Genomic DNA, 115343 nt, shown 5'->3' on the forward strand with positions numbered 1-115343 from the left:
TAATTTCCCTCAGCGTCCGCTGATTTTTCTATTCCCAGATAAGGGAAGATCTCCGTCATGATCTTGGAGGACAGTTCCGTCGCATAGGAACTAGAGGCCTGTCCCGGCACATTCGGCTCATCTACGACTACATATACCACTACCTCCGGATTTTCCTGGGGCGCATATCCGATGAAAGATACCAGATACTTTCCGTTGCCCCTGGGCAGTTTCTCCGCTGTTCCCGTCTTACCGCCCACATCATAGCCTTCTACAGCTGCCAGGGAGCCAGTACCTTCCTGAACAACGCCCAGCATATAATCTTTCAAGATATCGCTGGTCTCCTTGGATACCGTCTTTTTCATCAATACAGGATCCCTGTTCTCCGTCACATTGCCGTTGTCATCCTGTATCTGTTTTACCACATGGGGCTTATAATAGTCCCCTCCATTGATCAGTGAGCTGAAAGCAGCCACCATCTGGGTCATCGTCACATTAAAGTTCTGGCCAAATGCGTTGGTAGCAAGGCTGGCCGCATCCATATTCTCAGGCGTATACAGAAGTCCTTCGGTAGATCCTTCTCCCGGAAGGTCAATCCCGGTATATTCCCCAAATCCAAATAGTTTCTGATAACGGCAGAATTCTTCCGTGCCAATGCTCTGGCCGATTTCCATCAGCGCGACGTTGCAGGAATTTTCAAGAGACTGCTTCAAAGTCTGCGGGCCGTGTCCATCCCTGTTGCTGCAGTGGATGTCGTGGTCGCCTACATGAAGCACGCCGCCGCATACATAATTCTCGTCCCCGGTCAGAATCCCGGTTTCCAGTCCCGCGGCAATGGTAAATGGCTTGAATGTGGAGCCTGGCTCGTAGGTATCGCTGATGCAGAAATTATTCCACAGTTCATTCAGCTTTTCAATCTTTTCATCATCCGGCATTGCGGCGAGTTCTTCTTCCGAGTAATATTTCGACATATCCCTTGGATTGTTCAAGTCATAATTCGGATAGGAGGCTTCTGCAAGGATCTCTCCATTTTGAGGATTCATTACGATAACCGCCGTATTCTTGCTTCCCTCGCCCGGAGTCGTCTCATTCTTGTGCTCATCATTAAATTCCAGAATGTGCTTTTCCACGATATTCTGCACCTGGAGGTCAATGGTAGAAACCACTGTGCTGCCGTTATCAGCCTCCTTGACCGTACGCTCGAAGGAGGAACTATCATCCAGATACCCATACTCTCTTCCATCCGTTCCATTGAGGATGGAATTATAGGATGCCTCGATTCCATTGCTGCCTACGTTTCCATCGACGGTAAAGCCGATAACATCGCTGGCAAGCGTGTTGTAAGGATACGTCCTGATATAGTCTTCCTCCAGCCAGATTCCCTTCACATCCGGATATTTCTTGTCATCCTTGTCTATTTTCTCAAATTCCTTTGCCTTGGCGTAATCCACGCCTTTCTGCAATATATTATATCTGCTGGACGGGCTCTTATCCATCAGTTCCCGTACCTTGTCTTCTTCGATTCCAAAACAGTCCTTCAGCACTTCAATCGTCGGCTCGATATAATCCTTATCGCTCATCATAACCTTCACATCCAGGATCACGTTATAGACCCTTTCGCTGGTTGCCATCTTCGTACCGTTGCGGTCCACGATATCTCCCCTTTTAAAAGGAATGGTCCTGCTGTCATACTGCTGCTGATCCAGAACCACCTTCGTGTACTTGTCTCCGCTGGCTGCGTTGATATAGGTTATTCTGCCAACTAAGAAAACAAAAGCTAGTACAATTGCCACGAAGAGCATTACTAGCTTTTTTTGCATTCGTTTGGAAAATCTTTTCTTAAAGAAAGTTTTTGTCTGTTTTGCCATATTTCCACCTATTTAGAATTCTTGTCTGACTGGGCAAGCACCCCGTCTTCCGGAATGCTCTCATACTGCTTCACATAATCTGTGGCAGGGTTGTCATATTCTACAACCTGCTGTGGCGAAGCATATACCATTCCCAGATCCGTCTGCGCTTTATCGCGTATCTCGTCCAGATTGACGGAATCCATAATCGCATTATACTTGGTATTATTCTCTTCTTTCATATCCGCCAGTTCTTCCTGCATCGCAGTAATGTTCTTGGAACGGCTGGTGATCCTGGACTGAAGCTGCACATAATTGACGCACACGATCAATGCCATCAATGCTGCTATTGTCAGGAAAACCACGTACGCGGAACTCATATGGAGGGCTTGTCTCCTATTTCTGCGCACCTGGCGGCTTGTCCTTTTCACTGGTCTTTCGGGCGACTTTTCATGGCGTCTCGGCTCATATGCCGGCTTTGTTACCACATTGCCATATACATACATCTGTGCGGACGCGCTGTTTCTTTCACTGCTTCTTCTTGCGTACTGCTGTCTGCCTGCTGAATAATTCTGTCTTGCCGCCATGTTTGTCACCCCTTTCTGTCTTCTATCTATCGGCACTTATCTTCTCTCAAAGATACGAAGCTTCGCGCTCTTTGAGCGGCTGTTTGCCTCCATCTCATACTTGCTTGGAAGGATGGGCTTTCTAGTAACAATACTCCCCTTTGATACGTTCCCGCATACACATACAGGAAAATCCGGCGGACAGGTGCAAGGATTCTCATTCTTCTTGAATGCGCTCTTTACAATCCTGTCTTCCAGCGAGTGGAACGTGATAATGCATAGCCTTCCACCCGGATTCAATAGTTCGATCATGTCGTCCAGTGTATCTCTTAGAACCTCCAGTTCCCGGTTCAATTCAATACGGATAGCCTGGAACGTCCGCTTTGCCGGATGCCCAGACTTCTTCTGGTACTTCATTGGTATGGCCCCTCTGATAATCTCTGTCAGCTGGCCTGTCGTCTCGATGGGACCTTTACCGCGCTGGGCTACGATATGTTTGGCAATGTTCTTGGCAAACTTATCCTCCCCGTAATCTCTGATCACACGGTAAAGATCCATCTCGCTGTAGTCATTGACGATGTCCCTGGCTGTCATTTTCTGACGTGTATCCATCCGCATGTCCAGAGGCGCATCTTCTCGATAGGAAAATCCACGTTCTGCCGTATCCAATTGATAAGATGATACGCCCAGATCCAGGATGATTCCGTCGACCTTGTCAATTCCCAGTTCATGGAGCCGCGACTTCATATCACAATAGTTGCTCCTGACTATGGTGACTTTCTCCCCGAAGTCATTTAAACGGGCGTCTGCAGCCTCGATGGCCGCCGCGTCCTGGTCTATTCCTATAATACTCCCCTTTGTTCCGAGGCGTGTGCATACTTCATAGGCATGTCCGCCTCCACCAAGCGTCCCATCTACATAGATGCCATCCGGCTTGATGTTTAATCCATTGATTGTCTCATCCAGTAATACTGACTTGTGCTCGAATTCCATATCTTCTCCCTCTAGATACTGAATCCGCTGGCTTCCATATCAGATGCAATATCTTCAATGTTAAGTTCCACTTCAGCATTCTTTTCATCCCATCTTGCTTTGTCCCAAATCTCGGCACGCTTCCCCATGCCGATGAATACTACTTCTTTATCCAGTTTGGCAAAATCTCTCAAAACGGAAGGGACAAGCGTTCTTCCCTGCTTATCCAAGTCTCCGTCAGTTGCGCTTCCTATAAAGAAGTATGCAAGCGCGCGGGCTTTTTTATCTGTGGTCGTGGGTAAGGCGTTAAGTTTCTCTTCAAAGGTGTTCCATTCGTCTTCCGGGTATACATAGAGGCAATTTTCCATTCCTTTTGTTATGACGAAATGCTCCCCTAGATCGTCACGAAACTTGGCCGGAATGATCAATCTGCCTTTTGCATCAATATTATGACTGTACTCTCCTTTCAACATAAGAACTCACCTTCTCCCAGTGGTCTTCCACTTATCTACCACTTTGCTCCACTTCTCACCACTTTCTACCACTTGAAACCATTGTAAACTACTTTTTTATTGTTTTCAAGCCCTTTTTATAATTTTAGGCAAAAAAATAACGGGCAGAATTTCTTCTGCCCGCAATCGCGTCTGTCTTGCTGCTATTCACCTGCTTCAGCCGCATCGGCAAGGTTCTGCGTCAGATCCTTGACAGCAGTATAGTCAATCTGCACCTTATCCTTCGGCTTGTTGGATTCATACGTTCCATAGGCGGAATACCCGATCCACCCGATCAATACAAGTCCCACGACTCCCACCACGCATTTGCGCAGGATGTTCTGGAACTTCTCTTTTTTCAAATTCTTCTTACGGTTTGCTTTTTCCTTCTTATATCTATCTACTTTTTCCTGACTCATAATTTCCGGCTCCTTCTTTCCAGGCTAGAAATATTCTATCACAATCCTGCGGATTATACAACCACAATTATGCCCCCGTCGGACGCATACATGCTGCTGATTCCCGCCGTATCAAGGATCACCACATCCCTGAACTGCGCCTTTGCCATCAGCATCTCCTTCACATATTCCGCTCTGTCCGGGCAGTTGCAATGGGAAATCGCCAATATCTTATCCTTGGAATTCTTCAGATTTTCCACCACGTGATCCGCCATCTTTATCAGCGCTTTCTTGACTCCTCTGGCCTGTCCCAGCTGCTTGATCACTCCATCCTCAGTAGCGCCCATAACCGGCTTGATATTAAGCGCCGTGGCCACGATCGCCTTAAGGCCTGTAAGCCGTCCGTTCTTTCTTAGCGTCTCCAGAGTCTCCAGTACAAAATACGTGTCCTGCTGGGCGATATATGCTTCCACCTCGTCTACGATTTTCTGAAACTCCATGCCTTTTTCCTCGCACTCGGCAATCTTCATGGCTATCAGGGTCTCTCCCACTGATGCGGACCGTGAATTAAACACATAGATATCTTTCTCTCCATGCTCTTCATGATACAGATTCTTCCCCAGCATGGCGCTGTTGTAAGAACCGCTTAATTCTGCCGACAGGGTTACCGCATATACATGATCCGCATCACAGCAGTATCCTTGCATATATCTTTCCGGAGATGGGCAGGATGACTTGGGACATTCCGGCGAGGATGCCACCAGTTTCAGAAAGCCTGCCTGGTCAAATGTCTCGTCATCGATAATATGGTGTCCTGCTACATCTATCTCTAATGATGCCGTCTCAAAATATCCGGACGCCTTCATATCTTCTGTCAATTCTCCACAACTGTCAACAATGATCTTATAACTCATATCGTTCCTCCCGGCATGCAGACATCTATATGTTTTAGCATGTCATCTATTTCTATTATATGTAGTTTTGAATACTACATTATTCATCATAGCATATTTATGCCAGAAAGAAAAGTATTTTATTCGCTGATTTTGATTCTCTGCGATACCCCCAGCGCAATCCCCATCTCCGCCATCAAAAACAGAATCGAGGTTCCTCCGTAACTGATAAACGGAAGCGTGATTCCCGTCGTAGGAATCAGATTGATGACAACCGCCACATTCAATACTACCTGAAGGGCGATATGGGCAAAGATTCCTGTTACGATCAAGGATCCATAAAGATCCGGCGCATTCTGGGCAATAAACAGAAGTCGAAACAGCAGCATTCCGAATAGCACCAGGACGATGATCGCTCCGAACACGCCCAGTTCCTCACATATAATAGAAAGAATCATATCATTCTGCACTTCGGGAATGATCATCTTCTGTGCGCTGTTGCCCAGTCCCTTGCCGAAGAATCCTCCGGAACCAATGGCATAGAGGGCCTGCATGATCTGGTATCCGCCCTCTGAGGCATGCTCTTCCGGATTCAGCCATACCAGAATTCTTCGCAGGCGGAAGTTCTCGCTGGTTGCAAGCGCCATTCCCAGTATCTTCACTCCCACCAGAATCACTGCCAGTCCGGCAATAACGATGGCGATGAAGGGCTTCGTCTTCGGATGTACGACGAATACCATAATGCATGAGATTCCCATAACGATAATGGCAGTACTCAGGTTATCTGTAAGAAAAAGGACGCAGGCCGCAGAGAAGCCGCCCCACAGGAGGACCTGTCCAATGCCTCTTAGCGTCTTTATCTCCTTGCCCATCTTGCAGATCAGCACCGGTATGAACAGAATCACTGCAATCTTCGCAATCTCCGATGGCTGCAGTTGCTGATCAAAAGGAAGCTTGATCCAGCGCTTGGCGCCATTTACCTCTTTTCCGAGAGGCGTCTTTACCAAAAGCATCATGAATACGGAGAAGAAATAAATCGGCTTTGCCCATTTAATATAGGCATGATAGTCTATCTTCATAACTATATACATGCCGATAAATCCAACGATGCAGAACAGAATCTGCCGCTTAAAATAATGCATGCTGTCCCCATAATTTACCAAAGCGCTGTAGGCGCTTGTGCTATACAGCATCACCAGGCCGAAACAGGACAGGAATATCAGCACGGCCAGCAAGCTATAGTCAAAATAACTGACGGCATTTGTTCGCTTTTTTCTTGTTTCTTTTTTTCTAGCCATATTTTACACTCCAATCGTATCTATTATACTCAGATACAGAGGTAAAAACAACCAGGAATCCCTATATTCTCTCGTGGAATGTCCGGGAGATCACTTCTTTTTGCTGTTCTTTTGTCAACTTGTTAAAGTTGACCGCATATCCGGACACCCGGATCGTAAGGTTCGGATACTTTGCCGGATTGTTGTAGGCATCTACCAGCGTGTCGCGGTTTAAGACATTTACATTCAGGTGATGTGCCATCTGTCCAAAGTATCCATCCAGAACCGCAGTCAGATTCGCCAGCCTCTCTTCCTCCGTCTTGCCCATGGCCTGAGGCACGATGGAGAAGGTGTTGGAGATCCCATCCTTGCAGTATTGGTAGGAAATCTTGGCCACAGAGTTCAGGGATGCAAGCGCGCCGTTTATGTCTCTTCCGTGCATTGGATTTGCCCCGGGGGCAAACGGCTCTCCTGCTTTTCTCCCGTCAGGGGTGGCTCCCGTCTTCTTCCCGTACACCACGTTCGACGTGATGGTCAGGATCGATAGCGTCGGCTCTGCATCTCTGTACAGTTTCTGCTTCTTAAGTTCTTCATAGAACAGTCTTACCTGCTCGCTGGCAATCTGGTCTGCCCGGTCGTCATCATTTCCAAAGGCCGGATACTCCCCGATAATCTCATAATCCGTAATCAGCCCCGTCTCCTCATCGCGGATACATCTGACTTTTGCATGCTTGATGGCTGACAATGAGTCTGCAAGAACGCTCATTCCCGCAATGCCAAATGCCATATACCGATGCACGTCCGTATCATGAAGCGCCATCTGGGTCTTCTCATATGCATACTTGTCATGCATATAATGAATCACATTCATCGTATTGGCATACATATTCGCAAGCCAAGGCCGGTAGATATCAAGCAGTTCCATAACCTTGTCATATTCCAGATACTCGCCCTGGTATGGCTCATGTTTCGGTCCCACCTGCATATTATGCTTCTCGTCTTTTCCTCCGTTGAGCGCCATCAGAAGCATCTTGGCCAGGTTCGCCCTTGCGCCAAAGAACTGCATCTCTTTTCCGATTCTCATAGCCGAAACGCAGCAGGCGATTCCATAGTCATCCCCGAACTGCGGACGCATCAGGTCATCATTCTCATACTGGATGGCATCCGTATCGCAGGATACTTTTGCACAGAAGCGCTTGAAATTCTCCGGCAGATTCTTTGACCACAGTACGGTCAGGTTTGGTTCTGCTGATGGCTTCAGGTTATAGAGCGTATGCAGCATGCGATAGCTGTTCTTGGTCACCAGCGTGCGTCCGTCCTCGCCCATGCCTCCTATGGATTCCGTAATCCACATGGGATCTCCAGCAAATAGATCATTGTATTCCGGCGTCCTCAAATGCCTGGCCATGCGAAGCTTCATCACGAAGTCATCCACGATCTCCTGAACCTGTGTCTCATCTAAGATGCCTCTTTCAAGATCCCTTTCAAAATAAATATCCAGGAAGGTAGAGGTTCTGCCCAGGCTCATCGCTGCGCCATTCTGTTCCTTGATCGCTCCCAGATACGCAAAGTAGAGCCATTGAACCGCTTCTTTTGCATTCTGGGCCGGCTGGCTGATGTCATAGCCGTACATGGCGGCCATTTCCTTTAATTTTCCAAGGAAATTAATCTGCTGATACAGTTCCTCCAGCTGGCGGATGTGATCCACATCCATCGTCTCCATACTGATTCTGTCTTTATCTTTCTGCTTTTCTTCAATCAGGCGGTCCACGCCGTAAAGGGCCACTCTTCTATAATCTCCGATGATGCGTCCTCTTCCGTATGCATCCGGAAGGCCTGTGATCAGCCCGCAGTGCCTTGCCGCCTTGGTGGCTTTGTTATAGACGCGGAACACACCGTCATTGTGCGTGGTCCTGTATTGAAACTCGTCTTCTACCTTCTGGGACAATTCGTAGCCATAAGCCTTGCAGGCTTCTCTTGTCATCCGAAGTCCGCCAAAAGGATTGACGCCGCGCTTTAGCGGCCTGTCCGTCTGCAGCCCTACGATGATCTCCTTGTCTTTGTCGAGATAGCCGGGCTTATAGTTCAAAAGAGAGGTAACCGTATGGGTGTCAATATCCAGCACTCCGCCAAACTCTCTTTCCAGCACCAGCAGATTCTCGAATTTGTGCAGCAGTTCCTCCGTGCGTCCGGTAGCCGGCTTAAGGAACTCTTCGTTTCCTTCATAAGGCGCATAGTTCCTCTGGATAAAGTCGCGTACATTGATCTCTTCCTGCCATTTTCCTGTCTGAAATCCTTCCCATTGTGTAAACATCTGATACTTCCTCCTATATTCTGAATATGACACCAATTCGCTGCTGCTCTCCTTTTATCCTGGTAATGATGGACAAAAAAGAGCAGCATCAAAAAACGATGCTGCCCAGACGGTCGGCTTGATTACAGATCTTCATTCCCTTGTGGTACTCCACATTATCCGTCAGTAATGAAGACCTTTGTCTACTTGTATGAGGAGTATAACATCAGAAAGCCTCAAGTGTCAATTCGTCATTTTTACTAAATTTTATATTACAGCATCTCTCTCTGGCAAGCTGTGCGGGCTGCAATCCGTCCAAAGCACAGGGCATGCCCAAGGCTATAGCCGCATGCAGGAACACCGTGGCCAAAATTGCCTGTATTCGCCACTTCTCCTGATGCAAACAGTCCGGGGATGATTCGTCCCTCCTGATCCAGGACTCTTCCTGTAATGTCAATCTGAAGGCCGCCAAATGTTATGGAGGTGGCCGGCTTTAAGAATACCGCATAATAAACAGGGCCTTTCAATTCGTGCATCTGGCCTGCCGGCTTTTCGAAGTCTTCGTCAAATCCTGCGCGGCACAGTTCATTATAGCGATTCACCGTATTTTCCAGAACCTCCGGGTCAACGCCCATCTTTCCTGCCAGTTCCTTTATGCTGCCGGCCTTGGGGGTATCTGGCAGGGTAAGCGCATAATTCAGCAGCTGGAAGGGCTCGTCGCCGCAGGTGATATACCATGCGCCAGCGCTTCCCGTACGCGCAAGTTCGGCCCCAACCAGGCTGTGGAACTGATATTCATTACAGAACCGTTTCCCGCTGCGGGTCACGATCAGCCCTGACTCTTCATTGACGCCTGCCCCGCTTCGATCATGAAGCAGCATGGTCTGGAGATAGGGATGCTGGTAATTTCTTGCCCCGATGGCTTCAGCAGCCCAGATTCCATCTCCCTGACTGGAATCCGGACAGTTATAATAGTAGTCCTTCATCCACGGAAACTTGGATTCTACCAGTTCCCTGTTGGCTGCATATCCGCCTGTCCCCAGAATTACTCCCTGGCTGGCGTGGAAAGTCACGGTGCTGCCATCTTGCGTATCTACTGCTTTGGCTCCAACGACTCTTCCATCTTCTCTGATCAATTCTGACAGCGCCGTATTCAGAAGCGTAGTGCCGCCCAGTTCATGGAACCGGTTATTCAGCGGAACGATGAAGCTGCCGCCCCATCCCATGGTCTGCCCTTCTCCGCCGATGCAATTGTGTATCCTCCATGGCAGTTGAGAGCCATGGGGCGCCTCTAAATCCTGTACCTCATGCCCCATCTTGATCAGCCATTCCAGGTTCTCATTGGCATGATAGCAGAAATAGTTGATCTTGGGATCATCCAGGAATCCGCCAGCTGCATTTTTCAAGAATCCGAACAGTTCCTGAGGCGAGTCATAGATTCCCTGCTCTCTCTGCATACGGGTATCTGCCGCAATCAGCTTGCCTCCGGATATTGCGGAAGATCCTCCTACGATTCCCTGCTTTTCCACCAGAACAACCTTGGCCCCGCAATCTGCGGCTTCCACGGCCGCGGACAGTCCTGCCAGGCCGCTGCCGAATACGACCACATCTGCGTCAATCGTACGGTCCGGCTTCTTCGCGGGAACCGGTACCGGAACCTTCTTTAAGGCATCTGCATCCCCTCCGGCCTGCTCTACGCATGAGGCGACCGCATGCACGATAGCGCCGCACACTACTTCCGCTCCCACCACCATAGGAACTGCCAGCGACTGATGCTCGATAATCTTAGGAATGTAATATTCAAAAGGCGAACTCTCCAAGCCATATGCCTGCCCGTAGATTTCCTTATGCTTAACAATCTTAATGTCCGTGATCCGATCCTCTGAGAATGTAACCTCCAATATCACCTTTCCTCTTACTCCATAGCCTTTTCCGGTATATGTCCCGGGTGTATAACTTGCCATATTATCCGCTCTCCTTTCTTCATCTCTTCTATGTTATAAATCCACCATAATTTCCTGGGATTGCAAAGTCAACAGGCTTGCAAAGAATCATATACTATGCCGTTTTTTTGTCGCTTCCCTATGCGCTAAATATGTGGAAACTGTCATCTGCCGCTGGCTTTTTGGATCTCTCCTCTTCCGCCGGAATGCTCACATCTTATCGGTTTTTCCATACACTGTTATTGTAAACGTTTATGGAAGGAGCAAAGCATATGCCTAATTATCGCTATAACACATCTGATTGTACAAGACGCGGCCAAAGCGGCTGCAGCCGACAGACTTCGCCTGCGGCTGCTTCTGTCCGTCCGATGTCAAGCAAGTCGACATGCTGCGACGACAGAGCAGAATATGATGAGCTTAATGGCCTGCCAATCGCTATGGCTTACGTGCCATGGCAGCAATGGCGGGCAATTTATGAAGTGGAAAAAGGATTCCACAGGGGTACGATATTCGAAGAATTAGATAAGCCATTCAAAGGGATAGGAGGTTGCTGCAAATGACAGATAACAGGCCTTGCCGCAAAGATTTATTAGACTGGATCAACGTAGTCAGTTTTGCAGTAGATGACGTGAAACTGTTCCTGGATACGCACCCCTGCAACAAAGAGGCAATGGAATTCTTCGACGAATTCAAAAAGCAGCGCGTCCAGGCGCTGAAGGAATACGCCAAATATTATGGTCCTCTTACGCTTGATACCGCAAGCACTTGCACCGAACGCTGGAATTGGATCAACGAGCCATGGCCATGGCAGGAAGGGGGATGCTAATATATGTGGAATTATGAGAAAAGACTCCAACATCCGGTAAGAATCACACAGACCAATCCCAAGATCGCTCAGGTCATCATCAGCCAGTTTGGCGGTCCTGATGGGGAACTGGCCGCATCTATGCGATATCTCTCCCAAAGATACACAATGCCTTACAAAGAGGTAACTGGCATCCTGACCGATATCGGCACGGAAGAACTGGCGCACATGGAAATGGTATGCGCCATCGTCCATCAGCTGACCAGGAATCTTACCCCGGAAGAAATCGAGAAATCCGGCTTTGATAAATATTATGTAGACCATACCCTGGCTTTATGGCCACAGGCCGCAAGCGGGGCGCCATGGACCGCCACCTATCTCCAATCCAAAGGCGATCCTATCACCGATCTGCACGAAGACATGGCAGCAGATGGTACGACTGCGTAAGAACAACGTAGCTGAAAACCCGCAGAAACACTACATTTTTTGTAGGACAAGTTTTCTCACGCTACGTTATCATAAGAACAACTTGCCACAAAATAACGATAGGACAAGCTGTTTTCAAACAAAACGTACCGCATAGGCGGCGTTTCTCACTTCCACATGGAAGAACAGGAACGCTGCTTTTTTCATGCCCTTTGTTACGCAGTAGGGGCTGAAAAAGTCTTGATATAAGCGGCTTTGCGGACACGTTTTTTACACGGCAAGGGATTTATACCTTTTCCCTCAAAATCGCCGTTCTACTGCGTAACAAATCCACAGCAAAGGAGTGATGAAGCTATGGCAGTATTCCGCGTGGAAAGAACGACAGGCTACACCGTAATGAGCAACCACCACTTACGCAATAAGGAACTTTCCTTAAAGGCAAAGGGGCTGCTTTCACAAATGCTGTCTTTGCCGGAGAATTGGGACTACACCCTTGCGGGACTGTCCTATATCAACCGGGAAAGTATCGACGCTATCCGTACCGCCGTTTGGGAGCTTGAAAAAGCCGGATATATCACAAGACGGCAGGGACGCGACGAGAAAGGCAAAATGACCGCTATCGAGTACACTATTTATGAACAGCCGCAGCCGCCGGGATTGGATTGCCCGGTATTGGAAAATCCAACAGCGGCAAATCCGATATTGGAAAATCCGACAACGGATAATCCGACGTCGGATAATCCAACGCAATTAAATAAAGATATATCAAGAACTGACTTACCCAAAAAAGAAAAATCAATTACAGATTTATCAAGTACCGATTCCATTCCTATCCATTCCCTAAATCCCTTGCCTTTTGACGAGGACGAAGCGGCAGAGCCGCCGGAACGGAAAAGAACGGAAAGAAGCGACGCTTACAGAGTGTATGAGGAAATTATCAAGGACAATATCGAGTATGACTTTATCGTACAGGATAGACGCCTTGACCGCGACCGTCTGAATGAGATTGTTGACCTCATGCTTGAAACTGTCTGTACGTCAAGAAAGAAAATCCGTATTGCCGGGGACGATTATCCCGCCGAGCTTGTGAAGTCAAAGTTTATGAAACTGAACAGCGAACATATCCGCTTTGTGCTTGACTGTATGCAGGAGAACACCACGAAAATCCGCAACATCAAGCAGTACCTAAAGGCGGTGCTTTTTAATGCCCCGTCTACCATTGACAGCTATTACACTTCCCTTGTGGCTCACGATATGGCAAGCGGCGCACTTGCACCGAGGAAGCCGAAGTACGGCGACCCGGACTATTACACCTACAACGAGGGCGAAAGCCTGTAAACGAAAAAAGGAGGATTTACCACATGGCACAGAAAACAGGAGCTTTGATTTTTGACGAAACCGCTGACCGCTACGACATTCGCTTTGACATTACCGACTATTACGGCGGCTTGCATTGCGGCGAGTGCATGGACGTATTCACAGGCGGCAAATGGAAGCCGACCCGGATTGAGTACGGGGACAACTGGTATCTTGTAGGTATTCGCGCCGAGGATTTGAACGGGCTGCGAGTACGGATTTAACGGGGCGACGTGAAGAACGGACGCCCTTTTTTCACGCCCAAAAGCGGCGTACCACCTTAACACTATCACTACTACCGGGAAAGGAGGACGGTAAATATTGCAAGATGAAATCAACGAGAAAGTGGTTGCGCTCTCTATCAAAGGAGCGAAGCTAACCGCTGAAATGCTGCAAAAGGCAATCAAGACCATGCTTACAGAAGTCAAAAAGCAGCAAGGTAAACCGCCCCGTGGCAAGCAGACCCTAAAGCAGCTTGCGAAGCAGAACGCGGGGCTATCCAACATTGAGATAACCGAGGGCAATATCAAAGCCTTTGAGAGTACAGCAAAAAAGTACGGTATCGACTTTGCCTTAAAGAAAGACAGTACCGAAACGCCGCCCCGTTATCTCGTCTTTTTCAAGGGGCGGGACGCGGACGCTCTGACCGCAGCCTTTAAGGAGTTTTCCGCAAAGAAGCTGAATAAGGAGCAAAAGCCCTCTATCCGAAAGGCACTTGCCACATTCCGAGAAGCTGCAAAACAGCTTAACGCAAACCGTCAAAAGACAAAACACAAGGACAGGGGGATTGAACTATGAAGCCAAATATCAAGAAGCTGCTTATCTTAAACGCTCCGTATCTGCTCTTTGTGTATCTCTTTGATAAAGTCGGACAGGCGTTCCGGCTCTCTCCGGGGGCTGACCTCTCCGGCAAGTTACTTTCCATTGGCAGCGGCTTTTCCGCTGCTTTTTCAAATGCTCTGCCGAGCTTTGCCCCTGCGGATTTGCTTATCGGCATTATCGGGGCTGTCGTTATCCGGCTTGCGGTTTATGTGAAAGGCAAGAACGCAAAGAAATACCGTAAAGGCATGGAGTACGGCTCTGCCCGTTGGGGCAACGCCGAGGACATAAAGCCATATATCGACCCCGTGTTTGAAAATAATGTGCTGCTGACGCAGACTGAAAGGCTGATGATGTCAAGCCGCCCGAAACACCCGAAGTATGCAAGGAACAAAAACGTGCTTGTCATCGGCGGCTCCGGCAGCGGCAAGACGAGGTTTTTTGTAAAACCGAACCTTATGCAAATGCACAGCAGCTATGTTGTAACCGACCCGAAAGGAACGGTTTTAATCGAGTGCGGGAAGCTCTTACAGCGGGGCGGGTACAAAATCAAGGTGCTAAACACCATCAATTTTAAGAAATCCATGCGGTACAATCCCTTTGCCTATCTCCGCAGCGAAAGGGATATTTTGAAACTGGTAAATACCATTATCGCCAACACCAAAGGCGATGGGGAAAAATCCGCCGAGGATTTTTGGGTGAAGTCGGAACGCTTATTCTATTGCGCCCTTATCGGCTACATCTGGTACGAAGCCCCGGAGAACGAAAAAAACTTTACGACGCTGCTTGAAATGATAAATGCGTCGGAAGCCCGCGAGGACGACCCGGAATTTCAATCCCCCGTTGACCTCATGTTTGAACGCTTGGAAGAAAAAGACCCGGAACATTTTGCGGTGCGCCAGTACAAGAAGTTTTTGCTGTCTGCTGGAAAAACAAGAAGCTCTATCCTCATTTCCTGCGGTGCGCGGCTTGCGCCCTTTGACATTCGGGAGCTGCGTAAACTCATGGAAACCGACGAAATGGAGCTTGACACTTTGGGCGACCGAAAGACCGCGCTTTTTGTTATCATCTCCGACACCGACGATACTTTCAACTTTGTTGTATCAATCCTTTACACACAGCTTTTCAATTTGCTTTGTGATAAAGCCGACGACGTTTACGGCGGGCGGCTGCCTGTTCATGTGCGCTGTTTGCTTGATGAGTTTGCAAATATCGGACAGATACCGAAGTTTGAAAAGCTCATTGCTACTATCCGAAGCCGTGAAATCTCCGCTTCAATCATCTTGCAGAGCCAGTCGCAGCTAAAGGCAATCTACAAGGACAACGCAGATACCATTGTCGGCAACTGCGATACGACCCTGTTCCTCGGCGGCAAGGAGAAAACGACCCTTAAAGAAATGTCGGAAATCTTGGGCAAAGAAACCATAGACAGCTTTAATACTTCCGAAACAAGAGGACGGGAGCTTTCCCACGGTCTGAACTATCAGAAGTTAGGAAAAGATATGCCATACTTGTTCGTGAAGAGTTCAGTTGCCTAATAAATTCACATGAACAGGGACACGAACAACTGGATTCTGGAAAACTGAATACAGGAGGTCACAAATGAAAGAACTGCCAGAAAGAATCCATGACGATACCAACGGTCTTGACTACGTTCTTGTGGGTGATTATTACATTCCCGCCCTGCGGCTGACGGAGGAATCCCGCCCAATCGGGCATTGGGGGCGCAGGCGTAAAGCCTATCTGGAAGAAGCCCGCCCCGCCCTTTATTGCAGCCTGCTGTTGTCCGGGAAACTCTGGACGCACCTTGCCGACGTGGACGAGCAGGCACAGGAGCGGCTTGACCTTATCATGGAGCAGATGAAAGCCGCCGAGGGCGTGACGGAGAAATTGAAAGCGGATGACCAGCTTGAATGGGTGCGCCGCTGCAATTCTATCCGCAGCCGGGCGGAGGAAATTATCTATGCGGAACTGGTCTATGTATAATGCGGCTGGCTCCTGTCTGGAAAAAGCGGCTCTAAAGCCGGAAAATTGAACATGGGACACACGATACAGTAAAGAGGACTGCTAACCGGATTTTACGGGAATGGCAGCCCTTTTTGCGTCATTCTTTCGTCTTTTTCTTCCCAAACAGGGACAGCAGCTTTGATTTTCCACGCTGGCTGGAAGCTACGGGGAGCAGGGGGGATTTTTTAAACACACGGGCAAGGGTGGCACGTTCCTCTTCCGGGAGGCCCATATAGTCAATGCCGAACACCCGGCAGATAGTAAACGCCCGTTTTTCGTCCGCCGTGCCTTTGTGCATGAGGGCGTCCAGCAGTATCACCGGAATGTTTCTGGCAAAATCCGCTGCGGGGGTTTCCGGCTCGGCAGTGGTCTTGTCGGATTCGTGCCGGGTGCGGAGGTCTTTTACAATCCGGTCAAGGTCATCATGGATAACATGGCTGAAAAACAGTTCCTCGCTGACCTGCCCTAATTCTAAAGTACGCATATAGAGGTCGTTTTCAGGGGGCTGCCGCTGTTCCATGACGGACTGCCTTGCTTTTTCCAGAACTAAGTTCATGTCATGGATACGCATATCCGCAATCCGGTCAATGCAGACTTCCATATCCGTCAGCAGGCGCAAAAATCCCGGATGGCAGACAAACTCGCAGAGAAGCCGGTTGTTGAGTGCGCCGCTTTTTAACAAATCAACCGTGGAATCATTCAAGTGCAGCTCATGCAGGGCGGTGTTCGGGTGGTTCTTGTTTTCGGTCAGCCCCATGAGGTAATCCATGGAAAGGCCGTAGTATTCCGCCAGCTTTGCGAGGTTGAACGGGCTTATATCCGTGCATTTGTCGGATTCATATTTTCCCAGCGTGGCTCTTGCTATGCCTGTTGCCTTTTCCAGTTCCGCAAGCGTCATATGGCGGTTGGTTCTCTCGTCTTTCAATTTCTCCTGAAGCGTCAGTTTTATATACATTGCGCCCCTCCTCTCAAAATAGGGTTCGTGACCATTATAGCACAGGGCATTTCCGAAAGCGTGGAAATTTTGCGCTTTTGGGAAATTTTCCAGCCTTTCGGACATACGGGGGAAGCCGGTTTATTTTGATAAGATTTCAGTGTCACAGGGACATTGAAAACAGAATGACCGGCTGCAAGTGATACCGTTCCCGGAGAAGTAGTGCCATGACAGGAGCATACCAAAGGAACGGAAAACGCTGGGGTGATTCCGGGCAGGAACGGATTGCAGGCAAAACGGCAGGAAAACAAAATATCAATTATGGAGGAAGGAACATGAAGTTAAACATTGAGGAAAAGAAGATTTTATATGCCTTTGGGTGCAGGAGCCATGAGAATACAGTCCGCAGGCTGAAATGGGTCACTGCCCTGACGGTGGATGAAAAGGTGAAACGCCGGGTGCTGTGCCTGGCAAGGAAGCTGGATGATGGTGGAGCCGGTGAATGGTATCCCTGCTTTTACCATCATCTTCGTTTGGAAATGGAGGGATATTTTGAAGCAAAGAAGCATATCCGCATGGTGGAAAAAAGCACAGACTGGGAGGAATTTTATGGGAAAGCCGTCTAAGTATGAAAAGGAAACTATCGTAAATTTCAACGAGGGTGAGAAGGAAGCAAGCGTCTATACCTTCAATGCGGACTTGAAACGGCGGCTGGCGGAGTTCAGCAAAAAATATCCGCTCCTGTGCCGTTTGGAGAAGTCCACGCCGGAAGGGAGCGTGACCTATGTTCTGGATAAGTCCCGGCTGTCTATCCGGCTGGTTCCGCCTTACAGTGAGGAACGGCGGGCGGCGGCGAGGGCATATGCCAAAGAACACGGCTTCAAGTCCATGCCGGGCGGGAAGGATATTGCCTGATTTGGGGGCGTTTTACGGTCAAAACAACGGGTGCGGAGCCGGTATTTTCCCCGTGGTTCACGGTAGAGGTATCAGACATCAGGGAAGCCCCGGACGGCGGAAATGCCTGTTTTGGGCGTGTTTTTCCGGCTGTCATGGGGAATGGCTGCGGTTTCTGTAGGAAATCAGAACGAGCGCGGCGCGTTCTGATTTTCTGATACGGAAAAAGGGAGCCGTCTTTGACGTGGGCGGGCGCAGCGCACTCACGTTGGCGGCAACCTTTTATGCGGGGTACAGGGGCGCAGCAGCCCTGTTGGGGTCAAGGGGCAACGCCCATTGGCGGGTTAAGGGCGGCAGTCCTTATCGGGTCAAGGGTGAAACGCCTTGCCCAGCTAGAGTTGGCGCTTGCGCCAATTCGTACTGGGTATTACCTGACGCAAGCCCCGCAGGTTCGGCGGCTTCGCAGCCCTCCCGCCAGCCCGGGAATCGGTAAAAAGGAAAGGGGGATTTTGGATTGAAACTGACACGGCACAACGGACGCTCCGGCAAAAACGGCACGTACAACCCACGCCACAATGACCGCCGCTTTGACGTGGAAAACAGCGGTCATATTGATTCGGAGCGGGCAAAGAAAAATGTATACTGGGACTGCTACCGGGGCTATACCACCGCCGGGAGCCGGGAGGATTCTTCCCAGCCGGATTTCAGCTTTGAGCAGATAGAACTGGCTTATTACACCGAGAATTATTCGGATTTCATTGAAGCCCAGAACGCAAGGAATGAGAAGAACCGGCACACGGAACGCAACCGCACGGTGGGGGATTTGTTAAAGAACAATAAGACCTGCCCGGAGGAAAGCATTTACCAGATTGGGACGGTGGAGGAATCCGTCCCGCCGGAAACCTTGTTCCAGATTGTGAATGAGTTTTATGCAGAGTTTGACCGGCGTTTTGGTTCCCACGTGCATCTTCTGGACTGGGCGCTCCATCTGGACGAGGGGACACCGCATATCCATGAGCGCCATGTATTCGATTGCAAAAACCGGTATGGGGAGTTATGCCCCCAGCAGGAAAAGGCGTTGGAAGAACTGGGAGTGCCGCTCCCTGAACCGGATAAGAAAAAGGGAAGGAACAACAACCGCAAGCAGACTTTTGATGCGGAGTGCCGGAAGATGCTTTTCCGTATCTGCGCCGCACATAACCTTCACTTGCAGGCAGAGCCGTCCTACGGCGGGCGGGATTATCTGGAAAAGCAGGACTTCATCATTGAAAAACAGAAGAAAATACTCTCCGCACAGGGGGAAGCCTTGACGAAAAACACCGTAGCCATAGCGGAGCAGGAAAAGAAGTTTGATAAAGCCGCAAAAGCCGTTTCAGAAAAAGAAAAGGAACTGGAAAAGCAGGAGGGGCTGATTGCGGAAAAAGGGCGGGAACTTTCGGAAAAGCAGGCGGCACTTGCCACTGTCACCATGAAGATTGCAGACATGGAATCGCTGGTGGAGGAAGTGGCGGACACGGCTTATGAGAAAGCCTGCGAAGTTGTGGCGGATACCGTCCGGGCGGAAACGCAGAAGGAGGACATCCGGGCGGTGGAGGATTACAAAAAGTGGCTGGCTTCGCCGGAACGGAAAGCCCCGCAGGAGAAAAGGGATTTCGCCGTGAAGTGCCTGTGTACGGTTCAGGAGCAGATTAAAAATGCGGCGCAGAAAGTGTTAAGGAAAGTCCAGTCTGCGCTCCAAAAGCCGGAGGTGAGCCGTGCAAACAAGGAGCAGATTAAAGAGAAGGCAAGGGAATCCATGAAGGACAGGCTCGCAAGGGGGAAAATAGAAGCTGACCGGGTGAACCGGGAGCGCATGGAGCGCAGGAACGTAAGGGCAGCAACAAAAAAAGATATGGAGATTTGAAGCATTTGCTTTCCGCTGTGGAAATGGCAGATGCTTTTTTATTTCCGGGAAGGGACGGTATGAATGTATTTGAAGCAGTAAAGGAAAATGTAACGGCAAGGCAGGCGGCGGAAATGTACGGCATCCGGGTGAACCGGAACGGCATGGCGTGCTGCCCTTTCCATGATGACAGGAATCCCAGCTTGAAGGTGGATAAGCGGTTTTATGCAAACTTAAATAAAATCCAAACCATTTGAGAAAAACGATGAATTTACAATAAATATCCTTTTTTATGTTTGGATATTATTTTTTGGTGCATGATAACCTTATCAAATCCAAAGGAGGTCATCATGAACTTACAAAACTTACAGGAACATCATGGAGAGCTGCTTTCCTTCATGGAATCCAATGGCTATGCGGAAGCCTATGTCCAGAGATTCCGTCTGGCGATCAGCCGCATATTGTCAGAACCCGGTCAGAACCGTTGGACGTCTTATACGGACATTTATCTGGATTATGAAAAAAGATCCGGATCCGCGAATTACCTCAGGCAAATGCGGACAGTCATCGGTGCGATTGAGCAGTTCGACATATATGGGCGCATGCCCGATGCGAGGCACCGCCACACGCTGTTTGAGAGAGGTTCTTACCACTTGCTGATACCCGAGTTCAAGGAGCTTATCGACTACTACCGGCAGCACGAAAGGCAGCGCGGGAAGAAAGATGCAACAATAAATGGGCAGTCCCACAACGCTGCAACTTTTCTGCACCACTTGCAGGAACAGGGAACTTCCTGCCTTGACAACATAACGGAGGATGCGGTGCTGTCCTTCTTCATTTCAGAGGACGGGGAGCTGATCAGGAGTTCCTCTTACAAAAATAATGTTGCAGCTGTGTTAAAGGCATGTCTGGAGTGGAAGGGCCCACAGTGCCGCAGGCTCCTCGGTTATCTCCCTGCCCTAAAGAAAAGGCGCAGAAACATACAGTACCTCACAAAGGAGGAAGTAAGCGCAGTGCGCACGGCAATTGAACAGCAGCCCCTCTCGATGCGCAACAGGGCCGTCATGCTGCTCCTCATCCTTACAGGGATCAGGAGCAGCGACATTGCATGCCTCACCCTGGATTCCATCGACTGGGAAACCGCAACGGTCTGCATCTGCCAGAAGAAGACAGGCCTTCCGCTGGAACTCCCGCTCACCCCGGTCATTGGGAATGCCATTTTTGATTACCTGACGCAGGAACGCCCGGATACGGAAAGCCGGCGGCTGTTCCTCTCCGAAACATGGCCGTTCTCCCCGCTTGCAGACAACAGCATAGAGAACATCGTGGCAAAAGTTTTCAGGATGGCAGGGATAAGGCAGTCGCCCGGGGAAAGGAAGGGGACGCACATCTTCAGGCACAACGCGGCTTCGTCCATGCTCGAAAACGGCGTGCAGCAGCCGGTGATATCCAAGACGCTCGGACACTCATCCCCGCAGTCACTGGAGACATACCTGAGCGCCGATTTTGTGCATCTGAAGGAATGCGCACTGGGCATAGAAACATTCCCTGTCGCAAAGGGGGTGTTTCCGATATGAGGGAATTCCGTTCTTTTCTTGCACCGCAGATCCGCCAGTTCATCCGCTACAGGCAGGCATCACAATGCTGGAGCGGTTCGTCCGAAAAAAACCTGGCGTATTTTGACCGCTACTGCCATGAGAATTACCCCGGGGCGGATGCCCTGACACAGGAGATGGCCGATGGCTGGTGCCGTAAGCGGGACACGGAAAACAGTTCTTCATGCGGCACAAGGACAGGGCCTGTCCGCAGTTTTTTATTGTTCCTGAACATGCGCGGGCTCTCGTGCGTCCAGCCCCCGGAGTCGCCCAGGCACAGCAGGCGCAGCTATGTGCCGCACGCTTTCACGGAAGAAGAACTGGCAAGATTTTTCTGGGAGTGCGACAGTGTAAAGGCATACAACCGGAAAAACTCCCAAGTGAGGAAGCTGACTATCCCTGTGTTCTTCAGGCTCCTCTACAGCAGCGGCATCCGCACGAACGAGGCGAGGCTGCTCAGGCGCGGCGATGTCAGCCTGTCAGACGGGGTGCTGGACATCCGGCAGTCCAAAGGCTATAACCAGCATTATGCCGTACTTCACAGCTCCATGCTGGAACTCATAAGGAGATATGACGCCGCCATCGAGGCAATCATGCCCGGGAGAGAATATTTCTTCCCGTCATCGCGGAACGGGCATTACAACTGCGGATGGGTGACAAGGACATTCAGCCAGCTGTGGGAAACAGCGAACCCTTCATCACACGCCACACCATATGACCTCCGCCACAATTATGCCATAACGAACATCAACCGCTGGGTCGGACAGGGGTTTGGGTTCCATGACAGGCTGGTGTGCCTCAGCAAAAGCATGGGGCACTCGAAACTTGAAAGCACAAGATACTATTATTCCATTGTTCCCGCCCTCGCCCAGGTGCTTGATGAGAAAACCGGCGCAAGTTCGGAGCGGATGATACCGGAGGTGCCTGATTATGAAGAAACCAACTAAGGAGAGCATAAAAATCTCAGGGTATGTGCATGACTTTTTAAACGTATATGCGCCCACCCACAAGACAGGGAGCGGACACACTCTGCGCTCCTACGAAGACGCACTTGTCCTGTACATGAAATTCTTGGAAACGGAGAAAAAAGTCTGCGGCGGGGATCTTGGGGGCAGCTGCTTCCGGCGCACGGTCATCGAAGAGTGGCTGGAATGGCTCCGGAACATACGGAACTGCAGCCCGCAGAGTTGCAACAGCAGGCTGGCATCGATAAGGACGTTTCTGAAATACATGGGGAGCCGGGATGTATCGCTGCTTGTCCTCTGCCATGAAGCAGCCGGCATACCCCGTATGAAATGCGTGAGGAAGCAGGTCAGGGGGATGAGCAGGGAGGCGGCACAGGCCCTCATGGAAGCCCCCGACGCATCCAAAAGGACTGGGAGGAGGGACATGGCCCTAATAATCCTTTTATACAGCACAGCAGCAAGGCTGGACGAGGTCCTTGGCATGAAGAACGGCCAGCTCCACCTGGCTGCCGAAAAACCATATGCGACGATAACCGGGAAAGGGGACAAGGTACGGACACTGTATCTGCTCCCCAAGGTTGTCGCACATCTTGAACGCTACCAGAAAGAATTCCATGGTGTTTCCCCAGATCCTGAGGCATATGTTTTCTTCTCGCGCAACACAGGAATCTATGGGTGTCGTCCCGCAAACTAAAGTTCAAATCTCCCGCACAAAAACGTCAAATTAAAATCTCAAGTCCCAAATAACGTCTATAAGAATGTGCTGTAGGAAGCAGCACGTTTTCCTCTTGACCATTCCATGCTGTTCCGATATAGTTTTTATGGAACGAAAAAAAGAGAAAGAACAGCACCCCTACAGTTCGTTCTTTCTCTCATACACCAGTGTGCCTGCCATATACGGGATCATGTCCCACTCTTGTGACTCCGGCACTACCGACATATACTATGATAAGAGAAAACTCCCTGTTTTGCAAGCTGATTCGTATAAAAACTTCATCTAAAGTCCTGTTTGATTCTTTCATGGAGGGATTCTGCCCTGAGCTGCAGACCTGTCCCTGTTGTGGGGCTAAGGGAAGCTGCCGGATCCATGCCTACTATGGCCGTTCTCTGGTGGACTTCGTGGGTGGCACCCCTGTCCGCCACAGCCTCTGCATTCTGCGCCTTATCTGTACCTGCGGCCATACCCATGCCATCCTTCCGGACTTCATCATCCCCTACTCCGGCTATGGCCTGTTCTTTCTCCTGCGTGTCCTGGCGGAGTATTTCCTGCACCTGTCTACCGTGGAGAGACTCTGCGAGCGCTTCTCCATCTCTCTTTCCCAGCTGCGCCGATGGCTGGATCTTTTCCGTGTGCAGAAGGTGGAATGGCTGGGCATCCTCTCTTCCGTGGAGATATCCGCCCTTTCTTTCCTGAAGGCTCTGTCCATCCAACCCGCCTATTCTGATTTTGCTTCCGCCTTTGTCCGCCGCTTTGCGAAATCCTTCCTCCAGTCCCATAGGAATCCGGCGCCTTACTGCCAGCAGGTATTCGGCCCGTGAAATGCTTTCCCTCAACCACACGCCATAGGTATGGCTTCCTTTCCCCACCTCCCTCATAATGGTGCAAAACAACCTAAGGAGGATATTTTTATGGACAACAATCAAAAGAACCTTTCGGATGCAGCCGCCATGGCACAGTTCCGGCTCGCGCTCATTGCACCGGTCATCCATGACCTTTACCCAGATGCGTCCAGGAACGCCTACTACCAGCGTATCACCGAGAACCCTCTCACCCTGCCGGATGGTTCTGTGTTCCGCTATAGCCCCAAAACCATCAGCAAGTGGGTATCCCTTTACCAGAACGGCGGCATCGACGCACTTATGCCCCGGGAGCGCTCCGATAAGGGTGCCACCCGGGTGCTGCCAGATACCGCCATCGAAGAAATCTGCCGGCTCAAGGCGGCTTTCCCAAGACTGAATTCCACCCAGATCCACAAACATCTTGTGGAAGAAGCCTTCATCCCTGCTTCCGTCAGCGTCTGCGCAGTCCAGCGTTTTGTGAAGAAGCATGACCTGAAATCGGCATCCAACCCAAACCTGAGGGACAGGAAGGCCTTCGAGGAAGATGCCTTTGGGAAAATGTGGCAGGCGGATACCTGTTACCTTCCTTATATCACGGAAAACGGCCAGCGCAGGAGGGTCTACTGCATCCTGGTCATTGATGACCATTCCCGTTTCCTGGTGGGCGGCGGACTCTTCTATAATGATACGGCCTACAACTTCCAGAAGGTGCTCAAGGATGCCGTGGCCGCTCACGGGATCCCGTCTAAGCTCTATGTCGACAACGGTTGCAGCTACGTGGGTGCGCAGCTCTCCCTGATCTGCGGTTCCATCGGCACCGTCCTTTTACATACAAAAGTACGGGACGGTGCCTCCAAAGCCAAGATAGAACGCCAGTTCAGGACACTCAAGGAAACCTGGCTCTATACCCTGGATATGGATTCCATCACCTCCCTGGCGCAGTTCAACGGGCTCCTTAAGGATTACATGCGCTCCTACAACACTTCCGTCCATTCCGGCATCGGCACTACACCCCTTGCGCGCTACCAGCAGACCCGTTCTTCCATCCGCAGGCCTAAGTCCAGGGAATGGCTGGAGGAATGCTTCCTGAACCGTATTACAAGGAAGGTGAACAAGGATTCTACCGTCTCCATCGACAGGGTGGCCTACGACGTCCCCATGCAGTTCATCTCATCAAAAGTGGAGATCCGGTTCCTTCCGGATGACATGTCCTCCGCCTTCATCCTTTACGAAGGGGAGCATTACCCCATCCGGCCTACGGATAAGAACGAAAACTGCAGGACCAAGCGCAATAACGCACCAGGCATTGACTACTCAAAGTTAGGGGGTGGCTGTTGATGTTCCGTTCTTACTATGGATTATCTTTCAATCCTTTTGATAAACAAATGGCCCGGGAGAAAGACCGTTTCCTTTCTAAGGACATTTCTGAGATGCTCTCCCGGCTGGACTACTTAAAAGATACCAGGGGCATCGGCCTGTTCACGGCACGCCCCGGCATGGGCAAGTCCTTCGCCCTGCGCTGTTTTGCAAAAGGACTCAACCCCAACCTCTACCACATGGAGTACATCTGCCTCTCCACCGTAAGCGTCATGGAGTTCTACCGCCAGCTCTGCTCCGTCCTGGGGGTGGAGCCAAGGGGCGGTAAGCCCGGGATGTTCCGCGCCATACAGGAGCAGATCCTCTACCTTTACAAGGATAAGAAGCAGCCCCTCCTCCTGGCCGTTGATGAGGCCCAGTACCTATCCACAGGCATCCTGGAGGACATCAAAATGCTCATGAACTACGGCTATGACTCCCTGAACTGCTTCACGCTCATCCTGTGCGGGGAACCCCATCTTAACAATACCCTGCGCAAGCCCGTTCATGAAGCCCTGCGGCAGAGGATCACTGTGCACTACAACTTCTCCGGTCTCTCTGATTCGGAGGTGGCGCAGTACGTGCTCCATAAGATCACCTGTGCGGGAGGCTCTTCCTCCATCATAGAGCAGGCCGCCCTTTCCGCGGTCCACAGCCACTCCCAGGGAAGTCCCAGGCTGGTGGACAACCTCATGACTAACGCTCTCACCCTTGGCGCACAGATGGAGAAGAAGATGATCGACACAGAAGTGATACTAGCCTCCGTCAGCAGCCAGAATCTTGGGTAGGGAGGTGCTGCTTATGGAATATAACTGTATCCTCAGGGATGGTCCCCGCAGGGAAATCTGGACAGGAAAGATCCTCTTATTACGGTGGCGGCCTGGGTGGTATGAAGCAGAGATCAATGGGCGGGGGACTTACTTCCACATCCTGGCCGGGCAGCATAAATATGGGAATTACCTTTGTATCCCGAACCATGATGTAGGATGTGAACTGTCTGATTTTTCTGATATTTTTTGGAATGAGGGGCGGCTCAGCAGTCTGATGCGGAAGGTAGATGCAGTTACGGTTGCCTCTGGCTTGGCTTATCTCCCGACTCTGGCTGACAAACAATGAACCACCTATATGCATCTTGTGGCCGTGGATCTTACGACAGGATCTATGGCCTTTTGCGTTTCAAAGGAAAAATCAATACCGGCAGTGTGCAACATTTTCGACAGCATTATGCATTTGCAGAAGGCACTGCGCAGTCTACGGGAGAAAAGTTGGAAAAATAATTTGCTGTTTGTGTCTCCCTCAATTCGCCGCCCAACACTATGGGAAAATGACGCAGCCAGCCGTGGCCAGGATTCTGAAAAAACACGCCAGGACTGCCCATGAAGCCTGTAAGGATGTCCCACTGGGGCTGCATGCACATCAACTTCGCCATGCAAAGGCATCCCATTGGCTAGAGGACGGGATGAATGTGCTGCAGATCTCATTCCTTCTCGGACACGAGCGGCTCGAAACTACAATGAAATACCTGGACATCACGACAGCGGATGAGGCAAGAGCGATAGCAACTTTAGAAAACGAAAATGACAAAAATGTGCTTCCTAAATGGAAGAATCCGGACGGCTCTTTGATTGATTTCTGCGGGATAAGGCGCAGGGGCTAAAAATAAATCCAAACTTTTTGATGCAAGCAATACTGTTGTTTCACTGTTTGCAGATAAAAGTTTGGATTTTATTTAAGTTTGCATAATAACGCTTATCAAAACATTTTGATAACCGCTTCCACTGTTTCGGCTGCCAGGCGGACGGGGACGTGATTGACTTTGTGGCAAGGCTTTACGGGCTGCCCGGTCTGGAAGCGGCGAAAAAGCTGGCTTCGGATTTTGGCATTTCTTATGACAGCCGGGGGCGGGCTTTTTCAAAACCGGCAAGACGGAGCGTGTCGGCAGAACTGCGGTTCTTGCAGGCGGAGCGGAAATGCTTCCGGGTGCTTAGTGATTATCTCCATCTGTTGGAGCGGTGGGAAACGGCATATGCGCCGAAATCGCCGGGGGACGGGTGGAACCCGCTGTTCGTGGAAGCCATGCAGAAACGGGAGTATGTGGGTTATCTTTTAGACACGCTGCTGACCGGGACAAAGGAGGAAAAAGCCGCAGTCATCACGGGGCATGGGAAGGAGGTGGAACGGATTGAGCGGAGGGTATCAAAGTTTGCCGCCAGAGGTCAGGCAAGCCGTGGGAACAGCCGTAGACAGCATGGACGGTGAAAAGACGGTGGGGGAAGTCCGGCAGATGCTGGAAACCACCCAGAAGGGGCAGACCGCCAACACGCCGGGGAATTACAGGGCGGTGTTCCTGCATGACCCGCTGCTTCGAGGGGCGTTCAGCAGCAACCTCCTGACTGACCGGGTTGACATTGTGAAGCCCCTTGGCTGGTATCGGGACGGGAACCGGCTGACGGACGTGGATATTCAATATTTAGTTCTGTATTTGGAGGAACACTACGGGCTGACATCAGAGAAGCGGATTGAGGGGGCTATCAAGGTAGCCGCCAATGAATACCGGTATCACCCTGTCCGTGATTACCTGAACAGCCTGCAATGGGACGGGACGGAGCGGGTGCGCTATGCCCTGCGCCATTTCCTCGGTGCGGAGGTGAGCGATTACAATTACGAAGTCCTCCTGCTGTTCATGCTGGGGGCGGTGGCACGGGTATTCAAGCCGGGGACAAAGTTTGAGGTCATGCTCTGTCTGGTGGGCGGTCAGGGAGCCGGGAAGTCCACCTTCTTCCGGTTCCTTGCTGTCCGTGATGAGTGGTTTTCTGATGACCTGCGGAAGTTAGACGATGATAACGTATACCGGAAGCTGCAAGGGCATTGGATTATCGAAATGTCGGAAATGATTGCCACGGCGAACGCAAAGAGCATTGAGGATATTAAGTCCTTTTTGAGCCGCCAGAAGGAAACCTACAAAGCCCCCTATGAAGTCCACCCAAAAGACCACAAGCGGCAGTGCGTGTTTGCCGGGACTTCCAACACGCTGGACTTCCTGCCCCTTGACCGCACCGGGAACCGGCGTTTCCTGCCGGTGCAGGTGCAGGCGGAAGCGGCGGAGGTTCACATTCTGGAAGATGAAGCCGCTTCCAGAGCCTATATCGGGCAGATGTGGGCGGAGGTCATGGAGGTTTACCGGAAAGGGGATGTAAAGTTGAAATTAAGCCCGGCAATGGAGCGGTATCTGAAAGAACACCAACGGTCATTCATGCCAGAGGACACCCTCGCCACCCGGATTCTGAACTTCTTGGACGAGTACGGCGGGAAGATGGTATGCTCCCTGCAAATCTACCATGAAGGGCTGGGGCACCCGGATTATGAGGAACCGAAGCAGTATGACATTCGTGATATTAACTCCATCATGAAGAATTATGCGGCGGGCTGGAAAGCCTTTGAGAATCCACGGCATTTCCCGCCGCCCTATAACCGGCAGAAGGGCTGGGAACGGGCAGAGCCGCCTGACAACGGAGGGCATGGGAAATCGGGTTTCCAGCCTTTGCCCGAAGGGGAAGCCGTCCAGCTTGGGCTGCCGGAGGAATGGCTGGAAGGAGAAAAGCCATAGCCGGTTGCCGACTGGTTGCCCCTCCCGTTGTCAAGCCCGTTGCCGGGAAGAGAGCCTGCAAATGCCGTATTTCCGGGCTTTTTCTTTTCCTGACAACGAAAGCAACGGAAAAATAGAAAGAAAATCAATCAGGACAGGAAACGGGAAGCCGGGTTTTGTGTGCGGGGTTTTTTAACGTCCGTTGTCAGACCCCGTTGTCAGGCTCCCACCTGCCCGGCAGCACACGACACACGCCCGGACGGAGCCGTCCGGGTATCTTTATGGAGGTAAATGCCTATGGCAAAACAAGCAGACCGCCCGGCGCAGAGCCGGAACAAAAAGAAAAAGGTGCAGTTTATCGTGTCCCGTGAGTTTGCGGGCAGCCAGACCATGCAGGAAGCTTTTGAGCAGCTTATCGAGCGGCAGACCTGTGAGCGGTTCGAGGAATGGCAGAAACGGCAGGCCAGCTAAAGGGCGGAAACCGGAGAAAAACCGGGAATCTTGCAGAAAACAGTTGAACAAATGGCGGGGGCATGGTATTATCATGGTATCGTGTCCCTGTTCATAGAAGGAGAACCCTATGAGCAGGAAAAATAACCTATCGAATCAGAAAATAACCGCCCTCTATTGCAGGATTTCCCTTGATGACGGCAGCCAGAATGAGAGTATGAGTATCTCGAACCAGAAACTTTTGCTCAAAGATTACGCTGAAAAGAACGGTATGCCCCGGTACGAGTATTACGTGGACGACGGGTATACGGGAAGGAATTTCAACCGCCCTTCGTTTAAGCGTCTGATTGCCGACATTGAAGCTGGGAAGGTGGGCTGCGTGATAACCAAAGACCTTTCAAGGCTTGGGAGGAACTATATTGAAGCGGGCAGTTATATCGAAATCTTTTTCCCAAAACACAATGTAAGGTATATAGCGGTCACGGACGGCGTGGACAGCCTGACAAGGCAGGAAATGGATATTACGCCGTTCAAAAATATCCTGAATGATATGTACAGCCGGGATATTTCAAAGAAAGTGCTTGCCGGGCGCATGACACGCTCCCGTCAGGGGAAGTTTTGCGGCGGGCAGCCGCCCCTTGGCCTGATGCGTGACCCGGAGGAAAAGGGACACCTTATCCTTGACCCGGACACTGCGCCGACTATCCGTAAAATCTATGACCTTGCCTTAAACGGCTGGGGGTGTATGCGGATTGCCAAACAGCTTATGGAGGATAAAATCCCCATCACACGGGTAAAGGGCAATACGGAATGTGACGTGAATTATTACTCATGGGGGAGCGCACGGATTAGCCATATCCTGCGGAACCCATTTTATAAGGGGGCGCATTTAGTCTGCCGGACGCACCAGAAAGGAATCCGCTCCAACACCTATGACATCATTCCCCGTGAGGAATGGGAAGTGCTTGAGGGCTGCCATGAAGCTATCGTAAGCCCGGAGGACTGGGAAAAGGTGCAGGAACTGATTGACCGCCGCCCGCCTATCATGGAGGGGAACGCTTGCCCCTTCTACAACCTGTTCCACGGCATTATCTACTGTGCCACCTGTGGGAAGTCCATGCAGGTACGCTATGAGAAGGTGGGCAGAACCGGGAAGAACCGCTTTACCGGCGAGGAACGGGAGCCGATAGACAAGGCGTATTATATCTGCCAGACGTATAACCGGCTTGGGAAGAACTCCTGCACCAGCCATAAGGTGGAAGCGAGGGATTTGTACAACCTTGTGCTGAAGGATATTCAGGAACTTGCGGCAATGGCGTTGAAAGACGTGGAATCGTTCTACCAGCGGATCAGCAGCCGCATGGAGCGGCGGTATCTGGCGGACGCTTCGGAGATGGAGAAGGAACGGGAGCGGCTGGAAGCAAGGAACCGGGAGATTGACGATATGTTCCTGAACCTGTATACCGACAAGGCAAAGGGAATCCTGTCCGAGCAGCGGTTTGTGAAGCTGACGGCGGCAATGGAGCGGGAACAGGAGGAAAACCAGAAGCAGCTAAAAGAACTGGCACTCTCCCTGCGCCGCTCCAACGAGCAGGAAAGTGATGTCCGCACCTTTATCCGGGAAATCAGGCAGTACGCCGCAGTCCGGGAACTGGACGAGGGTATCTTAAACCGCCTTATCAGCCGGATTCTGGTGGGGGAGGTGAAAAAGGTTGACGGGGAGAAATTTCAGGAAATCAAAATCATTTATAACTTTGTCGGGGAGATACCGGCGGTAACAGAATAACGGCAATGCCCTTCTCTCTTTTTGGGGGAAGGGTTTTCTTTTTGCCCGTACACGAAAAAGAAGCCGGGTTCCCTATTCTCCGGCTTCCAGAAAAAACTGGGATTTATTTGATAGGTGTCCCAATGCGTTTATCCAATCTCCATTGTGGTGCCATTCCATCATCGGCATAATATTCGTCCATTGCTGTAATTTTATCGTTTTTTGTTTGAATAAACGAAGTCACATGAAAAGAAATACTTCTATCTTTGGGATAGATACGAACAACTGTAATAATTAAATCATTCACAATTTCTACTCTTTCAACGAGTCCGTCCCATTCTCCGGGGTACTCACAATTCGCAACAATATATTCATCCACCGTAAAATGCTCGTTGGTGCAATGCCAATTTACATAGGCTTCTGCATGAAAGTATTTTCTAATTTCTCTTTCATCTTGGGCAAGAACGGCTTTCCAAAATTGTTCTATATTCATAATTTTCTCCTTTAAATTGCGATTTCCCAGTATGTCAAACTGGAAATGGTTGAGAAAGACACTATATTGAAATCCAAAATCTTTGAATAATGCCACTTTTACTTAATCCCACTGTATCAACAATTTCATTTTCCATCACTCCACCGTTTTTAATAATCGTCCTTTGCGAAGCTACATTTCGCTTATCGCAGGTTACTAAAACCTTGCTTTCTCCAAACGCACGGCAAAAAGGTAAAACTAATCCCAGCATTTCAGACGCATAACCTTTTCGTCTTTCTGACGGACGAACACTATATCCAATATTACCCCCAAAATTTTTGAGAAAATCCGATAATGGGTGTCGAAAATCAATCATACCAACAACAAAATCGTCTTTTCGCCTTACCGCTAAAAACACTTCTGATGGAACATATCCGCTTTTATATTTTTCTCTTAATCTTCTCTCAAAGTCAATCCACTCATCAAATGATTGGACATCTTCAAGACCTGCACAACCATCAAAACTATCTCCACATTGTAACATTTCTTCTTTATATGACATGACTTGTTTTGCATATAGTTTAGATGGCCTAACCAACATCAATTCACGCATCACATTCATCCTCACAAATTTGAATTTATCTATACAAGGAAATACAATACCTCTCTTATATCTTTCCCACCGATATTATCATCCCGAAATACTTCTGAATAAATAAATCCGTTTTTTTCATAAAATTTTCTTGCTCTATGATTATCCTCCAAAACCCATAAAAGCACTTTACTAAATCCGCATTGTTTTAATTCTTTAATACACTTGTTAAGCAATAACCTACCGTATCCTTTTCCAATGTAATCAGGCAAAAAATATATGGAAACGATTTCTCCATATTCGCTGTATTTTTCCCATCTTGATTTACAGAAACTTGCAGTACCTATAAGACGCCCATGTTCTATCAGAACAAGGTTATTCATACCAATTTTATTGATACTATTAGCCCATTGCCCCGTTGGAATACTATTAAGATAGTTTTGAGGAATAATGTTTTTATATGCGTATTTCCAACTACTTTCATATATTTTGCTTATTTCAAGAGGATTATCATCTTTGGTGATGTATCTAATCTCCATTTCAACAACTCCTTAAATACCGATTTGTTCAAATCTATAAACTGGAATCTATCTATTTTCCATAATCAATTCTTTGCACTTCCATTCCTCACCCAGAATACAATATCTTTCTGTTGTATCAAGAACTACGTCGCTAAAACCGACTGCCTTATAACAGTAATAAGCTGGAAGATTATTCTCAAAAACACCCAATGATACTTTTTTTGCTCCATATATTTCAAATGCAAATTTTAGACCTAACTGGAGCATAGCTTTTCCATAGCCTTTTCCTCTCTTGTGAGGATTTATAATAACAAATCCAAAGCGTAATTCATCCAAAGATTCATCAGGATTCCTTAGTGTAAAAAAACCAACAATTCCAGTTTCATCAAATGCAGTAAACGGCATTAGAGATTCAACAAAGCAAAATTCATTTTGTGTTATTGGGTAATTACCAAGTACACCTGCTGTCCATTGATAAAATGCTTTTTCATCTTGACACCACGATAATATCGTATCTACATCCGAAGCTTTATATGGTCTTATTCTAATCATATATTTTCCCTCGCAAATTTGAATTATAGCAATCGGCTAACCAAATTAAATGCTGTGACTGCATAAACAAAAATTGCTACTCCGCCAAAAATAGCAGCATCTGTTTTCGATTTTTTATCATAGCATTCTTTCGCATTTAATGACATAACTAATCCCATAAACACAAACATAATAGGTAACGTTATATCATAAGGCAGTAATTTCATCAATCCAATAGAACCAAAAACAACTGTCAGAACCGAAAATACTATTTTCCAAATACGCATATATATTTCTCCTTATATTCTGATTTGCTATAGTTTAGCACATTTATAGAACATCTACAAGATTCCGTGTATGAATGATTCTCCAGCACTGGCGCACGGAGATGTCGATTCCACCAATTCATCCATCTGCGTATACGCATTGAGACCGGTTTCCTTTTCTATCTCTTTGTATCATATGGGTAACACCATTGCAATACAGAAACCAGTAACTTGTCATTATACCGTCTCCACAAGTCTCTTTAGATACTGAACTGATGCGCCGGCTGCCTGATCTAGGGTCTCTTCTTTATCATCAGCGAGTAAATTGCGCCAGACCTTAATGTCCTGCCCCACTTTACCGCCTTGATTCACAAAGGGTTCCATAACAATATTACCGTCAAACGCGATTTCTTTTAAGACTTTGACAATCTTGTCCCAGGGCAAACCGTCTTCCCGCGGCGGCCTGCGATTAGCCTCACCCACATGTAATTCACCCAAATAACTTCCGCAGGTTCTGATAGCATCAAGGATGTTGTCCTCTTCGATATTCATGTGAAAGGTGTCAAGAAGCACCTTTACATTTTCCCTGTTAACAGCATTAACATAATCAACTGCTTCTTTGGCGGTATTAATGATATAACCTTCAAAACGGCTCAAAGACTCCATCAGCAAGGTAATGTTATACCTTTCTGCCAAATCAGCAATACGTTTCATATTCCTGATACTAAAGCTTGTATCCGCCGCTTTATTTATTTCTCCGGAAAAATCCACCGGCCAATAGGAATAGAGTGCTCCACCAAGGGTCTTGATCCCTGCCCGCTGCATCTTAGGAAAAATGTTGCTGTAGAAATCAAAACCATTTCTGACAATTGCCGGATTTCTTGATGCAATATTGTGCTCCGGGATTGGGCCGTAACCTCCGGTTAATATAATCTCGTACTTTTCCGCTTCCTTTCTCATTTTATCAAAATAATTATCCGGTAACTGATCATAATTAGCACAGGCTACTTCCAGTACGTCAAACCCTAACGCTCTTACCTTTTTAATAAGGGGAAGCGGATCACCGCCCCATTCTTTATCCCAATAGGAACAATAAATACCAATTTTCATTTATCCCGTCCTTTCTGCCAAAATTGAGGGAAACACTATCTTTATTTATTTAATGCCGCTCATTTTAATACCCTCAACCAAATACTTTTGCAAAATCAAAAACAAAATGAAGGTTGGCAGGGCGGCAACCGCAGCCGAGGCAATCAGGACATTCCAAGGTGTCGCATATCCGGAACCGGCCAGATTAGCAAGAGCCACCTGTACTACCTCAAACTCTTTTTTCTTATTGACGATCAACGGCCACAAGTAATTGTTCCAGTTACCGAGAAAAAATGCGATTGTTAATGGAATCATAACCGGCTTTGATAACGGCAGGACAATCCTGAAAAATACTGAAGCCCTGGAACAGCCTTCCATATAAGCAGCCTCTTCAAGCTCGGCCGGGAAGTCCCGGTAAAACTGACAGTACATGAAAATACCATAAGCATTAAATAAGGATGGTATAATCAATCCCAAATAAGAATTCGTCATGTGAAAAGACTTTGTAATCATAAAGAGCGGAACCATAATGACGGTAAACGGAATCATCAATGTTCCCATCATTGTTCTGAATATCAGCTGCCTTCCGGGAAAGTTCATTCTGGCCAGTGCATACCCCGCCATAGCGTGTAAGATTAGTGCAACCACCGTTACGCTTGTGGCAACAATAAATGAATTCTTAATCGAATTCAAAAAACCCGATTCAAATACCAATATAAAATTTTCCAGTGTAAAGTTCTTAGGAATTAGTGTAGTTGCAAAGATCTCATTTTCACCCTTAAAAGAACTCATAAATAAAATATATATAGGGAAAATTATAATCAGGCTTAACAAAACCCAAATTACCGGGGACATTATTTTTTTTATCTTCATAGTGTTTGTCTCCTTATGTATTAGTTGTCTTTCATCATAAATTTCATCTGTACAAATGAGAACACCAGTAATATCAGGAACAATACCACCGATAAGGCTGAAGCATACCCCATATTCAGGAAATCAAATGACTGCTGATAAATGTAAAGCACTGCTACTTCGGTTGATTTTGCCGGACCGCCCCGAGTCATAACCATAATTTGATCAAGCATCTGAAACGATGCAATTGTTGATGTGATTAATATAAATACACTTGTATTTTGAATCAAGGGGAAGGTGATATGGCGAAACGTTTTCCATTTACCGGCCCCGTCAATCTTTGCCGCTTCAATGCATTCATAAGGAATCTCTTTCATCGCTGATAAAAACAGAATCATATTGTATCCCAGGTTAATCCAGACTACGACCACAATAATCGCGATCATCGCTTGATTTTTCGCGCCCAGATACTGCAAATCCGGGATTCCGAATACATTCAGAACGGCATTGATATAACCTCTCTTCTCATCATATAAAAACATCCACAGAGTCGCCGCAATTACAGATGTGATCGCGTACGGCATTAAAAACGCCGTGCGGACAAATCCTAACAGCTTTCCCTTTAAATAGTTAATTGCATTGGCAAATAACAGCGCCAGGACAAATAACGTCGGAACATATATCAATGTAAACTTAAATGTCCTAAGAAGGGAATTCCACCACTCTTTATCGGAAAATAACTTTTTATAATTATCAATGCCAATGAACACCTTATCTGACACCAGATTCCACTGGTGAAAGCTAATATATACAGCAAAAATTATCGGCACTACAACAAAAATCAAAAGACCAATCAAATCTGGCAGAACAAATAGATAGGCCGTGAAAATCTCATTTTTTCTTCTATTTTGTTTCATCTCCACGATAAACACCCCTATTCAAGATGTGTGCTCATTTCAGAGAGCACACATCTGTCAATTACATTAATTATTCGTAAGCACCTCAGCAATTTTTTCATTTGCCGTTTTCACCGCTTCACTGCCTGCTTCATTGCCAAAGCAAACAGCCTGCAGTGCATCGGTAACCGCCTGTGTAACTTCAGCCGGATAGCTTGGTTCGGGTATTGCAACCGGATAAATATCATTTGTAAATACTTCTCTGAGTCCTTTCGAAAATACCTCTTCATTCTCATCCACAACGGACTGTCTGGTCGGATAAGCAAATTTTGTCTGGGTACACCACTCAGTCAATCTTGACGTGTCATCAGAACCAAACATCCACATGATAAATTCGGCTGCTTCTTCCTGATGTTCTGACGAACTGGTTACGGCCAGCTTCTGTCCGCCGGCACAAGTTGCCGTCTCTTCTCCTTCCGGAGTCGGGAGCGGGGCAACCTGGATATTCTTATCGCCATAGGTTTCTTCTGCTGCATTTACAACATAGGTTCCGGCTACCTGCATAGCTGCTGCGCCGGTACCGATATTGCCAATATCCCACGGACCAATCTTCAAGGTCTTTGGAGACAATCCGTCATTAAAGAATTTTGCCCAGTAATCCAGTGCTTCGGCATTTTCCCTGGAATCAAATACTGCCTGCATTTTATCCTCACTCAGCACCTGGCCGCCATTCATCCACTCAAACGGCCACCAGTTATACAAGGTATAAGGTGCTGCTTCTACCGGCAGAACTAAACCATAACGGTCATCAGTTGTCAGTTTCTTCGCTGCTTCATAAAGCTCGTCCCAGGTCTTTGGCACCTCAATTTCCGCCTCATCCAGCACATCTTTATCATAGAACAATCCTACCAGTTCCATATCAAAAGGCAATGCTAAGATCTTACCATCATAGGTGACGGCCTCCAGTGCCGATGGCATTATATCTGCTTTTAATTCTTCCGAATAGTAAGATGTCAGATCCCCCAGCATTCCCTGGCTGGCATACTTGTCCATTACCGCCGCTTCCACAAATATGACATCCGGTGCCTCGCCATTGGCAAACGCTGTTGGAATCAGAGTGGTTGTATAATCAGACTGATTCAGGAAGGTAATCTCTACCTGAATATCATCATGGGAAGCATTAAAATCTTCCACACATTTCTCCATAAAGCTTTTCTCTTTATCGACCTGAAAAGCCCAAAACTGTAAGGTAACCTGATTGCTTTTATCATCGTCAGATGCCGCTTTTTCCCCGCATCCGGAAATGGCGCCTGCCATGAGAGCCACTGCTAACACTAATGTCAAGATCTTTTTCATATTTTCACTCCTTTTCAATCAGATGGAGTGGGAGTTTATGTATTTTCTTTTTCTTGGTTTTCTGCTTTTCATTCATTCTCCGGACCAGAATCTCGGCCGCCTTCTTGCCCATCTCACAAGCTTCCTGGCGGATTACTTTCATTGTGCCCGGAACGCTTTTGATCCACTCATAATCGTCAAACAACGTAATTTCTATGTCTTTTCCGATTCTGATCTTATGCTCATTAAAATACTGAACGGCTCCCACACCCATAATATTTGAAGTTACAAAAATTGCTGTTACTTTATGGTTTTCCATTAAGGTTTTTGTTATCTTATAACCGTCGGCTACGGTTGAATTGCCAAATTGCACCCATTCTTTCTGATAGCTGATTCCGGCCTCTTTTAGCGCTTCCCGATAGCCTTTATAACGGCTGTCGGCGGTTGACTGATTACCAACAATGCCGCTGATCAGACCAATCTGCCGGTGACCATTTGAAATCATATCCAGAACCGCTTCCTTCGAGCCGGTTACTGCATCGCTGATGACACAGTCCTGATTCTCAAGGCCGGCTGGAATCCGATCGATAAAAACGGTATCAATACCGTCGATCACTTCTCCTAAAGGACTGCTGTCGACAGGGTTGGGAGCAATAATCAAACCATCAATCTGGCGGTTCTTCATATTCTGAATTTCATTGATTTCCTGCTCCACACTATCATGAGTATTACTTAAAAAAGTAAAATACCCTCTTTTTTTTAATACCTCATCTATTCCAAGTGCAATCTGCATAAAGAAAATATTGGAACTTTCATCCGCATTAATCGGTATCAGCAAGCCCACTGTCTTGGTCTTTTTGGTTTTAAGGGCAGATGCTGCCAGATTAGGTATATAATCCAATTCCTCCATGGCCGCTTTGACCCGGTTTTTCACTTCCTCAGACACGTACCTGGTTCCATTGATCACATGGGAAACGGTCGCTGTTGATACATTAGCTAATTTTGCTACATCCTTGCTGGTTGCCATAAAGTTACTCCTTATTTTTCCATATATTTGCGCCTTACTTTTTCACTCAATTCCACATTGCCTTTCATGGAATTCTGAGTTCGCTCCATATTTATATTAACTTGTTTTTGACGAGCTAGCAAGTACTCCTCCATCCGTTTATCACGTTTTTCCTGAGCCTGCTGTTTTTCGCCTTCCAACTGAAACTGCTGACTTTGTGGACGTTCCATCTCCCTCTTCAGCGGCAGCCGTTTAGACGCCGGCAGAATATCAATCCCTTCTGCAATCTCCGACTGATACCAGTAAGCTGTTGAAGCCCAGTCATCTGACAGATGATTGGCATGCCCATGTTCCATGGTTACGCGGATACTCTCGGCAAAATGAATTGGATCAGTAATATGGAACCGGTAAGAAACCTGATAGCCGGGCACCTTACTCTCATGCAGAATGGTACCGTTATAAAGTGTCCCTTGATTCTGCATCCCCCATGCATGATTAAAATAATCCTCTGCGCCGGTGCCGTTGATACTGGGTACTTTCTCGCCGTCAATATAAATCATATCATCGCCTTCGCCCCACCACGTCTGCTGGAAGTGAGTAACACTTAAGTTGCAGCCGACGAAATGACCTTTTCCTTTGATATCCAGGAATGTGTAATTATCCTCACCACTCAGATTGCTGACACTATTCACTTCAGGAGAGTTTACGACCAGATTATCACCCCATCCCTTACAAGGGCATTCCCGGTGCCAGAGGGCATGAAAATATGCAATATCCGTCATCTCCTCTTTATACAGCTCATAATCAATGTGGAAGAAGATTCCTACCGGCCGCTCATTTTCATTGATGATTTCAATCTTGGCCTTTTTGTTGAACGGCATCGGAAAATAGCAGTTCATCGAAGCAGTGCCGCCATAGGTATATTCCTCCTTCTCCCGTGAAGAAACATTAAAGGGAATGGAATTAAAACTGGCCGGCATCCCGTGTCCAATGCAGAAAAAGTCACCCAATGGCACCAGAACGCTGGGACGTTCCGCATCTTCCCAGGTCATCTTAATCAGCACTTTGCGATAATAATCCGGGTCATTCAGTTCCCACTGTATTCCTTCTGCGTTCTCCATTTCAGCTACTGGTGCAATACTGGAACCAAGAACCGGATCCTGGATGTTCGGACCCAGCACCTTACGGCAAAAGGATGTCATCCAGATATGGTTAATGCATCCCGGTCCCTCCATTTCGGAAAGAGTCGCCGTCGTACCTTCCTCAATCAGCCAATAATCCTTGTTCCTACCGGTCTGATCCCAGCTTGATGCCCGGACAGTGCGTGCATCCACACATTGTGTTAAATTCTTTAAATAATTCAACATATTGTTTCTCATAAATGTCCTCCTCTTCAAAAAATAATGTCAATTACATGGGGGCCGCTGATATCCCGTTCAATTTTTGAAACTGGTGTATTATCAAGCAAAACCCGGCTATTGGTTCCACTCCCATGTATTTCAATCCGATATTTAGCACTGCCGTAACGGAAATGCTCAATAACCATCCCTTCTAATTGCTCCGGGACACAAGGCGATAAAGTCAAATAATCATCATATACCTGCAGACCCAGAACACCATACGTAAAATAGGATAAGAATCCGGCTGCATGCCACAGCTGCCCCGGCCATCGCCAGGTCCGGCCGGTCTCTGCATCAATGACCTCATAAAATGTCTTATTAAAGACAGCATTTCTAACCTGTTGGCAGATTAGCGTAAATAGCAGCTCCTGATCTTTTAAGAGGGCTGCCGTGTTGGTAAATCCAGCACTCCACACGACCCAGTTAGCATGGCAGTAGTGGTTTTTCTCCTGCCGGTATGGGTAATTCTCAATTCCATAGTCATTTAACGCCACTTTCCGAAGTTGTCGCAGTACTGACCGCTGCTGCCCTTCGGTGGCAATCTGGAATTTAGACCATATAGCTGCTTCCTGCCCCGATGACTCCCAATACCCTTTCTCATATGCTTCACTGCCCTTTGGCCCGGCAGTAAAATAACCATAGGCATCATTCCAGTAAAGGGTTCGGATGTTCTCTTTAAGCCGTTCACCCATCTGAGTCCACTCATCCACTAATTGTGTGTTCTCCGAAACAATCTTACCAAGCTTGGCCATCCCGTCAAAAGCATAGGCAAAATAAATCTCAGTCCCCAGACTAAATCCTGCGCACTCCGGTTCTTCAAACGCATCATTGGCCGTCGCCTGACCGGCCTCGATCAGCCCCATCTGTTCATCATACCGGGTACTTGCTTCCTGAATGGCCTCTTTCAAAATGTGCCAGGTATCATAGACCAGCTTTGAGTCGCCTGTCACCAGATAGTATTCCCAAATCCCCGTGACAGTCATTGCCAGCCCGTCTGCTCCATTATTAAAACCATTCTCAGCTGCATACATCAGTGACCTTTTAGCCGTATCCGGATCCAGAAACAAACCGCTTCGGATGGCTGTATGAGTGGTATCCCGTACCCATACACCAAAACCTTCTCCTTTTCCCTGAAACAGACCGGCACTCCACATTTGTTCTTGATCAGCCAATGCAAATTGGCCGGATGAACAATCTTGAAAGACATCCAATGCTATACGGACAGCGGCATCTATGACTGGTATATTGGTGGTCACCGACAATCCTTGCGGCTGCTTCTCCTTAAAACGCCAGATATCACTTCGGTTAATAGTCCTGGTCATATCTCCCCAGGGGGTATTTCGCCAGCAAAACTCCTCCATCACACGAGGTGGTGATATTACTGTTTTTGCATTTGGAACATATGCCGGCGGTTCTCCATATGCCTGATCTATAATCTTATGTTCATAGATGGTAAAGTTTTCGTTCTGAAACAATATCTTCTGTTTCTCAGGCAGTCCCCGAACCAGTTCCCTGCTGTCACTGCTTAAGTGAATTCCCCGCAGTCCGTAGACAAACAATTCCTCTATCTGAGCTGTTCCGGCCGGAGCACTGATGTGAATCGCATTCTCGGCCTGTACTTCCATATCACAAAACATGTTTCCAGTCAGTATATTCCCGACCCGTTTTAATTCTTTATCCGGCTGAACATCTGCTATTACCAGAATATTCTGTTCCGTATAGATTTCGGCAACGGCCTTATCGATAATCATGGAAAACCGGATCTTCCCGCGCTTCAGCGGTACCTTAATCTTATAGTCATGGACCTGCAGCATTTGTGTTCTGGCCTCCCACGACATCGGAAGATGGCATATCTGAAACTGTAAATCGTATTCCTGACCGACATCAATTAAAAACTCTATTAAAAAAGAATTGCCTTTGATGTCATCCGGAGTCTTTGCTGCTGATACCAGTTTAATATGCGGCCATTCATCAGGTTGAACAGAGAATCGGAGTTCCTGGCAAAATACTTCTTTCAGCGGTTCATTATGCCATTCGCGCTTCCATACTTTGAGACGGTTTATTTCTGCTGCCGGTCCGGCCACCTTATGATCAGGACTCTTCTCCACCAGAAATGGAAGGGAGACTGTGCTGTAAGAGCTTTTCGTATCAGCATCCTGCTTACTAATCAACGCTACTTCATGCCTTTCGTCAGCTAACAAAATATCTGTTACATCTCCCTGCCAAACAGATCCGTCACAATCATTTTCCTGCTTTGCCGGAACATCTTCCGAGAGTTCAAATTCCTCCTCTTCCTGCCAATGTATTAAGTCTTTTGAATAAGCCCTGCTGATGAATCTGGATTCACCTCTTACTCCTGAAAGGCCCCACTGATATTTTAACTCCCACATTCCTTTTGTATGTTCCAATCCAATCAAATGCTCTACAGTTCCAGAATGAGCAGTGTAGTGAACCATCGGGCGCATTTTTTCCTGGTATAAGTCAGAATTTTGCTGCCATGTGGGCCCTACGCAAATACCGGATGTAAAAACATTCGTTACACTTGTCTCTACTGAAATACTCTGCCTGAAGCCCAGACTATGTAAGTTTAAGCAAATCCAGATATCTACTCGATCTTTTGCCATTTTAACCCGATACAGTTGTTCTTGATTTTGATCATACAGCTTTAGAATACTCTCGTCCTGGTTTTCCTGAACCGGCAGGTATAAAAACTTCCAATCATCATCCAAAGAAAACTCTTGCAATTTATCGCCTCCTTACGTTAGTTATTCGTTTGCGCAATCGTTTAACTAATTATTACATTAATACATTTTACTTCAATTGTCAACTTATTTTTAAAAAGCAAAAGGAATGAATTCTTCACTTGACAATGTGTCAAAGAGCTGATGTCGCAGGACGAAATCGCCGTTATGGACGGCGGCAAATGTATCTTGCAGCTACGCGGGGTACGTCCTTTCTTCTCCGAAAAATACGACATTACCAAACACCCGAAATACAAGTACCTTTCCGATTTTGACAAGAAAAACGCTTTTGATATGGAAAAGCACTTGCGCCGCCGTCCTGCAATCGTGAAGCCGGACGAGGTATTTGACTACTACGAAGTTGACGAAGCAGATTTGCAGGAGGACGCAGAATGAATAAGCGTATCAGAAAGAAAAAGAACAAACAGCAGTTAATCCGAGCTATCCGCGGGCTTGTGGAAGCAGCCGAGGAAATGCAGCGGGAACAGGAACGCAGGACAAGACAGGCGGGTATTTCCTATATCAAGTATATCGAAGCTGTCCAGGAACGGCAGTACGGCATTAAGCCTGTCTACACACCGCTTTTTGAAAAGGAGGGAGCTTAAAGTAAAAACAATCAACACGGGCTACATGGTACGCGCCCCTACTCCTTGTGCGTATCGCGGCAGGAAGCCGTACCCTTACAACTGAATACCGCCGCGCAGCAGAAACAAACGCAGCGCGGGGACTTATGACCGCGGCAGTTATCGAAAACTGACCGCCGTTTTTTATGCCCTTTTTCGGGCAGCCGCACAGCGGCAGAAAGGAGTTTTTTATGGCATTTTTCAACAGCGCAGTAGGAGTTTTGCAGACACTCGTTATCGCTCTGGGAGCAGGTCTCGGCATTTGGGGCGTTATCAATCTCTTAGAGGGGTATGGTAACGACAATCCGGGCGCGAATGCTCATGTACGGTAAGGAAGCAAGCAACCGAAAACAAGAGATAGACCGCCAGCACTACACTATTCCGAACCAAAGACCAAAAGATAAGCATTGTGGGAAAATCTAAACTTTTGGATTTTCCTACAATGCCGACTACGGCGGAATCCCTCCCACTCCTTATATCTTTCTTTCCGTATACATTGAATTTGTATTTAGTAAATGCTATAATGTCCCTATTCAAATTATAAATGTGTTGAATTAGTTACATGTACATATTTTTTGTGCCGGAGGAAGTGAAATGAAACAAAAAATTTATCTCATTACAGGCTTAATGGCTTCTGGAAAATCTACAGTTTCCGATTTACTGGCAAAATCAATAGAAAAATGCGTCCATCTTCGTGGTGATGTGTTCCGAAAAATGATTATTTCAGGCAGAGAAAATATGTCAGCTACCCCATCAGCGGAAGCAGTCCGCCAGCTGTACCTTCGATACAAATTGACTGCTGATGCGGCAAGGTCATACTTTGACAACGGCTTTTCTGTAGTGATCCAAGATAACTACTACGGTGATGAATTAAACCGAATGATAAATTATCTGCATAAATACCCTGTTGAGGTTGTCGTTCTTTGTCCAGATGTGGAAACAATAAAAGAAAGGGAACGATACAGGGAGAAAACAGGCTATTCCGGCTTTACGGTTGAAACCTTATACGATACATTTATGCAGACAACACCACGGATCGGCTTTTGGCTGGACAATTCCAATCAAACACCACAGCAGACAGCAGAAACCATTCTGAACACCAGGAAGCCGGTATGATTGTTACATATAAGGGGAAGAAAAATTTCTTTTAAGTACTTTCTTTCCTAAAACTGATGTGATATAATAGCTTCATTCCAGAAAAGGAGTAAAAAATATGCGGCAAGGTATTCTTAAATAAAACTATAATCAAATAGTGGGAACAAAGAATTATGATAGCTCCTTTTGTGGGGGCTTGGTTTTTTGTACCCAATTTAAGAATACTTTTGCCTTATCAATTTTGACATATTCAAAAAACAGCAATCACAAATAGGTGTATGCTGTATATGTGTATGTCCGCAAATTAGAATCCCCAGTGGTAAAAGTATTTTACTGCTGGGGATTTTTATGCCCTTTGGGGCTGTAAAGGGAGGACAATCACATGAAAATAATCAATATCGGCATTCTGGCCCATGTAGACGCAGGAAAAACTACATTGACAGAAAGTCTGCTATACACCAGTGGAGCGATTGCGGAACAGGGAAACGTGGATAAAGGGACCACAAGAACAGACACTATGATTTTGGAACGGCAACGGGGAATTACCATTCAGACAGCGGTTACTTCTTTTTATTGGAATGATTATAAAATCAATATCGTGGACACTCCCGGTCATATGGATTTTTTAACCGAAGCATACCGCTCTTTATCTGTCCTTGACGGAGCTGTTTTAGTCATTTCAGCAAAAGACGGCGTACAGGCACAAACCCGTATATTATTCCATGCGCTTCAGAAAATGGACATTCCGACAATTATCTTTATAAATAAGATAGACCAAAATGGGATCGACCTGCAGTGTGTTTACCAAAGCATTAAAGATAAACTTACCAGTGATATGATTGTCATGCAGGAGGTTTCCCTGTCGCCAAAGATAACCATGACCGATATTTCTGATTTAGACAAATGGGATATGATTATTTCCGGAAGCGATGAACTATTAGAACGATATGTTGCAGAGGATTCTTTGGATATACAGGAATTACAATATGAAAAGTGCAAAAGAACCAGATGCTGCTCTTTGTTTCCTGTTTATCATGGGAGTGCAAAAGACAATTTAGGAACAGAAAAACTGATTGAAGCGATTATAGAAACTTTCATTACAGAAACGGACGATATTCAGTCTGAATTATGTGGATATGTTTTTAAGGTTGAGTATACAGAGCGGAAAAAACGGCTTTCTTATTTACGCCTGTATCATGGGACGCTCCATTTACGGGATACCCTGCTGCTGTCAAAAAAGGAAAAAATAAAGATTACAGAAATGTGTATTCCGTCAAATGGTGAAATCGTCCCGGCTGACCATGCCTGTCCGGGAGAAATTGTTATTTTAGCTGATGATACTTTGAAACTGAACGATATCCTGGGAAATGAAAAACTCCTGCCTCACAAAACACGGATTGATAATCCCATGCCATTACTTCGGACAACGGTAGAGCCGCAAAAGCCGGAGCAAAGGGAAGCCCTGTTAAATGCCCTCGCAGAGATTGCTGATACAGACCCTCTTTTGCATTTTGACATTGATACTGTTACCCATGAGATTATGTTATCTTTTTTGGGAAAAGTACAGTTAGAAGTTATTTGTTCGCTATTAGAAGAAAAATATCATGTGGGCGTGGCTATGAAAGAGCCTTCGGTTATTTATCTGGAAAGACCGCAAAAAAAAGCGAGCTGCACGATTCATATTGAAGTGCCGCCGAATCCGTTTTGGGCATCTATTGGTTTGACTGTAACACCGCTTCCTGTTGGAAGCGGAACACAATATAAAAGCGAGGTATCTCTCGGCTATTTAAACCAAAGTTTTCAAAATGCCGTCATGGAGGGTGTGCGTTATGGAATGGAGCAGGGCTTATATGGCTGGGGAGTGACAGACTGCCAAATTTGTTTTGATTATGGAGTTTATTACAGCCCGGTCAGCACCCCCGCTGATTTTCGTTTTCTTGCGCCTGTCGTGTTGGAGCAGGCATTGAAAAAAGCAGGGACACAACTGTTGGAACCATACCTTTCCTTTACCCTTTTTGCACCGCAGGAATATCTTTCACGGGCTTATAATGATGCACCAAAGTATTGCGCAATCATTGAATCAACCAGACTTGAAAAAGATGAAGTTATTTTTAAGGGTGAAATCCCTGCCCGTTGTATCGGTGAATATAGGAATGATCTGAATTTTTATACAAATGGAAGAAGTGTCTGCATTACAGAATTAAAAGGGTATCAGGAAACTTCCGGCGAGCCTGTATTTCAGCCACGCCGCCCGAACAGCCGTTTAGACAAGATCCGGCATATGTTTCAGAAGATAATGTAACGTCTTGCGCAATGCAAGCGTTCATTGCTGGCTATTGCGAAATATCATTGATAAAATCAGCATCAGAGAGGAGGAACCATTTTGAACCAGAAACAGACGGATATTACAACAGGAAAGCAAATACGTCATCTGCGAACACAATCGGGAATGACACAGGAAGAACTGGCTGGGGAATTGAATGTTACCCGGCAGGCGCTATCGAATTGGGAGAGAGATGTTAATGAACCCGATTTAAATACGTTGAAAAAAATTTGTTTTCTTTTTGGAGTCCACATGGACGATTTTGCGAAGGAGGTAATAACAAAAATGGAAACATGTGAAAAAAAAGAGAAACGACAATTTAATAAGTATGATATGGCAATTGGACTTTTTTATGGTGTCGGGATATTTCTTGGCATTGGTATTTTCTTTGTTGGCGGTTTTATGACAATGTCGGGTGCAGGGTGGGGAGCATCACTATTTGGCGGTGGCTGTTTTTCTCTTGTATTTGGCTTGATATGCCATGCAGTTATTACATTGAGAAGAAATGACAAATGATGACATATCCTGCTTTCTAGACTTTTCGGTCATATCGCGTAAAAAAGCCGCTGCTTTTGGCTTTCCAATAGCGGCGGCAAAGGGAAATATCCTTTGAATACCTTACAGAAGAAAAGTTTTGCAGCATTATAAAAATAAAAGCCTATACCATTTTGGAAAGAAAAGATACATAATAGTCAAGACGGCAACAATCAGAAGTTATGGAGGGTAACAATGGAATATAGTAAGGAAGATTTAATGGAAGCAAAAAGGCAAATTTTGGGAGTGGGAGAGAACATGGGAACAGAGGAAAGTAAAAAAATCTGGGAGAAAAACGCACAATTTTGGGATAATGCAATGGGTGACAAATCTAATGAATTTCACAGAGAGGTAGTGCGTCCCAAAGTAACGGAACTTCTATCTCCTAATCCTGCGGATTACATTTTGGATATTGCGTGTGGCAATGGAAATTATTCTTCGTATCTTGCACAAAGAGGCGCTTCGATTGTCGCTTTTGATTACAGCAAAAAAATGATAGAATTGGCTAAAAGACGGCAATCACAATATGCAAAACAAATTGAATTTTGTGTAGCGGATGCGACCAATAGAGAAAGTATATTAGAATTAAAAAGAAATCGAGCCTTTACGAAAGCAGTTTCTAATATGGCAATTATGGATATTACGGATATTGAACCACTTCTTATGGCTGTTTATGAACTGTTGGAGGAAAGCGGAATTTTTGTCTTTGCAACGCAACACCCTTGTTTTATCACGTTGACTGAAAAATATATGACACCGCACAGTTACTATGGTATAGCGATTGAAGGGCAACCGGAGGAGCAGATTTATTATCATCGTTCCATACAAGATATTTTTAACCTTTGTTTTAGAGCTGGATTTGTCATTGATGGATTTTATGAAGAATGTTTCAAAAACAACAAAGAAATTCCTATGGTAATGATAGTAAGGCTTAAAAAGGTAAAACGTGATAGCTTAAAATAAATTCAAGTTTGCCGGATAAATAGCAAACCTGGCCGAGCCAGTCAACGGTCAAGATGAACGGGCTTCGCCCGCCGTTGACAGCCCCGCCCGGTTTTGCAGTTAGGCAGTCAAGGAGCGACAGCCTAAAGTGCTGCCGCCCCTTACTATCATAAAAAGCAACTACTAACCAGCCACAGCCCTTTTGGGAGGAAAGGGGGATTTTCCATGACCTGTACAGAAGAATATCGGGAACATATCGAGTACACTTTCCATGCCTTTTGCAAAGTCGTTATCCGAAATGCAACGATCAACGCAGCGAGGACACGGAGCAGGAAGCACAAAAGAGAAATATCCCTTGAATACCTCACAGACGAAAAGCACTACCCTTTAGGCACGACAGATGAATATTTCCAAGCCCCGGAGCCGGACGAGGAATACATACTTACCCTTTGCGGCGATACGGTCATTTTCAGCAGCGGCTTACTTGCGGAAGCCCTGTCACGGCTGGACGAACGGGAGCGGGAAATGATTTACCTGTCCTTTTTCAAGCGTATTCCACAGCACGAAATTGGCAGACAGTACGGGCGCAGCCGCAGCACAGCGGGCTACCATATCCGAAAAGTCCTACGGCAGCTCCAAGCGGAAATGGAGGGAATGGCATATGAGAAATAATAGGCTTCTCCCCTATGAAACAATCGTCCAAGCCACCAGCGGGGAGCCGGAAGCGGTGGGAACTGTATTGCAGTATTACCGCCGCCGCATACAATGTGCCGCCCGTGTGAATGGACGGGTAGACCAAGATACAGAGGACTACATCACCCAGACGCTTCTCACAGCTATTTTCAAGTTCCGCTTTGGGAGATAGCCCTACCGCCTACAACTGAATAACCGCCGCTTCGCCGGCAACCAGAAAGCAGTAAATCTATTCAACAGATTTGCTGCTTTTTTTCGTTCCTGTTTGGCATTTTTGAAAATCCCCAGTATGAAAAAACAAAAGGGAAAATTGCCGCCGCAGTTGGCAAAATCCCTTACTTATCCGTGGAGGGTATCAAAGAAAAAAATACTGCCATTGTCCGCCTTTTTCGGCTTGCGTGGTGTTGTAGGGAATAAGGGGAAATTCTAAAAATCTCCGTCCATTTTGCTTTGCGTGGTGTTGTAGGTAGTGAAAGGAAAATTTTCAAGATATGCCGGAATAGCGGGTAGCAAAGCCCTTTTGAAACGTCTTGTTAGCGGAAAGTACGGAAGCCGGGGAACGCCGGAGTTTTTCAGAGCAAGATTCTACCGCAGTACCAAAATTCGCTTATCGCTCATTTTGCCCCTGCGGGAATCTTGTTGGGGAGTGCCTTCCCCAAACCCTGCTTATGCGGCTTACGCCGCTGGAAAATCCCTCAAAATAATTTTTCGGATTTTTCAAAAACAGTTCCGCTTTACACCCTGTTTTTCTCCTATTAGTGAGAGGACACCACGCACAGCCGAAGGAGGTTTTACCATGCGAAAACGATATAACACGCCGCACCGCAGCCGGGTAGTCAAGACACGCATGACCGAGGAAGAATACGCCGAGTTTGCGGAAAGGCTTTCTGCTTACAACATGAGCCAAGCCGAGTTTATCCGGCAAGCCATAACCGGGGCAGCCATACGCCCCATCATAACCGTTTCCCCCGTCAATGACGAGTTGCTTGCCGCTGTCGGGAAGCTGACCGCCGAATACGGCAGGATCGGCGGCAACTTAAACCAGATAGCCCGGACGCTGAACGAGTGGCACAGCCCCTACCCGCAGCTTGCCGGGGAGGTACGGGCGGCGGTTTCCGACCTTGCTGCCCTAAAGTTTGAAGTCTTGCAGAAAGTGGGTGACGCTGTTGGCAACATTCAAACATATCAGCTCTAAAAATGCGGACTATGGCGCAGCGGAAGCCTATCTCACATTTGAGCATGACGAGTTTACCATGAAGCCCACCCTTGATGAAAACGGGCGGCTGATACCGAGGGAGGATTACCGCATTTCTTCCCTCAACTGTGGGGGCGAGGATTTCGCTGTTGCCTGTATGCGGGCTAATCTCCGCTATGAGAAAAACCAAAAACGGGAAGATGTGAAAAGCCACCACTATATCATCAGCTTTGACCCACGGGACGGGACAGACAACGGCTTGACCGTAGACCGGGCGCAGGAGCTGGGCGAGCAGTTCTGTAAAGAGCATTTCCCCGGACACCAAGCCTTAGTCTGCACCCACCCGGACGGGCATAACCACAGCGGCAATATCCATGTGCATATCGTCATCAACTCCCTGCGGATTTATGAAGTCCCGCTTCTGCCCTACATGGACAGACCAGCCGACACACGGGAGGGCTGCAAGCACCGCTGCACCAACGCCGCTATGGAATATTTCAAGAGTGAAGTCATGGAGATGTGCCACCGGGAGGGGCTTTACCAAATCGACCTCCTAAGCGGCAGCAAGGAACGGATAACCGAACGGGAATACTGGGCGGCAAAGAAAGGACAGCTTGCCCTTGATAAAGAGAACGCTGTCAGAGAAGCCGCAGGACAGCCGACCAAGCCCACCAAGTTTGAAACGGACAAGGCGAAGCTGCGCCGGACGATACGGCAGGCACTTTCCCAAGCTGGCAGCTTTGACGAATTTTCTTCCCTTTTGCTGCGGGAGGGTGTGACCGTCAAGGAGAGCCGGGGGCGGCTTTCCTACCTCACGCCGGACAGGACAAAGCCTATCACAGCCCGGAAGCTGGGGGACGATTTTGACAAGGCTGCTGTCCTTGTCCTGCTTACGCAGAACGCCCACAGAGCCGCCGAACAGAGCAAAGCCATACTCGAATACCCTGCCGCGGTTAAAAAGCTGTCACAAGGGGAAAAAACCACAAAAACCACCCCGGCAGACAACACCTTGCAGCGCATGGTTGACCGGGAAGCCAAGCGAGCCGAGGGCAAGGGCGTGGGCTATGACCGCTGGGCGGCAAAGCACAACCTAAAGCAAATGGCAGCTACCGTTACCGCCTATCAGCAGTACGGCTTTTCTTCCCCGGAGGAACTGGACGAAGCCTGTTCTGCCGCCTATACCGCCATGCGGGAAAGCCTTACAGAGCTGAAGCAGATGGAAAAGACGCTGAACGGGAAAAAGGAGCTGCAACGGCAGGTGCTTGCCTATTCCAAGACCCGCCCTGTCCGGGACGGGCTGAAACAGCAGAAAAACGCCAAAGCAAAAGCAGCCTACCGTCAGAAGTACGAAAGCGACTTTATCATAGCAGACGCAGCCGCCCGCTATTTCAGGGAAAACGGCATTTCCAAGCTGCCGAGCTATAAAGCCCTGCAAGCAGAGATTGAAACCCTTATCCAAGAGAAAAACAGCGGCTACAACGATTACCGGGCAAAACGGGAGGAATACCGCCGCTTACAGACTGTCAAGGGCAATATCGACCAGATTTTACACCGGGAGCGCAAGCCTGTGAAAAGGCAGGAACAGGAACGATAAAAACCGCCCCAAAATGTACCCGAACCTATACAGAACAAGGGGGCTGCCCCGTACCCTATCCGCAAATACCAAAGGATTTTTTAACGGGCTTATAGGGCAGAAAAAACCCGAAAATGATACCGAGATGATACAGAATTACCGCCGATACCGCCACACCAGCGGAAACGGCAGAAAGGAGCGCACCCATGCCAAGAATGAGCAAGAAACGGCGGCTGGAATGGTCTTTTTTCCTGCGGCAAGTGAAAGTCGGGAATTCCACCTGCGATCGTATCACATACAATGACCTCTGCCGGGGCTGTACCCATAGCTGCAAGCAGAGCTTCCGGGCGGTTATCATACTCTGCCCCCACTACTACTCCAAACGCCGGAAAAAGGAGGACAGGGACAATGGCAGATAACCGCAAGTATTACTACCTCAAGCTGAAAGAGAACTTTTTTGACAGCGACTCCATTGTGCTGCTGGAAGATATGAAAGACGGGATTTTATACTCCAATATCCTCTTGAAGCTGTACTTAAAATCGCTGAAAAACGGCGGGAAATTGCAGCTTGACGAGCATATCCCCTACACAGCGCAGATGATAGCGACACTGACCCGCCACCAGATAGGGACGGTTGAGAGGGCTTTAGAGATTTTCCGGCAGTTGGGGCTTGTGGAGCAGCTTGACAGCGGGGCTTTCTATATGACCGACATTGAGCTGATGATAGGACAGTCCTCTACCGAAGCCGAGCGGAAACGGGCTGCAAGACTGGAAAACAAGGCACTTTTACCGCCCCGGACAAAAGGCGGACATTTGTCCGACATTCGTCCACCAGAGATAGAGATAGAGTTAGAGAAAGAGATAGAGATAGAAAAAGAGAGAGAGGGAGAAACGGGACACCCCGCCCCCGCCGCTTATGGCAGATACAACAATGTGATACTGACCGATACAGAGCTTTCCGGGCTAAAAACAGAGTTGCCCGACAAGTGGGAGTATTATATTGACCGGCTTTCCTGCCATATCGCTTCCACCGGGAAACAGTACCACAGCCATGCAGCCACCATTTACAAGTGGGCGCAGGAGGACGCTGCCAAAGGCAAGGCTGCCCCGAAACAGGGCATACCCGATTATTCATGCAAGGAGGGCGAGAGCTTATGAAAAACGGAATTGAAGCTATGATTACGGACATTACAGCCACTACCGCCGAAGCGGAGGACTACACAGGCGAGGACGGGCTTTTATACTGCGGTAAGTGCCATACGCCCAAAGAAGCCTATTTTGCAGAGGGAAAGACTTGTTTCGGGCGTGACCGCCACCCGGCAGAGTGCGACTGCCAGCGGGCAGCCCGTGAAAAGCAGCAAGCCGCCGAAAGCCGACAGAAGCACCTTGAAAAAGTGGAGGACTTGAAACGCCGGGGCTTTACCGACCCTGCTATGCGGAACTGGACATTTGAGCATGACAACGGCAGAAACCCGCAGACCGAAACCGCCCGCTTTTATGTGGAGAGCTGGGAAACCATGCAGGCTGAAAATATCGGCTACCTGTTTTGGGGCGGCGTGGGGACGGGAAAAAGCTACCTTGCCGCCTGTATCGCCAACGCCCTTATGGAAAAAGAGGTTGCCGTCTGCATGACAAACTTTGCAACGATACTGGGTGACCTTGCCGCCAGCTTTGAGGGCAGGAACGAATATATTTCCCGCCTTTGCAGCTACCCTCTGCTGATACTTGATGATTTCGGTATGGAGCGAGGAACAGAATACGGGCTGGAACAGGTTTACAGCGTGATTGACAGCCGTTACCGAAGCGGCAAGCCGCTGATCGCCACGACCAACCTCACGCTGGAGGAATTGCAGCACCCGCAGGACACGCCCCACGCCCGTATCTATGACAGGCTGACTTCCATGTGCGCCCCCGTCCGCTTCACGGGCAGCAACTTCCGAAAGGAAACCGCACAGGAAAAGCTGGAACGCTTAAAGCAACTGATGAAGCAGCGAAAGGAGAGCCTATGACAGAAACGAAACAGACAAGCACCACCAAAACAGACCGCCGCCCGGACTGTGTGACGGAAATCCGCATGGGCAACTCCGTCCTTACCGTTTCCGGCTTCTTCAAGCAGGGCGCAACCGACACCGCAGCCGACAAGATGATGAAAGTGCTGGAAGCGGAAGCTGCTACACAAAAAACGGCGATTTGACCGACCATAAAGAAGCAGATTTGACGCTTTTGCCGCTATACAGACAGCCGCCCCATGTGGTACAATCAAGGTACGGAATAGTGGGGCTGGCTGTCGGAAACGGAGGATTTTATGTTAAGACAGACCAACCAACAACCAATTACCGCCCTTTACCCAAGACTATCCCATGAGGACGAGCTGCAAGGCGAAAGCAATTCCATTTCCAATCAGAAGCGTATCCTTGAAACCTATGCAAAGCAGAACGGCTTTTCCAATCTGCGCTGGTACACGGACGACGGTTATTCTGGTGCGAACTTTCAAAGACCCGGTTTTCAAGCCATGCTTGCGGACATTGAAGCCGGAAAAGTCGGGACAGTTATCGTAAAGGATATGTCGAGGTTAGGGCGAAACTACCTGCAAGTGGGAATGTACACGGAAATGATTTTCCCACAGAAAGGTGTCCGCTTCATCGCTATCAATGACGGAGTGGACAGCGCACAGGGCGACAATGACTTTGCCCCGCTGCGGAATATCTTTAACGAATGGCTGGTGAGAGATACGAGCAAGAAAATCAAAGCAGTAAAACGCTCAAAAGGCATGAATGGCAAGCCCATCACAAGCAAGCCTGTGTATGGCTACCTCATGGACGAGGATGAAAATTTCATTATTGACGAGGAAGCTGCACCCGTAGTCAAGCAGATATACAACCTCTGTCTTGCCGGGAATGGTCCGACCAAGATAGCCCGTATGCTCACAGAGCAGCAAATCCCCACGCCGGGAACGCTTGAATACCGCAGGACGGGCAGCACCCGCCGCTACCACCCCGGCTATGAGTGCAAGTGGGCGACCAATACCGTAGTGCATATCCTTGAAAACCGGGAATACACAGGCTGTCTGGTAAATTTCAAGACAGAAAAACTTTCTTACAAAGTCAAGCACAGTGTAGAAAATCCCCCGGAAAAGCAAGTGATTTTCGAGAACCACCACGAGCCTATCATAGACACCCAAACATGGGAACGGGTGCAGGAGCTTCGCAAACAGCGCAAACGCCCAAACCGCTATGATGAAGTGGGTTTGTTCTCCGGCATACTGTTCTGTGCGGACTGCGGCAGCGTGATGTATCAGCAGCGATACCAGACGGACAAGCGCAAGCAGGACTGTTATATCTGCGGCAACTACAAGAAACGCACCCATGACTGTACGGCGCACTTTATCCGCACCGACCTCTTGACCGCTGGTGTACTCTCCAATCTGCGGAAAGTGACCAGCTATGCGGCAAAGCATGAAGCCCGGTTTATGAAACTCTTGATTGAGCAGAACGAGGACGGGGGCAAACGCAGGAACGCCGCCAAGAAAAAGGAACTGGAAGCCTCCGAGAAACGCATAGCCGAGTTATCCGCTATCTTCAAGCGGCTGTATGAGGACAGCGTGACCGGGCGCATATCAGACGAGCGTTTCACAGAGCTGTCGGCAGACTATGAAGCAGAGCAACGGGAGCTGAAAGAAAGAGCCGCTGCTATTCAAGCGGAGCTTTCCAAAGCACAGGAAGCCACCGTGAACGCAGAAAAGTTTATGAATGTTGTCCGGCGGCATACCAGCTTTGAAGAACTTACCCCTACTCTGCTGCGGGAGTTTGTAGAGAAAATCGTTGTGCATGAGTGCAGCTATGACGAGAACAAGACCCGCAGACAGGACATTGAGATTTATTATTCTTTTGTTGGCAAGGTGGACTTGCCCGAATAACCGCCCGACCTATCCGACACAATGCGCAAGTGCCGGATAGGAACGGCAAAATTTTTTACACTTCTATTACTTCTTTATCGCACATCAGTAAAAAGCCAGGGCATGAAGCAGCTCATGGCGGGCGGCGGCGTTGCCCTTATCGGCGGCACCCTTGTACCTCTGCTTGCCGGACTGTTCGGTTAAGCGGCGGGTGTAGCCTATGCAGAGCATACTTGACGCGATTAACGAATGGATAAAGGAAATCCTCATTGGAGCCATTAACGGTAATCTGTCAACTATGTTCGGGGACGTAAACGAAAAAGTCGGAACTATCGCCGCAGAGGTAGGCAAGACCCCGCAGGGGTGGAACGCAGGCATATTTTCCATGATACAGAGCTTGTCGGAAAATGTGATTGTACCCATTGCGGGGCTTGTCATTACCTACGTTCTATGCGTGGAGCTTATCAGCATGGTAACGGAAAAGAACAATATGCACGATGTTGACACGTTCATGTTCTTTAAGTGGTTTTTCAAGGCGTGGGTAGCGGTGTATCTCGTTACCCACACCTTTACCATTACAATGGCGGTGTTCGATATGGCGCAGCACGTTGTTTCCGGCGCGGCGGGCGTGATCGGCGGCGATACGAATATCGACGTTGACGCCGCCCTCTCGTCCATGCAAGCCGGACTTGACGCTATGGAAATCCCCGAACTGTTGCTGCTCGTTATGGAAACAAGCCTTGTGAGCCTTTGCATGAAAATCATGTCGGTGCTTATCACGGTTATCCTGTACGGCAGAATGATAGAGATTTACCTTTACTGTTCGGTATCGCCTATCCCGTTTGCAACTATGACCAACAGAGAATGGGGACAGATAGGCAACAACTACTTAAAAGCCCTGTTCGCTCTCGGTTTTCAAGGCTTCCTCATTATGGTGTGCGTCGGCATTTATGCGGTTTTGGTTGGCAGCATGATTGTAGCGGATAACCTGCACAGCGCGATTTTCTCCCTTGCAGCCTACACCGTGATTTTGTGCTTCTCCCTATTCAAAACAGGCGCACTTGCGAAGTCAATCTTTAACGCCCACTAAGGCAGAAAGGAGGTTTTCACTTGGCGTATGTACCCGTACCCAAAGACTTATCAAAAATCAAAACGAAAGTCGCTTTTAATCTGACAAAGCGGCAGATTGTATGTTTTGCGGCAGCTCTTGCTATGGGACTACCGCTTTTCTTTTTGCTCAAGGACAGCGCGGGAACAAGCATGGCGGCCTTTGCAATGATTGTCGTTATGCTTCCCTGCTTCCTCTTGGCAATGTATGAAAAACACGGGCAGCCCCTTGAAGTCGTGATAAAGAACGTCATTCAGACAAAGTTTATCCGGCCAAAGGAACGCCCCTATCAGACGGAAAATTTTTATGCCGTCATAGAAAAACAACGAAAACTGGAAAAGGAGGTATCGGCTATTGTCAATGGCAGAACGAAAAACCATGAGCCGCGCGGTAAAAAATCCCGTTAAGCGCAAGCTGACCCGCGCAGAAAAGAAAGAAATCGCCGCCGTGATACAGGCGGCAAAGGGCGACGGGAAGCCCCACACCGCACAGCAGACCATTCCTTACTTGCAGATGTACCCGGACGGGATTTGCAGGGTAACGGAAAAGAAATACAGTAAAAGCCTTGTCTTTGAGGACATTAACTATCAGCTTGCACAGGCAGATGATAAGACCGCCATTTTTGAAAACTGGTGCGATTTTCTCAACTACTTTGACGCTTCCGTTTCGGTGCAGCTCTCTTTCATCAATCAGGGCGCAAGGCAGGAAAAGGCACAGGCAGCTATCGAAATCCCGGCGCAGGACGACGCTTTTAACTCTATCCGCAAAGAGTACGCGGATATGCTGAAAAATCAGCTTGAAAAAGGCAACAACGGACTGGAAAAATGCAAGTACATTACCTTTTCTATTGAAGCGGATAATCTTGCGGCGGCAAAAGCCCGCCTTTCCCGTATCGAAACCGACGTACTCAATAATTTTAAGGTGCTTGGCGTAACCGCCCGCCCCATGAACGGACAGGAACGCTTGAACGTGCTGCATGGGATTTTCCACCCGGCGGGCGAGCCGTTCCGTTTCTCTTGGGACTGGCTTGTACCGTCGGGGCTTACCACAAAGGACTTTATCGCCCCGTCCTCGTTCCATTTTGGCGACGGGCGCACGTTTCGCATGGGAAAGAAATTAGGTGCGGTATCGTTCCTTGAAATCCTTGCGCCGGAGCTGAACGACCGTATGCTTTCGGATATTCTCGACCTTGAAAACGGGATTATCGTCAATCTGCATATCCGCAGTATCGACCAAAGCGAAGCAATCAAGACCATTAAGCGCAAGATAACCGACCTCGACAAGATGAAGATTGAGGAACAGAAAAAAGCGGTACGCAGCGGTTACGATATGGATATAATTCCCTCCGACCTTGCCACTTTCGGCAGCGAAGCAAAAAATCTCTTGCAGGATTTACAGAGCCGCAACGAGCGAATGTTTTTGCTGACGTTCCTTGTGGCAAACATGGCAGATACGAAGCGGAAACTGGAGAATGACATTTTCGCTACGGCGGGCTTTGCACAGAAAAATAACTGCGCTCTGACCCGCCTTGACTATTTGCAGGAAGCAGGCTTTATGTCCTCTATCCCTCTTGGGGAGAACCTTATCCCCATTCAAAGAGGATTAACGACCAGTAGCACCGCTATTTTTATCCCGTTCATCACACAGGAGCTTTTTCAGCGGGGCGCAGCCCTTTACTACGGCTTAAATGCGCTGTCAAACAACATGATTTTGTGCGACCGCAAACAGCTGAAAAACCCCAACGGCTTAATCTTGGGAACGCCGGGAAGCGGAAAATCCTTTGCGGCAAAACGGGAAATCACAAACATTTTCCTTATTACCGACGATGATATTATCATCTGCGACCCCGAAGCCGAGTATTACCCACTTGTGGAACGGTTACACGGACAGGTGGTGCATATCTCCCCGACGAGCCGCCACTATGTAAATCCTATGGATATTAACCTCAACTACTCCGAGGACGACAACCCGCTTGCGCTGAAAAGTGATTTTATCCTTTCCCTCTGCGAGCTTGTTATCGGCGGCAAAGAGGGCTTGCAGCCCGTAGAGAAAACCGTGATTGACCGCGCTGTTCGGAATGTGTACCGACCGTTCCTTGCAGACCCCGACCCGGCAAAAATGCCGATTTTGGGCGACCTCTACAACGAGCTTTTGAAGCAGCCGGAGCCGGAAGCTGCCCGCATTGCGGCGGCATTGGAGCTTTATGTTTCCGGCTCTCTGAACGTCTTTAACCACCGTACCAACGTGGAACTTTCAAACCGTCTTGTCTGCTTTGATATTAAACAGCTTGGAAAGCAATTAAAGAAGTTAGGTATGCTCATTGTGCAAGACCAGGTGTGGAACCGTGTTACCTTAAACCGCGCCGAGAAAAAGGCGACCCGCTACTACATGGACGAATTTCATTTGCTTTTGAAAGAGGAACAGACCGCAGCCTATTCCGTGGAGATTTGGAAGCGTTTTCGTAAATGGGGCGGCATACCGACAGCAATCACGCAGAACGTCAAAGACCTTTTATCAAGCCGCGAAGTCGAAAATATCTTTGAAAACTCCGATTTCGTCCTCATGCTCAATCAGGCGCAGGGCGACCGGGCTATCCTTGCAAAGCAGCTCAATATCTCCCCGCAGCAGATGAAGTATGTGACCCATACCGAAGCGGGCGAGGGACTTATCTTTTACGGGAATGTGGTGCTGCCGTTCATTGACCGCTTCCCGACGAATACCGAGCTTTACCGTCTGCTTACGACAAAGCCGGAGGAAGTGAGCAAGCCATGAAAACAGACGTAATCATCAACCGCGACGCCCTCTATGCCCTGCGGGAGCTTCCGAGCGAAAGCGTGAACTGTTGCGTCACAAGCCCGCCCTACTATGGACTAAGGGACTACGGGCTTGACGCGCAGATTGGACGGGAGGACACGCCGGAGCAGTATATCGGGCGGCTTGTGGAAGTGTTTCGGGAGCTGCGCCGGGTACTCAAAGACGACGGCACTCTTTGGCTGAATATCGCAGACACCTACTGCGGCACAGGCATGAAAGCGGGCTGCAAGCAAAAGGACTTAATCGGTATTCCGTGGCTTTTAGCTTTTGCCCTGCGCTCTGACGGGTGGTATCTGCGGAGCGATATTATTTGGCTGAAAGAAAATCCCATGCCGGAGAGCTGCCGCGACCGACCGAGCCGCTGCTATGAGCATATCTTTTTACTTACGAAGTCAAAGAAATACTACTATGACGCTGCCGCCATTGCGGAGCCGATCGCGCCGGGAACGGCTGCGCGGTACCGGCAGGGGCGCGGCGCAGGACACAAATACGCCGAGGAAGTACCCGGACAGGGCAAGGTACAGGGTATCAACAAGACCCGCAGCGGCGGCTATTATGACGACGCCCTCATGCCGACCACGAGGAACAAACGGGACGTTTGGCTTATCAATACCGTACCGTATAAGGGCGGGCATTTTGCCGCCTATCCCCCGAAGCTCGCGGAAACCTGTATACTGGCGGGCTGTCCGAAAGGCGGCGTTGTCCTTGACCCGTTTTTTGGAAGCGGCACCACCGGGCTTGCAGCGAAAAGCCTTGACCGCCGCTATATCGGCATTGAACTGAACGCCGGGTATTGCGCCCTTGCAGGGGCGCGGATTGGAGGTGGGAACACTTGAAAGACCCCTTAAAGCCCCGCGATAAAATCATGCAGAAAATGACCCGCGACGGGGCTATCGCAGAAAATCAGACCACGGGCGAAACGGAACGTATCAGCAAACGGACGCAGGACGCGGATTTTCAGAAATCCCCGGAACAACAGGCAGCACAGGACGCAGCGCAGCTACAAGGTGTAGCTTCCCCGACTTCTCCCTTGCCCCATGCGCCGGGAGCTGCCCCCAAAGCAGACACAGGCAAAACGGAGCGCGTCATGGAGCATATCGACGCCGCCCATACCCGCAAAGCGTCTAAAAAAGCGGTACGAAAGGCACAGGCAGAAGCTACCGCACAAACAAAATCTTCCCGGCTGCAATTTACCGACGAGGAACGCGCTGCCCCGGAGCTTGAAAAGTATATCAAGAAATCCGACAAAGCCGCCGACCGCTTGGATAAGGCAAAGGCAGCTATCCCCAAAGAAAAGAAACTTACGAAAGAGCGTACCTTTGACGAAGCCACCGGGAAAGGCAAGACCCGCCTGCATTTTGAGGAAAAGGACAAGCCGCCCGGATTTAAGGAAAAGCACAATCCGCTTTCACGCCCCACACAGGAAGCGGGTATTTTCGTCCACAACAAAATCCATTCCGTTGAAAAGGACAACTCCGGCGTGGAGGGCGCACACAAAACCGAGGAAGCCGCCGAGCGCGGCGTAAAGTACGGGGCGCGGAAAATCAAACAGGGCTACCGCAGCCATAAGCTCAAACCCTACCGGGAAGCGGCAAAGGCAGAAAAAGCGGCTTTTCAGGCAAACGTGGATTTTCAGTATCACAAGACCCTGCATGATAACCCGCAGCTAACCAGTACCCCTCTTTCCCGGTTTTGGCAGAAGCAGAAAATTAAACGGCAATATGCAAAGGAAGCCCGCACTACCGCAAAGGGTATCAAGGGCGCGGCAGAACGCACCCGCAAAGCGGCAGCCAAAGCCGCCGAGAAAACGAAGCAGACCGCGGCGTTTGTAGCAAGGCACCCGGTGGGCGTGGCAATCGCTGTCGGGGTGCTGCTGCTCTTTATCATGGTAATGTCCGGGCTGTCCTCTTGCGGAGCTATGTTTTCCGGCACGTTAAACGGGGTGCTTGGAACGTCCTACACGTCCGAGGACAGCGACCTTGTGGAAGTGGAAAACAGCTACGCCGGATTGGAAAACGAGCTGCAAAGGGAAATTGACACTATCGAAACCACCCACAGCGGCTATGACGAGTACCGCTATGACCTTGCAAATATCGGGCATAACCCACACGAATTAGCGTCCTATCTGACTGCAAAATATCAGACCTATACCCGCGCCGACGTTCAAAGTGAATTGCAAAGGATTTTCAATCAGCAATACAAGCTGACGCTGACCGAGGAAGTGGAAATACGCTACCGGGAGGAAGAACGCACCGACACATGGACGGACGAGGACGGCAACGAGCATACGGACACCTACACCGTACAAGTGCCCTATGAGTATTACATCTTGAACGTCAAGCTGACGAACACCCCGCTTTCCACTATTGCGGAAAACAATCTGACCCCGGAGCAGCTTGAAATGTACCGGGTGTACTTACAGACCAGCGGGAACAAGCCCCTTATCTTTGGCGGCGGTTCTCCCGACACTTCCGCGTCCGAGGATTTAAGCGGCGTGGACTTTGTAAACGGAACGCGACCCGGAAATACCGCTATCGTTGACCTTGCAAAGCAGCAAGTCGGAAATGTGGGCGGCTACCCGTATTGGAGCTGGTACGGCTTTAACAGCCGCGTGGAATGGTGCGCCTGCTTTGTTTCGTGGTGCTACAATCAAGCCGGAAAAAGTGAACCCCGCTTTGCCGCCTGCCAGTCGCAGGGTATTACGTGGTTTACCTTTCACGGGCAATGGGGCGCGCGGGGCTATGAAAACATTGCCCCCGGCGACGCTATCTTTTTTGACTGGGATTTAGACGGCAGCGCAGACCATGTAGGGCTTGTTATCGGCAGGGACGCAAGCCGTGTCTACACCGTAGAGGGCAATTCCGGCGACGCCTGCAAGATTAAGAGCTATCCCCTTGACTATGCCTGTATCAAAGGGTACGGGCTGATGAACTGGAACTGACACAATTTTGAAAATTGAAAGGAGAAAAATCATTATGGCTATGAGTAAAATCGAAAGAATTGAAAAGGAAATCCAAAAGACCCGTGAGAAAATCACGGAGTATCAGAACAGGCTGCGCGGACTGGAAGCACAGAAAACCGAAGCGGAAAACCTTGAAATCGTGCAGCTTGTGCGCTCTATGCGCCTTACCCCGCAGGAGCTTACCGCAATGCTTTCCGGCAGCGGTATTCCGGGGATTTCCCCTATCCCCGCAGACTACGAGGAACAGGAGGACAATGCAGATGAAGAATAAAATCCTTAGAAGCCTTACCGCACTTTGCGCCGCCCTTATCCTTGTGGGCGGTTTTTCTGTTCCCGCCCATGCACAGACGCCAACGGAAGAAACCGACGACAGCGGCGTAATCGTGGAAACCGAGCCACAGACCTTAACCCCGGAGGGAAACATGACCCTTGTGGACGACATAAGCGGCGACGCTGCCGAAGATAAGCAGTTTATCGTCGTGAAAAGCAAAGGCGGCAACTATTTTTACATTATCGTTGACCGGGCAGCCGAGGGGGAAAATTCCGTCCACTTCTTAAATCAGGTAGACGAAACCGACCTTATGGCAATCATTGAGGACGGGCAGACCGCGCCGCCCCCTGCTGTCTGCAACTGTACCGAGAAATGCAAGGCGGGCGAGGTAAACACCGCCTGTCCTGTCTGTTCCGTAACCATGAATAACTGCACAGGCAGGGACACCGAGCCGGAAGCACCCGCAGAGCCGGAGAAACCCAAAAACAGCATGAACGGGCTTTTGATTTTCCTTGTTGTGGGACTTCTTGGCGGCGGCGCAGCCCTTTATTACTTTAAGTTTAGGAAACCGAAACAGAACGTGAAAGGCAGTACCGACCTTGACGAGTTTGATTTTGACGATTACGACGAGGACGAGCCGGAGGAAGAAGCTGACAGCGCAGACACCGAACAGGAGGACGAGGAAGAATGAAGTTAGTGATTTGTGAGAAACCCAGCGTCGGGGCGGCGGTTGCCGCCGCCCTCGGCGTTACGGATAAAAAAGACGGATATATTGAAAACGACGAGTACATCATTTCTTGGTGTATCGGGCATTTGGTACAGCTTTCCGAAGCTGCCGCCTATGGGGAGCAGTACAAGAAATGGACTTATGACAGCCTGCCTATTCTGCCGCAGGAATGGCAGTACACCGTAGCTGCCGACAAGGGAAAGCAATTCAATGTCTTAAAAGACCTCATGCACCGCACCGACGTTTCGGAAGTCGTAAACGCCTGCGACGCGGGGCGCGAGGGGGAACTCATTTTCCGCTTTGTCATAGAAAAAGCGGGCTGCAAGAAACCCTTTACCCGCCTTTGGATTTCCTCAATGGAAACGGGCGCAATCAGAAGCGGCTTTGAACATCTGAAGAACGGGCGCAAGTATGACGCCCTCTATCACTCCGCACTATGCAGGGCAAAGGCTGACTGGCTTATCGGCATTAACGCCACCCGCCTTTTCTCCTGCCTGTATGGAAAGACCTTGAACGTGGGGCGCGTCCAGACCCCGACCCTCAAAATGCTTGTAGACCGGGACGCTGCCATTACAAACTTCAAGAAAGAAAAATATTATCATGTGCGCCTTATGCTCCCCGGCGCAGAAGCGGCAAGCGCGAAGATCTGCGCCGCTGATGAAGCGGACAAACTGAAAGCGGCCTGCGAAGCGTCGGCGGCTGTCTGTACTTCCCTTGTGAAAGAAAAGAAAACCATTGCCCCGCCGAAACTCTTTGACCTTACTTCTCTGCAACGGGAAGCAAACCGTATTTATGGGTACACAGCGAAGCAGACCCTTGACCTTGCACAGACCCTTTATGAAAAGAAGCTCTTGACCTATCCGAGAACCGACAGCAACTTTCTGACCGACGACATGAGCGACACGGCAAAAAGCATTATAACGCTTCTCTGCGGCAAGCTGCCTTTTATGGCGGGTGTTTCCTTTATGCCGGAGCTTGCAAAGGTACTGAATAGCAAAAAAGTATCAGACCACCACGCCATTATCCCCACTATGGAACTTGCAAAAGCTGACCTTACCGCGCTGCCGGAAAGTGAAAAAAATATCCTTACCCTTGCCGGGGCGCGTCTGATTATGGCGACCGCTACACCGCATACCTTTGAAGCGGTTACGGCAGTTTTTGAATGTGCCGGACAGTCCTTTACCGCAAGGGGCAAGACCATTCTTTGTGAGGGTTGGAAAGAACTTGACCGACGCTACCGGGCAACACTGAAAAACAAATCCGAAACGGACGACGCAGACAGGGACACAGAAAAGACCCTGCCGCCGTTTACCGAGGGACAGACCTTTGAAAATCCGGCGGCAAAGGTAACGGAGCATGACACAACACCGCCAAAACCTCACAACGAAGCGTCGCTGCTCTCCGCTATGGAGCGCGCCGGAAGCGAGGACACCGACCCGGACGCAGAACGCAAAGGGCTTGGAACTCCCGCCACCCGCGCCGCTGTCATTGAAAAACTGGTAAAGGGCGGCTTTGTGGAGCGAAAAGGCAAGCTGCTACTTCCCACAAAAGACGGTATCAACCTTGTGTGCGTCCTGCCGGACACCTTGACGAGCCCGCAGCTTACCGCAGAATGGGAAAACAATCTGACACAGATTGCAAAAGGCAAGGCAGACCCCGCCGCATTTATGGAGGGTATCGAGGATATGGCGCGGGAACTGGTAAAGACCTATCCGTTTCTTTCTGATACTGACAAGGAGCGTTTCAAAGAGGAAAAGCCCGTTATCGGCAAATGCCCCCGCTGCGGCGAAAATGTCTATGAGGGCAGGAAAAACTACTACTGTTCCAACAAAGAGTGCAGCTTTACCATGTGGAAAAATGACCGCTTCTTTGAGGAACGGAAAACCGTCTTTACCCCGAAGATTGCCGCCGCACTCTTAAAATCCGGCAAAGTAAACGTGAAGAAGCTCTATTCCCCCAAAACGGGCAAAACCTACGACGGAACTATCGTATTAGCCGATACAGGCGGGAAATATGTCAACTACCGCATTGAACTGTCGAAGAAAAAATAACTGAATAGCAAGCATAGGAAGCGGGTACCCACTTCCGTAAAATCCCTGCTTTTCTCTGACGAGATTAGCGGGGATTTTGCTTGTTGGGAAGTTTCCCAAACCCTCTAAAAATATTCAAAAACCTTTGGCAGAAATACGGACGCACCGTAGTAGGACTATGTAACCATAAGCGCAGCATCCGCGCTGCCATACGCGAAAGGAGGTTTTACACATGGCAAGTTTACGCAACACCGTAAAGGATTATCAAGAGGAACTTAGGGACGGTATCGCATGGGTGGCGTTTTGGAAAGAGGGGCGTTCTTGGAAAGCCGAGCTGTTTCATCTTGAAGTGGACGGTACTTTAGAACCGTTTGACAGAAGCCGGTTAGAGGAAATCAAAGCGGCTGACCCCGCCGCTGTTATCTTAAACGGCTATTACTGCGGGCAGTTGGGCGAGGATATGAGCCTTGACGAGCTGACCACCGGAGTGCGCTATCACTATGAAAACAGCATGAATGACATTGACGGTTTTATCGGGGCGCATGACGACAGACTTCCCCCGGAGCTTATCGAGGAAGCAAGAGCCGCCGCCCATGCAGCGGGACTTCCCTTTTCCGAAAAGCCTTACCGGGACGGGGAAGATTTTGACCCTTATGTATTTGACGGGAGCATGAGCTACGAGGACTACGAGCTTATGCACCGCATGATTGAAAAAGAAAGGAGCGAGCAAATGGACGAATGGAAAACAGGTTATTCCTCATACGACCATGACAGACTGGAAGCCGCCGACAAGATGAAAATTGAGCGCGGTATCTATTTTGAAACGAAAAACGCGGACATTTCCCCGCTGACTGCTTTACCCCTTGCGGAGCTTATGAAGCTGCGGGAGGAAAGCGCGGCTGCGGAGCAGACTGTATTTGAAAATCTGAAAGTACAGGCTTCCGCATGGGAAGAACAGGCAGCTAAGACCCTGCTATTTGACAAGGCGATTGAGTATGCGAGAATACCCGAAGCAAAGCATACGGCGAACAAGTGGCAGGACGAGGACAACGACCGCCACACTATCAGCAACCGGGTATATAAAATGAGCTACCATGTGTACGAAAATACCCGCTACGACAGAAAAGCAGAGAAATCTATCCCGTACTCCTATACGTTGTCTTGGAACATCTACACTAACAGCCCCCACGGGTACGGACAGGCGAAAATCGCCGGACAGGACAGAAAGGTATTTGCTGACCGGGCAGCTATGGAAAAATACTTAAACGGGCGTATCAAAGCCTATCAGCATTTATTTACAGAAATCTCCCCGGCTATCCCGCAGGAGTACGCGGAGCAGTTTAGGGTAAACGGACAGCTCTTACCGGGCTACACCGTAGAGGGCGAGGAAATCAAGCAGCCTGCCGCCGACATTCCCGCTGCACCGAGAACCGAGCCGGGACAGGAAACGGAACAGTTTGCAATCCTGATTGACAGCCGCACCCGTTTTGACACGGGAGAACCGGGTGGCTGCTGGCTATCCATGCCCGCCACAAAAGAAGAACTTCACAAAGCTATGCGAAGCGTCGGCATTACCGCTGACAATCCGCATGATTTTTTTATTCACGGCTACTCTGACCGGGAGGACAGGCACATTGCCTTACCGTATGACATGGTATGCGCTGCACAGGTGGACGAGCTGAATTTCCTTGCGGCACGACTGGAAACCCTTGACGCTTCCGGGATTGCCGCACTGAACGCAGCTACGCAGCGCAGGAATGGTTTTGAAAATATCGGGCAGCTCATTGACTTTACCTATAACGAGGATTTTTTCGTGCATATCCCCGAAGTACACACGCCCCGCGACTTAGGCGACTATTACCTTAACAAGTCCGGCATGGTACAAATGCCCGCTGAATGGAAAAATGCCATTGACCCTATCGCCTTTGGACGAAACGCCGCTGCACAGGAAAAAGGCAGCTTTACAGAATACGGCTATCTTGTGGAAAGCGGCGACGCATGGGAGAAACACTTTGAGGGGCGGGATGTGCCGGAGGACTACCGCATTATGAGCTACCCGCAGCCGACCGCAGAACGGGACGCAGCCCCGGCAGTACAGGCGGCAGTTCCCGAAGCAACGCCGCAGGAGCCGCGCCCGGTTATCCCCATTGTCTTAACTTCCGAGAAGCCCGCCGAAAAGCTCAAAGAGATAACCGACCGCTTGGAGCAGGGCATTACGGAACTGTTCGACAGCGAGCGTTACAAGGAATATCTGCGCGTCATGTCAAAGTTTCATAATTACAGCTTTAACAATACGCTGCTTATCGCCATGCAGAAGCCCGACGCTTCCCTTATCGCCGGATTTAACGCATGGAAAAATAACTTTGGGCGAAACGTGATGAAAGGACAAAAGGGTATCAAAATCCTTGCCCCGTCGCCTTTTAAGATTAAAAAGGAAATGGAGAAAATCGACCCGCAGACACAGAAGCCCGTTATCGGCAAGGACGGAAAGCCCGTAACCGAGGAAAAGGAAATCACTATCCCCGCCTTTAAGATGGTATCTGTCTTTGATGTGTCGCAGACCGAGGGAAAGGAAATCCCCAACATTGCCGTTGACAGTCTGACGGGTGACGTGGAGCGTTACAAGGACGTCTTCGCTGCCCTTGAAAAGACTTCCCCTGTTCCAGTTGGCTTTGAGAAAATCGAGGGCGGCGCACACGGCTATTATCACTTGGAGGACAAGCGCATTGCACTTGACGAGGGTATGAGCGAGCTGCAAACCTTAAAGACCCTTATCCATGAAATCGCCCATGCGAAGCTACACGACATTGACCTTAACGCCCCTTTGGAGGACTTGGAGAACAGACCCGACCGCCGCACCCGTGAGGTACAGGCAGAAAGTATCGCCTATACCGTGTGCCAGCATTACGGACTTGATACTTCCGATTATTCCTTTGGGTATGTCGCCGGGTGGAGTGCCGGACGGGAGCTTGCGGAACTGAAAAGCTCTCTTGAAACAATCCGCAGCACCGCAGCGGAAATCATTAACAGCATTGATGAACATATCGCAGAGCTGCAAAAGGCGCAGGAACAGGCTCAGGCTTCCGAGGTACATGAAAGGAAGCAGGACACGCCGGAGCAGGAGCAGCCGGAAATCCCCGTACCCGATGCCACTATCAGCGTAAAAGAAATGCAGGACTACGGCTATTCTTGGGACGGTATGTTTCCGCTGAAACAGGAAGCCGCCGAGCGTCTGTTTACACAGGACGGTATCGAGGTTTTCCGTATCTATGAGGACGGCACCGAGGGAGCCGTTACCAGTCTGACCGATTTACAGGAACACGCAGGAAAAGGCGGCTTGTTCGGTGTGGAAAAGGAAACTTGGGAAGCCTTGCACGAATACAATGCCATGAAACAGCAGCTACGGGAAAGTGAGCCGACAAAGGAAGCCCTTTTACTCTACGGCAAAGAGGACAGCTACGGCATTTATCAGTTATCCCGCGGCAACGCCACAAGGGACTTGTGCTTTGAGCCTTACGACCGCCTGCAGGCGACGGGACACACCGTAGACCGGGCGAATTATGAGCTTATCTATACCGCGCCCCTTACGGCAGACATTACCCTTAACAGCATTTGGGAAAAGTTTAATATCGACCACCCGAAAGATTTTAAGGGACACAGTCTTTCCGTTTCCGATATTGTGGTGCTTCATCAGAACGGCGAGAATACCGCCCACTATGTAGACAGTATCGGTTTTCAGAACGTGCCGGAGTTTTTACAGGAGAAGCAGCCACAGCTTATCCCCGACGACTTGGAAACAGGCGAAACAATTAAAACGCCACGGGGGACTTTCCATGTAACCGCCATGAGCCGCGAACAAATGGAAGCCGCCGGATATGGCTTTCATCATCAATCCGACGACGGGAAATATCTGATTATGGGAAACGGTACACGGGCTTTTGCCGTTGCTTCCGAGCAGCCGGAAAAGGTAAACCCCTTGAAGTATATCGAGGACACTATCGAGCAGAACGACAATAACTTTGACGGTATCATCAACAACACCCCGCAGACGCCGACCGTGGACGCTCTGGAACAGAAAGCAAAGGCGGGCGAAGTTATCTCCCTTGTTGACCTTGCGGAAGCGATTAAGACCGACCGGGAAAATGGCAGGGGCAAAGGCAAGACAGCCGCAGCGAAAGAAAAGCCCTCTATCCGGGCGCAGCTCAAAGCGGACAAGGAACGGGCGGGAAAGAAGAAACCCGTAAAAACAAAAAATCACGATTTGGAGGTATGAGCATGATTAGATTTACTGTTGAAGAAACAAACCTTTTAAGCATTTACCATGTGGGAAACAAAGCGCAGCTTGTAGAGAACATGACCGCCACGCTGCCTTTCATGGACGCGGGATTACGGGAGCTTGCAAAGCGCACCCTTTCCAAAGTGGACGCGCTGACCGAAGCCGAGTATAAGGAGCTTGCCGTTTATCCTGCTGATGAAGTATGAACGGGATTAAGCGGCTGTCGCCGCCCCAAAGCCGCAAGGTAAACACCCTTGTGAAAAAGGAGTGCTGCAACTGCGAGAATGGCAACTGTATTTTACTTGACGACGGGGACACTTGCGTATGCCCGCAGCTCATTTCCTATTCGCTGCTCTGCAAGTGGTTTCGGACTGCCGTACTTCCCGCCGACAAGCTCCTGTATGCAGAACTCAATCAGACCGAGGACAGAAAGAAATGTACCGAGTGCGGCGCGTCCTTTGTATCTACATCAAACAGCGTCAAATACTGCCCGGATTGCCGGAAGCGGATTACCCGCAGACAGGCAGCCGAGCGCATGAGGAAAAGACGCGCTCTTGTTACGCAGTAGGGGCGAAAAAAGCCTTGTTTTATGCGGCTCTGACAGCCGTTTTGCAGGGCGGTAATATCTTAATACTTATTCCCTTAAAATCGCGGTTCTACTGCGTAACAGAAACAACAATCTGCACCCATAGAGAAAACGGGCGCGGTGGCCAACATACCGGCTGCCGCGCCCGTTCTTTTTTGCAAAGTTTATATTACCGAGGGTGCTGTTGTTTAATATTTTCTTCTTCTTTTTCCCATTCCCTTTCGTACAACTCCTTATACTGATATTTTCCACCACTTGCAAGTTTCCTCATTAAACCGACTTCAAATAAACCGTCCCATTTAACATGGATATGTTCAAATTGATGGTAGTTAAATTCATCGGTACATACAGGCAAGACAGTTTTTGTTTCGGTCGCTTTCATCAAACAATATGGATATTGGCAACTCAATACCACATTGTTTTCTTCTATCTTTTCAGACGTTTTATCCCAACACATTAGCAAGAATTGAACGCTGTTAAATCGAAACAAATATGAAATCCTTAAATCAGGGAAATTCTCTTTTTGTACATCATCATTAAGAAAAACTTGTCCCGTTTCATAATCTATGTTTCGTACAATACTGTTTGCATAAAGAATAGGGTCTTTACACCAACGTAATTTAAGATTTCCGAACATTGCGTCTGGTGCAGGAGATACGTTCACAGCAAGCCCACAAAGCACGGTCACATTTATTTTTGGTGAATTGTCGTTTTCGTTCAAAAGATAATGAAGCATTTCCTCATCAAAGAAAGTACAGTCATCTTTGTGTGACCTTAAATCATTAAAAGCGTATTTTAACAACATTTTCTGAACCATGACATAATCATATTCAATCTCGACTGTATCATGTTCGGTGTATTTTTGTGTAAAATACTGGCTAATAAAGTCCTTGGCGTAACTATCAATATAGGAAATCCTTTGATTATTACATTTTGCACATACGTCTTTGACCATTGGATCAGCTTGATGTACCTTATCTCTTGCGTTATCAAACGTAATATAGCATTCGGGAAATAAATCTAAAATAGCACATGAAATAATATGTTCTTTAGTTCCCTTTGTTTCCTTCCCGCAATACGCACATTTCATTGATACACCCCCTTAAAACTGAAACAGTTGGAAGTTCTTTATATTCAGCCTGCGAATGAGGTTCTGCGCGTTAACCATATTGTCGTGGTATGAGATATACCATTGACAAGTTAGTGGAACATTCTTTTTGATTTCGGCAAAATAGTCAAAGTCTATTTCCGAAAGAGAATGACCGAATATATACACTTCATTAACTGTCGTCAACGAGTTAAAAAACGATTGATTATATCTAATAATCGAAGCGGTATCTTTGTATGTTTTTCTAAAATAGTCTTTTATAATTTCTCTTGCTTCTTGCAATCTAAAATCTTCCTCTATATCTTCCAGATAGATACCGTGTTCTTCTGCCGCATTAAATGCGGGGATTGTCCTTTCTTGAAAAAGTGTAGCGTCATGGTGTCCCAATATGAGATTGTTTCCCCGCAAGGCATTACCATGAATATATAAAATGTTAGAAGAAGGGATAGCGTACCCTTTCTCTAACGTATCTGTATAGTTAAAGTTCAGAAACAAGCATTTTCTATTGATTACATTTGATGAAACAATAGACGGCACACTTGTATTTATGTGCGAAATCCATTCTAAAAAATAATACGGAATATCTGCTGCAAAAGATAAATTTTCGCCAATCATGTATTGAAAATCGTGATTTGCACTATCACGCCAGTTATCATCTCCGTAATCAAGGAAATAACATGAATTATCTTCTTGTATTTGTTCATAGTCTAAATAGCCTAATGCTTCTTCAAAAGAACTCCATAAATCCTGTTCGGGGATATACTTACTTATTGCGTCATAAAAACGGTGTCTTGCTTGGTCTTGCTTTGAAACACTATCAAGACGAATATACCGACCTTGAATTACTTTAGGCTGCTGTTCATAAGAAATCAAGTATTCCATAAAATCAGAATATTTTGTATGCAAGCCATGAGCTAAATCAAATCCATTGCCTATAACAACTAATCTCGACAACACATATACCCCCTTTCTTTTCAAAATATTATAACAGAAAAAGAGGGATTTTTCCACCATTAGACACGCTATCCGCGCTCTGTTTCCTTTGTCCGTTCCGGCTGACGTTCTACTTTCAAAATACTGTCGATATTTTTCTTGATAACATCGTATTCCTTAACCTGCTTTTTCAGCTTCCCATAGTCGGCGTACAGGGCTTCTTTCTGCTCTTGGAGCTTTGCATATTCCCCTTGCAGCTCTGCAAGATTAGGGAGCTTGGAGATACCCGCGGCCTTTAGTGCTTTTACCGCTGCTTCATGGAGGATTATATCGCTCTCATGGGCTGCCCGGTATTTCTCCTTATCCTTTGCTTTGCGGTAAGCGGCATAGGCGGGCTTTGTCTTTTGGTAGGTGGAGATATTCTTGATAAGCAGCGTCATATCCGTAAGGCGCTTTTCGACCTCTTTTAAGCTGTCCGCTGCCTGTTCGCTTGCTGCGGTAACTTCCGCGATTTTCGCGGTCAACTCTGCGTACTGTTCAATCTTGTGTTCCGTCAAGAAATTCATAGTTTTCGCTGCCTGTTTCAGATTATGGATTTTCGCCCATTGCTCATAGCCCCGGCTTTCCTGCGCCTTGATACTGTTCTGAATATCAATCAGCAGACTAACGCCGCCGCGATCTGCACGAGGAGCTTTCGAAGCGCAGGCGCTCTTGCCGCTTATCCGTTCTCTGATAGCTTCCTCTGTATAATCTGCGCCGAGGGTTTTAAGTCGGGTAAACCGTTCCTGTCCGGGAGCGCGGCAGGAAATGTATTTACCCGGTTTTATCTCATAGCCCGCCGCCTGTAATCTTGACAGCAATTCCTCAAAACTTGACACTTGGGGGATAAGCGCGTCTACGGCAATTTTCAGCTTGCCTTTCCAACTGGTGCCCGTTTTCTCCGCCTGGTATTCTGCATAGCTTTTTCCCTTGCTGCCCCTGTTCGGAACGACAACAGACAAGCCATGTTCCCGACACAGCTTATCGCTCATGTTCCGTATGCCGTAATAGCTGCGCTTATTGGAATTGTACTTGTGGTGGTCTACGAAATTGACCGCACAGAAAATCACATGGTGGAGTAGGGAAGCACCGCCTTGTCACATTGCTGTGATAGGTTTGCGCCACCCTCTCCGGGAACCGTACGTACCCCTCTCGGAGTATACGGCTCTGTTACTGCTCGTTCAGACAAAACTCACTTTTTGTGGATAATACTGCGGTGGCAATCCCTGCACACCACAAGCGTTTTTCTGTGTTTGGCAATCATTGCGATTTCCCACCGTTCCTTGCCTTTGAGATTTTTGAGTTTGTTAATGTGGTGAACCTCGTAATGGTCGCTCTCTGTCGTTCCGCATAACTCACAGACCTTTGCTTTCAGCCGGTTTTCAAGGGTATTGACTGCGTATCCGTAGACAACGGCAGCATTGCTGATGTAATCCGTAGCAGGGCCCTTGCCTTTGCAGTCGGCGTAATTTGCGAAGTAACGCCTTTTGTTTCCCTGCTTCGTTTCATAGGGTATACCCCATTTTCCTGTGCCATCATTAAACTTGTCAATGGTTTTGGATAGGCTGGTTTTATGCTTTGAAGCAAGGGTTTTTAAGCAACTGTATTCCATAAGGTAGGCAAGATAGTGCAGCTTGCAAAAGTTGCTTGCCATACCATAATAGTTGCATATTCCTCTTAACTCCGCATTGTATACTGAAACGATTTCTAAGTCTGTGAGCCCAACCAGATATTTCCGATGAACTGGAAACATGGAACCATCTTTCTTCTGTATCGCCACACCTTTAGTGAAAACGAATTGACGGATTTTATCGTTAAGTGGCACCAACAGTTCTACACCCCCATTGAGGGTACGCATTTTTACATGACCGGGGCCACCCCGCTTTATTTTTCCGCTTCTGCGCACACGCACATCATAGCCTAAGAACCTTGCACATTTACTGCTATGGGTTATGAGCGTTTTATCTTCACTGAGTTCCATTTTCAGTGTATCTCCGATAAACTCGGCCAGTTTGCTCTTAATCCATTGACAGTCCTCACGGTTTCCCTTGACTGCTATTAGAAAATCATCCGCATACCGAACATATTTCAGTTTTTTGTCGGTCTGCGCAGTGCAGGGAATGGTCATCAGTTTCTGACGTTTGGGCTTATACTCTGCCAGCACCATTTCCCTTTCCTCACCTGTTACTTTCGTCAAGCGGTGGGATAGCCGTTTGATTTCATTGTGCAGCTCTCGGTATTCAGGTGTGATTTGTCCCACTCCGGGCGTGTCAAATTCGGATTTCAACTTCATTACAAACTTGTCCAATTCATGCAGGTAGATGTTGGCGAGTAGCGGAGAAATGATACCGCCTTGCGGTGTACCGCTGTACGTCTTATGGTACTGCCAATTCTCTAAATATCCTGCTTTTAGGAATTTGTAAATCAGCTTGGTTATCCGAGCGTCCTTGATTTTATTGTTCAGCAAGCCTACAAGAACAGCGTGGTTGATGTTGTCAAAGCAACCTTTGATGTCGCCTTCAACAAACCAACGCGTACCGTTGAACTCCCGTCTCAACTGTTTTAAGGCCGTATGACAACTTCTTTTTGGCCTAAAACCGTGGGAGACATCCAGAAAGATAGGTTCATATACCGCTTCCAGTATCATCCGCAACACTTCCTGCACCAATTTGTCAGTAAAGGTTGGTATACCTAAGGGACGCAGCTTTTTGCGGTTATTCTTCTTCTGGATATAGGTTCGCCTCACCGGCATGGGCTGATAGGTTTCGTCCGCCAATGCTTTGATAATACTATCTATTTTGGCTTCACTGAAACCGTCCGCCGTATCCTCGTTTACTCCTTTTGTTGCCGCACCGTTGTTGGCATACAGGTTTTTGTATGCCACAAAGTAAATGTCAGGACGCAACAGATAGCGATACAGTTTTGTAAATACTTCTTCTTTATTTGCAAGTGAGTTTTGACTGATTCTTGCTAAAATTTCCGTTGTTGGCTTCATGTGAGGTTTTCCTCCCTAATCAACTTCTAATTTTAGTGCGCAATAACTGTGCCCCTTCGCCATGTAAGGGTCATTACCCCTCTCGGACTACTACGAGCACTCCGTACCCATGCAGGATTTTCAGGCTCCAAAGCCATAGCCGCTTTTTCATTCCCCCTTTCGTGCGGCACTCCTGGTTAGGGCATCCCCGGTTAGCAATGAGACTTGGTAAATTCGGATTCTCGGTATCGCTTTCGCTTCGTTACCATAGGTTCCCCTACAGGTTGTACGGAATGATTGATAACCGACAAGCCCACAACCATAACTTGCCTTTTCCGTACCAGAGGTTTCAGGCAATTTTCCTCTATCGGCACATAACAGAAACTGGAAGCTCACGTTCAGTAAATCCAACTTATACCTTATATCCGATTAACATTGCGGTTCAGTCGCACCCGATTGCCTTTAGGTGACTTACCGCTTTCCAGCCGTACTGTGTTCCCGTGTCAGCTTTCGCCTTTCGGTTAGGCTGGTTGTTTCCCGCGTTATCTTACGGGGCAGTACCTCATACTGCTTTTCTCATTGCCCTATCCGGGCGTACATTATGAATATGCCCTTTATCAATATGAGTAGTCAAAACATACTCATGCTGTCCTTTGGTTACTGCGTCGGCAAGCTGCCGCCCGATTTCATGGGCGGTCTGATAATCGACTTCTCCCGGCTCAAAGGACTGTATCAAATGGTGGGCTAAATTGTTCCCCTTATCCAACGCCTGCGACAGAGTAAAACTAAACTCAATGTCTGCCGTTTCATAAGAGCAGCCGAAAGAGGACACAAGCATTTTTTCGTCGGTCTTTGCGGGATTTTGGATATAGTCAAGAGCCTTGTTTAGCGTTCCCTTGATAGGCTTAATCTTTGTAACCGCCATATTTCCGCAAGCACCCCCTTTATTTCTTCTATGTCCTCTTGGTAGACGCTGCCCGTACTGTTCACGCGCTTTGCAATCTGATTGACGTTGACCCCGATTTTCTGTATCTCCGCTGTCATTGCCTTTATGTCGGTGTGGTCTACTTGCAGGATATACCCGTCAATGGCAATCTTGCGAAGATACGCCGCCATGTTCCGGGTGGGTATCAGCTTCATTTTCTCTTCTATTAAATCCCGTTCTTCTTCTGTGACGCGGAACTTGATTTGAACCGTTCTTTTCCGTCCGTCCATGCTTTGACGCTCCTTTCCGTATAGAGGGTTTGGGACACTTCCCAACAAGCAATTTTGCCAACGCTGCCGTAGAGCAGGGCGGTCAAAATACGGAAGTGGGTACCCGCTTCCTATGCTTGCTATTCATCTTTTCGCCTTCTTCCACGATAAAGACGGAGATTTGCCAAACATACCCGCAGAAAAAGAAAAACGCCATAGAAACACAGCGTTTCCATAGCGTTCTTAGTGCCTATTCAGTTTTAGTCATTACCTTTTTCGACTTCCGTTATTTCCTTTGCCGTAGCCGCAACGATACGCAAGCCCTTATCGCTCATGCTGTCAAGCAGCGTATCAAGCTGACGCCGCTGTGTGGACTTCTCCGCGTTATCATTCGGAAAGAAAAACTGGTCTACCGAAATATGATAACGAGTAACAAGGTCATAGAAAACTTGCAGGCTCGGCTGCTGTCCCTTGTTCTCGATATTCGCAAGATAGCGCGGGGAAATATAAAGCGCGTCGCTTACCGTTTTGCGGCTCTCGCCGTATTCATTTCTCGCGGCTTTAATGGCAGCCCCGAAAGCCTTAAAATCATATATTGGTACTGGTCGTTTTGTCATATTCATTCACTATATTACATTTTACAGTTCATCTTTCCTTTTAGATATGTCTACACAGTTCCTATAATTAGCTTAAATAAAGTACCTTATTCACACTCTATCTATTGCTATTATACGGACGTCCGTATATAATTATATCGTTGGGGTATTGAAAGGACATGAACGAAAATGTTAGAGTATATTTCCGCTTCTGACGCGGCTAAAAAATGGGGCATTTCAGAACGACGAGTACAGAAGCTGTGCGAAGATAATCGTATAGCGGGTGTTGCGAAATTCAGTTATATGTGGCTGATACCTAAAAACGCAGAAAAGCCCGCTGACGGGCGACGTAAAGCATTTTCAAAAAGAAAGGAATGAGTATATATGGCTATTGTTTTAGTTGCGGAAGATGAAAAAGATATGCAGGATATTATTGTGGAATACATGAAGGGCGGCGGTCATTCCTGCATTACGGCAGACGATGGCATAGACGCTGTTACAATTTTGAAGAACACCCCCGTTGATTTAGCTATTTTAGACATTATGATGCCACACTTGGACGGTTTCTCCGTTTGCAAAATAGCAAGAGAAATGTATAATATTCCCATTATCTTTCTTACGGCAAAAGAGGGCGAGGACGATAAGCTAAAGGGATATGACATAGGCGCGGATGATTACATGACAAAACCATTCAGCCCAAAGGTGCTGTTGGCAAAAGTCAACGCCCTGCTGCGCCGTTCCTCATCAGAAAATACGCCGGAAACCTTAACGGTTGGCAACTTGACCTTGATACCAACTTCACATAGCGTTATGGTAGCGGGTGACGATGTTGATTTGACCTATAAGGAGTTTGAATTACTGCGTTTTTTCATGCAGAACAAAAATCAAGTATTTTCCCGTGAACAGCTATTAAATCGAATTTGGGGGTACGATTTTGAGGGAAACACCCGAACAGTAGATACCCATATCAAAACTTTACGGCAAAAACTGGGAGCAGAGGGACGCTATATCGTTACGTTGATACGTTCCGGCTACAAGTTTGAGGTATGACTATGAAAAAGATAAATGAATGGTTTGCCCTCAATACGGTTCGGAAAAAAGTTCTGCTGCTTTCAAAATTAGCGGGTGGTATTATTGTTTTGTTTTATGTATTTACGGCAAAATTGCCGACCAACCGAAGCATAGCCTTTTTGATTTGGTTGGTGCTATTGGTGGCGGTTATTATGGGTGTAGACTTTCTGCTTGGGCATTTCATTTCAAAACCGCTTGATGAAATCAACCATATAGCGGGGCAAATGGCAAAGTTGGATTTTTCAGCAACTTGTGGTATTCATACAGATGATGAATTTGGGGAGCTTTCCGAGAACTTAAATACCATGTTCTCCAATCTTCAAGAAGCTCTTGAAAAATTAGAAGCCGCAAACAAGCAGCTTGAAAAAGATGTGACACAGGAGCATTTACTACTGACACAGAGAAAAGAATTGGTTGATAGCTTATCCCATGAAATGAAAACGCCCCTCGGCATTATCTATGCCTATATTGAGGGTCTAAAGGAGGAAACGGACGAACAAAAAAGGCAGCATTATATGGATGTTATTTTATCTGCAACAGACCGCATGAACACTATGATAGTGGCCTTGCTTGATTTGTCCGCATTAGAAGCGGGAGCTGTAAAGCTATCGGAAGAACGCTTTGACTTCATAGAATTGGTTGAAACAGTCGCTGGGCGTTTGTTGATAGACACACCAAACGCAAATTACCGTTTTACTTATGATCTGCCAGAGGGCAAGGCTTTTATTCGTGCGGATAAATACCGTATGGAACAAGTCCTTAACAATTTGATAGTGAACGCAAAAAACCACGTTAGTAATGATGGAGAAATCCATTTATCTGTCATCTGTCGGGAAAGCGAATTGCAATTTTCAATCTTCAATCAAGGGGAGCAGATACCACCGCAGGATATTTCAAAGGTTTGGCAAAAATTTTATCGTGGGGAAAAGCCGCAAAATGATACACATAGCGGCTCCGGTCTAGGGCTTTCTATCATTGCTCAAATCCTTTCCATGTATCACACCGATTACAGCGTTCAAAACCAGCCGAGCGGCGTTGAATTCACCTTTCATTTTCCCACAATCACATAACCCACATATTGAAACGCCTTGCTTCTATAAACGGAGCAAGGCGTTTTTATTTCACTTCGATTTCACAGCCACCGCACTTCAATTTCACCGCATTTTATTAGACTGACCTTACAAAAAACAAGGAGGTAAAAGTATATGTTTTTAGGATTAGAATGGTATTGGTGGTTAATTATTGTGGTGGTTCTGGCAATCTCTATCCCGTTCAAGGTTAAGTTTATGAAGTGGTGGAGCAAGCGGGAGCAGGAGAAGAAAAAGGAGCAACACGGAAAATGGGGTGATGATGAATGATAGAAGTTGAAAATTTGATTTTTTCTTACCAAAAGCAAAAACAAACCTTGCACGGGCTAACCTTTTCCGTAAGTGATGGTGAGATATTCGGATTTTTAGGACCGAATGGTTCCGGCAAGTCCACCACACAGAAGATTCTAACGGGTATCTTGCATGGGTATGATGGAAGCGTCCATTTGTTCGGTGAGCCGCTTCAAAATCAGCAAAAGAATTTTCAAGAAAAAATTGGCGTGCTGTTTGAGTTTCCGTACCTATATACCAATTTGAGCGCACTCGACAATCTGAATTATTTTGCTTCATTCTACCCCGCCAAAAGGCGGCGTGATGTAAACGAACTGCTTAGTATGTTGGAGTTCAAAAAAGACTTTATGAATAAGCCCGTGTCCTCATACTCCAAAGGAATGAGGCAGCGTGTCAGTATGGCAAGGGCATTACTAAACAGCCCGGAGCTACTTTTCTTGGACGAGCCGACCAGTGGGCTTGACCCGCAAGGCGCGGTGCTATTCCGCAATATCATTGAGGAAGAACGGAAGAAAGGCACAACGGTTTTCTTGACTACCCATAACATGATGGACGCAGATTTACTTTGTGACCGGGTAGCTTTTATCGCAGACGGCAAAATAAAGGCAATCGACACACCAAAGAAGCTGAAAGAGAAAAATAGTAATCATCAAGTCGAAATTGAAGCTCTGTATCAAGGGAAACGCAGTATGACAGTTATTGAAACGCCGGAGCTAAAAGCGGGTATTCCGTTCCCGTATGACGAGATTATCAGTATTCACTCCAAAGAGCCGACGCTTGAAGATATGTTTATTCAATACACAGGGAGGGGGTTGACGTAATGTGGAGAGGTTTTCTTTCTTTACTGAAAAAGGACTTCAAGTTGATGTTATCAAGCAAGTTCCTGCTGCTTGCGCTTGGCTCTCTCATTCTTTACTCATGTTACATCAATTTTATCTATGTGGGATTAGACCAGGACATTTACCCGGTGTATCTTTACGACCCGCTTCATACACAGGGCGTGGTATCTTCCGAAATAACCGAAGTTGAGAGCTTGGAGGAACTGAAAAAGGAAAGCGGGGACGGTTACGCTGTTGGCATTGACGCTTCAAGTGGAACGCCGGAAATCATCATGGTTTCATCAAGCATACACAGCACAGATAGGTATCGTGCCGCCTACGCCTTATCTTTGTTGTCACCCACAAACCCCACCACCGCAGAAGTGATAGGCGTGGACGACAAGGAAATGAAAAACCGCAGGGAAATCACTTGCGAATTTCTGTTTTTTGAATTGGCGGCGGTTGGCTTTTTAGGACTTGCTTCTATGTTGTTCAAGGAAAAGCAGATGGGCATTATCCGCGTTCATGGGGTACTGCCTGTAAGCAAAAGTGCCTTTATCCTTTCAAAGCTTTGCTTATTTCTACTATCAGACTTTGTATTTTCAGCACTCTTGACCATCATAAATTTGGGCGTTTCAGAAGGCTTTGCGGTATTACATTACGTTTTACTGCAAGCGGGTATTTTATCCCTGCTTATGGCTTTGGTTGGCTTTTTCTGCGCGGTTTTGTTGCCCGACTTCAAACAATTTTCTTTGCTGTATCTCGTCTTAGCGATTTTTATTACAACGCCCGTTTTCCTTGCGGGACAGACAGGAATTACTTTGAAATGGATTAAGTATCACCCTATGTATCATCTGTTTATGGCAATGAAAAATGCGTATTGGGGCATATCATCTGCAAACGGAATTTATTACACAATCTGCGGATTGACAATCGTACTTTTATTTCTGCTTGTGCGTCGTGTGCTTATCCGTGAAATGGCAAAGGAGGGGTAGCATGAAAGGGTTAAAGTATCAGCTTAAAAATATTCGCCGGGACAAAATGTGTATATTATCCTTTTTGCTGCCTATTCTTGTAGGACTTGCAATAAACCTGCTTTCGGGGGTAAGTTTTTCATCTCTTGGCGAAACGGCTTTCTGTATTGTGGAAAATGACCTTTCCGACACTACAATAGAGTGGCTGCAAACAAACGGAAGCGTTACAACGCTGCCCGATATGGCTTCTTTGAAAAACGCCGTCAATGACCCTGCAACACAGGTGATTGGCGTAATGCAAGACGGGAACGGAATTAAAACGCTGCTGTCGGGCGATGAACTGCAAGTAAACACAGTGATTGGTAACACGCTCCCAAAACTCTACGCTGAACGGGAAATGGCGGCTTTATCAAAAGTAACCATTACCCCGACTGCGGATAACAGCGACACACTTAAATCCCTGCTCATTGTGATAACAATGGTTACTGCTATGTTCATGGGCTGTACGTTCAATGCCATGAGCATTATTGGAGAAAAAGAAGATGGTATTGCACTTATTAACGAAGTTTTACCTATGACAAAAAAAGAATATGCCGTTCAAAAAATCACTTTAGGGTTTGTGGGAGGTGTTCTATCTACGCTCTTAACTGCCCTCATCTGTATGAAAATCACAGTCAGTCAAGCCTTGCCGCTACTGCTGTTAATTGTTCTATCTGCTTTTGTGGCTGCGTTAGTCGGGCTGTTTATAGGACGCTTCTCAAGCGGGCTTATGGTGGGAATTGTATATATCAAAATTGTAATGATTTTGTTCCTCGCCCCACCCATTCTGTTTTATTTGCTTATCCCAGCAGACAGCATATTACGCGCTCTGTCCTACTTGCTCCCATCAAGTGCGACATTTTACGGCTTGATGGACTTGTTAAGCGGAACAACGCAAGGCATTGGAATAGAGCTTGTCGTGCTGTCGGCACATTGCCTTGTATGGTTGCTGCTGTTTTTTATCATCAATCATAGCAAGCACAAGAAAGTATTTGCGTAATATCACATAAAGCTGTTTCCTACGATTGAATTTATAGCAGCAAGCAATGTGAGGGCGGCAGCTTTGAATAACAATCAAAGCCGCCGTTTTCCTTTTTGAAAATTGGAAATACGGAGGGTGTATTAAAGTCGCCCTTTTTTAAGGATACGGCGGTATCGGGGAGGTATCGCCGTGTTTGCTTTATATCAACATAATTTGACAAGCTTCATGTTATCAAAAAAAGCCCGACCCCTGCAACGGGATATTCCGGCTATGAGTATGAACTATCAAATCATCTAAATACTGCTTACATTTCCTTTGCGTCTGTCTGCGCCTTGCAGACAGGCGCATTTTGCATTTTTCAAAACTTTTTTGAAAAACTTTGCTATTCCGTTTGGCAAATCTGCGGTGCGTCCGTGGAAGGCAGCCGAAAGGGGATAAATAACCCGCCCCCGGGACGAAAGGGGGTGAGAACATGGATTACCTTACTCGGTTGGAATGGCAAACGAGATGTGAGTTTAATGCGTACTGCAAACGCACGTTACGCAACGAACTGATTGACGCTTGCCGGGAAAGCAAAAGTCGGCGAAAGCACGAAGTTAACTTTTCAGACCTTGCCCCACATGAGGAAAAGCAGCTTTATACCGTTGACAGATATTTTGTCAATGAGGACGAAGAAGCCTTTTGCATAGGCGGTTTGAAGATTACGGCGAAGCTGCTTGCTGACGCAATGCACTCCCTGCCGGAAGAAAAACGGCAAGCCGTTTTACTGTATTACTTTTTCAGCATGACCGACGCTGAAATCGCGGAGCTTATGAAAGTACCCCGCAGCACAGTACAGTATAGACGGACAAGCTCTTTTGAACTGCTAAAACGATATTTGGAGGAACGCGCTGATGAATGGAACGAATTGTAATGACAATGAGCGCGGCTTGTTACCCTACCCGGTCATTTTAGCCGCGACAAAGGGCGACCCCGACGCCATGAAAATTGTAATGCAGCACTACCAAAGCTACATAGCCCATTTGTCTATGAAGAAAATCCGCGACGAAAGCGGCAATACCTATTACGGCGTAGACGAGGACTTGCGGGAACGGCTGCAAGCAAAGCTCATGCGGGCTGTCCTATCCTTTAAGACAGATAAGTAAAAACGCGAAGTGTTCCACCCCTTTCCACTTTGTGTATTCCTGTCTTTTGTACCTTGACAAAGAAAGCGGCGCAAGATAACGGCGGCGCAGCATAGGGCAAATCAGATACGTTCCTTTTGCGCTGAGCCATGCGGCGGGTGCGCCATGACGTTATCCCGGCGGGACTTCCCCGTTGGGATAACCGAGCGATTAACACCGACGCCGGAAAACAGGTTAAGCAGCCTGTCGGCGACAACGCGCAAAATACATAATGATACTCCCTTATCGCCATAGTCCGAGCGTTCAAAGCGTCGCAGGCAATGGGTAGGGCTACGCGAGAACCGCGCAGGGGTGCAATTCCCGTGAGGTTGAGAAGCGAATCGACCGTCTGATTAAAGCCCCTTTATATGTTGTAATAGTGGACTTGCCACTATTCATATAGTGTATTAGCCATTCTTGAAAGGGGGCTAATTATGGCAAATAACGAACAACCTCAAGCTGCTTGCAAGAGTGTTTTCAAAAGCGGCGAAAACACTACTTCCAAGAGCCAGTTCACAAAAGTGTGGATTGAACTTATCAATAGATTAGAAAAAAATAAAGGTGTAACCGCGACGCGGCGATAATGACAAGCTGTTTTCTGTATGGTATAATTAGTACAGAAAACAGCTTGTTCCTATCTCTAAGGAGATATGAACATGAAAGTAGCTATTTATTGCCGCTTATCCGAAGAAGATAGAAACAAGCAATTTGAAACTGACGACAGCAACAGCATACAAAACCAAAAGTCTATGCTATTGCAATACGCTATGGAACAGGGGTGGGAACTTTACAACATTTACAGCGATGACGACTATACCGGGTCAGACAGACGACGCCCGGAGTTTAACCGTCTGCTAAAGGACGCAGAGCAACACAAGTTTGATATTATCCTCTGCAAGACACAATCACGGTTTACCCGTGAATTGGAATTAGTTGAGAAGTACATACACGGGCTTTTCCCTATATGGGGTATTCGCTTCATCAGCATTGTAGATAACGCCGATACCGCAAACAAGGGAAACAAAAAATCCCGGCAGATAAATGGACTTGTCAATGAATGGTACTTAGAGGATATGTCCGAGAATATCCGCAGCGTCTTAACAAACAGGCGGGAAAATGGTTTCCATATCGGTGCTTTTGCCCTCTATGGTTATAAGAAAGACCCCGACCAAAAAGGACATTTGATAATCGACGAGGAAGCCGCAACCGTCGTCCGAGAAGTGTTTACCCTGTTTTCACAGGGGTACGGAAAAACTGCTATCGCCCGTATGCTCAATGACAGGGGCATACCTAATCCAACTGAATATAAGCGTCTGCATGGTTTGCGTTACCAACAGCCGAAAACGAAAAACAGCACTCTTTGGAAATACTTTGCTATTTCTGATATGCTGATAAATGAAATCTATATCGGCAATATGGTACAAGGTAAATACGGCAGCGTGTCCTATAAGACAAAGCAAAATAAGCCGCGTCCAAAAGAGCAATGGTATCGTGTCGAGGGAACGCATGAGCCGATTATTGACCGTGAACTTTGGGACAGAGTACAAGCGTTAATCAAGCAAAGGGCAAAACCCTTTGATGTTGGCACAATCGGTTTATTCGCAAGGAAAGCCCGCTGCGCTAACTGCGGTTATACAATGCGTTCTTCCAAAAACCACAACAAACACTATCTACAATGCTCTAACCGCCATGTGGCAAAGGACGCTTGTATAGGCTCCTTTATCTCCGTTGATAAATTGGAACGGCTTGTGATAGACGAGCTGAACCGATTATCCGCAGAGTATCTTGACAAAGACGAGTTAGAACAGAACATTGAGTTTTGCGACAACTTGCAGGGACAAAAAAACCGCCTGCTCTCTGACATTGCAGCTTATGAAAAAAAAGTTGCAGAGTATTCAAAAGGGATTCGGGAGCTTTACATGGATAAGGTTAAGGGCTTGCTATCTGAAAGCGATTATGTGGCTATGTCAAAAGACTTTACCACAGAACGCGACCGCTTGGAGCGTGTAATCGCAGACGGAGAAAAACAGTTATCTGAACTCGAAGAAAAAATAGCGGCGGGCGACAATCGCCGCGAACTGATTGAACAATATACCAACTTGGAACACCTTACCCGTGAAATCGTGGAAACGCTGATTGATTATATATCCGTAGGCAAGCGTATTCCGGGAACAAGGGACGTTCCCATTGAAATCCATTGGAACTTTTAATGAAAAGTTGTTCTTATATGATTGCAGCAGAGCAGAAAGCAAGAACAACATACGACAACATCCTGCGCCTCGTAAAAGACCCTGAAGTCTGCGAGCCGATCCGCTTCCTCCGGGAACGGGAAATCGTTCACTACCAGAGATTCGGCGAATCCTTAAGAATCGTACAGGACAATCTGGACAGCAAGAATTTCTATGCCATCAACCCAGAGTTTGATACCAGGCCCTGCGGCAAATAATTGCCCTGCCTCTAATGCCGCTTCTTTGCGGCAAAAAAACGATGCCGGTACTTTAAAAGTATCGGCATCGCATTGATTTATCTTTTATTTCAACAGCATAAATACAATCAGCGCAGCCACGATCAAAATAGCGATCGCAAGAATAATGATCGGCGCTTTTGACATCTTCTCTTCCTCTTCATAGTCATAAAAGTCGTCATCCGGCTCTTCCTGGCGTCTTGGCTTCTTCTTTCTGCTCTTGCCATCATCGACAGCCAGCATGTCGTCATAAGCTTTGCGCATCTCGTCTTCACGTTTCTTCCGCACATGCTTTGGCGGGATGTTGGAATATCTCTGCTCTTCTTCCTCTTTCTGCTGCATCTTTTTTTGCGGAACCTTGAATTTCTTCTTGCAGTTATAGCATAAAAGATAGTTCGGATCCTTTTTTCCTGGTCTTAACTCCTGACCGCATATTGGACATTTCATCGGAACGTGCCCCTCCTCGTATCGTGATAGTATTCTTACAGTCCACAGGCTGCTTTCATATGCAAATATGATTTCATAGGGACATTATAATACATCCGACATAAAATATCAAAAAGAATCTGAAAATATTAGCATAATGGATATTTTTCCGTCAACCCTGCTACCATTCTCCTGGCCTTTCCTATATCTTCTTCGCTCTTTAACACAAGGAAGATACATTCTGCAATAACGTCCATATCTTCCTCGGTCATGCCTCTGGTGGTGACTGCCGGCGTGCCAAGCCTGATGCCGCTGGTCACAAACGGAGACCTTGGCTCATTAGGTATGGTATTCTTGTTGCATGTGATATGCGCATCATCCAGACGCTTCTCCAGTTCTTTTCCTGTCACCTCTTCTTTGCTTAGATCTACCAGCATCAGGTGATTGTCCGTTCCGCCGGATACGATCTTCACGCCTCTTTGCATCAGCCCTTTGCAAAGCGCCTGCGCATTCTTCAAGATCTGCTGCTGGTATTCCTTGAATTCTGGCTCCAACGCCTCTTTGAAGCATACCGCTTTGGCAGCAATTACATGTTCCAACGGGCCTCCCTGGGTTCCTGGGAATATTGCCTTGTTAAAGTTAAACATCTCCTGCGCCTCCTGGTTCCAAAGCATCATTCCTCCCCTTGGCCCCCTCAGCGTCTTGTGCGTCGTGGTTGTCGTCACATGAGCATAGGGGATGGGGCTTGGATGAAGCCCTGCTGCCACAAGGCCTGCAATGTGCGCCATATCCACCATAAGATAAGCCCCCGCCTCATCTGCAATTTCCCGGAAACGCTTAAAATCAATGGTCCTTGCATAAGCGCTGGCTCCTGCTATGATCAGCTTCGGCCGTTCTTTTAAAGCGATCTCCCTTACCTTATCATAATCTATAAAGCCATCATTATTGACTCCATAAGAGACGATCTCAAAGTATTTGCCGGAAAGGTTCACCGGAGAGCCATGGGTCAGATGGCCGCCATGATCCAGATTCATTCCCAGAACCTTATCTCCGGGCGTCAGCATCGCAAAAAACGCTGCCAGATTCGCCTGGGCGCCCGAGTGCGGCTGCACGTTGGCGTAGTCGCATCCATACAGTTTCTTCGCACGCTCTCTTGCCAGATCCTCTACGATATCAATACACTGGCAGCCTCCATAATACCTTCTGCCCGGATACCCTTCTGCATACTTGTTGGTCAGCGGGCTTCCCATGGCTGCCATAACTGCCTTGCTTACCCAGTTTTCAGATGCAATCAATTCGATATGAGAATTCTGTCTTTCCATCTCTTTCTTGATTGCATCTGCAATCTCGCTGTCTACCTTTTTAATCTCGTCAAAATCATACATTCCAGTACCTCCTAAGGTGTGTTTCCTAGCTGGGTACTATTATAGCATTATTGCGCATTAGTTCCAAGAGTAACTTCTACATCATTTTTCTCATATTCCCCGTTCTTGCCAGGAGTCTGGACGGTCAATGTAACCTTTTCGCCTGCCTTGTAATACTGCAGCTGTTCTTGCAGGGTACTCATGCTGTTGATCTCTGTCCCGTCAAGGCCTGTAATGACCGCCCCTTTGGAGATGCCTGCCTTCTGTGCTGCTCCGCCTGAGATCACTTCTGATACATATACGCCTGTAGGCATATTGTACATCTCGGCGCTGTCAGCCGTAACATCCACGCCCTGGATTCCGATATAGCCTCTTTCATTTTCTGCAACCTTCGTCTTGGTCTTCTGATTCATAAGGTTCGTAATAATATCGCTTGCATCAGAGATCGGGATTGCATAACCCATGCCTTCTACGGTATCGGTAGCCACTTTGGCGGAATTGATCCCGATGACCTCTCCTTTGGCATTGAGAAGCGCGCCGCCGCTGTTGCCGGGATTGATTGCCGCATCCGTCTGGATCAGCTTGCCGTCAAAGCCGTTTAATTCCCTGTTGGTTGCTGAGATGATGCCGGTTGTAACAGACTGCCCGTAGCCCAGGGCATTTCCGATAGCGATGGCCGGCTCTCCAACCTGAATCTGCGTGGAATCCCCGAGGGTAGCCACCGCGATCGCATCCATGGTAGAATCCTTGATATCGCTAAGTTTCACGGCTACTACTGCCAGATCCTTTGCCGCATTGGTTCCTTTGACATTGGCCTCCACGCTTTCCTCATCTATAAAGGAAACAGTCAGCGTATCATTTCCTTCCACCACATGGTTATTTGTAACGATCAGAAGTTCCGTATCGTTCTGTCCGATAATAATGCCGGAGCCTACGCTCTCGCTTTTCTGTTCCTGCACGCCCCCGAAGAAGTTCTGCACTTGCTGCACGCTCATGTTTGTAATCGAGACTACGGAAGGCATTGTATTTTTAGCAATGTCGGCTATATCCGAGGCCACCTTGCTATCCGCTGACGTGGTAAGTTTGGTGCTGTCCACGGTAGCCGTCTGCTTTGCCTTTTTGGCGCTGTCCGAAGTGCCGATAATCTTTCCCGCAACGATGTTGCTGGTCTGGAATGCCGCGCTTGCCACCAGACCGAACACCAGTCCGAGGCAGGCTGTCTTGACCCATTTGGGAGTGCCTTTCTTATTCTTCTTATGAGGCTCTTTTAAGTCCGGGCCTCCCGCATTCTGATTATTTTCATCCTGTTCCGGTGTATAATAAGTATATTGATTTTCCATATAAAAGTCTCCCTTCATCTATTTATCTTTGTCTATGTATGTAGTCTACTGCCAAATTGTGTTTAAATTGTGATGAAAGAATGACGAAACGATTAAATCCAATTCCCTATTAATTCCCGTATCTTTTCCTCGCTGCCCTTCATAGAGCCCTGCGCCATTTCCGGCTTTCCGCCGCCTCTTCCCTCAAATGCCTCATTCAGCATCCTGCACAGAGGACGGACGTCTTCCCTTCCGCTCCCTATGACATAACGGTAGCCCAGATCATCGGTTCCTGTAAACACCGCACATACTACCGCGCCTCTTCCCAGCAGCAGGTTCATGAGATCTCTTGGAGCATTTCCTGAAAGCGACGGGTCGAATACAGCCGTCACCTTGCCTTCCACAGGAATCTGTGCCGCCTGATAAGACAGCAGTTTCTGCTGGAGGGAGGCCAGTTTTCCCTTCAGGCTGGCCTGTTCTTCCTTCATACGCTCCACCGCGTCAGCTACTTCATATTCCTTGGCACACAGAAGCGCGGATATCCTCTTGGCATTTTCATCCTTGATCTCATAATCCAGAAGCGCCCTGCGGCCGCAGAGCATGCTGATGCGTTCTCCGCCTTTATACTTTGCCATGCCCACCAGCTTGATCAGCCCGATCTCTCCAGTCCGCTTCACATGTGGCGCGCAGCAGGCGCACACATCGTATCCTGGTACCGTCACGATACGGACCTGGCCGTCGATCTCAATCTTGCTGCGGTACTCGAGTTCTTTTAATTCCTTTTTGGAAGGATAACTGATCTGGATATCCAGATTCTGAAAGACCGCCCGGTTAGCCTCCTGCTCGATCTCTTTTAATGCTTCCCTTGGAATGGGCCCGTTAAAATCCATGGTGCAGTAATCGCTGCCCAGGTGGAAGCCTACATTGTCATAGCCAAATCGCCGATGGATCAGGCCGGAGACCATGTGCTCTCCCGTATGCTGCTGCATCCTGTCGAATCGCTGTTCCCAGTCGATCCTGCCTGCTACCATTCTGCCGATTTCCAGCGGCGCCGCCGTCGTGTGGAAGATCACATCTTCCCGCTCCTTTACATCCAGCACTTCTACGTCATCCAGATATCCGGTATCCGCATACTGGCCGCCCCCTTCCGGGAAAAAGGCGGTGCGATCCAGCACCACCTCATACTTGTCTTTTACCGGACGGCAATCCAGCACTTCTGCCTCAAATTCTTTCCTATGGCTGTCATTATAATATAATCTGTCCGTCACGTCCTACATCCTCTCCGGCGCTTCAAATCCCAGCACGTCTATGCATGCTTCCAGCACTTTTTTTGCCAGTATCAGCAAGGCAATGTAACTCTTCTGCCTGGCCTCGTTCTCTTCTGATAGAATCTTCGTCTCGTGATAGAAACGGTTAAATGCATTGGCCACGTCGTAGATATATGCGCATACCTTATGAGGCGCCAGTTCTTCATATGCCGTCTCCATTACCTCATTATATTTTGCCACTTCCAGCATCAGAGCCTTCTCGCTCTCATTATGGGCGCTCTCGATCGCAAGTCCTTCAAAGGATTTCCCCTGTGCCTGATATTTATTCAGGATGGACTTGATTCGGACGATGGTATACAGGATGTAAGGCCCTGTGTTGCCCTCAAAAGAAGTGAACCGGTCCACATCGAATACATAATCTTTGGATGCCTGGTTTGACAGGTCTCCATACTTGATTGCCGACATGCCCACGATCTTTGCCGTCTCTTTTGCCTCATCCTCTGCCACGGTACGGTTCTCGGCAATCTTCTTATACATCTCCTCTTCAATCTCCGCAATCAGGTTCTCCAGGCGCATGACACCGCCCTCCCTGGTCTTGAAAGGCTTTCCATCCTTGCCGTTCATAGTACCAAAGCCCAGGAATCTTAAATGCGTCTCCTCTGGCACGATCCCCGTCTTCTTAGACGCGCGGAATACCTGCAGAAAATGCAGTTCCTGGCGCTTGTCCACTACATAGATGATCTTATCCGGATGGTAATCCGCTTCCCTTTGCACCAGGGTCGCCAGATCCGTAGTTCCATATAAGGATGCTCCGTCGGATTTCTGTATCATGCAAGGCGGCACTTCCTTGGTATCCGTCTCTTCCTGGACGTCTATCACCAGCGCCCCTTCATCAATGTGCGCGTATCCTTCCTTTTTCAGACGCTCGATCATATCCGGAATATAGGCCTGGGCATCTGCCTCGCCCTTCCATAGGTCGAATTCTACATTCAGGTTGGCATAGTTCCTCTTCAAATCAGCCACAGATATATTCATGATGTGATTCCACACTGCCGTATAACCCCGGTGCCCGTTTTGCAGCAGATAGGTTGCATTTAGCGCCTCTTCTCTATATGTCTCATCCTCTTTTGCCTTCTGGCTTGCCGTGGGGTAGATCTCTTCCAGCTCGCTGATGGTAAATGGCGCCTCGCTTGGATACTCTCCCTGGAAATTATCATCAAAATACGGAAGCTGCGGCTTACGCTCCCGAAGTTCCGTTATGATCAGTCCCATCTGGTATCCCCAGTCGCCCAGATGGATATCTCCCAGAACCTCATGTCCCATCTTTCTGGCAATCCTCTTAATACTCTCCCCGATGATCGCGGAACGCAGATGGCCTACATGAAGCGGCTTTGCCACATTGGGCCCGCCATAATCTACCAGAATCATCTTTGGCTCTTTTGCTTTTTCTACTCCCAACTCGTCGTCTGCCCCCATATCATTCAGGAACCCGGCCACATAGTCATTTCTGAGTTTCATATTAATAAAGCCTGGCTTTACCGCATTTACTTCCTCAATGCATCTGCTGTCCTTTAAGTTCTCTGCCACGGCCTCGGCGATCATGATCGGTGCCTTCTTATATGCCTTTGCTCCCGCCATAGCGCCGTTACATTGGTATTCGCACAAGTCCGGGCGGTTCGAAAGGGTCACCTTTGCATAGGACCTTTCATATCCAGCTTTTTCAAATGCCTCCGCCAGTTCGTCTGCAACGAGATCTATTATTTTCTTCATCTTGATTCCTCCTTGTTGATCTGAATAATATCTTTGAAATCCAGTATACTATTACAGTCTCATTTAGTTATTTTATCACAAGGATTTCCAGGCAACAACCATATCTTAAAACTCTTATTGCAAAAAATCCAGGAAAGTGCTATATTATTAGTAACAATTATTATTATTAAATAAAGGAGGATTTCTTATGAACCCAAACGTTTTTCGCAACCTGTCCTATGGCGTCTATGTAGTGTCTTCCCTTGATGGAGACCGCAATACCGGCTGCATCGCCAACAGCATCATGCAGATCACCTCATCCCCTGCGACAATCGCCTTAAGCATGAATCATGATAACTATACCAATTCCTGCATTTCAAGGACCGGCAAGTTCGCCATATCCATTCTGTCGGAAACTTCCGACCCAGGCCTGATCGGATGCTTCGGCTTCCGTACAGGAAGGGATGTCAATAAATTCGATGACATCGATTACACCGTCAAAGAAGGACTTCCCATCGTCAAAGATTCCTGCGGCTATATCGTCTGCCGCCTCATTGATAAGATGGAGGCCTCGACCCACACCGTCTTTTTAGGCGAAGTTATCGACGGGGACGTCATTGGCTCAGATCCTGCCATGACCTATTCCTATTACCATAAGGTTGTAAAAGGCAAGAGCCCCAAGAACGCTCCTACCTATCTTCCTCAGGAAGACGAGCCTGCCAGCGATTCCGGCGCAAAGTGGGTATGCAGCATCTGCGGATACGTCTACGATGGGGATATCCCCTTCGAAGAACTTCCAGATACCTACGCCTGCCCGATCTGCCATCAGGGAAAAGATAAATTCCTAAAGACCGGCGATTCATAATTACAGATGCGCGGACGCTATGCCGGCCGGAAGGGAATCCCTCCTCTTTGGGGTTCCTTCCCGTCCGGCTTTTCTTCTGCATTTTCCCATTCATATTTCATCTTACCCTTGACATTTCCCCTCACATGTATTATTGTACTATATAGATAATACAACAGATCTCAAAAGCGAGGTGAAGAGAATGCCATGGGATTTAGATAATGACCGCCCAATCTATCTTCAGCTGATGGAAAAAATCCGGCTAGATATCGTGGCCGGCGTATATAAGCCAGGGGACAAGCTGCCCTCTGTCAGGGATCTTGCACTGGAAGCCGCAGTCAATCCCAATACGATGCAGAAAGCCCTGTCCGAGCTGGAGCGCAATGGACTTGTACATTCCCAGCGGACCAGCGGCAGGTTTATTACGGAGGATGAGAAGATGCTGAAACACTTAAAAGAGAGTCTCGCCAGTGAGCACATCCGGGAATTCATTGAAAAGATGAAGCAGTTAGGCTTTCAGGAGGAAGAGACTCTGCGTTTAATACAGGAAGCTATAAAGGGGGAACACTAATATGAATCCAATCTTGGAATGCGTTGGTCTTTCTAAGAAATATAATAACAACTTTTACGCCCTAAACAATCTGAACCTTACCTTGGAGCAAGGTCAGATCGTAGGGCTGCTTGGGCCAAATGGAAGCGGAAAGACTACGCTGATCAAGCTGATCAATGACGCGCTGGTGCCTACCCAGGGAAAGGTGCTGATCGATGGGAAGGAGCCCGGAGTCGCTACCAAGAAGATTATCTCCTACCTTCCCGAGCGCACCTATCTGGACGATTCCATGAAGGTCAGGGATATTATCCAATACTTTGCTGATTTTTATGACAATTTTGTGACAGACAGGGCCTATCAGATGCTGACGGATCTGGAGATCAATGCCAATGCCCGTTTAAAGACCTTATCTAAGGGCACGAAGGAAAAGGTGCAGTTGATTCTGGTCATGAGCAGGGATGCAAGGCTGTACATCCTGGATGAGCCAATCGGCGGCGTAGATCCAGCTGCAAGAGATTATATCCTTCACACGATTCTCAGCAACTACAATGAGAATGCCACAATCCTTATCTCCACGCATCTGATTCATGACATCGAGAACATACTGGATCGGGTGCTGTTCATCCGTCAGGGTCAGGTGGCGCTCAATGCGACGGTAGATGAAATACGCCTGGAGCAGGGCAAGTCTGTTGATGGGTTATTCCGGGAGGTGTTCAGATGTTAGGAAAACTGATAAAATACGACATGAAAGCACTGAACCGCTTTCTTATTCTTATCCACGGGTTTCTTCTGTTTGCCGCGCTGCTGGTACGCTTCTTCCTGACCGGGCGCGTGCTTGTGGAGACACCGAAGGACGGTACATTGCTGGGCTTATCCTTCCTGCTGTTCTTCCTGATTATTATGGGCGTATCATTTGGAACCTTTATAGTGATCACCGTCCGTTTTTACAAGAACCTGTTCTCTGATGAGGGCTACCTTACCCGCACGCTTCCGGTCACCAGCGGCCAGCATCTGCTGTCCAAGACGATTGCCGGCAGCATCTGGGGAAGCCTCGATATGATTCTGCTGCTTGCGTCCTTTTATATTATTTCTGCCACTCCGTTCGTGGTGGACGCATTCAACAGTAATAAAGACCAGATTCTCAGGGAACTGGGAGTCACCGGCAAATACGCCGGGGTGTCCTTGGGCGCCATCGTGGCCGGACTCTTATTCTTCCTGATCATCAGCGCTATTACCAGTGTGCTCACGATCTATGTTTCCATCATACTTGGGCAGTTATTCTCCGGCCACCGCATCCTGGGAGCCGTGGTTTCTTATTTTGCCCTTACCACGGTCGTATCCGTCATATCCTTTGTCGTCATGGTAATCTATGGATCGTTCTCGGATACATTCTTGATTGCAAGCAGTTCTGCCCCGCCAGCGGACTTTAACTTCATCGCCTACATGATCGATATACTGAAGGTCACCACCGTCTTATCGCTGGTAGTCGATGTAGTGTTTTATATCTTGTCCTACTACATTATGAAAAAGAAGATCAACTTAATCTAATCAGCCAAAAGGCCATGAGTTCCGAGCGAACCTCATGGCCTTTTTATGAATCTCTTATTAGAATACAGCCTGGATTAGTACCATATAGAGGATCGTCCCGGCGCCGATGCTCAGAAGATTGTTCCTCTTCCAGACGTGCAGTCCGGCCGTAACCGCCACCGCTATGGCCTCAGGCAGCCCATGGGGCGCCTTCATCACGGGCGTAGCCTTCAGGCAGTATACCACCAGCATCCCGATTACCGCCGGAGTCAGTACCTTCCCCAGGTACTGGATCACGGCCGGAATCTCTTTCCCTTTCGGGAAGATCAGAAAGGGAACCACTCTGGTCGCAAATGTAGTCAAGGCAACCGTCAGGATCACAAGAAATGACATTGCTGCACTTATTGGCATGTCCCATCCACCTGCCTTTCCAGCCTGGTCCTTGCGATAAAAAGAACCAGAATGATTAAAATCATGGACGGCAGCACGAAACTGTCCATCCCGAATATCTGCAGGCAGATAAAGGATGCGGCCACGCCGATCATCTCTGGAATACAGTTCTTGCGATCCATCCACTGCTCTACAAATATCACCACGAACAAGGCTGTCATGGCAAAATCAATTCCTTCTGAATTAAAGGGAATCAGCGTTCCGGCAAGCCCGCCGATGGCGGAGCCGATGACCCAGTAGGACTGGTTCATGATGGATATGGCAAACAGGAATTTTTCTTCCTCCACCCCTTCTGGGACGTTTGTAGTACAAAGCAGAGAATAGGTCTCATCCGTAAGCCCGAATATCATATACCAGCGTTTCTTTCCCATATTATGAAATCTCTCCAGCAGCGATATTCCGTAGAATATGTGTCGCACGTTCACCATCAGCGTCATGAATATCACCTGGATAAGTGAAATCCCAGGCACAAAAAAATTCACAGCCAGGTATTGTCCTGATCCAGCGTAGACCAGCAGGCTCATCAGCATTGCCCAGAGAAAGGAATATCCCTTCTCTGCATACATCACGCCAAATGCTATCCCGATAAACAGATAGCCGGTCAGTACCGGAATCGTGTACGGGAAAGCCTTCTTAAATGCCATCTTATAACCAGACATATGCTCCCATCCTTCGTCTCTCATTCCTTCTTAAATATAAACATCATAAAAGAGGCCAGTCCCCTGCATATCCCACAAGGGCCTGCCCCCTCCAAAACCTCGATCAGCTTCCGGTAGAGTCTTCATAAGCATTTTTTAAATCTATTAGCGCTTCCTGAAGAAGTGCATCCGACTGCACAGCCTCATGATACGCCGTCTGCGTCTCTTCAATCAGAGCCTGTACATCCTCATGCTGTGCGATTTCATTGATATAGGACTTTACATCCTCCTCTTCTACGGCTGCACTGACTTGATACCCGCCATCCTTGTCTTTGCAGACATATACGGTGCCAAGTCCCGGAACCTTTGTATAGATATCCTTTATCTTCATCTCATATCTGACAAATGCCACATATGTATCCTTATACTTTCCAAGTTTAGTATATACCTTGATATTATCATAGGCTTCTACAAAACTTGCTTTATCTCCCAGCGACTGGTAATACTTGTCCACTACGCCGGTAATCTCCGGATATTCATCCATCCGAAGCGGATTCAGCTCCATGCTGCTGCATCCTCTGTTCTCCGTCTTCAGATCCTCTGAATTTGTCTTTTGTGCTTTCCGGGCTTTCTCGTTGGTAAGGCTGAATCCGGCTACTCCGATCACCAGTACAAGTACGGCCAGGGTTATGATAATGCCTGCCCTTCCCCGAACCTTGCGCCTGGCGGAATAGTCTTTGCTTCTTCCTTCCATAAGACTACCTCCACTTATAAGCACTTAAAAAAGTACACACCCGGGCGGATTCGAACCGCCGCTCCCGCCTCCGGAGGGCGGTGCTCTATCCCCTGAGCTACGGGTGCATGTATGATTACCTTTATGAAATTGCCTTTGTAATATTAACACATTTATCCAAAAAAGTAAAGGAAATGATTACGACATTTCCTTTACTTTTTTATTTCAGGCGATTTTTCAAGCTAGATCCGCAATTTTTTCTGCTTCCGGTCATAATAGTACGCATGGTTTGAAAGCACTTCCTCCGGATCCACCTGCGTCTCATTGATCTCTTTCACCAGCCTGCTTAGTTCCGCCTGTCCTGGCGCCTCACTCTCCGGCACGATGATCACCTCATGGACGCTGCTTGGCAGCACATAATAATTTTCCTTAAGATAGTCGCCGATCTTTTCAAGCCTTCCTTCGTACAGGATCGCCGCTGCGCCGTAACTGCGGATCTCATTGCTTAAGATGTACATCATATCCTCTTTCCCCTTTTCTTCCATGCCCGTCAATTCCTCAATCACCGCCCGCATGGTCTGGAATTCATCCGGGAGCAGCACGTGGGTATTCCTGCATGCCCACCTATACACGCCCTCCATGGTCTCGCCCCACATGGCAAGATGCTCATTTCTTATCATCATGGATGCAGTACCATAGGGAGTCACTTCCAGCAGTGCATAGAAGATCACCGCCAGGTCCAGATATCGTTTATGCGGCGCGTTTTTAAGCATCTGACGATTGGATTCGCGGTTGACCAGATGATATATGATCTTCCCTCTGACACGCTCATAGTCCTTAATATAATCGCTTTCAAAAGAACTTCCAAATCGCACTTGTGCATACAGCCTTAAGATATCTCCCGCAATCTCCTCCACCGTTCCTCCATGCTGGAACTGCTGGTAGTACTCTTCCAGATAGATGGTGGGGGATATATTGATTCCCTGCTCCACGATATTAAGCCCCTGCCTCCTTGTGCCGTTATTCTTGACCGCGGTGTGGATGGAAACGGTCACATTCTCTTGGATCCTCTCCTTTACTTTCACTTCCACTGCCTGGATAAACTGGTAATAAGTCATAGAACTCCTTTCCTTATGGCAGCATGGTATTTTTTCATGGTAACGCGGCACGAACGCGCCTTTGAAAAGATAGAAAAATATGAGTTGATTGATTATGGTATTACAATTATAAAAAAGCCCCGCAAAAATTGCAAGGCTTTTTTTACAATTAGCATTATACTCTGGAAAGATAGTCTCCTGTACGCGTGTCGATCTTGATCTTCTCGCCTGATTCAACGAACAGAGGAACCATTACCTGCGCGCCCGTCTCAACAATCGCCGGCTTTGTAGCGCCTGTTGCCGTATCACCCTTGAATCCAGGCTCTGTCTCCGTAATCTCAAGTTCTACGTTCAGAGGCGGCTCTATGGCAAATACGCTGCCCTGGTAAGAACTGAGCTTGACGTTTTCATTCTCTTTTACAAACTTCAGGGAATCCCCTACTGTGTCGTTATTGACAGCAATCTGGTCATAGGTCTCTGTGTCCATGAAATAGTAAAGATCTCCGTCGTTGTAGAGATACTGCATCTCTTTTCTGTCGATATGCGCGTTCTCAAACTTTTCTGTTGGGCGGAATGTCTTCTCAACAACGCCGCCGTTAATAATATTCTTTAACTTTGTACGTACGAAAGCCGCACCTTTTCCCGGCTTTACATGCTGGAATTCCAGAATCTGGAATACGTTTCCTTCAATCTCTACAGTAAGGCCGTTCTTAAAATCTCCTGCTGATACCATTCTATAATCCTCCTTAGTCGTGCCCGGATGGCACTATACGTTCTTTCACTTTTTTCATTCTATAATAGATTACGCCTTTTTTCAACCCTTTTTTACCGCATAAGACTCCTGCGGTAAAAGAATAGCACGATTTTCTCCAAATACCGCTTCAGAACGATCTGAAACTCTTCTTTCGGATGAATCGGCTTTACCAGAATATTATGGATTCCAGCCCTCTTAGCACCCCATACATCGGTAAAAAGCTGATCTCCGATAAACAGCGTGTTGCTCCGATCTGTCCCCATCTTCTCCATGGCCTTGATATAGTTCTTCGTGGATGGCTTATGGGCATTGTATACATAATCTGTCTGGATATCCTGATTGAACATCTTGACCCTGGGTTCCTGGTTATTGGAGATCAGGCAGCTCCTGAAACCGATCTTTCTAAGCCTGTCAAACAGCGTTATCGCCCTGTTGTCCGCCGGCGCGCCATGGGGGACTAACGTATTGTCTATATCGAAGATCAGGCCCCTGTAGCCTTCTTCGTACAATTTTTCAAAATCTATGACATAGGTAGATGCAATATACCTGTCTGGATAAAACATATCAAACATTAGCGTTCTTCCATTTCCGACAGTCGCTGGATTAGTTCCTCGCAGATCTGCAGGACTGTCTTGTCATCCGTATTAATTACGATGTCTGCTGCCGCTTCGTATTTTTCACGACGCTGCTCCATAAGTTCAGAGATGCCCTTTACATTCTTCCTTCCTTTGAGCACAGGCCTGTCATCGCTGTCCTTCACCCTTTCATAGATGGTCTCCGGGCTTGCAGTCAGAAGCACCACCCTGCCGTTCTTCTTCATCTCCGCTACGTTTCTCTCTCTTAAGGCAGCGCCGCCGCCGCAGGAGATCACCGTATTCTTATGAGACTGCATTTCGATCAGCAGATTTGTCTCCAGGTCACGGAAGTATTCTTCCCCGTATGTAGCAAAGATATCAGGAATACTCATCTCTTCCCGTTCTGCGATCACTTGATCCATCTCGATGATTTCCATGGCAAACATGGTACTCAGGTAATCGGATATGGTGGTCTTTCCTGCTCCCATAAATCCAATCAGCACAATATTGTAATCAAATAATTTTCTGGCCTGGATTCTCTTGCTGTTACGCAGAATGCAACGGAAAACATCATAGATTTCCTCTTTGTACTTGTTATCGGCAAGTTTCTCTTCCAGCCTCGTCTTCTGTTTCGCCTCCTGCTGCGGCTGCAGGATCGGCATTCCATACGTTTCCTTATATGCCATGATCTTCTCAATGATCGCATTACGCTCTACCAACGCGTCAATAATCTTGTCATCGCACAGCCCCAACTGCTCTCTGTACATCTCTAAATCATTCATGTCTTATCTCTCCTACTTCCTATCTACTTTCAAACTGTTAACAAGCATATCTGCGCCCTTCCTTCGTAGGGCATACATGGTATACACACTCGTGTATTATATCAATATTCCCGCACTTTCGCAAGAATTTCCGTCTATTTTTTCAAGCCATGCCGCGACTTGACATAGTCTATAAAATCCTTTGCTATTGGGGCCAGATATTTATTCTTGCAGGTAACCATATAGATCAGCCTCCTATAATTCAGATTCTCTATTTCCAGGAATGCGGCACGCATACTGCGTATGGCCGGCACGTCCGGCACGATTCCAACGCCGAAGCCTTTTGCCACCAGTCCTACAAGCGCGCTGTCTTCATCCACCATGTACCGGATATCCGGCTTTTCCCCTTGCTCTTTGAATATCTGGTCTATCACGGGCCGCAGGCCGCTCTCTTCATTAAAGAAAATCTGGGGATAGACTGCCAGTTCCGCAATTTCCACGCTGCCCCGGCTTGCCAGGGGGTGTCCCAATGGAACCGCCGCAATCAGTTTCTCCTGTGCCACAGGAAAGAACTCCAGATCTTTCTGCCCCTCTTTCATGGAGCAGAAGCCTACGTCGTATTTTTCTTCCCGGATTCCCTTTAAGATTTTCTCTGTCACGCCATTGTGAAAGCCGAATTCCACCTCCCTGTGCGGGTTCTCATTCAAGAACCCTTTCACCACCTCCGGTATGAATTCTCCTCCCTGAGTATAGATATATCCCATGTCTATGTGTCCGCTGGTTTCGCTCGTCATCGCTTTCATCTTGCGTATGCCTGCATCCAGAATGCTTAACGCTTCTTCGGCATATTCCATAAATAGCCTGCCGTACTTGGTCAGGACAACATTCCGTCCCTGCTTTTCAAACAGATAAGTCCCTAGCTCATTTTCTAACGAGGAAATCGCATGACTTAAACTTGGCTGCGTGATTGACAGTTTTTCCGCTGCTCTTGTGTAATGCTCCATATGTGCAAGTGTTACAAAGTATTGTAGCTGATTTAAGTTCATATTTTATCCTCCTTTGTCGATTTTTACCAAGTATAGCACAATACATAGACAAATTCTATCGTCTACGTCAAAAACATGAATTTGTTTTATATTTAACGATGAATTATAATCCAGTTAAAGAGTTAAATCAACGGTTTACCAACTGAAAAAAATTGGAGGATGATACTATGAAGAATAACTATCCACACGTCTTTTCCACACTTTCCTTAAGGGGAATGACCATGCGAAACCGAGTTGCAATGATGCCCATGGGGAGCGATTTTGCAGGGCATGACGGCCAGTTAAGCGACGAGCATATCAAATACTATGAGTTAAGAGCCCGGGGCGGCGCAGGCCTGATCATCGTAGAGAACATCTGCGTCAAATATCCGGAGGGCTCCAATGGGACCACCCAGCTGCGGATCGACAAAGACTGCTATATTCCCCGCCTGTTTGCGCTCACGGAAGCCTGTCACCGCCATGGCGCGTGCATGGGCATCCAGATCAACCACGCCGGCGCGTCCGCCATGGCGTCCCGCATTGGCATGCAGCCGGTCTCCGCATCCACCCTTCCTTCCAAGTCTGGCGGGGACATTCCTCGTCCTCTTTCCAAGGAAGAATTAAAGAGCATTGCCAAAGACTACGGCGCCGCCGCAAGACGCGCCGTCAACGCGGGGTTTGACCTGATTGAGGTTCACGCCGGCCACTCCTACCTGATCAGCCAGTTCTTGTCGCCGACCATGAATGACCGTACCGATGAATTTGGCGGCTGTGCCAAGAACCGCGCAAGATTCTGCCGCATGGTCATTGACGAAGTAAGGAAAGCCATCGGGCCAAGAGTTCCCATCTCCCTTCGTCTCAGCGTTGATGAATTGGTAGAAGGAGGCAATTCTGTGGATGACTGCCTGGAATACCTGGAATATCTCAACGATGAAGTAGATCTTTTTGATACCTCTTCCGGGCTGAATCCTTCAATCCAATACCAGATTGATGCCAACTATCTGGAAGACGGCTGGCGCTCTTATATGGCCAAGGCTGTCCGGGACAAGTTCGGCAAGCCCACGATTGCTATCGGCAATATCCGCAATCCTCAGGTTGCGGAGGATATCCTGGCTAGAGGCGATGCGGACTTGATCGGCATGGGCCGCGGACTGATCGCCGATCCTGACTGGTGCAACAAGGCCAGATATGGGGATGTAAGAGACATCCGCAAATGCATCTCCTGTAATGTCGGATGCGTAGGGAACCGTATCGGAGGCAACAAGCCCCTTAGATGCACCATCAATCCGGATCTCATCAATGGAGAATCCTATAAAAAGACAGCCGTCAAAAAGCCATGCCACGTAGTCGTAGTAGGCGCAGGAACCGCCGGACTGGAAGCCGCCTGCACCGCGGCGGAGGTCGGATGCAATGTTACGCTGCTGGAAAAAAAGGATTCCATAGGAGGCCTTTCTGTAGAAATATCCAAGATTCCTGCCAAGAAAAGACTTGCGGACTTCCCTGCATACTTGAAGCGCCGCGCCTCCAAGCTTAAAAACCTTAAAATCCTCACCGGCGTGGATGCTACCTTGGACGTGATCAAGGAACAAAACCCCCATCTTGTTGTCAATGCGACAGGCTCTGTCCCCCTCCTTCCTCCGATTGAAGGGCTGCATGAAAACCTTAAGAATGAGGAGGCTTGCGTATACTCTATTCTGGACATGATTGACCAGATAGACTCCTACCCCGAAGACATGACCGGCAAAAAGGTGGTCGTCATCGGCGGCGGAGCAGTCGGCCTGGATGTGGTGGAATTCTTCGCTCCCCGCGGGGCAGATACTGCCATCGTCGAGATGCTTCCGATGATCGGAAACGGGCTGGACGCCTCGTCTACCGCCAGCATGAAAGAATGTATGGAGAAGCACCAGGTCAGACAGATGACGAACACCGCGCTGATGAAAGTAAATCCTCATTCCTTCCTGGTAAAATACGATGGCAAAGAGGAGGAGCTGCACTTTGATTATGGATTCGTATGCCTGGGAATGAAGGCAAACGCACCAATCTGGGACGCGATTGCAGAAGGGTTTGAGGGTACAGATACGGAAATCATCAATATCGGCGACTCAGTCCGTGCAAGACGCATCATTGATGGAACGGACGCCGGCCGTCACCTGGTATTGAATACGCTGGAAAGGCTTGGATATCTGGACTAGGAAAGCAGCAATCGAAAAACAGCATGGGAAATTGCCCATGCTGTTTTTCGAATCTTCTATATAACTTTTATTTAAGTCTATCCAGCTGCTTTCCTACATCCTTCCTGAATTGCTCCCATGCCTTCTCATTTTCCACGAAATACTTTGGACAATCCTTGCCAGTCACATCATAGTGACGTATCACGTCATTCCCATCTAAATCGAACTTCAGGCACAGCCAAGCACATAATTCCACCATAGATTGATAGGTCTTATCGTTAAATTTCCCAGTCTCATCCGGATGGCAGCACTCGATGGATACCGTGTCAAGGTTCCGACTGTTGGACGCATAGGCCTCCTCCCAGGTGGGAACGCACTGGACGATCTCTCCTTCCAGGCCTACCACAAAGTTGCTGCTCACCTTGGTCTCGTGGCTGTCTTTGAGGTTTTCAAAATAATTCCGGTTGTCCATGGCTGACGCTCCGGGATTGGCGGTATAGTGCACGACAACGCCTGTAATCTTCTTCGCCTCCGTTCCCGGCCTGGAATACGGGTTCACCGTCAGAAGTTCCACGTCGATGTCCGGCCTTGCCGCATCGATATCCTTCCCTTTCAGTTCCACATATTCGTCCGTAAACCAGGCAGGCTTGACAATCCTCAGTATTTCAAATAAGACTGCCAGGACTAATAATATAAGAAGTCCCAGGCGGATATTACGCCGGATCTTTCTCTTTCGCTGCGCGTCCGTTAATTTTCTATGGTAATTCCTCTTCTTCCTCATCCATACTCTCCGTAAACTTTTCATTCGTTTATCTGGTATTATCATACCATATAATCCGCAGTTTTTTATGAAAAGTTACTTATGATTTTCTGAAGATTCACAGGCTATTATCCTTTGACAAACCGGTACGCCGTTGTAGTCTCATATACCTCCCCTGCCTTCACTTCCGGACCCTCAAAGTGATCCTTGTGCACTGCGTCCGGAAAATACTGGGTCTCAAAGCAGGCTGCCTGGCGCATGTTATAGACTGCTCCTGCCTTGCCCTTTTCATGATCCACAAAGTTGGCCGTGTAGAATTGCATGCCCGGAAGATCCGTGTATACCTCCATAGCAATCCCTGACTCCTTCGATCGCATAAATGCCGCCTTGCGATACCCATTTCCGTTCAGCACCCAGTTATGATCATAGCCCTTGCCGAATTCCAGCGCCTCATAGGCTTCTTCTATCTCTGCCCCTACAGGCTTTAACTGCCTGAAGTCCATCGGCGTTCCGCTAACCGGCACGATCTCTCCTGTAGGAATGGACTGGCTGTCCGCTCTGGCATATGCATCCGCATACAGCATCACTTCCTGATCAAGCACGGTGCCGGATGCATGGCCGGACAAATTAAAATAACTATGGTTGGTCAGATTCATCAGGGTATCCGCATCCGGAACTGCCCGGTAATGAATCTTTACCTCATTGTCCTTTGTCAATGTATATGTCACACTAATCTTTACATTCCCCGGGAACCCCTGGTCTCCGGAAGGGCTGTCCATCAGAAATTCCACATGGTCCTCCTGCGTCTCCCCGGTCTTCCAAATTCTTTTATTGTAAAAATCCCTGCCGCCGTGGAGGGTGTTCTGTCCATCGTTACGCGTCAGTTCATAGGTTCTTCCACCCAGCCGGAATTCTCCGTTTCCAATACGGTTTGCGACCCTTCCTATCGTAGCGCCGAAAAATGCATTCCCCGCCTCATATCCTTGTACATCATCATATCCCAGCACCACATCCAGAAGTCTTCCTTCCTTGTCAGGAACCCTTACCTGTACCAGTGTGGCTCCATAATCGGACACTTTTATCTCCATGCCCTTATCATTCTGAATGGTAAAAAGTCTTGCCTCTTCTCCCTTAGATGTCATTCCAAAACTATGTGTCATCTCTTTGCCTCCTTTGAATTACAAATCTGAATTCCTTGATACGCATAGCCGGATTGCTAGCATAGGCAAAATACCAGATCCCGTCCAGGCTCTGCCTGAGAGGCATCTTCTCCTCTATCCTCCTATCCTTACAATCCGTGGGCTTTAAAAAAGACGCCCGGTGGATGTTTCCCTTACGGACGTCTTTTATATGGCTCTTAACTATATCGCTTCTTTTTTACTCATCTACGCTGTAGTTTGGCGCTTCCTTCGTAATATGGATATCGTGAGGATGGCTTTCCTTCAGGGATGCGGAAGAGATCTTCACGAACTGTCCCTTCTGCTTCAGATCCTCGATTGTCGGCGCGCCGCAATATCCCATGCCTGAACGCAAGCCGCCCATCAGCTGGAATACCGTATCTTCCACCGTGCCTTTATAGGCAACACGGCCTTCCACGCCTTCCGGAACCAGTTTCTTCGCATCCGTCTGGAAATAGCGGTCCTTGCTTCCGTTCTCCATCGCTGCGATGGATCCCATCCCACGGTATACCTTATATTTCCTTCCCTGGTACAGTTCAAAGGTTCCGGGGCTTTCATCGCATCCTGCAAAGATACTTCCCATCATGCAGACATTCGCTCCTGCCGCAATTGCCTTTGTCATATCTCCGGAGTACTTGATTCCTCCATCGGCAATAATCGGAACCCCATACTTGTCTGCCGCCTCGTAGCAATTCATGACAGCGGTAATCTGAGGAACTCCGATTCCTGCAATAATGCGGGTGGTACAGATAGACCCCGGTCCGATTCCCACCTTGACCGCATCAGCGCCAGACTTAATCAGCGCTTCCGCTGCTTTTGCGGTAGCCACGTTTCCTGCAATCACCTGCAGATCCGGGAACTTGCTCTTGATCATGTCAACCGTATGCAGAACATTTGCGGAATGGCCATGAGCGGAGTCCAGAACTACCACGTCGACTTTTGCGTTCACCAGTTCCTGAGCCCGGTCAAGGCAGTTTGCCGTAATGCCGATTGCCGCGCCGCACAGCAGGCGTCCTTGTCCGTCCTTGGCTGACAGCGGATACTTGATCTGCTTCTCGATATCCTTGATCGTGATCAGTCCCTTCAGGTTAAAGTCCTTATCCACGATCGGGAGTTTTTCCTTTCTTGCCTTTGCCAGAATCTTCTTGGCCTCGTCCAATGTGATTCCCTCCGGAGCTGTGATTAATCCTTCGGAAGTCATGGATTCTTTGATCTTCTTTGAAAAGTCTTCTTCGAATTTTAAATCACGGTTCGTGATGATACCAACTAATTTCTTTCCTTCGGTAATCGGAACGCCAGATATCCGAAACTTCGCCATCAGATTATTGGCATCCTCCAGAGTATGTTCCGGTGACAGGTAAAAAGGATCTGTGATTACGCCATTTTCAGAACGCTTTACCTTGTCCACTTCTTCTGCCTGCTGCTCAATAGGCATGTTCTTATGAATAATACCGATGCCCCCCTGTCTTGCCATCGCGATTGCCATACGGTGTTCCGTAACCGTATCCATTCCCGCGCTCATCATCGGTATGTTTAACTTAATCTTCTTGGTCAGGTAGGTTGATAAATCCACTTGGTTCGGAATCACTTCTGAATAGCCCGGAACTAAGAGCACATCATCGAATGTAATCCCATCTCCAATTATCTTTCCCATGATTATATCCTCTCTTTCTCTTTTCAAATTTTACGATTAACTGCTATGATAACCAATCTGCGCACTATTTGTCAACATATTTCGACCACTTTTTAAATTTACTTGCGCACGACCTTCCTGGGGGCCATCATATAAAACCCTTCTACAATCGTATCATTCGGTTCAAATATAATCTTCTTCTGCTCGCCCCTCTCGGATACTACAAGCGCATAGAGGGCGGCTTGTCCGCTCCCGGAACTGTAATTATAGGTCTTGGCCTTCTGGTACTGGCGTACTTCGATAGAATCAGCGGGTGCCAGAATCTCAAGATCATTGACGTTAGCGGAAAACATCCGCTTGCGCTTTGCCTTGTTCATAATCTTGTCAATATCCAGATCCCCATTCACAAACAGGTACTCATACTCCACATTCAACCTCCGGAACATGAGCACATCCAGAATAACCGCCAGGACCGGCAGGATAATACCGAATGGAAACAGAAACACGATCAAGACAGAAACGATCGTCACCGCAACCAGCGCCGCCTTTATTACAATATCCTTCATGCCCGCCTGTTTCTTCACTAACTGTTCTGTATAATAGTCGCTCATCTTTTATTCCTCCACAATCTATACTGAATGCCATTATTGTACCATACTTTCAGGCAAAAAGAAAACTCCCCGTCAGAGGAGTTTTCAAAAATTTCATACTTTATATAGCTGCAGAAATGATTTACGTTACATCATGCCCATTCCGGCCCCTGCTCCTGCAGGCATTGCCGGTGTCTCTTCCTTAATGTTGGCAACAACAGACTCTGTCGTAAGCAGTGTAGATGCAACGCTGGTAGCGTTCTGAAGAGCGCTTCTTGTAACCTTTGCAGGATCCAGGATTCCGCTCTCTACCATATCTACATAGTTTTCTGTCAGCGCGTCGAATCCGTATCCTGGATCAGACTCTTTTACCTTGTTGATAATTACGGAACCTTCCAGTCCGGCATTTGCAGCAATATGATACAGCGGAGACTCCAGTGCCTTCAATACTACGTTCGCGCCAGTCTTCTCATCGCCCTCCAGGCTTTCTGCCAATGCTGCCACTTCTTTTGCCGCGTGGATATATGCAGATCCGCCTCCTGCGATGATGCCTTCTTCAACTGCCGCTCTTGTGGCATTCAGGGCATCTTCCATACGCATTTTTGCTTCCTTCATCTCAGTCTCGGTTGCTGCTCCTACACGGATTACCGCTACGCCGCCTGCCAGTTTTGCAAGTCTTTCCTGTAATTTTTCTTTATCGAAATCAGATGTGGTCTCTTCAATCTGAGCCTTGATCTGAGCGACACGGTCAGCAATCTCTTTCTTGTCTCCTATGCCATCCACAATAACGGTATTCTCTTTCTGGATCTTGACGGATTTGGCACGTCCTAACTGCTCCATCGTAGTCTCTTTCAGATCCATTCCCAGTTCATCAGAGATCACCTGTCCGCCTGTCAGGATCGCGATATCTTTGAGCATCTCTTTTCTTCTGTCTCCATATCCAGGTGCTTTTACGGCCGCTACATTGAAGGTTCCACGCAGTTTGTTTACAATCAATGTGGTAAGAGCCTCGCCCTCGATATCCTCAGCGATGATCAGAAGTCTTGCTCCAGACTGTACGATCTGCTCTAACAGAGGAAGAATATCCTGGATATTGGAAATCTTCTTGTCTGTAATCAGGATATATGGATCTTCCAGATTTGCTTCCATCTTATCCATATCCGTTGCCATGTATGCGGAAACATATCCGCGGTCAAACTGCATACCTTCTACCAGATCCAGTTCCGTCTTCATCGTCTTGGATTCTTCGATCGTAATTACGCCGTCATTGGAAACCTTCTCCATTGCATCCGCAACCATCTCCCCAACTTCTACATCGCCTGCGGAGATTGCTGCAACTTTTGCGATCTGATCTTTGTCCTTTACTTTGCTGGACATCTTAGCGATTGCATCAACCGCCTTGTCAGTTGCCTTTTTCATGCCTTTGCGAAGGATAATCGGGTTTGCCCCTGCAGCCAGATTCTTCATACCTTCATGAACCATTGCCTGTGCAAGCACGGTTGCTGTGGTTGTGCCATCACCGGCCACGTCGTTGGTCTTGGATGCAACTTCCTTGATCAGCTGCGCTCCCATATTCTCAAAAGCATCCTCAAGCTCGATTTCTTTTGCAATCGTAACACCGTCGTTCGTGATAAGCGGCGCGCCGAAAGATTTATCCAACACTACGTTACGTCCTTTTGGTCCAAGCGTTACCCTAACGGTATCTGCCAGCTGGTTAACTCCTGTTTCCAATGCGCTTCTTGCCTCAGCGCCATATTTAATTTCCTTTGCCATGATTACATTCCTCCTGCTCTTTCTATGCTATAATCTTTTTCAAACTTCACTTCTTTATTCAACGATTGCAAGGATATCATCCTGTTTTACGATGATATACTCTTCATCATCAATTTCAACCGTTGTTCCTGCATATTTAGAATAAATAACTTTCTGGCCTGTCGCGACATTCATCTTAACTTCCTTGCCATCAACTGTTCCACCAGGTCCAACAGCGATTACTTCTGCCTGCTGCGGTTTCTCTTTGGACTGTCCGGGAATCACGATTCCGGATTTTGTAGTTTCTTCTGCTACTAACTGTTTTAATACGACTCTGTCTCCCAATGGTACTAATTTCATATTTATTCCTCCTTAATATTATCTATATTTGTTAGCACTCATAAAAAGAGAGTGCTAAAAGACTCTAGATATAAAATAGCACTCTCTCGTTATTTTGTCAACAACCTTTATATTTAGTTTACAAGATTTTTATAAAATCCATTCCGAATCTGGAATTTTACGATTCTCCCAACCTTATTCCAATATCTTTCCCTGATGGTTCCGCTACATCCGATAACGCCCTTGGGCGTGTCGATCCTGCATTCGTAGATGCCATCCAGGGAGAAGACCGGAAGCTGCGTCTCATCTGATAACAAATATATACATTCTTCTTCCGGATTATACGTGATTATGCTGCAATGGTACGTTGCCTTATCAAAGAACCCTTCTTTCAAGATCATACGGGTCATCTTGATATCAGCGGAACACTCCTCATACATGCCTGCTTCTCCCTTCCCAAGTTCAAATAAGGGTATCAGTCGCCCGATACCCCTTTATCCGTCTTTCTTATTTTGCACGTTCTGCCTTGATATGTTCCAGTTCCGTAAATACATAATCATTTACGACCTTGATATAGGTTCCCTTCATACCGGAAGAACGTGACTCGATCACTCCGGCGCTTTCGAATTTCCGGAGCGCATTTACAATCACGGATCTGGTAATCCCTACCCGGTCTGCGATCTTGCTGGCAACCAGGATTCCCTCCGTGCCATCCAGTTCCTCAAAGATATGGATGATCGCCTCCAGTTCTGAATAGGACAGGGTGCTGATAGCCGACTGGACGATATGCTCCTTCCTGGTCTCTTCAGCGCTCTCCTCATTTACGGACCTGAGCATTTCAAGTCCTACTACCGTTGTTCCATATTCACTTAAAATAATGTCGTCAATTTCATACATCTGGTCTCTCTTATAGATAAATAGTGTTCCCAGACGCTCGCCTGCAATATCAATGGGGGTGATGATGGCCTGATAACCCTTCACCGCCTCTTCCGAAAATCCAAGGGTCTGCAGGTTTACATTCTCCTTGGTGGATAAAATACTCAGCAGGCGCTCATTCAGCATATCATCGATATGCCTCCCGACTTCCCGCTCCAGCAGTTCCTTGATAATTGGAACTCCCTCGCAATTACTGCCGCCCAGCACTTTGCCCTTTTTACTGACTACCAGAACATTGGAATCCAGTATTTCAGTAAGCACTTCGCAGATATCATTAAATACGACCTTGCTGGAATTATTATTATGCAGTAATTTGTTGATTTTTCTAGTTTTATCTAACAATTGTACACTCATTGCCATTCCTCCATCCTTTGATTGTTATATTATCATACAATTCAATAACATTCAATGAATTTCCTAAATATTTTTAATAATCTCTTTATTTTCCACATATCCGCATTGTTCATCACTGCAAAGCAGCTTATTTCCCTTTTCTACCATATGGCTTCCACACCTCGGACACTTCTTCGTCGATGGCTTCTGCCAGGACATAAATTCGCAATTGGGGTTGTCTTCGCACCCATAATATTTTCGTCCCTTCTTCGTCTTACGGATCACCACATCCTTGCCGCAGACCGGGCAAGGCACGCCGATCTTTTCCAGATAAGGCTTGGTATTCCTGCACTCCGGGAATCCCGGACAAGCCAGGAAACGTCCATGGGGTCCATATTTAATGACCATATTGCGGCCGCACTGGTCACAGATCACATCCGTAACCTCATCTTCTATCTTGACTGCTTCCTGTTCCTTCTCCGCTTTTTCGACGGCTTTCTCAAGATCCGGATAGAAATTCTCGATAATCGTCTTCCATCCTACTTTTCCCTCTGCCACCCCATCAAGAAGGCTTTCCATATTGGCTGTGAAGTTCACGTCCACAATGCTGGGAAAGGACTGCTTCATAATATTATTGACCACTTCGCCGATCTCTGTGAGATAAAGGTTCTTATTCTCCTTGGCCACATATCTTCTGGCAATAATTGTAGAAATTGTAGGCGCATAAGTACTTGGGCGGCCGATACCCAGCTCCTCAAGCGTCTTTACCAGCGCTGCCTCCGTATAATGGGCTGGCGGCTGGGTGAAATGCTGCTTTGACTCAAAACTTTCTTTGGTAAGCCTGGAATCCATATCAAGGCCTTTCAGCAGCACGTTGCTTTCTTCCTTCTCTTCTCCTGCCTCCGTATATACAGAACGGAATCCTTCGAAGATAATCTTGGACGCTGCCACCGTAAACCGATACGTTCCTGCCGCGATCTTCACGGACGTGGTCTCGTATCTGGCAGGCCGCATCCTGCTGGCAACAAACCGTTTCCATATCAGCTGGTACAGACGGAACTGATCCCTGGTCAGGGAATCCTTCATAACTGCCGGCGTGCGCGATACATCCGTAGGCCTTATCGCCTCATGGGCGTCCTGGATGATCTTTTTGTCAGCCCCTTCTTTTGCTTCTCCTGCTGCCACATACTCTTTTCCGTAATTAGACGCGATGTATTCTCTTACACTGGCGTCAGCCTCTTCCGATACCCTGGTGGAATCCGTACGCAGATAGGTAATGATTCCGACGGTGCCATTCCCTTTGATGTCAATTCCCTCATAGAGCTGCTGGGCAATCCTCATCGTCTTTGAGGTGGCAAAATTCAGCGCTTTGGATGCTTCCTGCTGGAGCGTGCTGGTGGTAAAAGGAACCGGGGCCTTTTTAATCCGCTCGCCCTTTTTAATGTCTGCCACGGAATAATCGGCCTGATCCACTTCTTTCAGAATCTGTTCCAGTTCTTCCTTGGAACGGATGGTCATCTTCTTTTTCTCTGTGCCGTAGAATTTCGCGGTCAGAATCTTCTTCTCTCCTTCTACTTTCAAGTTGGCATCCAGCGTCCAGTATTCTTCCGGGATGAATGCATTGATCTCTTCCTCCCGGTCCGCGATAATACGAAGCGCCACCGACTGAACCCGCCCGGCACTCAAGCCTCTCTTGACCTTGGCCCACAAAAGAGGGCTGATCCTGTATCCGACAATTCGATCCAGAACCCTTCTCGCCTGCTGGGCATCAACCAGATCCATATCAATTTCTCTTGCGTTTTTAAGGGATGCTTTTACTGCGTTCTTTGTAATCTCATTAAAACTAATGCGGTAAGTCTTCTTATTCTCCAACTTCAAGGCCTGGCTCAAATGCCACGAAATAGCCTCTCCTTCCCGGTCCGGGTCAGTCGCGAGATACACCTTATCTGCTTTTTTCACTTCCTTGCGCAGATTTGCCAGTATCTCTCCTTTCCCCCGTATTGTAATGTACTTCGGCTCATAATCATGCTCAACGTCAACGCCCAGCTGGCTCTTGGGCAGATCCCTGACATGCCCGTTGGATGCGGTAACCACATAATTACTTCCCAGAAATTTTTTAATTGTCTTCACCTTTGCAGGCGACTCCACGATTACAAGATAGCGTGCCATATAACTGCTTCCTCCATAAAAAACGACTTGCCGGTCTTTCACCGGATTCTTATATAATAATTTTTAGATACTTCTTTAATATATCCCTCTAATTCCAGAGTTATCAGCCTCTCCAGAAGTTCCTTCGGACATAGTCCGGTCTCTTCTAATAATTGGCCAATGCTCTTCGGGAACAAACCGAGACAACTATACACCATATTTTCAGGACTTTCAAGCATTTTTTTATTTTCGTCAGAATTTTGCCCTGGATTCATATTGCTGATTTCCAATTCCATTAATAGATCTTCCGGAGATAGGAGAATCCCTGCGCCTTGCTTGATCAGCCGGTGGCAGCCCTGGCTTGCCGGGCTTGTTACGGGGCCAGGCAGCGCATAGACATCCTTTCCCTGTTCCAAGGCCATATCTGCGGTAATCAAAGAGCCGCTTCTTTCTTTTGCTTCTATTATAAGAACTACATCTGACAGACCGCTGATGATTCGGTTCCGCTCCGGAAAATATGCCGGCAGCGGCGGCTGTCCCGGAATCTGCTCCGATATCAGGCCTCCATTTTCCTGAAGATCCATATACAGCCCGATATGCTCTCTTGGATAACAGACATCGACGCCGCATCCTAATATACCATATGTCCTTCCTCTTCCGTTTAATGCGCCTCTTTGCCCTGCGCCATCGATTCCTCTCGCCATGCCGCTGATCACTTGAACTCCTGCTTTTGCAAGTTTCTCTCCATAGGCAAGCGCCATCTGCTCGCCGTAAGGAGTGCAGCGTCTGGCTCCTACGATCGCTGCGCTGGGAGAATCTTCTTTGGGAAGGCTTCCCTTTACATATAGTGCATAAGGCGGATTAGGAATATGCTTCAGTTTCTCTGGATATTCCCTGGAAAAATAAGGAATGAACCGTATATTTTCCTCTTTCAGCCTTGCCCACCTCTCCTCAATCTTCTTATCTCCTTGCGCCTTCCTGATTGTTTCAACATCCTTCGCGTTCAGATACTCTTGAAAATGAAGTTTTGTTTCTTCTATATAATAAACAGTTCTTCCGCTTCCTAAATTTTCCCTTAGCATCCTCTTTTTCTTCGGCTGAAGCGGTTTTATGGATGCAAGCCAGTATTCATATACCACCTTTTCTACCTCCCCCAATATTTCTTGTCTATCGTCCGGTAGCTGATTGCCTCTTTCAGATGATGCTCCCGGATTCTTTCACTCTCCTCCATATCCGCAATCGTACGTGCCACCCGCAATATCTTATGGTAGGTTCTTGCCGTCAGCCCCATCGCCAGATACGCGCGCTTCATCAGCCGTTCTTCATTATCCCCTAATTGGCAGTACTTCTCCAGTTCCCTGACGCCCAGCAGGGCATTCGATGTTATCCCGGTTTCTGCATAACGCATGTTCTGGATGTTTCTGGTCTTTACTACCCTCTTTCGTACCTCTTTTGAACTTTCCTGGGGCTTCCGGACGCTTAAGGCTTCATACTTGATCCGAGGAGTTTCTATACACAGATCCATACGATCCAGAAATGGCTGGCTGATCCTGCCCAAGTAATGCCGGATCTGTCCTGGCGTGCAGGTGCATTTTTCTAAATTCGGATAATTGCCGCAAGGGCATGGATTCATTGCGGCAACCAGTATGAAATTGGCCGGAAACACATAGGTTCCATGGCTGCGGGCAATCCGAATCTGCTTTTCTTCCAGAGGCTGTCTTAATACTTCCAGAACATTCTTTTGAAATTCCGCCAGTTCATCCAGAAACAGCACGCCTTCATGGGCCAGGCTGATCTCTCCCGGAACCGGGACCAGCCCGCCGCCTATCAATGCAGCCTTCGTCACCGTGTGGTGAACGCTTCTCACTGGTCGGCCCGTAATCAATGGACGCTCCCTGTCTACCATTCCAAGAACGCTGTAAATCTTCGTGATCTCTATGCTTTCTTCCGGCGTAGGCGGCGGAAGAATGGTGGGAATTCTTTTTGCCAGCATGGATTTCCCGCTTCCCGGAGGTCCCACCATAAGAAGATTATGACCGCCTGCAGCCGCGACTTCTGCCGCTCTTTTTACTGCCTCCTGCCCCTGGATATCTCCAAAGTCCACGGACAATTCCTCTCTCCCTCCTTCCATCTTCCCATCCTGTCTTACTTCTTCTTTAAGCGCCACCTCTCCATTCAGGTAATCACAGGCTTCTTTCAAATGCCTGACCCCTAAGATCCTGATCCCTTCCACCAGCGCTCCTTCCGGTGCATTGCGTATCGGAAGGATGCAGGTGCGACAT

115 protein-coding genes, 1 tRNA gene, 7 pseudogenes and 1 riboswitch (2 of these 124 only partly in view) are annotated in these 115343 nt (G+C 47.8%); of the genes and pseudogenes, 69 read left to right on the forward strand and 54 right to left on the reverse strand.

All coding sequences use genetic code 11. The annotated features are described in order from the left end of the window. The 9 genes from HDCHBGLK_RS17290 to HDCHBGLK_RS17330 all read right to left on the reverse strand — a co-directional run. Window positions 1-1847 carry the 5' portion of a peptidoglycan D,D-transpeptidase FtsI family protein gene (locus tag HDCHBGLK_RS17290; protein WP_004605059.1) on the reverse strand. The gene continues 1 nt to the left of window position 1, outside the view, so only the first 1847 of its 1848 coding nucleotides appear in the window; the start codon lies at window positions 1845-1847; the stop codon is cut by the window's left edge — 2 of its three bases fall inside, at window positions 1-2. An 8-nt stretch (window positions 1848-1855) separates the two neighbouring features. Further along, on the reverse strand, window positions 1856-2413 hold the full coding sequence (locus tag HDCHBGLK_RS17295; RefSeq protein ID WP_009248628.1) for a hypothetical protein: 558 nt from the start codon (window positions 2411-2413) through the stop codon (window positions 1856-1858). Between the two features lie 36 nt (window positions 2414-2449). Beyond that, the gene (rsmH, locus tag HDCHBGLK_RS17300) at window positions 2450-3385 is read right to left on the reverse strand and encodes a 16S rRNA (cytosine(1402)-N(4))-methyltransferase RsmH (RefSeq protein ID WP_004605057.1); all 936 of its coding nucleotides are present in this window, start codon (window positions 3383-3385) and stop codon (window positions 2450-2452) included. An 11-nt stretch (window positions 3386-3396) separates the two neighbouring features. Beyond that, a complete protein-coding gene (gene mraZ, locus HDCHBGLK_RS17305; RefSeq protein ID WP_004605056.1) occupies window positions 3397-3837 on the reverse strand; it encodes a division/cell wall cluster transcriptional repressor MraZ in 441 nt (146 codons plus the stop codon). Between the two features lie 182 nt (window positions 3838-4019). Further along, window positions 4020-4274 (reverse strand): hypothetical protein, encoded by a 255-nt coding sequence (locus HDCHBGLK_RS17310; protein WP_004605055.1) that lies wholly within the window; start codon window positions 4272-4274, stop codon window positions 4020-4022. Window positions 4275-4327: 53 nt separating this feature from the next. After that, window positions 4328-5167, reverse strand: coding sequence for a DegV family protein (locus HDCHBGLK_RS17315; protein WP_004605054.1), 840 nt, complete (start codon window positions 5165-5167; stop codon window positions 4328-4330). A gap of 119 nt (window positions 5168-5286) precedes the next feature. Next, window positions 5287-6444, reverse strand: a complete 1158-nt coding sequence (locus HDCHBGLK_RS17320; protein WP_004605053.1) for an FtsW/RodA/SpoVE family cell cycle protein — start codon at window positions 6442-6444, stop codon at window positions 5287-5289. Window positions 6445-6505: 61 nt separating this feature from the next. Continuing rightward, window positions 6506-8737 carry a formate C-acetyltransferase gene (gene pflB, locus HDCHBGLK_RS17325; RefSeq protein ID WP_004605052.1) on the reverse strand — a complete coding sequence of 744 codons (2232 nt, stop codon included), beginning with the start codon at window positions 8735-8737 and terminating at the stop codon, window positions 6506-6508. Between the two features lie 96 nt (window positions 8738-8833). Beyond that, window positions 8834-8917, reverse strand: a riboswitch (ZMP/ZTP riboswitch). Window positions 8918-8988: 71 nt separating this feature from the next. After that, on the reverse strand, window positions 8989-10680 hold the full coding sequence (locus tag HDCHBGLK_RS17330; RefSeq protein WP_004605051.1) for an FAD-dependent oxidoreductase: 1692 nt from the start codon (window positions 10678-10680) through the stop codon (window positions 8989-8991). Window positions 10681-10931: 251 nt separating this feature from the next. On the opposite strand from HDCHBGLK_RS17330, the gene HDCHBGLK_RS17335 reads away from it, so the two are divergent. From HDCHBGLK_RS17335 to HDCHBGLK_RS17370, 8 genes and pseudogenes are all read left to right on the forward strand, one after another. Next, window positions 10932-11219, forward strand: a complete 288-nt coding sequence (locus HDCHBGLK_RS17335; RefSeq protein ID WP_009248631.1) for a spore coat associated protein CotJA — start codon at window positions 10932-10934, stop codon at window positions 11217-11219. Continuing rightward, window positions 11216-11485 (forward strand): spore coat protein CotJB, encoded by a 270-nt coding sequence (locus tag HDCHBGLK_RS17340; protein WP_004605048.1) that lies wholly within the window; start codon window positions 11216-11218, stop codon window positions 11483-11485. Before HDCHBGLK_RS17335 ends, HDCHBGLK_RS17340 begins: the two co-directional genes overlap by 4 nt. A 3-nt stretch (window positions 11486-11488) precedes the next feature. After that, window positions 11489-11896 (forward strand): annotated as a pseudogene (locus HDCHBGLK_RS17345) (manganese catalase family protein); the annotation flags it as partial. A 348-nt stretch (window positions 11897-12244) separates the two neighbouring features. Further along, window positions 12245-13228, forward strand: coding sequence for a DUF6017 domain-containing protein (locus tag HDCHBGLK_RS17350; protein WP_004605046.1), 984 nt, complete (start codon window positions 12245-12247; stop codon window positions 13226-13228). 23 nt (window positions 13229-13251) lie between these two features. Further along, window positions 13252-13470: a DUF5348 domain-containing protein gene (locus tag HDCHBGLK_RS17355; RefSeq protein WP_004605045.1), complete on the forward strand. Its 219-nt coding sequence runs from the start codon at window positions 13252-13254 to the stop codon at window positions 13468-13470. Between the two features lie 97 nt (window positions 13471-13567). Further along, the gene (locus tag HDCHBGLK_RS17360; RefSeq protein ID WP_004605044.1) at window positions 13568-14044 is read left to right on the forward strand and encodes a PcfB family protein; all 477 of its coding nucleotides are present in this window, start codon (window positions 13568-13570) and stop codon (window positions 14042-14044) included. Then, window positions 14041-15570 (forward strand): annotated as a pseudogene (locus tag HDCHBGLK_RS17365) (VirD4-like conjugal transfer protein, CD1115 family); the annotation flags it as partial. The gene HDCHBGLK_RS17360 and the pseudogene HDCHBGLK_RS17365, both read left to right, overlap by 4 nt. A 97-nt stretch (window positions 15571-15667) precedes the next feature. Further along, complete coding sequence (locus tag HDCHBGLK_RS17370; RefSeq protein WP_004605042.1) at window positions 15668-16051, forward strand: TnpV protein; 384 nt, start codon at window positions 15668-15670, stop codon at window positions 16049-16051. Window positions 16052-16169: 118 nt separating this feature from the next. On the opposite strand, the gene HDCHBGLK_RS17375 is transcribed toward HDCHBGLK_RS17370, so the two are convergent. After that, window positions 16170-17027, reverse strand: coding sequence for a helix-turn-helix domain-containing protein (locus HDCHBGLK_RS17375; RefSeq protein ID WP_039909255.1), 858 nt, complete (start codon window positions 17025-17027; stop codon window positions 16170-16172). A gap of 206 nt (window positions 17028-17233) precedes the next feature. Between HDCHBGLK_RS17375 and HDCHBGLK_RS17380 the strand changes: the two genes are divergently transcribed. The 16 genes and pseudogenes from HDCHBGLK_RS17380 to HDCHBGLK_RS17455 all read left to right on the forward strand — a co-directional run bounded on the left by HDCHBGLK_RS17380 (window position 17234) and on the right by HDCHBGLK_RS17455 (window position 31080). Next, entirely contained in the window at window positions 17234-17632 is a 399-nt protein-coding gene (locus HDCHBGLK_RS17380) for a hypothetical protein (RefSeq protein ID WP_004605040.1), read from the forward strand. After that, window positions 17616-17921 (forward strand): hypothetical protein, encoded by a 306-nt coding sequence (locus tag HDCHBGLK_RS17385; protein ID WP_004605039.1) that lies wholly within the window; start codon window positions 17616-17618, stop codon window positions 17919-17921. The genes HDCHBGLK_RS17380 and HDCHBGLK_RS17385 overlap by 17 nt, the downstream gene beginning before the upstream one ends. Window positions 17922-18414: 493 nt before the next feature. Next, a complete protein-coding gene (locus HDCHBGLK_RS17390; protein WP_039909254.1) occupies window positions 18415-19803 on the forward strand; it encodes a hypothetical protein in 1389 nt (462 codons plus the stop codon). 59 nt (window positions 19804-19862) lie between these two features. Continuing rightward, window positions 19863-20009 (forward strand): annotated as a pseudogene (locus HDCHBGLK_RS17395) (CHC2 zinc finger domain-containing protein); the annotation flags it as partial. A 123-nt stretch (window positions 20010-20132) separates the two neighbouring features. Beyond that, entirely contained in the window at window positions 20133-21359 is a 1227-nt protein-coding gene (locus tag HDCHBGLK_RS17400) for a tyrosine-type recombinase/integrase (protein WP_039909252.1), read from the forward strand. Next, a complete protein-coding gene (locus tag HDCHBGLK_RS17405; RefSeq protein WP_004605034.1) occupies window positions 21356-22324 on the forward strand; it encodes a tyrosine-type recombinase/integrase in 969 nt (322 codons plus the stop codon). Before HDCHBGLK_RS17400 ends, HDCHBGLK_RS17405 begins: the two co-directional genes overlap by 4 nt. Then, entirely contained in the window at window positions 22308-23036 is a 729-nt protein-coding gene (locus tag HDCHBGLK_RS17410) for a tyrosine-type recombinase/integrase (protein WP_004605033.1), read from the forward strand. The genes HDCHBGLK_RS17405 and HDCHBGLK_RS17410 overlap by 17 nt, the downstream gene beginning before the upstream one ends. 326 nt (window positions 23037-23362) lie before the next feature. Further along, a complete protein-coding gene (locus tag HDCHBGLK_RS20225) occupies window positions 23363-23881 on the forward strand; it encodes a DUF6431 domain-containing protein (protein ID WP_290452057.1) in 519 nt (172 codons plus the stop codon). 90 nt (window positions 23882-23971) lie between these two features. Beyond that, window positions 23972-25240: a DDE-type integrase/transposase/recombinase gene (locus HDCHBGLK_RS17425; protein WP_039909679.1), complete on the forward strand. Its 1269-nt coding sequence runs from the start codon at window positions 23972-23974 to the stop codon at window positions 25238-25240. Next, window positions 25240-26046 (forward strand): ExeA family protein, encoded by an 807-nt coding sequence (locus HDCHBGLK_RS17430; protein ID WP_004604850.1) that lies wholly within the window; start codon window positions 25240-25242, stop codon window positions 26044-26046. Before HDCHBGLK_RS17425 ends, HDCHBGLK_RS17430 begins: the two co-directional genes overlap by 1 nt. 13 nt (window positions 26047-26059) lie before the next feature. Then, complete coding sequence (locus tag HDCHBGLK_RS17435) at window positions 26060-26374, forward strand: DUF6618 family protein (RefSeq protein WP_004604849.1); 315 nt, start codon at window positions 26060-26062, stop codon at window positions 26372-26374. Window positions 26375-26582: 208 nt separating this feature from the next. Continuing rightward, on the forward strand, window positions 26583-26915 hold the full coding sequence (locus tag HDCHBGLK_RS20130) for a tyrosine-type recombinase/integrase (protein WP_202976906.1): 333 nt from the start codon (window positions 26583-26585) through the stop codon (window positions 26913-26915). Between the two features lie 149 nt (window positions 26916-27064). Beyond that, a complete protein-coding gene (locus HDCHBGLK_RS17445; RefSeq protein ID WP_004604846.1) occupies window positions 27065-27517 on the forward strand; it encodes a hypothetical protein in 453 nt (150 codons plus the stop codon). After that, complete coding sequence (locus tag HDCHBGLK_RS17450) at window positions 27507-28865, forward strand: virulence-associated E family protein (RefSeq protein ID WP_004604845.1); 1359 nt, start codon at window positions 27507-27509, stop codon at window positions 28863-28865. Before HDCHBGLK_RS17445 ends, HDCHBGLK_RS17450 begins: the two co-directional genes overlap by 11 nt. A gap of 276 nt (window positions 28866-29141) precedes the next feature. Continuing rightward, window positions 29142-29315, forward strand: coding sequence for a hypothetical protein (locus HDCHBGLK_RS19075; protein ID WP_016286585.1), 174 nt, complete (start codon window positions 29142-29144; stop codon window positions 29313-29315). A gap of 109 nt (window positions 29316-29424) precedes the next feature. Then, window positions 29425-31080, forward strand: coding sequence for a recombinase family protein (locus HDCHBGLK_RS17455; protein ID WP_004604843.1), 1656 nt, complete (start codon window positions 29425-29427; stop codon window positions 31078-31080). A gap of 103 nt (window positions 31081-31183) precedes the next feature. Here HDCHBGLK_RS17455 and HDCHBGLK_RS17460 read toward each other — a convergent pair whose 3' ends face one another. From HDCHBGLK_RS17460 to HDCHBGLK_RS17515, 12 genes are all read right to left on the reverse strand, one after another. Next, window positions 31184-31552: a hypothetical protein gene (locus tag HDCHBGLK_RS17460; protein ID WP_016286587.1), complete on the reverse strand. Its 369-nt coding sequence runs from the start codon at window positions 31550-31552 to the stop codon at window positions 31184-31186. A 61-nt stretch (window positions 31553-31613) separates the two neighbouring features. After that, complete coding sequence (locus tag HDCHBGLK_RS17465; protein ID WP_016284634.1) at window positions 31614-32144, reverse strand: GNAT family N-acetyltransferase; 531 nt, start codon at window positions 32142-32144, stop codon at window positions 31614-31616. A 29-nt stretch (window positions 32145-32173) separates the two neighbouring features. Next, window positions 32174-32662, reverse strand: a complete 489-nt coding sequence (locus HDCHBGLK_RS17470; RefSeq protein WP_016284635.1) for a GNAT family N-acetyltransferase — start codon at window positions 32660-32662, stop codon at window positions 32174-32176. 48 nt (window positions 32663-32710) lie between these two features. Beyond that, window positions 32711-33196, reverse strand: coding sequence for a GNAT family N-acetyltransferase (locus tag HDCHBGLK_RS17475; protein ID WP_004604839.1), 486 nt, complete (start codon window positions 33194-33196; stop codon window positions 32711-32713). A gap of 23 nt (window positions 33197-33219) precedes the next feature. Then, window positions 33220-33462, reverse strand: a complete 243-nt coding sequence (locus tag HDCHBGLK_RS17480; RefSeq protein ID WP_004604838.1) for a hypothetical protein — start codon at window positions 33460-33462, stop codon at window positions 33220-33222. 216 nt (window positions 33463-33678) lie between these two features. Beyond that, window positions 33679-34551 carry a D-psicose 3-epimerase gene (locus tag HDCHBGLK_RS17485; RefSeq protein ID WP_004604836.1) on the reverse strand — a complete coding sequence of 291 codons (873 nt, stop codon included), beginning with the start codon at window positions 34549-34551 and terminating at the stop codon, window positions 33679-33681. Between the two features lie 45 nt (window positions 34552-34596). Continuing rightward, window positions 34597-35403 carry a carbohydrate ABC transporter permease gene (locus tag HDCHBGLK_RS17490; RefSeq protein WP_004604835.1) on the reverse strand — a complete coding sequence of 269 codons (807 nt, stop codon included), beginning with the start codon at window positions 35401-35403 and terminating at the stop codon, window positions 34597-34599. A 20-nt stretch (window positions 35404-35423) separates the two neighbouring features. After that, the gene (locus HDCHBGLK_RS17495; RefSeq protein ID WP_004604834.1) at window positions 35424-36299 is read right to left on the reverse strand and encodes a carbohydrate ABC transporter permease; all 876 of its coding nucleotides are present in this window, start codon (window positions 36297-36299) and stop codon (window positions 35424-35426) included. Window positions 36300-36365: 66 nt separating this feature from the next. Next, window positions 36366-37634 (reverse strand): ABC transporter substrate-binding protein, encoded by a 1269-nt coding sequence (locus HDCHBGLK_RS17500; RefSeq protein ID WP_004604833.1) that lies wholly within the window; start codon window positions 37632-37634, stop codon window positions 36366-36368. 4 nt (window positions 37635-37638) lie between these two features. Next, the gene (locus HDCHBGLK_RS17505; RefSeq protein WP_130574630.1) at window positions 37639-38640 is read right to left on the reverse strand and encodes a LacI family DNA-binding transcriptional regulator; all 1002 of its coding nucleotides are present in this window, start codon (window positions 38638-38640) and stop codon (window positions 37639-37641) included. A gap of 11 nt (window positions 38641-38651) precedes the next feature. After that, the gene (locus HDCHBGLK_RS17510; RefSeq protein ID WP_004604830.1) at window positions 38652-39998 is read right to left on the reverse strand and encodes a glycoside hydrolase family 172 protein; all 1347 of its coding nucleotides are present in this window, start codon (window positions 39996-39998) and stop codon (window positions 38652-38654) included. 14 nt (window positions 39999-40012) lie between these two features. Further along, window positions 40013-42763, reverse strand: coding sequence for an alpha-L-rhamnosidase-related protein (locus tag HDCHBGLK_RS17515; RefSeq protein WP_004604829.1), 2751 nt, complete (start codon window positions 42761-42763; stop codon window positions 40013-40015). A 132-nt stretch (window positions 42764-42895) separates the two neighbouring features. Between HDCHBGLK_RS17515 and HDCHBGLK_RS17520 the strand changes: the two are divergent. From HDCHBGLK_RS17520 to HDCHBGLK_RS17660, 28 genes and pseudogenes are all read left to right on the forward strand, one after another. After that, window positions 42896-43156 (forward strand): annotated as a pseudogene (locus tag HDCHBGLK_RS17520) (VirD4-like conjugal transfer protein, CD1115 family); the annotation flags it as partial. Continuing rightward, the gene (locus tag HDCHBGLK_RS17525; protein ID WP_004604827.1) at window positions 43153-43365 is read left to right on the forward strand and encodes a hypothetical protein; all 213 of its coding nucleotides are present in this window, start codon (window positions 43153-43155) and stop codon (window positions 43363-43365) included. The pseudogene HDCHBGLK_RS17520 and the gene HDCHBGLK_RS17525, both read left to right, overlap by 4 nt. A 209-nt stretch (window positions 43366-43574) precedes the next feature. Continuing rightward, window positions 43575-43715, forward strand: a complete 141-nt coding sequence (locus HDCHBGLK_RS17530; RefSeq protein WP_039909177.1) for a Maff2 family mobile element protein — start codon at window positions 43575-43577, stop codon at window positions 43713-43715. A 262-nt stretch (window positions 43716-43977) separates the two neighbouring features. After that, complete coding sequence (locus HDCHBGLK_RS17535; protein WP_003505403.1) at window positions 43978-44499, forward strand: AAA family ATPase; 522 nt, start codon at window positions 43978-43980, stop codon at window positions 44497-44499. 361 nt (window positions 44500-44860) lie between these two features. Then, entirely contained in the window at window positions 44861-46780 is a 1920-nt protein-coding gene (gene tet(32), locus HDCHBGLK_RS17540; RefSeq protein WP_003505402.1) for a tetracycline resistance ribosomal protection protein Tet(32), read from the forward strand. Window positions 46781-46861: 81 nt separating this feature from the next. Then, window positions 46862-47317, forward strand: a complete 456-nt coding sequence (locus HDCHBGLK_RS17545; protein WP_003505401.1) for an XRE family transcriptional regulator — start codon at window positions 46862-46864, stop codon at window positions 47315-47317. Between the two features lie 213 nt (window positions 47318-47530). Then, window positions 47531-48298, forward strand: a complete 768-nt coding sequence (locus HDCHBGLK_RS17550) for a class I SAM-dependent methyltransferase (RefSeq protein ID WP_003505400.1) — start codon at window positions 47531-47533, stop codon at window positions 48296-48298. A 204-nt stretch (window positions 48299-48502) separates the two neighbouring features. Beyond that, window positions 48503-48949 carry an RNA polymerase sigma factor gene (locus HDCHBGLK_RS17555; protein ID WP_003505338.1) on the forward strand — a complete coding sequence of 149 codons (447 nt, stop codon included), beginning with the start codon at window positions 48503-48505 and terminating at the stop codon, window positions 48947-48949. After that, window positions 48939-49142, forward strand: a complete 204-nt coding sequence (locus tag HDCHBGLK_RS17560; protein WP_003505336.1) for a helix-turn-helix domain-containing protein — start codon at window positions 48939-48941, stop codon at window positions 49140-49142. Before HDCHBGLK_RS17555 ends, HDCHBGLK_RS17560 begins: the two co-directional genes overlap by 11 nt. Before the next feature lie 624 nt (window positions 49143-49766). Beyond that, the gene (locus HDCHBGLK_RS17565) at window positions 49767-50165 is read left to right on the forward strand and encodes a plasmid mobilization protein (RefSeq protein WP_002569238.1); all 399 of its coding nucleotides are present in this window, start codon (window positions 49767-49769) and stop codon (window positions 50163-50165) included. Next, a complete protein-coding gene (locus HDCHBGLK_RS17570; RefSeq protein WP_002569237.1) occupies window positions 50137-51759 on the forward strand; it encodes a relaxase/mobilization nuclease domain-containing protein in 1623 nt (540 codons plus the stop codon). Before HDCHBGLK_RS17565 ends, HDCHBGLK_RS17570 begins: the two co-directional genes overlap by 29 nt. A gap of 185 nt (window positions 51760-51944) precedes the next feature. Next, on the forward strand, window positions 51945-52157 hold the full coding sequence (locus HDCHBGLK_RS17580; protein WP_002569236.1) for a hypothetical protein: 213 nt from the start codon (window positions 51945-51947) through the stop codon (window positions 52155-52157). Next, entirely contained in the window at window positions 52147-52896 is a 750-nt protein-coding gene (locus tag HDCHBGLK_RS17585; RefSeq protein ID WP_002569235.1) for a phage replisome organizer N-terminal domain-containing protein, read from the forward strand. Before HDCHBGLK_RS17580 ends, HDCHBGLK_RS17585 begins: the two co-directional genes overlap by 11 nt. Next, a complete protein-coding gene (locus tag HDCHBGLK_RS17590) occupies window positions 52893-53747 on the forward strand; it encodes an ATP-binding protein (protein WP_002569234.1) in 855 nt (284 codons plus the stop codon). The genes HDCHBGLK_RS17585 and HDCHBGLK_RS17590 overlap by 4 nt, the downstream gene beginning before the upstream one ends. Next, entirely contained in the window at window positions 53744-53932 is a 189-nt protein-coding gene (locus HDCHBGLK_RS17595) for a transposon-encoded TnpW family protein (RefSeq protein WP_002569233.1), read from the forward strand. Before HDCHBGLK_RS17590 ends, HDCHBGLK_RS17595 begins: the two co-directional genes overlap by 4 nt. A gap of 111 nt (window positions 53933-54043) precedes the next feature. Beyond that, window positions 54044-55654 carry a recombinase family protein gene (locus HDCHBGLK_RS17600; RefSeq protein WP_002569232.1) on the forward strand — a complete coding sequence of 537 codons (1611 nt, stop codon included), beginning with the start codon at window positions 54044-54046 and terminating at the stop codon, window positions 55652-55654. A gap of 21 nt (window positions 55655-55675) precedes the next feature. Beyond that, the gene (locus tag HDCHBGLK_RS20135; RefSeq protein ID WP_004604820.1) at window positions 55676-55837 is read left to right on the forward strand and encodes a Maff2 family mobile element protein; all 162 of its coding nucleotides are present in this window, start codon (window positions 55676-55678) and stop codon (window positions 55835-55837) included. Between the two features lie 16 nt (window positions 55838-55853). After that, entirely contained in the window at window positions 55854-56723 is an 870-nt protein-coding gene (locus HDCHBGLK_RS17610; protein ID WP_004604819.1) for a VirB6/TrbL-like conjugal transfer protein, CD1112 family, read from the forward strand. Window positions 56724-56743: 20 nt separating this feature from the next. Then, window positions 56744-57148 (forward strand): PrgI family protein, encoded by a 405-nt coding sequence (locus HDCHBGLK_RS17615; protein WP_004604818.1) that lies wholly within the window; start codon window positions 56744-56746, stop codon window positions 57146-57148. Then, complete coding sequence (locus tag HDCHBGLK_RS17620; protein ID WP_050755116.1) at window positions 57102-59513, forward strand: VirB4-like conjugal transfer ATPase, CD1110 family; 2412 nt, start codon at window positions 57102-57104, stop codon at window positions 59511-59513. Before HDCHBGLK_RS17615 ends, HDCHBGLK_RS17620 begins: the two co-directional genes overlap by 47 nt. Continuing rightward, complete coding sequence (locus tag HDCHBGLK_RS17625; protein ID WP_004604816.1) at window positions 59510-60391, forward strand: DNA-methyltransferase; 882 nt, start codon at window positions 59510-59512, stop codon at window positions 60389-60391. The genes HDCHBGLK_RS17620 and HDCHBGLK_RS17625 overlap by 4 nt, the downstream gene beginning before the upstream one ends. A gap of 38 nt (window positions 60392-60429) precedes the next feature. Beyond that, complete coding sequence (locus HDCHBGLK_RS17630; protein ID WP_039909186.1) at window positions 60430-62496, forward strand: C40 family peptidase; 2067 nt, start codon at window positions 60430-60432, stop codon at window positions 62494-62496. A 34-nt stretch (window positions 62497-62530) separates the two neighbouring features. After that, window positions 62531-62788: a DUF4315 family protein gene (locus HDCHBGLK_RS17635; protein ID WP_004604814.1), complete on the forward strand. Its 258-nt coding sequence runs from the start codon at window positions 62531-62533 to the stop codon at window positions 62786-62788. Beyond that, window positions 62778-63479 carry a DUF4366 domain-containing protein gene (locus tag HDCHBGLK_RS17640; protein WP_039909176.1) on the forward strand — a complete coding sequence of 234 codons (702 nt, stop codon included), beginning with the start codon at window positions 62778-62780 and terminating at the stop codon, window positions 63477-63479. The genes HDCHBGLK_RS17635 and HDCHBGLK_RS17640 overlap by 11 nt, the downstream gene beginning before the upstream one ends. Continuing rightward, a complete protein-coding gene (locus HDCHBGLK_RS17645; RefSeq protein ID WP_004604812.1) occupies window positions 63476-65566 on the forward strand; it encodes a DNA topoisomerase 3 in 2091 nt (696 codons plus the stop codon). The genes HDCHBGLK_RS17640 and HDCHBGLK_RS17645 overlap by 4 nt, the downstream gene beginning before the upstream one ends. Before the next feature lie 211 nt (window positions 65567-65777). Further along, window positions 65778-69818 carry a YodL domain-containing protein gene (locus tag HDCHBGLK_RS17650; RefSeq protein WP_004604811.1) on the forward strand — a complete coding sequence of 1347 codons (4041 nt, stop codon included), beginning with the start codon at window positions 65778-65780 and terminating at the stop codon, window positions 69816-69818. Further along, window positions 69815-70027, forward strand: coding sequence for a transposon-transfer assisting family protein (locus HDCHBGLK_RS17655; RefSeq protein ID WP_004604810.1), 213 nt, complete (start codon window positions 69815-69817; stop codon window positions 70025-70027). Before HDCHBGLK_RS17650 ends, HDCHBGLK_RS17655 begins: the two co-directional genes overlap by 4 nt. Then, a complete protein-coding gene (locus tag HDCHBGLK_RS17660; RefSeq protein WP_004604809.1) occupies window positions 70024-70389 on the forward strand; it encodes a cysteine-rich VLP domain-containing protein in 366 nt (121 codons plus the stop codon). The genes HDCHBGLK_RS17655 and HDCHBGLK_RS17660 overlap by 4 nt, the downstream gene beginning before the upstream one ends. 187 nt (window positions 70390-70576) lie before the next feature. Here HDCHBGLK_RS17660 and HDCHBGLK_RS17665 read toward each other — a convergent pair whose 3' ends face one another. The 7 genes and pseudogenes from HDCHBGLK_RS17665 to HDCHBGLK_RS17695 form a co-directional block, all read right to left on the reverse strand. Continuing rightward, entirely contained in the window at window positions 70577-71497 is a 921-nt protein-coding gene (locus HDCHBGLK_RS17665; RefSeq protein WP_004604808.1) for a hypothetical protein, read from the reverse strand. Window positions 71498-71509: 12 nt separating this feature from the next. Continuing rightward, a complete protein-coding gene (locus tag HDCHBGLK_RS17670; protein WP_161567393.1) occupies window positions 71510-72469 on the reverse strand; it encodes a bacteriophage abortive infection AbiH family protein in 960 nt (319 codons plus the stop codon). A 68-nt stretch (window positions 72470-72537) separates the two neighbouring features. Continuing rightward, a pseudogene (locus tag HDCHBGLK_RS17675) lies at window positions 72538-73563 on the reverse strand (relaxase/mobilization nuclease domain-containing protein); the annotation flags it as partial. A gap of 116 nt (window positions 73564-73679) precedes the next feature. After that, window positions 73680-75482 (reverse strand): reverse transcriptase domain-containing protein, encoded by a 1803-nt coding sequence (locus tag HDCHBGLK_RS17680; RefSeq protein WP_002594337.1) that lies wholly within the window; start codon window positions 75480-75482, stop codon window positions 73680-73682. A 577-nt stretch (window positions 75483-76059) separates the two neighbouring features. After that, a pseudogene (locus tag HDCHBGLK_RS17685) lies at window positions 76060-76386 on the reverse strand (relaxase/mobilization nuclease domain-containing protein); the annotation flags it as partial. Further along, window positions 76347-76676 carry a plasmid mobilization protein gene (locus HDCHBGLK_RS17690; protein ID WP_004604804.1) on the reverse strand — a complete coding sequence of 110 codons (330 nt, stop codon included), beginning with the start codon at window positions 76674-76676 and terminating at the stop codon, window positions 76347-76349. The gene HDCHBGLK_RS17690 and the pseudogene HDCHBGLK_RS17685, both read right to left, overlap by 40 nt. A gap of 239 nt (window positions 76677-76915) precedes the next feature. Continuing rightward, window positions 76916-77272 (reverse strand): helix-turn-helix transcriptional regulator, encoded by a 357-nt coding sequence (locus HDCHBGLK_RS17695; protein ID WP_039909179.1) that lies wholly within the window; start codon window positions 77270-77272, stop codon window positions 76916-76918. Window positions 77273-77440: 168 nt separating this feature from the next. Between HDCHBGLK_RS17695 and HDCHBGLK_RS17700 the strand changes: the two genes are divergently transcribed. From HDCHBGLK_RS17700 to HDCHBGLK_RS17750, 12 genes and pseudogenes are all read left to right on the forward strand, one after another. Beyond that, complete coding sequence (locus HDCHBGLK_RS17700; protein ID WP_004604802.1) at window positions 77441-77629, forward strand: hypothetical protein; 189 nt, start codon at window positions 77441-77443, stop codon at window positions 77627-77629. 6 nt (window positions 77630-77635) lie between these two features. Further along, on the forward strand, window positions 77636-78301 hold the full coding sequence (locus HDCHBGLK_RS17705) for a response regulator transcription factor (protein ID WP_004604801.1): 666 nt from the start codon (window positions 77636-77638) through the stop codon (window positions 78299-78301). Between the two features lie 2 nt (window positions 78302-78303). Beyond that, window positions 78304-79392, forward strand: coding sequence for a HAMP domain-containing sensor histidine kinase (locus HDCHBGLK_RS17710; RefSeq protein ID WP_233440709.1), 1089 nt, complete (start codon window positions 78304-78306; stop codon window positions 79390-79392). Between the two features lie 135 nt (window positions 79393-79527). Then, the gene (locus HDCHBGLK_RS19080; RefSeq protein WP_004604799.1) at window positions 79528-79680 is read left to right on the forward strand and encodes a hypothetical protein; all 153 of its coding nucleotides are present in this window, start codon (window positions 79528-79530) and stop codon (window positions 79678-79680) included. After that, on the forward strand, window positions 79677-80522 hold the full coding sequence (locus tag HDCHBGLK_RS17715) for an ABC transporter ATP-binding protein (RefSeq protein WP_004604798.1): 846 nt from the start codon (window positions 79677-79679) through the stop codon (window positions 80520-80522). Before HDCHBGLK_RS19080 ends, HDCHBGLK_RS17715 begins: the two co-directional genes overlap by 4 nt. Then, window positions 80522-81514: an ABC transporter permease gene (locus HDCHBGLK_RS17720; RefSeq protein WP_004604797.1), complete on the forward strand. Its 993-nt coding sequence runs from the start codon at window positions 80522-80524 to the stop codon at window positions 81512-81514. The genes HDCHBGLK_RS17715 and HDCHBGLK_RS17720 overlap by 1 nt, the downstream gene beginning before the upstream one ends. A 1-nt stretch (window position 81515) precedes the next feature. Then, entirely contained in the window at window positions 81516-82532 is a 1017-nt protein-coding gene (locus tag HDCHBGLK_RS17725) for an ABC transporter permease (protein WP_004604796.1), read from the forward strand. Window positions 82533-82986: 454 nt separating this feature from the next. Next, window positions 82987-83427: an RNA polymerase sigma factor gene (locus HDCHBGLK_RS17730; RefSeq protein ID WP_004604795.1), complete on the forward strand. Its 441-nt coding sequence runs from the start codon at window positions 82987-82989 to the stop codon at window positions 83425-83427. Beyond that, window positions 83408-83659, forward strand: coding sequence for a helix-turn-helix domain-containing protein (locus HDCHBGLK_RS17735; RefSeq protein WP_004604794.1), 252 nt, complete (start codon window positions 83408-83410; stop codon window positions 83657-83659). Before HDCHBGLK_RS17730 ends, HDCHBGLK_RS17735 begins: the two co-directional genes overlap by 20 nt. Before the next feature lie 452 nt (window positions 83660-84111). Continuing rightward, window positions 84112-84261 (forward strand): hypothetical protein, encoded by a 150-nt coding sequence (locus HDCHBGLK_RS19090; RefSeq protein ID WP_004604793.1) that lies wholly within the window; start codon window positions 84112-84114, stop codon window positions 84259-84261. A 66-nt stretch (window positions 84262-84327) separates the two neighbouring features. After that, window positions 84328-85887, forward strand: coding sequence for a recombinase family protein (locus HDCHBGLK_RS17745; RefSeq protein WP_004604792.1), 1560 nt, complete (start codon window positions 84328-84330; stop codon window positions 85885-85887). Window positions 85888-85907: 20 nt separating this feature from the next. Continuing rightward, window positions 85908-86123, forward strand: a pseudogene (locus tag HDCHBGLK_RS17750) (manganese catalase family protein); the annotation flags it as partial. Window positions 86124-86207: 84 nt separating this feature from the next. On the opposite strand, the gene HDCHBGLK_RS17755 reads toward HDCHBGLK_RS17750, so the two are convergent. The 5 genes from HDCHBGLK_RS17755 to argS form a co-directional block, all read right to left on the reverse strand. Further along, window positions 86208-86588, reverse strand: coding sequence for a hypothetical protein (locus HDCHBGLK_RS17755; protein ID WP_004604790.1), 381 nt, complete (start codon window positions 86586-86588; stop codon window positions 86208-86210). Between the two features lie 128 nt (window positions 86589-86716). Continuing rightward, the gene (gene glyA, locus HDCHBGLK_RS17760) at window positions 86717-87952 is read right to left on the reverse strand and encodes a serine hydroxymethyltransferase (RefSeq protein ID WP_004604789.1); all 1236 of its coding nucleotides are present in this window, start codon (window positions 87950-87952) and stop codon (window positions 86717-86719) included. Between the two features lie 47 nt (window positions 87953-87999). Beyond that, complete coding sequence (locus HDCHBGLK_RS17765) at window positions 88000-89271, reverse strand: S1C family serine protease (protein ID WP_009248633.1); 1272 nt, start codon at window positions 89269-89271, stop codon at window positions 88000-88002. A 92-nt stretch (window positions 89272-89363) separates the two neighbouring features. Further along, the gene (locus HDCHBGLK_RS17770; RefSeq protein ID WP_004604787.1) at window positions 89364-90518 is read right to left on the reverse strand and encodes an alanyl-tRNA editing protein; all 1155 of its coding nucleotides are present in this window, start codon (window positions 90516-90518) and stop codon (window positions 89364-89366) included. Window positions 90519-90521: 3 nt separating this feature from the next. Beyond that, window positions 90522-92288, reverse strand: coding sequence for an arginine--tRNA ligase (gene argS / locus HDCHBGLK_RS17775; protein WP_004604786.1), 1767 nt, complete (start codon window positions 92286-92288; stop codon window positions 90522-90524). A 187-nt stretch (window positions 92289-92475) separates the two neighbouring features. Here argS and HDCHBGLK_RS17780 point away from each other — a divergent pair, with 187 nt between their 5' ends. The 4 genes from HDCHBGLK_RS17780 to HDCHBGLK_RS17795 all read left to right on the forward strand — a co-directional run bounded on the left by HDCHBGLK_RS17780 (window position 92476) and on the right by HDCHBGLK_RS17795 (window position 95209). Then, window positions 92476-93132: a flavin reductase gene (locus HDCHBGLK_RS17780; RefSeq protein WP_004604785.1), complete on the forward strand. Its 657-nt coding sequence runs from the start codon at window positions 92476-92478 to the stop codon at window positions 93130-93132. 181 nt (window positions 93133-93313) lie between these two features. Then, window positions 93314-93682 carry a GntR family transcriptional regulator gene (locus HDCHBGLK_RS17785; RefSeq protein WP_004604784.1) on the forward strand — a complete coding sequence of 123 codons (369 nt, stop codon included), beginning with the start codon at window positions 93314-93316 and terminating at the stop codon, window positions 93680-93682. A gap of 1 nt (window position 93683) precedes the next feature. After that, window positions 93684-94385 (forward strand): ABC transporter ATP-binding protein, encoded by a 702-nt coding sequence (locus HDCHBGLK_RS17790; protein WP_004604783.1) that lies wholly within the window; start codon window positions 93684-93686, stop codon window positions 94383-94385. Continuing rightward, window positions 94379-95209 carry a hypothetical protein gene (locus tag HDCHBGLK_RS17795; protein ID WP_004604782.1) on the forward strand — a complete coding sequence of 277 codons (831 nt, stop codon included), beginning with the start codon at window positions 94379-94381 and terminating at the stop codon, window positions 95207-95209. Before HDCHBGLK_RS17790 ends, HDCHBGLK_RS17795 begins: the two co-directional genes overlap by 7 nt. 57 nt (window positions 95210-95266) lie before the next feature. Here HDCHBGLK_RS17795 and HDCHBGLK_RS17800 read toward each other — a convergent pair whose 3' ends face one another. The 9 genes from HDCHBGLK_RS17800 to HDCHBGLK_RS17840 form a co-directional block, all read right to left on the reverse strand. Continuing rightward, a complete protein-coding gene (locus HDCHBGLK_RS17800) occupies window positions 95267-95599 on the reverse strand; it encodes a branched-chain amino acid transporter permease (protein WP_004604781.1) in 333 nt (110 codons plus the stop codon). Then, window positions 95590-96297, reverse strand: coding sequence for an AzlC family ABC transporter permease (locus HDCHBGLK_RS17805; RefSeq protein ID WP_009248634.1), 708 nt, complete (start codon window positions 96295-96297; stop codon window positions 95590-95592). The genes HDCHBGLK_RS17800 and HDCHBGLK_RS17805 overlap by 10 nt, the downstream gene beginning before the upstream one ends. A 103-nt stretch (window positions 96298-96400) precedes the next feature. Then, on the reverse strand, window positions 96401-97030 hold the full coding sequence (locus HDCHBGLK_RS17810) for a hypothetical protein (protein WP_004604779.1): 630 nt from the start codon (window positions 97028-97030) through the stop codon (window positions 96401-96403). Between the two features lie 35 nt (window positions 97031-97065). Then, window positions 97066-97137: transfer RNA gene (locus HDCHBGLK_RS17815), tRNA-Arg, on the reverse strand. Window positions 97138-97251: 114 nt separating this feature from the next. Further along, a complete protein-coding gene (locus HDCHBGLK_RS17820; RefSeq protein WP_004604778.1) occupies window positions 97252-98127 on the reverse strand; it encodes a DUF5688 family protein in 876 nt (291 codons plus the stop codon). A 154-nt stretch (window positions 98128-98281) separates the two neighbouring features. Beyond that, on the reverse strand, window positions 98282-98839 hold the full coding sequence (efp, locus tag HDCHBGLK_RS17825; RefSeq protein ID WP_004604777.1) for an elongation factor P: 558 nt from the start codon (window positions 98837-98839) through the stop codon (window positions 98282-98284). 92 nt (window positions 98840-98931) lie between these two features. Next, a complete protein-coding gene (locus HDCHBGLK_RS17830) occupies window positions 98932-99432 on the reverse strand; it encodes a YqeG family HAD IIIA-type phosphatase (RefSeq protein WP_004604776.1) in 501 nt (166 codons plus the stop codon). Beyond that, entirely contained in the window at window positions 99432-100217 is a 786-nt protein-coding gene (locus HDCHBGLK_RS17835; protein WP_004604775.1) for a shikimate kinase, read from the reverse strand. The genes HDCHBGLK_RS17830 and HDCHBGLK_RS17835 overlap by 1 nt, the downstream gene beginning before the upstream one ends. A 134-nt stretch (window positions 100218-100351) precedes the next feature. Continuing rightward, window positions 100352-101242: a LysR family transcriptional regulator gene (locus HDCHBGLK_RS17840; RefSeq protein WP_004604774.1), complete on the reverse strand. Its 891-nt coding sequence runs from the start codon at window positions 101240-101242 to the stop codon at window positions 100352-100354. Window positions 101243-101409: 167 nt separating this feature from the next. Between HDCHBGLK_RS17840 and HDCHBGLK_RS17845 the strand changes: the two genes are divergently transcribed. Next, on the forward strand, window positions 101410-103413 hold the full coding sequence (locus HDCHBGLK_RS17845; RefSeq protein ID WP_039909174.1) for an oxidoreductase: 2004 nt from the start codon (window positions 101410-101412) through the stop codon (window positions 103411-103413). 67 nt (window positions 103414-103480) lie between these two features. Here HDCHBGLK_RS17845 and HDCHBGLK_RS17850 read toward each other — a convergent pair whose 3' ends face one another. The 11 genes from HDCHBGLK_RS17850 to HDCHBGLK_RS17900 all read right to left on the reverse strand — a co-directional run. Next, on the reverse strand, window positions 103481-104173 hold the full coding sequence (locus HDCHBGLK_RS17850; RefSeq protein ID WP_009248636.1) for a peptidoglycan recognition protein family protein: 693 nt from the start codon (window positions 104171-104173) through the stop codon (window positions 103481-103483). A gap of 107 nt (window positions 104174-104280) precedes the next feature. Next, window positions 104281-105312 carry an aldose epimerase family protein gene (locus HDCHBGLK_RS17855; protein WP_009248637.1) on the reverse strand — a complete coding sequence of 344 codons (1032 nt, stop codon included), beginning with the start codon at window positions 105310-105312 and terminating at the stop codon, window positions 104281-104283. Window positions 105313-105529: 217 nt separating this feature from the next. After that, complete coding sequence (gene guaB, locus HDCHBGLK_RS17860) at window positions 105530-106984, reverse strand: IMP dehydrogenase (RefSeq protein WP_004604770.1); 1455 nt, start codon at window positions 106982-106984, stop codon at window positions 105530-105532. A gap of 98 nt (window positions 106985-107082) precedes the next feature. Continuing rightward, complete coding sequence (locus HDCHBGLK_RS17865; RefSeq protein ID WP_004604769.1) at window positions 107083-107574, reverse strand: DUF6106 family protein; 492 nt, start codon at window positions 107572-107574, stop codon at window positions 107083-107085. A gap of 126 nt (window positions 107575-107700) precedes the next feature. Beyond that, complete coding sequence (gene groL, locus HDCHBGLK_RS17870; protein WP_004604768.1) at window positions 107701-109326, reverse strand: chaperonin GroEL; 1626 nt, start codon at window positions 109324-109326, stop codon at window positions 107701-107703. A gap of 54 nt (window positions 109327-109380) precedes the next feature. After that, a complete protein-coding gene (locus HDCHBGLK_RS17875; protein ID WP_004604767.1) occupies window positions 109381-109665 on the reverse strand; it encodes a co-chaperone GroES in 285 nt (94 codons plus the stop codon). Window positions 109666-109778: 113 nt separating this feature from the next. Continuing rightward, on the reverse strand, window positions 109779-110084 hold the full coding sequence (locus HDCHBGLK_RS17880) for a hypothetical protein (RefSeq protein ID WP_004604766.1): 306 nt from the start codon (window positions 110082-110084) through the stop codon (window positions 109779-109781). A gap of 67 nt (window positions 110085-110151) precedes the next feature. Beyond that, window positions 110152-110934 (reverse strand): GTP-sensing pleiotropic transcriptional regulator CodY, encoded by a 783-nt coding sequence (gene codY / locus HDCHBGLK_RS17885; RefSeq protein ID WP_009248639.1) that lies wholly within the window; start codon window positions 110932-110934, stop codon window positions 110152-110154. 63 nt (window positions 110935-110997) lie between these two features. Further along, entirely contained in the window at window positions 110998-113082 is a 2085-nt protein-coding gene (gene topA / locus HDCHBGLK_RS17890) for a type I DNA topoisomerase (RefSeq protein WP_039909173.1), read from the reverse strand. A 38-nt stretch (window positions 113083-113120) separates the two neighbouring features. After that, window positions 113121-114200 carry a DNA-processing protein DprA gene (dprA, locus tag HDCHBGLK_RS17895; RefSeq protein ID WP_009248641.1) on the reverse strand — a complete coding sequence of 360 codons (1080 nt, stop codon included), beginning with the start codon at window positions 114198-114200 and terminating at the stop codon, window positions 113121-113123. A 5-nt stretch (window positions 114201-114205) separates the two neighbouring features. Further along, window positions 114206-115343: the 3' portion of a YifB family Mg chelatase-like AAA ATPase gene (locus HDCHBGLK_RS17900; RefSeq protein ID WP_009248642.1), read on the reverse strand. The gene runs 398 nt beyond the window's last position; 1138 of the gene's 1536 nt are visible here — the last part of the coding sequence; its start codon lies beyond the right edge, outside the window; the stop codon is at window positions 114206-114208.

This window comes from [Clostridium] scindens ATCC 35704, from assembly GCF_004295125.1.
Lineage (GTDB): Bacteria > Bacillota > Clostridia > Lachnospirales > Lachnospiraceae > Clostridium_AP > Clostridium_AP scindens.

Excerpts from the sequence above, each read along its gene's own strand:
- HDCHBGLK_RS17295 (WP_009248628.1), bottom strand. The coding sequence starts at position 2,413 with ATGGCGGCAAGACAGAATTATTCAGCAGGCAGACAGCAGTACGCAAGA.
- rsmH (WP_004605057.1), bottom strand. The coding sequence starts at position 3,385 with ATGGAATTCGAGCACAAGTCAGTATTACTGGATGAGACAATCAATGGA.
- mraZ (WP_004605056.1), bottom strand. The coding sequence starts at position 3,837 with ATGTTGAAAGGAGAGTACAGTCATAATATTGATGCAAAAGGCAGATTG.
- HDCHBGLK_RS17310 (WP_004605055.1), bottom strand. The coding sequence starts at position 4,274 with ATGAGTCAGGAAAAAGTAGATAGATATAAGAAGGAAAAAGCAAACCGT.
- HDCHBGLK_RS17315 (WP_004605054.1), bottom strand. The coding sequence starts at position 5,167 with ATGAGTTATAAGATCATTGTTGACAGTTGTGGAGAATTGACAGAAGAT.
- HDCHBGLK_RS17320 (WP_004605053.1), bottom strand. The coding sequence starts at position 6,444 with ATGGCTAGAAAAAAAGAAACAAGAAAAAAGCGAACAAATGCCGTCAGT.
- pflB (WP_004605052.1), bottom strand. The coding sequence starts at position 8,737 with ATGTTTACACAATGGGAAGGATTTCAGACAGGAAAATGGCAGGAAGAG.
- HDCHBGLK_RS17330 (WP_004605051.1), bottom strand. The coding sequence starts at position 10,680 with ATGGCAAGTTATACACCCGGGACATATACCGGAAAAGGCTATGGAGTA.
- HDCHBGLK_RS17335 (WP_009248631.1), top strand. The coding sequence starts at position 10,932 with ATGCCTAATTATCGCTATAACACATCTGATTGTACAAGACGCGGCCAA.
- HDCHBGLK_RS17340 (WP_004605048.1), top strand. The coding sequence starts at position 11,216 with ATGACAGATAACAGGCCTTGCCGCAAAGATTTATTAGACTGGATCAAC.
- HDCHBGLK_RS17350 (WP_004605046.1), top strand. The coding sequence starts at position 12,245 with ATGGCAGTATTCCGCGTGGAAAGAACGACAGGCTACACCGTAATGAGC.
- HDCHBGLK_RS17355 (WP_004605045.1), top strand. The coding sequence starts at position 13,252 with ATGGCACAGAAAACAGGAGCTTTGATTTTTGACGAAACCGCTGACCGC.
- HDCHBGLK_RS17370 (WP_004605042.1), top strand. The coding sequence starts at position 15,668 with ATGAAAGAACTGCCAGAAAGAATCCATGACGATACCAACGGTCTTGAC.
- HDCHBGLK_RS17375 (WP_039909255.1), bottom strand. The coding sequence starts at position 17,027 with ATGTATATAAAACTGACGCTTCAGGAGAAATTGAAAGACGAGAGAACC.
- HDCHBGLK_RS17380 (WP_004605040.1), top strand. The coding sequence starts at position 17,234 with ATGACAGGAGCATACCAAAGGAACGGAAAACGCTGGGGTGATTCCGGG.
- HDCHBGLK_RS17385 (WP_004605039.1), top strand. The coding sequence starts at position 17,616 with ATGGGAAAGCCGTCTAAGTATGAAAAGGAAACTATCGTAAATTTCAAC.
- HDCHBGLK_RS17400 (WP_039909252.1), top strand. The coding sequence starts at position 20,133 with ATGAACTTACAAAACTTACAGGAACATCATGGAGAGCTGCTTTCCTTC.
- HDCHBGLK_RS17405 (WP_004605034.1), top strand. The coding sequence starts at position 21,356 with ATGAGGGAATTCCGTTCTTTTCTTGCACCGCAGATCCGCCAGTTCATC.
- HDCHBGLK_RS17410 (WP_004605033.1), top strand. The coding sequence starts at position 22,308 with ATGAAGAAACCAACTAAGGAGAGCATAAAAATCTCAGGGTATGTGCAT.
- HDCHBGLK_RS20225 (WP_290452057.1), top strand. The coding sequence starts at position 23,363 with ATGGAGGGATTCTGCCCTGAGCTGCAGACCTGTCCCTGTTGTGGGGCT.
- HDCHBGLK_RS17425 (WP_039909679.1), top strand. The coding sequence starts at position 23,972 with ATGGACAACAATCAAAAGAACCTTTCGGATGCAGCCGCCATGGCACAG.
- HDCHBGLK_RS17430 (WP_004604850.1), top strand. The coding sequence starts at position 25,240 with ATGTTCCGTTCTTACTATGGATTATCTTTCAATCCTTTTGATAAACAA.
- HDCHBGLK_RS17435 (WP_004604849.1), top strand. The coding sequence starts at position 26,060 with ATGGAATATAACTGTATCCTCAGGGATGGTCCCCGCAGGGAAATCTGG.
- HDCHBGLK_RS20130 (WP_202976906.1), top strand. The coding sequence starts at position 26,583 with ATGACGCAGCCAGCCGTGGCCAGGATTCTGAAAAAACACGCCAGGACT.
- HDCHBGLK_RS17450 (WP_004604845.1), top strand. The coding sequence starts at position 27,507 with ATGGACGGTGAAAAGACGGTGGGGGAAGTCCGGCAGATGCTGGAAACC.
- HDCHBGLK_RS19075 (WP_016286585.1), top strand. The coding sequence starts at position 29,142 with ATGGCAAAACAAGCAGACCGCCCGGCGCAGAGCCGGAACAAAAAGAAA.
- HDCHBGLK_RS17455 (WP_004604843.1), top strand. The coding sequence starts at position 29,425 with ATGAGCAGGAAAAATAACCTATCGAATCAGAAAATAACCGCCCTCTAT.
- HDCHBGLK_RS17460 (WP_016286587.1), bottom strand. The coding sequence starts at position 31,552 with ATGAATATAGAACAATTTTGGAAAGCCGTTCTTGCCCAAGATGAAAGA.
- HDCHBGLK_RS17465 (WP_016284634.1), bottom strand. The coding sequence starts at position 32,144 with ATGCGTGAATTGATGTTGGTTAGGCCATCTAAACTATATGCAAAACAA.
- HDCHBGLK_RS17470 (WP_016284635.1), bottom strand. The coding sequence starts at position 32,662 with ATGGAGATTAGATACATCACCAAAGATGATAATCCTCTTGAAATAAGC.
- HDCHBGLK_RS17475 (WP_004604839.1), bottom strand. The coding sequence starts at position 33,196 with ATGATTAGAATAAGACCATATAAAGCTTCGGATGTAGATACGATATTA.
- HDCHBGLK_RS17480 (WP_004604838.1), bottom strand. The coding sequence starts at position 33,462 with ATGCGTATTTGGAAAATAGTATTTTCGGTTCTGACAGTTGTTTTTGGT.
- HDCHBGLK_RS17485 (WP_004604836.1), bottom strand. The coding sequence starts at position 34,551 with ATGAAAATTGGTATTTATTGTTCCTATTGGGATAAAGAATGGGGCGGT.
- HDCHBGLK_RS17490 (WP_004604835.1), bottom strand. The coding sequence starts at position 35,403 with ATGAAGATAAAAAAAATAATGTCCCCGGTAATTTGGGTTTTGTTAAGC.
- HDCHBGLK_RS17495 (WP_004604834.1), bottom strand. The coding sequence starts at position 36,299 with ATGAAACAAAATAGAAGAAAAAATGAGATTTTCACGGCCTATCTATTT.
- HDCHBGLK_RS17500 (WP_004604833.1), bottom strand. The coding sequence starts at position 37,634 with ATGAAAAAGATCTTGACATTAGTGTTAGCAGTGGCTCTCATGGCAGGC.
- HDCHBGLK_RS17505 (WP_130574630.1), bottom strand. The coding sequence starts at position 38,640 with ATGGCAACCAGCAAGGATGTAGCAAAATTAGCTAATGTATCAACAGCG.
- HDCHBGLK_RS17510 (WP_004604830.1), bottom strand. The coding sequence starts at position 39,998 with ATGAGAAACAATATGTTGAATTATTTAAAGAATTTAACACAATGTGTG.
- HDCHBGLK_RS17525 (WP_004604827.1), top strand. The coding sequence starts at position 43,153 with ATGAATAAGCGTATCAGAAAGAAAAAGAACAAACAGCAGTTAATCCGA.
- HDCHBGLK_RS17530 (WP_039909177.1), top strand. The coding sequence starts at position 43,575 with ATGGCATTTTTCAACAGCGCAGTAGGAGTTTTGCAGACACTCGTTATC.
- HDCHBGLK_RS17535 (WP_003505403.1), top strand. The coding sequence starts at position 43,978 with ATGAAACAAAAAATTTATCTCATTACAGGCTTAATGGCTTCTGGAAAA.
- HDCHBGLK_RS17550 (WP_003505400.1), top strand. The coding sequence starts at position 47,531 with ATGGAATATAGTAAGGAAGATTTAATGGAAGCAAAAAGGCAAATTTTG.
- HDCHBGLK_RS17555 (WP_003505338.1), top strand. The coding sequence starts at position 48,503 with ATGACCTGTACAGAAGAATATCGGGAACATATCGAGTACACTTTCCAT.
- HDCHBGLK_RS17560 (WP_003505336.1), top strand. The coding sequence starts at position 48,939 with ATGAGAAATAATAGGCTTCTCCCCTATGAAACAATCGTCCAAGCCACC.
- HDCHBGLK_RS17565 (WP_002569238.1), top strand. The coding sequence starts at position 49,767 with ATGCGAAAACGATATAACACGCCGCACCGCAGCCGGGTAGTCAAGACA.
- HDCHBGLK_RS17580 (WP_002569236.1), top strand. The coding sequence starts at position 51,945 with ATGCCAAGAATGAGCAAGAAACGGCGGCTGGAATGGTCTTTTTTCCTG.
- HDCHBGLK_RS17585 (WP_002569235.1), top strand. The coding sequence starts at position 52,147 with ATGGCAGATAACCGCAAGTATTACTACCTCAAGCTGAAAGAGAACTTT.
- HDCHBGLK_RS17590 (WP_002569234.1), top strand. The coding sequence starts at position 52,893 with ATGAAAAACGGAATTGAAGCTATGATTACGGACATTACAGCCACTACC.
- HDCHBGLK_RS17595 (WP_002569233.1), top strand. The coding sequence starts at position 53,744 with ATGACAGAAACGAAACAGACAAGCACCACCAAAACAGACCGCCGCCCG.
- HDCHBGLK_RS17600 (WP_002569232.1), top strand. The coding sequence starts at position 54,044 with ATGTTAAGACAGACCAACCAACAACCAATTACCGCCCTTTACCCAAGA.
- HDCHBGLK_RS20135 (WP_004604820.1), top strand. The coding sequence starts at position 55,676 with ATGCGCAAGTGCCGGATAGGAACGGCAAAATTTTTTACACTTCTATTA.
- HDCHBGLK_RS17610 (WP_004604819.1), top strand. The coding sequence starts at position 55,854 with ATGCAGAGCATACTTGACGCGATTAACGAATGGATAAAGGAAATCCTC.
- HDCHBGLK_RS17620 (WP_050755116.1), top strand. The coding sequence starts at position 57,102 with ATGGCAGAACGAAAAACCATGAGCCGCGCGGTAAAAAATCCCGTTAAG.
- HDCHBGLK_RS17625 (WP_004604816.1), top strand. The coding sequence starts at position 59,510 with ATGAAAACAGACGTAATCATCAACCGCGACGCCCTCTATGCCCTGCGG.
- HDCHBGLK_RS17630 (WP_039909186.1), top strand. The coding sequence starts at position 60,430 with ATGACCCGCGACGGGGCTATCGCAGAAAATCAGACCACGGGCGAAACG.
- HDCHBGLK_RS17635 (WP_004604814.1), top strand. The coding sequence starts at position 62,531 with ATGGCTATGAGTAAAATCGAAAGAATTGAAAAGGAAATCCAAAAGACC.
- HDCHBGLK_RS17640 (WP_039909176.1), top strand. The coding sequence starts at position 62,778 with ATGAAGAATAAAATCCTTAGAAGCCTTACCGCACTTTGCGCCGCCCTT.
- HDCHBGLK_RS17645 (WP_004604812.1), top strand. The coding sequence starts at position 63,476 with ATGAAGTTAGTGATTTGTGAGAAACCCAGCGTCGGGGCGGCGGTTGCC.
- HDCHBGLK_RS17650 (WP_004604811.1), top strand. The coding sequence starts at position 65,778 with ATGGCAAGTTTACGCAACACCGTAAAGGATTATCAAGAGGAACTTAGG.
- HDCHBGLK_RS17655 (WP_004604810.1), top strand. The coding sequence starts at position 69,815 with ATGAGCATGATTAGATTTACTGTTGAAGAAACAAACCTTTTAAGCATT.
- HDCHBGLK_RS17660 (WP_004604809.1), top strand. The coding sequence starts at position 70,024 with ATGAACGGGATTAAGCGGCTGTCGCCGCCCCAAAGCCGCAAGGTAAAC.
- HDCHBGLK_RS17665 (WP_004604808.1), bottom strand. The coding sequence starts at position 71,497 with ATGAAATGTGCGTATTGCGGGAAGGAAACAAAGGGAACTAAAGAACAT.
- HDCHBGLK_RS17680 (WP_002594337.1), bottom strand. The coding sequence starts at position 75,482 with ATGAAGCCAACAACGGAAATTTTAGCAAGAATCAGTCAAAACTCACTT.
- HDCHBGLK_RS17690 (WP_004604804.1), bottom strand. The coding sequence starts at position 76,676 with ATGGACGGACGGAAAAGAACGGTTCAAATCAAGTTCCGCGTCACAGAA.
- HDCHBGLK_RS17695 (WP_039909179.1), bottom strand. The coding sequence starts at position 77,272 with ATGACAAAACGACCAGTACCAATATATGATTTTAAGGCTTTCGGGGCT.
- HDCHBGLK_RS17700 (WP_004604802.1), top strand. The coding sequence starts at position 77,441 with ATGTTAGAGTATATTTCCGCTTCTGACGCGGCTAAAAAATGGGGCATT.
- HDCHBGLK_RS17705 (WP_004604801.1), top strand. The coding sequence starts at position 77,636 with ATGGCTATTGTTTTAGTTGCGGAAGATGAAAAAGATATGCAGGATATT.
- HDCHBGLK_RS17710 (WP_233440709.1), top strand. The coding sequence starts at position 78,304 with ATGAAAAAGATAAATGAATGGTTTGCCCTCAATACGGTTCGGAAAAAA.
- HDCHBGLK_RS19080 (WP_004604799.1), top strand. The coding sequence starts at position 79,528 with ATGTTTTTAGGATTAGAATGGTATTGGTGGTTAATTATTGTGGTGGTT.
- HDCHBGLK_RS17715 (WP_004604798.1), top strand. The coding sequence starts at position 79,677 with ATGATAGAAGTTGAAAATTTGATTTTTTCTTACCAAAAGCAAAAACAA.
- HDCHBGLK_RS17720 (WP_004604797.1), top strand. The coding sequence starts at position 80,522 with ATGTGGAGAGGTTTTCTTTCTTTACTGAAAAAGGACTTCAAGTTGATG.
- HDCHBGLK_RS17725 (WP_004604796.1), top strand. The coding sequence starts at position 81,516 with ATGAAAGGGTTAAAGTATCAGCTTAAAAATATTCGCCGGGACAAAATG.
- HDCHBGLK_RS17730 (WP_004604795.1), top strand. The coding sequence starts at position 82,987 with ATGGATTACCTTACTCGGTTGGAATGGCAAACGAGATGTGAGTTTAAT.
- HDCHBGLK_RS17735 (WP_004604794.1), top strand. The coding sequence starts at position 83,408 with ATGAATGGAACGAATTGTAATGACAATGAGCGCGGCTTGTTACCCTAC.
- HDCHBGLK_RS19090 (WP_004604793.1), top strand. The coding sequence starts at position 84,112 with ATGGCAAATAACGAACAACCTCAAGCTGCTTGCAAGAGTGTTTTCAAA.
- HDCHBGLK_RS17745 (WP_004604792.1), top strand. The coding sequence starts at position 84,328 with ATGAACATGAAAGTAGCTATTTATTGCCGCTTATCCGAAGAAGATAGA.
- HDCHBGLK_RS17755 (WP_004604790.1), bottom strand. The coding sequence starts at position 86,588 with ATGAAATGTCCAATATGCGGTCAGGAGTTAAGACCAGGAAAAAAGGAT.
- glyA (WP_004604789.1), bottom strand. The coding sequence starts at position 87,952 with ATGTATGATTTTGACGAGATTAAAAAGGTAGACAGCGAGATTGCAGAT.
- HDCHBGLK_RS17765 (WP_009248633.1), bottom strand. The coding sequence starts at position 89,271 with ATGGAAAATCAATATACTTATTATACACCGGAACAGGATGAAAATAAT.
- argS (WP_004604786.1), bottom strand. The coding sequence starts at position 92,288 with ATGAAGAAAATAATAGATCTCGTTGCAGACGAACTGGCGGAGGCATTT.
- HDCHBGLK_RS17780 (WP_004604785.1), top strand. The coding sequence starts at position 92,476 with ATGAACCCAAACGTTTTTCGCAACCTGTCCTATGGCGTCTATGTAGTG.
- HDCHBGLK_RS17785 (WP_004604784.1), top strand. The coding sequence starts at position 93,314 with ATGCCATGGGATTTAGATAATGACCGCCCAATCTATCTTCAGCTGATG.
- HDCHBGLK_RS17790 (WP_004604783.1), top strand. The coding sequence starts at position 93,684 with ATGAATCCAATCTTGGAATGCGTTGGTCTTTCTAAGAAATATAATAAC.
- HDCHBGLK_RS17795 (WP_004604782.1), top strand. The coding sequence starts at position 94,379 with ATGTTAGGAAAACTGATAAAATACGACATGAAAGCACTGAACCGCTTT.
- HDCHBGLK_RS17800 (WP_004604781.1), bottom strand. The coding sequence starts at position 95,599 with ATGCCAATAAGTGCAGCAATGTCATTTCTTGTGATCCTGACGGTTGCC.
- HDCHBGLK_RS17805 (WP_009248634.1), bottom strand. The coding sequence starts at position 96,297 with ATGTCTGGTTATAAGATGGCATTTAAGAAGGCTTTCCCGTACACGATT.
- HDCHBGLK_RS17810 (WP_004604779.1), bottom strand. The coding sequence starts at position 97,030 with ATGGAAGGAAGAAGCAAAGACTATTCCGCCAGGCGCAAGGTTCGGGGA.
- HDCHBGLK_RS17820 (WP_004604778.1), bottom strand. The coding sequence starts at position 98,127 with ATGACTTATTACCAGTTTATCCAGGCAGTGGAAGTGAAAGTAAAGGAG.
- efp (WP_004604777.1), bottom strand. The coding sequence starts at position 98,839 with ATGGTATCAGCAGGAGATTTTAAGAACGGCCTTACTGTAGAGATTGAA.
- HDCHBGLK_RS17830 (WP_004604776.1), bottom strand. The coding sequence starts at position 99,432 with ATGTTTGATATGTTTTATCCAGACAGGTATATTGCATCTACCTATGTC.
- HDCHBGLK_RS17835 (WP_004604775.1), bottom strand. The coding sequence starts at position 100,217 with ATGAATGATTTAGAGATGTACAGAGAGCAGTTGGGGCTGTGCGATGAC.
- HDCHBGLK_RS17840 (WP_004604774.1), bottom strand. The coding sequence starts at position 101,242 with ATGAACTTAAATCAGCTACAATACTTTGTAACACTTGCACATATGGAG.
- HDCHBGLK_RS17845 (WP_039909174.1), top strand. The coding sequence starts at position 101,410 with ATGAAGAATAACTATCCACACGTCTTTTCCACACTTTCCTTAAGGGGA.
- HDCHBGLK_RS17850 (WP_009248636.1), bottom strand. The coding sequence starts at position 104,173 with ATGAGGAAGAAGAGGAATTACCATAGAAAATTAACGGACGCGCAGCGA.
- HDCHBGLK_RS17855 (WP_009248637.1), bottom strand. The coding sequence starts at position 105,312 with ATGACACATAGTTTTGGAATGACATCTAAGGGAGAAGAGGCAAGACTT.
- guaB (WP_004604770.1), bottom strand. The coding sequence starts at position 106,984 with ATGGGAAAGATAATTGGAGATGGGATTACATTCGATGATGTGCTCTTA.
- HDCHBGLK_RS17865 (WP_004604769.1), bottom strand. The coding sequence starts at position 107,574 with ATGAGCGACTATTATACAGAACAGTTAGTGAAGAAACAGGCGGGCATG.
- groL (WP_004604768.1), bottom strand. The coding sequence starts at position 109,326 with ATGGCAAAGGAAATTAAATATGGCGCTGAGGCAAGAAGCGCATTGGAA.
- HDCHBGLK_RS17875 (WP_004604767.1), bottom strand. The coding sequence starts at position 109,665 with ATGAAATTAGTACCATTGGGAGACAGAGTCGTATTAAAACAGTTAGTA.
- HDCHBGLK_RS17880 (WP_004604766.1), bottom strand. The coding sequence starts at position 110,084 with ATGTATGAGGAGTGTTCCGCTGATATCAAGATGACCCGTATGATCTTG.
- codY (WP_009248639.1), bottom strand. The coding sequence starts at position 110,934 with ATGAGTGTACAATTGTTAGATAAAACTAGAAAAATCAACAAATTACTG.
- topA (WP_039909173.1), bottom strand. The coding sequence starts at position 113,082 with ATGGCACGCTATCTTGTAATCGTGGAGTCGCCTGCAAAGGTGAAGACA.